We start from the raw sequence: 115,343 nt of genomic DNA on the forward strand, positions 1-115,343 counted from the left end.
GGCACACCGGCTGCAACACTGAAGCAGGCAGGCCTGATTTCCAGCCTCAATGCGTCGGCAGCACCAGATTATTATGAAAATTACGGCGTGCTCTCGATTGATTTTGAACTGACCGATGCCGGTATGCAGCAACGTGAAGAGATTATTCGCGTGATGATGAACTACATCGAGCAAGTTAAAGAAAACGGCGTTGACGAAAAATACTTCAAAGAAATTCGTACCAGCTTACAAAACCGCTTCCGCTTTCTCGAGAAAGGTGATGAGTTCAGCTACGTTTCATCCCTTGCCGAAGCCATGCAGAATTATCCGGCGGAATACGTGATCAGCGCACCGTTCGAATTCCAGCGCTTTAACCCGAACGCCATCAATGATGTGCTGGATCAACTCACCCCTGAACGGCTGCGTATCTGGTATATCAGCCAACAGGAGCCGCATGACAGCGAACTGAAGTTCTATGATGGTAAGTACAAGGTCGTCAACCTTGATAACGAACAGTTGAAACAATATCAACAGCCCGCGAAGATTGCGGTCACGCTGCCGAAAGTCAATGAGCTGCTGCCGGAAAGTTTCGCTCTGCGTGATAACGAAGCTTTTGATAAACCAGAGGTTGTCATCGACGAAGACGGTTTCACGGTCTGGCAGTATCCGAGTCAGGAGTTTGCTGACCAGCCGCGCGGCATTTTTACCGTTAACTTAAATAATCCGGCCACCATAACGGATATTGATAAGCATGTACTTGCTGCAATCTGGCGCGACCTCTACAGCTTAAACACCAGCGCACTTGATACCGAAGCTGGTATTGCTGGTATGAACCTGAGCCTGGCAAACGGCGTTGGCATGACGCTAACGGTATCGGGCTTTACCGATAAGCAACCCGAACTGCTTAGCCGCGCACTCGAACAATTGACCTTCGAGGTGGACGAAAGAGCCTTCAAACAGGCCGTTGATCGCTATGTCCGGGGCTTAAAAAACCGGGGGCAACAGTTCCCGCTGTACCAATCGTTTGATGCTTATGGCAGTGTTATTCGCGAAGGCAGTTTTGCGGAGGATGCGCTGATCGACACCGCCCAGTCATTGGCCGCCGACGATCTGGAACAATTTATGTCAGAATTACTGTCGTCCAACAACGTTCGAGCCTTTGCCTTCGGTAACTATAACCAGCAAGACGTTGATCGCGCCGTTGCACGTATCCGCGCTCAACTGCCGGCGGATCGCACCATCAGCGATTACCGCTATGCTCGTTTTTACGAGCCCCAGGCTAATACCTCCGTGGTATTACGTAAAGACTTGGAAGTGGCTGACGTCGGTATCGTCGATGTACACATGCACCCTGAGCCGGGTTTTGCCACTCAAGCCGCCGGTACCGTGCTGCAGAACCATTTCCGGACCGCTGCGTTCGATACGCTGCGAACCGAAGAACAATTGGCTTATGCCGTCGGTGCCTTCGCGCCGTCACTGGATACGTACAGTGGTTTTGGCCTCTATATTCAGACACCGGTGAAAAATGTGGCCGATATGCAGGCTCGTTTCGACGAGTTTAAGCAAGAATACTGGACTCAGCTCAGCGAGTTATCGACAGAAAAATTCGAGCAGCTCAAAGCCAGTACCTTGGTAACCCTGAATGAGCCTCCGAAAAACCTTAATGAAGAGGTAGCACCATTACTGTCGGACTGGAGTATGCAACGTTTCGATTTTAACAGTAAGCAACAGCTTATCGATGCGGTCGAAACACTTACACTGGACGATGCAAAGGCGTTCTACCAGGCCACGTTACTGGATCCAAATGCGGCGCGCATTTCTGTACAACTGCGCGGTGAAAAGTTTGCCGATCAGCCGTTTGCCGACATTCCAAATATGGAGGTCATTGAACAGTTATCGGATTTCCATGCGGAGATGCCGAAACAATAAACGTTTCGGAACAACAGAAAAAGGCAGCCCTTCAGTGGCTGCCTTTTTATTGATAAGCGCTCATTTCTGCGATGCACCATTAACTAACTTACCGCCGGCGCCCTGCGGTGTAGCGGCGACCCGGAACTGCTGTTCAGCTCGTGCGCCGACGGCCATGATCTCGGCAGCGGTTAATGCCCGATTACTTTGCCACAGTTGCAACGCAATTTCCTGTTGCGCGAGCTGCACAGATCCGCGCAAACCAGTAGCGCTTGCGTAACTTTGCGGACTGACCTTAAAGGTCTGTTCCACTTTGTGAGATGGCTCTCGTACTTCACCTGCCAACGCAGAACCACAAACCAAAGAGACAGCTAATACCAAACTTCCAATACCTGCTTTCATATGACACCTCGTGACGGCCTCTAACGGTATACATTAAGTCGTTGTCATGACCCAAAAGGTTGTATTGAACTGCAAATAATTACCAACCTGACGTTAGACTAGTCCATACGAAAAGAATTGCTGTTTAACAACGTAATAAACTGTAACCAGGTGCGTCTTGTTAAAATTGGTTTACATCACCTGCTAGCGCGCTAATATGGGGGTTTACGACACTGTCCAACTGCTGACCACGCCAAGGAGTCCGGGTGCTAAAGCAATTAACGGAGAACGTTGCCTCCTCACTCGTTACACTCATAGCGATTAGCTGTGTAATGCTTGGGATGGCCGGCTTTAGCAACCTTGTTGTCAGCGATAACGCGGACATTATGCCGATCATGACGCCGCTACTGTCACTCACCACGTTAATAACCGGTGTGGCAATTGTGAGTTATCAGTTGCAACAATGGCTCATCACGCGGTTGTTGGGACTGATTCTGATAGTCCTTGGCGTTTATGCAGCAGGCTGGCTGACCCTGCAAATCTCGTTATGGTTGCCCACCACATCTATGGTCGTTGGTTTGGTACTGCTGGCGTCGTCAAACCGTGCGCTATCCGCACAAATTTGCCGCTGGAGCGGACTGCTTTTGTTACTCTTCGCAACCGGATTGTTTGTATCGCTTTGGTTGCGCGGTTACACCACCTCCTGGGCCACTAACCCTATTGCTGTAACGGCTGCGATGGTGATCATACTGTTAGTCGGAGGCGCTTTTCTATTACTGCCCAAAGCATTGGAGCAACCAACAAAACGCAATTTTTCCGGTATTCTTGTTGCGGCCACTATCGTAATCGCTACGGTAGTCATTTGGGGCATACTCTCCAATGAACACATCGATAACATTAAAAGCCGCGGCGCACTGAACCTGCAAAAATCCAGTGAAGCCATAAGCTCACGGTTGGATATACAAAATAAGGCATTGGTGCGGCTGGTCAGTCGCTGGAATCATGTCGCCGAGGACAGTTGGGAACAGTTGATTGAAGTCGACACCACAACCTACCTCAATGATTTTGAGTTAATCCAGGCCATGATGCTCTACCAACAACAGGAGTTCGACAATCCGCTGTTGACCAAGGCAACCGCTCCGGCCGAATTGTTAATCGCGGATATCGATAGCATCAAAACCTGGCGCCAACAGCAGTTCAAGCAACAGGGTGCCGTTGTCGTTGAAGACTCTCTGGCCACCAACGAACCCCGCTTTATTCTGGTTTTTCCGATCAATAATCCGCATTATCCTGCACGCCAATTGCTGGTGGTATTGAATCTGAAAAAGTTGCTGTCCGTCAGCAAAATCAGCTACCTCGATTATTTTGACACCTATTTAAAGCTCTCCGACGATTACTTTTTACCGATAAACAGTCAAGCGTTTGCTCCGTTATCTAAACATGAGCTAGCGAAGAAACATTTTTTCCAATTATCGACATCACTGCCCGTATTTGGCGAGCAACCGATGACGTTTCATGCGGTCCTCAATGAACCTGGAATTTTCTGGCAAAATGCGGCGATTAACCAAGCCGTGCTATTGGTGGGATTACTGCTTGCAGCGTTATTCCTGGCAACCTTTGACATCAACCGTCGGTTAAACCGGGAACGCAAAAAACTGTTTACCGTCGCACAGTTTGACAGTGTTACTCAACTGATCCGAAGAGACGTGCTTGAGCAACGCATGACCGAATACTTGCAAAAAAGCCCGCATCTCAGTTGTTGCGTTTTGTTCATCGATCTTGATGGCTTTAAAGCGATCAACGACAACCTCGGGCTACGCATAGGCAATAAACTCCTGCACAGTGTCGCCAGACGCTTACAGCAAAACCAGCAGGATAATTTGCAAATCGCTCGCTTTAGCGGTGATGAGTTCATCGTCTTTGCCCCCGATACGGATCTGCAGAAAGGTCGGGAGCTGGCAAAAACGTTTTTGCGTCAGATCAGAGAGAAGTTCGACTTTTATGAACTCGATTTGTATTTAACCGCCAGTATTGGTCTGTCGGTTTCTAAATTCCACAGCACCGATGCAGAACTGTTAATTCAAAATGCCGACGTCGCCATGAGTCACGCGAAACGCAGTGGTGGTAATACGTTCGAGGTGTTCGCGGACAAAATGGCAATACAATACGAACACGAACTGCATTTACGTAATAAACTGCAAAAGGCCATCGAACAGCGAGAGTTTGAAGTTTACTACCAGCCCTACGTATCCGCCAGAGGGCAGCGTATTATTGGTGCAGAGGCATTGGTACGCTGGCCGCAACCGGATGGCAGCTTTATTTCTCCGGCGGAATTCATCCCCATTGCGGAGCAAACCGGACAAATCGTTCCACTGTCTAAATTGATCATGCGGGCTGCCATCGCCGACCTCGCTAAATGGCAAGTTGGTAAAAACTTTACGTTATCGATTAATCTATCGGTCAAGCAGTTTCAGCGCGAGAACATTATTGGAACCGTTTCCGAACTCGCCCAAGAATATCAGGTGCCACTGCAACAGTTGCAGTTTGAGTTAACCGAGAGCGTTATGGTCGAGGATGCGCAAAAGGTATTCCGGGAGCTGGCTGAACTCAGAACCATCGGTTGCCGGGTGGCGATTGATGACTTCGGTACCGGATTCTCCTCGCTCTCATACTTAAGCCGGCTACCCATTGATACACTAAAAATTGACCGTGAGTTCAGCCAATCGATATTTACCGATCCAGCCAGCCCTACAATTTGTAAAGCCATTACTGATATGGCTCATGGCCTTAACAAGATGGTTATCGTAGAAGGTATCGAGACACCGGAACAGGCCGATTTCTTTATGCGTCAGGGCTGCATGGGTCTACAGGGGTTTCTGTTCTATAAACCCATGCCTTTTGACGAATTCGATAAAACGCTGGCGGCGGAGACTACTCAACACGAGTAACGCGGAAGCGGCGATTAGCGCCTTCCCGTCCAAAAAAGAAAGAGTTCAAGGCACCACGTTCAATGTAGTAAGTGTCCTCTTCATCCCAACTGAAATACCCGACACTTTCAGTTTGTTTCCAAACTTGTCCGTTGGCCAGCGTAATAATCCAGTTGCCATAAGGATCTTGTCTGCGGCTGGCAATCTCGACGGTCAGTTTGTCGATGCTCTCCATGTCCTTGGCATTTTTATGCTCAATACCAAAGCGTGCGGCAGCATCGCGATGAGTTTGCTGACGCTCGGCTTTTACGGCCTTTTGCGGTTGTTCTTGGGGCGGGTTATCACTGTATTTTTCCGCCAACTTGTCAAAACAGACAAGACGCTGCAATGAATCTTCAATGGTGGCACAGCGTTGCAATTCATCCTGCTGCGCGCTCACCGGCATCGATGCCGTTACCGCCGCAAGTGCTAAAACCAAACTTACACGAGAAAACATGTTGCTACCTCTTATTCAATACGAAACTCTGCACTAGTACCGTATCGTTAACGTATCGCCCTTCTGTGTCAACTCAAACTGTTTCAGTGCGCTCATCCCCAACAAAATAATGTCGCCATCCATGCCGGGGGTGATTGAGGCCTGCACATCGTCTAACACGATGTCACCCAGTTGCAATTGATCAATCACGGTACGGTAGGTGATGACTCGGCCATTGGCGGTTTGTGACATCCCCTGACGGCCTTTTTTTAGCCCCAGCCGCTGAGCCAATGGCTCGGGAATAGCCACTAAGGTTGCACCGGTATCCAGCAAAAAGGTGACTGGCTGACCATTAACCCGACCTTTCGCAACATAATGACCCATGCGGTTTTGCTCGAGTTGAACGACCAATTGATTGCCCAACTGTTGTGTCGAAACCTGTTGATTAGGATTGAACTGTTGCTGTAGTTTGTCTTCGAAAAACCATACCAGTAATGCCAGAGCCAGGCCCCAGGCGATAAACATAAAGGGTTTACCGAAGCCGGAGCGACTAGACATCCTTCACCTTGGTGTTATTGCTGTCATAAACTTTTACATCAACGTCGATGCCATTGCGGACACTCTGCGTGACCACACAAAAATCTTCAAACTTCTCCAGCGCCTGAGATAAATGCGGTAAGGCATCCTGATCATTGCCTAAAAACAGCTCAACACCGATATTGGTTATGCGCCACCGGCCATCAACACGTTCCAGCTTGCCACTGACGTCAGCACTCACTTTGCCCGGATCATCTTTGTATTTACGCAGTGCAAAAATTAAACTCGCCGCCAGGCAGTTAGCCACTGAGGCTGCCAGCATCCGCGACGGATTCGGGCCTTCACCACTTCCTAAGGGTTCAGGTTCGTCACTGATAACTTCACCAAACTGCCCAAAATCAATGACAAACTTATAATCTTCAAGCAGTTCCAGGCTCAGTTTAAATTCGTTATCCATTTTCCACTGCCCTCCTGTTAATAAGGTAATTGTTGGTTGCTGACCTTATCTGCCTGCGCCTGTCTCACTGCCAGCGCCTCGCTTTGATCCGTAGCAACGGTCCACCCACTCAGGTGGTTCTGAATTAACTGCACCAGTGCGTCAATATGTTGTGGCTCCGCATTTAATGCACTGATGTACTCATAACGCTCACCACCATTTTCGATAAAATACTCTTTATTCTCTTCACCAATCTCTTCAATGGTTTCCAGGCAATCGGCAGAAAAACCCGGACAGAACACCTGCACCGATTTTACCCCCTTCGCCGGTAAACTTTTCATGGTTTCATCGGTGTAAGGTTGTAGCCACTCTTCGCGACCAAACCGTGACTGAAACGTGGTTAAGTATTCACTATCGCTCAATCCAAGCTTTTGCGCTAATAAACGAGACGTTTTGTAGCATTCGCAATGATAAGGGTCACCGTTTTTAAGATAACGAAGGGGAACACCATGATACGAAAAAATCAGTTTATCGGCGCGACCGTGGGTTGCCCAATGGCGCTCAATACGTTCGGCCGCCGCCGCAATAAAAGGTTCAAAGTCGTGATAATGAGTGATGAAACGGAACTCTGGCAACCAACGGCGCTTACTGAAATCCTTCGCGACGGCATCAAAGGTCGAGGCCACCGTCGAAGCTGAGTATTGGGGATACAACGGCAGTACCAGCAACTTACGCACCCCTGCCTGCAGCATTCTATCGATGCGGTCGCTGATGCTCGGCTGACCATAGCGCATCGCAAAGTCCACCACCACCTTATCGCCAAACTGTTGTTTCAGTTGCTTATCAATTGCCGCAGCCTGATCCTGAGTGTGGTAAAGCAACGGCGAACCGCGTTCTGTCCACACCGTTTCATAGGCCTCAGCAGAGCGCTTAGGCCGTATCCGCAGTATCACGCCGTTCAAAATCAATGACCACAGCAGACGCGGCACTTCGACCACCCGGGGGTCGGAAAGAAACTCTTTCAGGTAAGGTTTTAATGCTGCCTTGGTGGGCGCGTCGGGGGTGCCGAGGTTCGTTACAAGCACACCCAGTTTATCGGCCTGCTGATGAGTAAATGCTGGACTGCCGCGATAGTTCATTTCACTGTATTCCTTATAAAAACAACGTGCCGCTTATTTACGTCCTTTTTAAACGGTTCGATCCCCCTTTGCAAAGATTTCGCGTTAAACTGGCAACGATTGCTTTAATCGGAAACAGCGCTCGTGGATAACGAAACCCTTAAACCAGACAATAAATCCGCACAAAAATGGCTGCAACGCTTGCTCGACTCGCCACACGCATTGGTGATTTTATTTTTTATGTCGGCGTTGGAAGCCACCATTATACCGATACCATTGGAATTGATACTGATTCCTTTCATGGTGCTGGAACGCGATCGCATTTGGTCCATTGCCAGCGTGGCACTGGCGGGTTGCCTGACCGGAGCGCTGGCGGGATATTTTATCGGTTACGCCTTATTCGATAGCATCGGGCAGTGGTTTATCAACTACCTTAGCCTGCAAGACTATTATGAATCATTTAAAGCAACACTGGAAACCGACGGTTTTATCGCGGTGTTTCTGGTTGGGGTAACGCCGGTTCCCTTTCAGACGGCGATGCTCGCGGCGGGCGTTACGGGCTTCTCACTGCCCTTGTTTTTACTTGCCTCAGGTTTGTCACGCGGCATTCGTTATTATGGGCTGGCGTTACTGGCGATGTGGCTAGGTCCCTATGCGCAGCAATGGTGGCAAAAAAATGCGTCGCGTTTAGGCTGGTCGGTTGCTATTATTGCCGCCATTGCCCTCGTGGTTTTTCAGTTTAGCTAACGCGGAATACTATGTTTTTACTGATTGTTTTTGCTTTTCTAGCCATTGGCGTGTCTTTTATTTGTTCGGTGCTCGAAGCAGCGCTGTTGTCGATCACCCCCAGCTACATTGCTCAACTAAAAGAACAACAGCCTGTCCTGCACGATAAGCTGGCCGCCTTAAAACGCAATATAGACCAGCCGCTGGCAGCCATTCTGACCTTAAACACCATTGCCCATACCGCAGGTGCTGCGGGGGTTGGCGCGCAAGTCGGCGTCGTGTTTGGCGATGGCTATTTAGGCGTTGCCAGTGCGGTAATGACACTGCTTATTCTGGTGTTGTCGGAAATCATACCGAAAACCATCGGCGCGAAATTCTGGCGTGCCCTGGCACCGCTGTTGGCGCCCACCCTGCGTTTTATGATTTTCACCTTACGCCCCTTCATTTGGTTGTCCGATCAAATTACCCGTCGCATCGGTAACAACGAGCCGGACATTGATGTGCGCTCAGAAATTAAAGCCATGGCCACCATGGGTTTCGAACAACAGGCGCTCGACAAAGACGAACACCGCGTTATCTGGAATATTCTCGATTTACACGATATCCGTGTTAAGGACGTGATGACCCCCCGTACGGTGTGTGAGACCATTCCGCCCGATATGACCGTTGCTGAATTTGCCGAGAAAGCTCGCCCATTGCCGTTCTCGCGCTTTCCGATCATCGATGCCGACGAAGAGCCACAGGGTCTATTATTCCGCAGTGATGCACTGGATGCAGACCGCCAACAACGGGTTGTTGATTTAGCACGGCCGGTCGAAATCGTTACCGAAACCGTGAGTATCGAAAGCTTAATGGCGTATCTGCTGAAAGAACGTCAACATCTTTGCCTGGTATACGACGAGCATGGCAGTTGGCTGGGCTTAATTACCCTGGAAGATATTATCGAGACCATTCTCGGCACACCAATTATGGACGAAACCGATAACGTCGCCAGTTTACGACGTTATGCCCGACAACGCTGGGATAAACGCGTCAAACGCGTCAAACGCGACCCACAGCAGACGCAAAGCCAGTAGCGTAATCACCCAGCGGAAAATTTGGTTAAAGCGGTGATTCGAAATCCGCTTTAACCATTTTAAGCCCACCCAGGTACCGATAAAGCCCGCCGCCATCATCGCTGCGATCAACAACAGCCAGTCTTTAAATACAAACCCGGCTAAGCCAAACACCAGCGCTTTCGGTGCGTGCTGCATGCTCATGGTGGCGGCAAACGTCGCTACTGTGGTCATGCGTTCGGAAAAGCGTGACTTAATAAAGGCCGCCACCACGGGTCCGGATGCTCCGACAAACAACGAAATAAAACCGGTGATCAGACCGCCACAGGCAAGTCCCGCTTTGCCCAATACCAGTTGCGGTAGCTTCGGCCCCCAGGTCAGATACAATAAAAATAACGCAATACACAGTTGCAGCAAGGGAGCCGGAAACTGCACCAACAAGAGACTGCCTACTGTCGTGCCGAGCAATCCAAAGGGCACAAACCAGGCAACGGTGAACCAATCAATGTGGCGCCAGGCCAGTACCGTGCGACCGACGTTGGATCCCATCTGTACCACCCCATGCACCGGGATAATCGCCGGCGCCGGTAACACCAGTGCCAGCATGGCTATCAATACCGCGCCACCGCCGGCACCGGCAATCGCGGTCAACAACGAGGTGCTTGCAGAAAGCAACACCAAGCCCCAAAACATCCAATCACTTGCGGGCATTGAGCAAAATTCCTCTAACGGTTATAATCCGCGCGATTTTAACGCACCGGATTTACGTTCCGGGCAGCTGAAAAAGGTAGTCTTTTTATGTTTATTTGCGCGGCACTGTATAAATTTGTCGAACTCAACGACTTTGAACAACTTCGTGAGCCTCTGTATCAAACTCTAATTGATAACGATGTCAAAGGCACCCTCCTTTTGGCTCGGGAAGGTATCAATGGCACCATTTGCGGTACTCGTGAAGGTATCGACAATGTGCTGGCTTACTTGCGCAGCGATGAACGTTTGATTGATATTGATCACAAAGAATCCCCCAGTGATACACAAGCGTTTTATCGGACCAAAGTGAAGCTTAAGAAAGAAATCGTTACCATGGGTATCGACTGGGTTGATCCTAAAAATACCGTCGGCACCTACGTGGAACCTGAGCAATGGAATGATCTGATTTCCGATCCTGAAGTGCTGGTCATCGACACCCGTAACGAATACGAATACGCTGTTGGTACATTTGAAGGTGCGGTAAACCCAAAAACGGAAGCTTTCCGCGAGTTTCCTGAATACGTTAAGCAGCATCTGGACCCCACCAAGCACAAAAAGGTCGCGATGTTCTGCACAGGCGGTATTCGCTGTGAAAAATCAACCGCCTACCTGAAAGAACAAGGTTTTGATGAAGTCTACCACCTGAAAGGGGGGATTCTTAAATACTTGGAGATGGTGCCGGAAGAAAGCAGCAAATGGAACGGCGAATGCTTCGTGTTTGACCAACGCGTGACGGTGAAACACGGGCTTGAACAGGGTGAGTACGATCAGTGCTACGCCTGTCGGATGCCAATCACCGAAGAAGAGAAGCAATCTGAGCAGTATCAGAAAGGGGTAAGCTGTCCCCATTGTTTTGATAAAACCACACCCGAGCAAAAACAACGGTTTGCTGAGCGTGAGCGTCAAATTCAGTTGGCCAAACAGCGCGGCGAACAGCACATTCGTGATGGTAAACGCGAAACAATCCTTCAGAAATGATCAAATTTGCAGTAAATTCGTAGTAAGTGGGTACGGAGTCAGTCAATCTGGAGGACGTAATGAAACAGTTAAAAGTTATTGGTCTTGATGAGAAAAAAGCAGCCAGTTTAGGTGATAAATTGAATGAGCTGTTGGCCAATTATCAGATTTTTTACATGAATGTTCGTGGTTTCCACTGGAACATCAAAGGTGAACAGTTCTTCCAACTGCACGCGAAGTTCGAAGAAACCTATGATGACTTGTTGCTGAAAATTGATGAAATTGCTGAACGTATTCTGACTTTGGGTCAGCGCCCAATGCATGCGTATTCAACTTACATCAAGGCGAGTGACATTGAGGAAGTAAAAGATGTGCATGAAGGTCGTGCCTGCGTCGGTAATATCCTTGACAGTTACCAGACCATTATTCGTCTTCAACGCGACATCCAGGCGCTTGCCGATGATGCAGGAGATGAAGGTACATCAGCCTTGATGAGCGATTACATTCGTGAACAAGAAAAAACATCATGGATGTTAACGTCATACCTTGGTTAATAGGGTGACATGAACAACTTAAGCCCGCGGCCGAGGCCGCGGGCTTTTTGCTTTAGAACGAATAATTAAAGCGCATATAGTAGTAGCCGCCATTAATGCCAAATGGCAAGGTTTCCCAACCATACTTAAAACCGGCCTGAGAGAACGGTATACCCGCATCACCCCATTCATCAGGATAGGTATCAAATACGTTATTGGCACCGACCATCACGGACAGGTCACGGCTAATGTCATAGCCGACCGATAAATCCATTAACCATTTTGCCCCCCATTCGTGACGTACGCCGGTAAACGCCTGTCCTTCAACGGAGCCAAAGTAGTTCAGCGCCGCATTAACGGTCCAGTCATTACGCTGCCACTGGCCGCTAAACGTGGCTTTCTCGTTAGGCTGTCCCTCTTCGATACGTAACACCTGAGTCTCATTGAATATTTCCTCTGCAGGAATCAACGAGGACACCGAGTTAACACTTTCAACGCTGGTATTCATAAAACTGACGGCGGCGGTTAAGTTTAAATCGCCCTGCCAGAGTTTGGTGGGGTAAGAACCAATAATGTCCAGGCCGGTGGTCTTAGTATCCACCGAGTTGGTAAAGAACTGCGCTGCACCGAGGTTATTGGCCGCGAGGATGTCAGCAAAATCGCTGCCAATCGAGGCGGTTAATGGCTCCGAAATCACGATCCGGTCATCGATATTAATTTGATAAAAGTCCAGGGTAAGGTCAAAGCCGCTGTCCCAGCGCTTGATCAAACCCAGACTGACACTCTCGGAAGTTTCTTCTTCCAGCTCATTAATACCAAACTGCCGGGCAACGTCGTCATCATTGGATACGGTGCCGGTTTGTACCAAAGTACCGTTGACGATATTAGTCAGTACCTGGCTGTAGTAGATTTGCTGCACGCCAGGTGCGCGGAAGCCCGTCGCTAAGGTGCCACGAACCGAAAAATCCGCGTCAATGTCGTAGCGCATTGAGAGTTTTCCGGAAATATTATCGCCAGCGATATCATAATCTTCATAGCGTAACGCTCCGGCCATCAAGAACTCCGGCGTGACATAATATTCCGCGTCGACATAAACCCCATAACTGTCACGTTCGGCATCCACGGCCTGACCCGGACTGAAACCCGGGAAGCCCTGAATGCCGGCCTCGGCAGGAGCCCCTGACGGTGTCAGTATCTCAATACTTGGGTCATTAGTGCGGCCATAGGCCCACGACACCGGATCACCTGGATTAATGGTATAACCATCGGTTCGGTATTCCAGGCCGGTTGCCAAATAGAGCAGTTCGTTGCCGACATCAACGGTACCGTTAAAGTCGAGGTTAAAGGTCGTTTGCTCAAAGATCAGTTCGCCGTCAAACGCTTCGGTCGGCGTTTCACCGTAAATCCCGCCATTGCCATCCGGCTCGTAGTACCAGCTTACGTTAGCCGAATTTGCGGAATTAAAGCGAAATTCATTCATACCGTGCACAACACTGGCATCCCACATCCATGCGTTAGGTAGATCTCCGCGCACACCAATCGCGATGGATTGGTCATCCGCTTCGGTCTTTAACTGGGGTAAAAAACCGTCCGGATACAGCGCTTCTATGGTACGCGGATGACCGCGACCACGGAAAAACCCGGCAGAACCACCGTCACGTGTGGATAGCCCGCCAAACGCATAGAGTTCGGTTGTACTGTTTAACGAGTAGCCTGCATTAAGCCACGCGTAATAGTTTTCAGAATCGGCATCGCCAACGTGCAAACGCACCACGGGGTCACCATTTTCATCAAGCCAGTCACCGATCAATTGACCGCCCGTTGCTTCCAGAGTCGCCGGTGATGCCCGGTTGGTCATACCCCGGTCACGGTATTCAAGGGTCAGGTTGACGAAGCCGGAGCTACTCGACGTGCCGATGTTGAAACCAACCTGGTTATTTTCACCATCCCCCTCATAAGTCTGACCTACTTCGGCGCTCAAACTACCACCATCGCCGCTTTTCAGGGTGATGTTGATAACCCCGGCAATGGCGTCCGAACCGTATTGTGCCGCGGCACCGTCCCGTAAAATTTCCACGCGCGCAACGGCCGAAATCGGGATCGCATTGATGTCATAACCGGCAGAACCCTTACCAATGGTTTCTTGTACGTTAACCAACGCCTGTTGATGACGACGCTTTCCGTTAACAAGAACCAGTACTTGATCAGGGCCAAGGCCTCGTAACGTCGCCGGACGAATAATGTCCGAGCCATCCGAGATCGTGGTGGTTGAAAAGTTAAACGATGGCGCACTCATCTGCAGTGCTTTACCTAATTCACTGGCACCCGTGCTAACCAGCTGCTCTCCGGAGATGATATCGACCGGCGAGGCTGACTCGGTCGCGGTTCTGCCATTTACTCGTGAGCCTAGCGTAACAATTCGTTCCATATCTTCTGAGTCGGCAGCACTTTCTGCTTGTTGACTCATAGCGACCGGTCCGTATAAGGCGGTGCTGACAGCTAATGCAATGCTGGTATGTTTGATGATTTTTCTCATTGTTCTACGCCCACGTTTTGTTTAAACACATTTTATTATCTACGTGGAATGAACAAAGATTGACATATGTCAGTACGCGTATGACATATGTCAATGTCTTGATTGGTCACCACCCTGTGCTACATTGAAAGTCGACAGAACAATAACCCCTGTTTAGGAGCAACTTATGAATAAAGTGGTGGGACTGGTACTCATTATTGTCGGCGCAATACTGTTATATATGTCGTACGAGGCGTCGCAATCAATCGCTTCGGAAGCATCTGAGGTCTTTACCAATCAACCGACCGACAGCACACTTTGGTATCTGATCGGTGGTGTCGCGGCGGTCATTATTGGGCTGTACGCCTTACTTAAAGGCAAATAACTCATCAACAAAGGGGCTGCTCCGGGGGTTAGTCCCCGGAGACATTCGGCAGTGCCAGCGCTGAAAGGAACGCCAACACACCAACAGCGACCAGAAACCACAATACCGCCGCAGCACCATAAGCCGCATCCAGCCAACCTAGCAGGATACCGGCTAACAAAATAATACCCATAACGGTATTGGAAACGGCCGTTAATTGCGCTCGGTTATCCTGATCAGCCATATCCACCAAATAGGTTTTTCGGCCTACCCGCGCTCCGTGGTGAGCTACCGCCGACAAGAACAACAACAATCCGGCAACCCAGGGCCAGGCGAGTGCTGTAGGAGCCCAATAATAGACGCCTAATGCCATTAACATCACCAACGTCGACATCACCGAGGCGGCGGCCATAACACGATGGCTGGCAGCATCAGACCAACGCCCCCAGACACGCCCGGCGAGTAACCCGGCCAGCCCGCTGGCCAATAGCAAACTGCCAAGACTGGTCAGCTCAGCATCACCTTCACGTTGAATCAGCACCACGATGTAGGGAATCGCGAAAGCAGCTGAAACCAACAGCGCGCGGGTTAAAACAAAATGACCAAACTGGCCATTGCGCCATAACAACGAGAGCGACTTAAGGGCTTCGGTAATGGCGTTACCACCGCCTTCCGTAGAACCGGCTACCTCAGGAATCCCCGCATAAAGCAAAGCTGCAGCGGTCCAAAGCACCACGCCGCTACCCAGTAACGCAAGGAATAACCAGCGTTCACCCTCAACCTCAGGCGAAAACATGATCACCAGTGCCGTACCCAACGTCAGTAACCCCGCCGCTGAAGCGGCAACGCCGGAAAGACGCCCGCGACGGGTTTTCGATACCGTCTTACCGGTTACGTCTTTATTGGCGACCGAGCAAACGCCGCGAGATAGTGAGAAGGTGGTTAATAAAATCACCACAGCCCAACCCAGCGCCGAATTATTCAGCGTGGCTACCGCCACGACCATTAACGCCAACGATAATGCCTGGCCAATACTGCCTGCCACCCAGAACCATTTTCGTACGGGTTGTTCACGGAGTTTTTGCGCAACAAACAGTTGCGGCAACAGCGCCAGCGATTCACGCAAGGGCACCAGTGCACTGATGAAAATAGCCGGCGCTCCTAACGTACTGAGCATCCACGGCAACACCAATCGTGCACTGACAAGAGTGTCACCAAGTTTCGTTAGTGTTAGCGACAGCAACATCAGCACAAATGAGCGAGGCTGATGATGGCACGCCGACTCAGGGATATCCTTACAAACGCGGGCGTCTTCGTCCTCTGCCAAATAGCCATAGACGCGGTGGGTTAAATCTTTGTCACTCACTCAGTGCTCCTTGCTGCAGCAGTTTTGACCATTGTCGATAGAGCCAACGAACGAATTGTCGGTGCTCATGCAGACAGTGGTTATCTATCTCAATACCCGTCTGCTCGCTGTAATGGTGACACAATTCTGCACAACCATTAGCATCCAGGCCGTTTATTTCAATAGTACTGGCGATATCTGTCAAGCGATCACCCCAGCCCGCATACTCCCAGTCAATAACCTTAAGCGAGTGGCCGGTCAAAATATGGGCGAAAGCCAGGTCAAAATGGCACAACACCTGAGGCTCGTCCGTTGTCAGTGTCTTGTTAAACGCAGCCAGCTGTTGCTGTTCGGTTTCCCCTAGGCGATGTGCATAATGGTCCGCTTTCTGCCACAGCGTAGTCCCTTGCCAGGCCGGTTTCTGGCGATGGATTTGTGCCAATGCCTGCGCGGTGATGCGAAGTTTTTCGGTGGTTTTAATGGGCTTGGCACTGATGGGAGTGGCACTGATGTATTCTTGTAACACCCACCGGCTCGGATCAAGCGCAATAACCTCAGGCGCCAGACCAACATCGGCGAGCTGCTGTTGTAGGTGAAACTCGTCACTCCGCCTCAGGCCCAGACAGTCGCTGTGATTTAGCCATTTAAACACGTAGGATGCGTTGGCCCCCCGCAATAACCAAACCTCATTTGCGACGCCCGAACGAAGCGCCCGAACCTCAATCGGTTTCTCGATCTTCAATGATTAGTTACCAACTCCGCTTGCTGATCACTTTTCCAACGATACATTGCGTAAACCACCAACACAACGTAAAGCACGAAAAGCAGGGCGGTTGCGACGAATCCCTTGCTCCAGTACAAATACACATAAACACTGTCGATAACCAACCAATACCACCAGGTTTCGAAGGCTTTCTGCGCAATCAGCCAAGTCGCAAGCAAACTGAACACGGTTGTGAAGGTGTCTAACCACACCGCATCAGCATCCGTGAAATGTTGCAATGACAGCGCAATTGACACAGCCAGAGGTACCAGCCAAGCCCATTGAAGCAGGTGCCAACGCCAACTAAACCGCAACTCCGGCTGCTCTTCACTGATGTTGGCCTGATGCCACTGCCACCAGCCGTAGCCGGCCATTGCAATGTAAATCACTTGCAACACAGACTCCATATAAAGACGTGCCTGCCAAAAGATGACGGCATAAATGGAGCAACTGATGGCAGCGGCGAGCCAGCACCATTGGCGCTGATGAGCCGCCAACAGCAGATACGCCAGTGCTAACACCAGCGCGATGAGCTCCCATCCGGAGCTCATGAGTAATGCATCAAGAAGCTGCTCCACCATCATTGTTCCTAAAATTGATACTCGGCAGTCAAGCCAACGCGGCGCGGCTCACCGTACTGCAAGTAAGTCTCGGTGACGTATTGGTCACGCGGATCATTACCAAAGTAGAAACCTCGTACCTCGACGTCCTCATCGGTAAGGTTACGTCCCCACAGCTTCAGTTCCCAGTTGTCCCAGCGATAGCCAATCTGAGCATGCCATTGCGTGGCCGCTTCAGCTTTCTGGTTATGTGAATTGGAAAAATAGTAGCCGTCTTTCAAATCTGTCTGCACACTCCAGTACCAGTGCTCGCCGAGAACGCCGCGTAAACCAATGTTAGCGGTATAATTCGGAGCATGTGCCTGATCCCGGCCACTCATATCCTCGCCGTCTTCGGTCACAAAACCGTCGATTTCTGTGTTCAACCAACCAAGCGATGCAAACGCACTCAGCCCATCGGTCAACTGTCCTTCGAGCTCAGCTTCTACACCATAGTTGGTGCCACTGGCGGCGTTCTCTAGAAAGCCCACAAACGATTGGTCGCGGTTAACCCAGCTTTTCAACTGCACGTCATCACGCCAGTTATAAAATACCGCCACACGTCCTGTCCAACCTTGGTTCGGACTCGCCCACTTAAGGCCTGACTCCAGATTCCATAACAATTCCGGTGCGAACGTCGCACGCTCCAACAAGTACTGCTCGATGCTTTCCAGTTGCTGATCTTTGGCTCTTCCCAACGCCTCACCATTAACACCGCCTGCTTTGTAGCCGCGCGCCAGCGTGGTGTACCAGCGACTATTGTCAGTGTACTGGTAACGCAAACTGAGGTTACCACCGATCATCGTATCACTGGGTTCTTCAGCCACCTGATTGCTGTCGAGATAATCCGTCGTGTAACGTTCCAAACGCAACCCGGTTAGCAGGCTCCAGCGAGTGTTCAGTTGTTGAATCAGTTCGCCGTAAAGCGCCCAGTGATTGCGTTCTTGGTCACTGCTAAATAGCGCTGGAGCGCCAATATCCCAGTTAAAATAATCACGGGTAAGTTGCTGGTTTTTACGGTAGGCATAAACCCCCAGCGTCCACTCAGACATAAGACCCAGCAACGTAACCGGCTCTGTGGAGCGCAAACGTCCTTCAACGGTAGTGTCTTCGCGGTCTCGGAAATACGCATCAAAAGAGGAGTATTCCCACCCAGGAGCAATACCGACGTAGGTCCAGTCCTCATCAAAACTGTATTCACTGTCGGCGTTCAGCCCGCTGACGGACAGCTCCAGCTCACTAGCCCCCCAACCGGAGTACACGGCTGCCAGGCGCACGGCTGCAGAACGCAGCGCATCTGAACCGGGCTGGTCAGATAGCGTTACACGGTCATTTTCCAGACTAAAGGCATCATAGCCATTATCAATATTAAAGTAGTGCAGATTGGCATTAACCTGCCAGTCGTCACTCAATGCTGACGACAGACCCAGACGGGCAGACAGTTCATCACGCTGTTCGGTGTCATCACGGTCTAAAAAGGCGTTGCTGGTGAAGCCATCCTGATTAAACTGCAGCACCGATAAGCGCGCTTGGGTTGCCTCACCTAAGGCTCCGCCGACCGCAACACCAAAGCGCTGCTCATCGTAATTAGCCATACCTGCCAACAGCCGTCCTTGGGTGATCGCCGATGGCGCTTCACTTTCCAATACCACCATCCCGGCCAACGAATTAACACCAAAGCGCCCGCTCTGTGGCCCGCGGAATACCTCGAGTTGACCGATATCGAACAAGGTGGCCGCGGCACCCAAACCGGAATAGTCAATGCCGTCGATAAGTAAACCAACCGACGGATTAACATTGTCAACGAACTGTGAACGTTCACCGATGCCCCGTATCTGAATAAAACGGGCTGTTGACGTACCGCCAGAAAAATTAATATTGGCTACGCTGTTGAGCACATTCTGTAAATGTTCGGCACTGCGCTCTTGCATGGTTTGTGGATCAACGATGGCAATACTTTGCGGAATTTCATTCAGTGTCTGCGACTGAAAGTCCGCATTCACGGTAATAATTTCAATGTTTTCCTGGTCGGATTGGGCATTCGCCGCAAACCCTAACGAAAGCGCGGTCAGGGCAAAAAGACTGTGTTTTAACATGATGGATCATTTCCTCAGCTTAAGAAAGAAACGATCCGGTAAGGCTTCAATGGATAGCAAGTCGGAGTTGTCTACCATCCCTACGCCAGTATTAACCGGATCAGGTACAAAGGGTTCGCTGTCTTGCATCTCAGCCCGTTAAGGGCACCCCTTGGTAATGCCGCGCTAGTATAACGCGACGGTCATATTGTTCAACCGTTTAAATAAACGACAAGGCGTCTCCGTGTAACTGTGCCAGCGGCACACCACGGGCAACAAAATCGTCACGAATAACACGGACCATTTCAAACCGCCCCGCCATATAAATCTGACAGTCAGCCAGATCTGTGCGTTCAGCCATAACCGCATGATGCACCAAGCCGATCGCGTAAGACCAGCTTTCATCCGCCTGTTCCAGCACCGGACGGTAGCTGAACAGTGGGTGTTGCTGCGCCAATTGCTGTAACCGCTCGTGCAAATATAAATCCTGCTTTTGCTTTGCACCCCAGTAGAGGTAAACCGGCTGTTTCAACCCATCCGCAAGCAGTTTTTGCAAGATAGAATAGGTGTAGGAAAACCCGGTGCCGCCGGCAATGAGCACAACCGGCTGTTGTTGCGGCAGATGCACAAAAGCCTCACCCGCCGGTGCTTCGATATCGAGCTGCTGGTGCTGTCTGATCCGCTCCAGTACCTCTCCCGCGTAGGCGTTATCTGGAGGAGCACCGATGTGCAGTAACCACTGATGATGTTCAGCCGGATCCGACGCGATACTGAAGGGGCGCTTATCGGTTTCGCCCATTACCACCTGCAAATACTGTCCGGCTTTAAATTCAACGGCTTTAGGCAGCTTGATACTGACTTCCCAGACGTAATCAGCCAATTGCCGACTAATATTGGCCTGGCAAGTGAGTTGTTCTGACATTTACTTCTCCAGAATATTCAGTTGGTCCCAGAGCTCATCGACGCGTTGTTTAACGTCCTTGCTCATTGTGATGGGTTCGCCCCATTCGCGATCAGTTTCGCCGACCCACTTATTGGTCGCATCCATTCCCATCTTTGAACCAAGCCCAGATACCGGCGAAGCAAAGTCGAGATAATCAATGGGTGTATTTTCGACCAGTGTCGTGTCGCGAGCGGGGTCCATCCGCGTGGTCATTGCCCAGATAACGTCTTTCCAGTCACGAGCATTGACGTCGTCATCGCAGACGATAACAAACTTGGTATACATAAACTGACGTAAAAAAGACCACACACCCATCATCACGCGTTTCGCATGGCCAGGATATTGCTTCTTCATGGTCACTACCGCTAGCCGGTACGAACAGCCCTCGGGTGGAAGATAGAAGTCAACAATCTCGGGGAACTGCTTTTGCAATAACGGAATAAACACTTCATTCAGAGCAACACCAAGCACGGCCGGTTCGTCCGGCGGTCGGCCGGTATAGGTGCTGTGATAGATCGGATCGCGTCGGTGGGTCACGTGGGTGACGGTAAATACCGGAAATTCATCCACTTCGTTATAATAGCCGGTGTGATCACCATAGGGCCCCTCGGGCGCGGTTTCACCCGGTTCGATATAACCTTCAAGAATGATTTCTGCGTGCGCAGGCACCTGCAGGTCGTTACTGACGCTCTGCGTTACCTGTGTCTTGCTGTCTCGCAACAAACCGGCAAACGCATATTCCGACAAACTGTCAGGCACGGGCGTCACCGCTCCGAGAATCGTCGCCGGATCAGCGCCTAATGCGACCGAAACCGGGAAGCGTTCGCCCGGGTGTTGCTGGCACCACTCTTGATAATCTAACGCGCCACCGCGGTGGGACAACCAGCGCATGATGAGTTTATTACGACCCAGCAATTGCTGTCGGTATATCCCCAGGTTCTGGCGTTCTTTATGCGGTCCGCGGGTTATCGTCAAACCCCAGGTAATCAGTGGCGCAGCATCGCCAGGCCAGCAATGCTGAATTGGCAATTGCGTCAAGTCGACGTCATCACCGCTGACGATCACTTCCTGACAAGGCGCTTTTTTTACCATTTTCGGCGACATGCTGAGCACTTTTTTATAAGTCGGCAGCAAATTCAGCGCATCTTTAAAGCCTTTTGGCGGCTCAGGTTCTTTTAGAAATGCCAACAGTTTACCGACATCACGCAGCGCGGTCACCGACTCCTGTCCCATCCCCAGGGCAACCCGCTCCGGGGTACCAAACAAGTTGGCCAGTACCGGAATAGAATGGCCCTTGACGTTTTCGAACAGTAACGCGGGACCGCCCGCTTTTAGCGTGCGATCCGCAATTTCTGTCATTTCCAGATAGGGGTCAATTTGCTGCGTAATGCGCTTCAGTTCGCCACGCGCCTCTAACTGCTTAATAAAGTCACGAAGATCTTGATATTTCATGCGTTACTTAGCTGTTGCGCTGACGCTTCATTGACTCAAAGAACTCATCGTTAGTCTTGGTCATCTGTAACCGGTCGATCAAGAATTCCATGGCTTCTACCTCGCCCATAGGATTCATGATTTTACGCAGGATCCACATTTTTTGCAGTTCATCCTGAGTCGTCAGCAACTCTTCACGACGGGTACCCGAACGGTTAAAGTCGATGGCCGGGAACACACGGCGTTCTGCAATTTTACGGTTTAAGTGCAGTTCCATGTTACCGGTGCCCTTAAACTCTTCATAAATGACTTCATCCATTTTTGAGCCGGTGTCGATAAGCGCCGTCGCAATGATGGTCAAACTGCCACCCTCTTCAACATTACGGGCTGCACCGAAGAAGCGCTTAGGTTTGTGCAATGCATTAGCATCAACACCACCGGTCAGAACCTTACCTGAGCTTGGGATAACGGTGTTGTATGCACGCGCCAGACGAGTAATTGAATCCAACAGAATAACCACATCTTTCTTGTGCTCGACTAAGCGCTTGGCCTTTTCGATGACCATTTCCGCAACTTGTACGTGGCGGTTTGCCGGCTCATCAAACGTCGAGGCAACCACTTCACCTTTCACCAAACGGTGCATTTCGGTCACTTCTTCCGGACGCTCGTCAATCAACAGAACGATCAGCTCCGCTTCCGGATGGTTGGCAGCAATCGACGTTGCAACGTTTTGCAATAGCAAGGTTTTACCGGCTTTTGGTGGTGCCACAATCAAGCCCCGCTGACCTTTACCGATTGGCGCTGATAAATCCAACACCCGCGCGGTAATGTCCTCGGTGCTGCCATTGCCTCGCTCAAGACGGAAACGCTCGTCGGCGTGTAATGGGGTTAAGTTTTCAAACAGGATTTTATTGCGGGAGTTTTCAGGCTTGTCGAAGTTAACTTCACGGATTTTCAGTAACGCAAAGTAACGTTCACTGTCCTTCGGTGGGCGTATTTTGCCGCCGATGGTATCACCCGTACGTAAGTTAAAGCGACGGATTTGGCTGGGCGATACATAAATGTCATCCGGCCCTGCCAGGTATGACGAATCCGCTGAGCGCAAGAAGCCAAAGCCATCCTGCAAAATTTCCAGCACGCCGCCACCATAGATGTCTTCGCCGCTTTTCGCGTGCGCCTTCAAAATGGCAAAAATGATATCTTGCTTACGCAGCCGCGCCATATTTTCAAGGCCCATGCTATCGGCAAGTTCGACAAGTTCGTTTACAGGTTTATTTTTAAGTTCTGTCAGATTCATAGGAGGGTTTTCGAGTTATCGATTAATGGTTAAGTCAGTGTGACTCGCTTTAAGGGTTCTTATCGCTAAAGTTAAGTCGTTACGGTTACTGCTTGGGTCTGGATTTCGCGAGGTGCGAAGCCAACGACTGAAAGATTCGTTTACATTCTATCTGCGGCGATTCGGTGGCAAGCATCACCCAGATGTCTAGTTAATAAGCAAAAGCTATCATCAAATTTCGGATTCGTCCAGTTTTCGCGACCAACGGTAGCTCTCGTGCAATAAAAAACGGCGCATGTTGCGCCGTTTTTTGATTTTCTTAAATATGTTGATCCAAAAATTCGGTCAATTGTGCACGTGACAATGCGCCGACTTTGGTCGCCACCACTTCACCGTTTTTAAACAACAACAGTGTCGGGATGCCGCGAATACCATACTTAGGAGGTGTTTGGTCATTATGGTCTACGTTCAGCTTGCCAATCACTAATTTGTCTTTATAGTCATCCGCAATGTCATCCAGAATAGGGGCAACCATCTTGCACGGGCCACACCATTCCGCCCAAAAATCTACCAGAACGGGTTTATCGGATTTGATGACATCTTCTTCAAAACTGTCATCGCTTAGCTGAACAATTACGTCACTCATGGTACTCTCCGCTACTTTCTTCGCGTGGAAATATTTTAAAATACTATTATTTATGTTTTTGAATACAAGCGCAAACTGATATGCTTATAACTTATGAATAAAACACATCTTACAGAAACACGCTTCGCCGAACTTGGGTTACATCCTCAAGTCGAGCAAGCTATGACGCACGCTGGTTTTGAGTATTGTACTCCGATTCAGGCTTTAAGTCTTCCTGTTGCACTGGCAGGTCAAGATGTAGCCGGTCAAGCGCAAACAGGAACCGGTAAAACCTTGGCATTTCTGCTGGCGACTTTCAACCGCTTAATGAACAAGCCACAGTCTACAACCCGTAACGGCCCCCGTGCACTGATTATGGCGCCGACACGCGAATTAGCCATTCAGATTGCCCATGATGCCGAGCCACTGACCAAGAACTGTGACCTGAACATGTCCGTTATATACGGCGGTGAGGGCTATGAGGTTCAAAAAGAACAGCTGGCCAGTCAACCGGACATTTTAGTGGGTACCACCGGCCGCCTGATCGATTTCTATAAGCAGGGCTTATTTGCCCTCGATAATATTGAGGTGGTGGTGCTGGATGAAGCCGATCGTATGTTCGATTTGGGCTTTATTAATGACATCCGCTATTTGCTCAGCAAGATGCCACCGCCGGCGCAACGGCTGAATTTATTGTTCTCCGCGACACTATCTTACCGTGTGCAGGAGCTGGCATACGAGCACATGAACGCTCCGGCGAAGGTCGAAGTCGAGCCGCAACAAAAAACCGGCGTCCGCATCAGTGAAGAGCTTTTTTATCCATCCAAGCCGGATAAAATGCCGCTGTTATTGACACTGATTGAAGAGGACTGGCCCGATAAAGCGATCGTATTTGCTAACACCAAGCACGGTTGCGATAAGGTTTACCAATGGCTTGCGGTAAACGATCATCGTGTTGGCTTGCTCACCGGTGATGTGCCGCAGAAAAAACGCCTGAAGATCCTCGAGGACTTTGCCCAGGGGCAACTGGACATTCTGGTCGCCACCGACGTTGCCGCTCGCGGCCTGCACATCCCGGCCGTCAGTCATGTCTATAATTTTGATTTGCCGGACGATTGCGAAGACTACGTTCATCGCATTGGTCGTACCGGCCGTGCCGGCGCCAGTGGCGCAGCCATTAGCCTGGCCTGTGAAGAGTATGTTTACAACTTACCAGCCATCGAGGAGTACATTGGCCATCCGATTCCGGTAACCAATTACGACGAAACGGCATTGCTGAGCGATTTAAAACGTCCACGCCCTACCCATCGTCGACGTCGCAGTCATTCCGGCGGTCGTGGTAAGCCTCGCCAACGTAAACCTGGAGCGCAGCGCAAAAACTAGTATGAAACCCGGTTATAAACGCCTCGCTGCCATCGACATGGGCTCCAACAGTTTTCATTTGTTGCTGGCAGAGGTTTCGATGCGAGGCTTTTACCCTAAACCTCGCATCGTTGCCCGTTACAAGCACAAGGTGCGGCTGGCTGACGGTTTTAACCAACAGTTTGAGCTTGATCATGACTCCGTCCAGCGCGGCGTTGAGTGCCTGCACAGCTTTGCTGACCAATTGCTCCGATTTAATCCCGATGTTGTCTGTGCGGTAGCTACGGCTGCTCTTCGTAAAGCAAAAAACCAGACCCAGATCCTGCCACAACTCGAGCAAGCCCTCGGGCACCCGATTAGCGTGATATCGGGTGAGCGCGAAGCCGAGCTGATTTTCTCGGGGGTCTGTGCGGCTGCCGAGCAAAAAGGCAACATCCTGGTCATTGATATTGGTGGCGCCAGCACCGAAGTGATTGCCGGACGACCATTGTCGCCTAGCGTACTAAACAGCTTTGATATGGGCTGCGTTGTGTTCCAGAATCATCATTTTGCCGATGGCCAAATTACTCGGCAGCGTTTTGAACACGCCGTAAACCAGGCGCGCCAGCAGGTCAGTAGCTATACCAGCGCTTATCAAGCCGCAGGTTGGGATCATGTACTCGGTGCATCTGGTACCTTCCGTGCACTTGCAGAAATCGCGATGGCAGAAGGGCAGACCAACTTAACCCGCGACTGGCTGGCACAGCTGATCGAACGTTGCGTACAAACACAACAGGTTGAGCGGTTAAACTTTGTCGGCTTACGGGACGACCGCAAAGCGATTCTGTGCGGCGGTATAGCCATTCTGATGGGAGTTCTCAGCGAACTGGGAATCGATGTCTTTGGGGTTACCAACGGAGCCCTGCGAGAAGGGCTCCTGGCGGAAATGGTAGCAACAGAAACCGCTTAACGCTGCCACTTACGGGCGATATCTTTCGCAAAATAAGTAAGAATACCGTCGGCCCCGGCACGTTTAAACGCCAGTAAACTTTCTTCAATCACGTCACTGCCCAGCCAACCGTTTTCGATGGCTGCGTTTAACATCGCGTACTCTCCACTCACCTGATAAGCAAAGGTGGGTACGCCAAACTGTTGTTTGACTTCACGCACCACATCCAGATAAGGCATACCGGGCTTCACCATAACCATGTCAGCGCCTTCCTGAATATCTAACCCGACTTCACGAATGGCTTCCAGCCGATTTGCCGGATCCATTTGGTAGGTTTTTTTGTCCGCGCCTTTTAAATTGCCAGCCGAACCTACCGCGTCGCGGAACGGGCCGTAGAACGCACTGGCATACTTGGCCGAGTAAGCCATGATCGCCACATTAACAAAGCCGTTGTGTTCCAGCGCCTTGCGGATCGCGCCGATACGACCATCCATCATATCCGACGGTGCAACCACATCGGCACCGGCACGTGCGTGCGATAACGCCTGCTTAACCAGCACGTCGGTCGTGATGTCGTTAAGCACGTAACCCTGATCATCAATAATGCCGTCCTGTCCATGTGTGGTGAAGGGATCCAGTGCAACATCGGTCATTACGCCCAGCTCCGGACAGGCGGCTTTGATCGCTCTGACCGCTCTTTGCGCCAGGCCCTCATCATCATATGCGGCTTCTGCCATTAATGACTTTGCTGACTCTGGCGTCACCGGAAACAACGCCACCATTGGCACACCCAGCTCAACCAGTTCGCGGCATGACGCTACCAGTAAATCGATGCTAAGGCGTTCGACACCCGGCATTGATGCTACCTGTTGGCGTTGTTGTTCGCCTTCAACCACGAACATCGGATAAATAAGATCATTCACGCTGACCGAAGTTTCTGCCACTAAACGTCTGCGAAAGTCCGTCGCGCGATTGCGGCGCATACGAGTCATTGGGAATTTACCCAGTTCGGTCATATTCGATCACTCCTAATAGTTACAACGTAAGTTCGGTAGGCTAAACCGTAACGACTTGATCACGTCCCTCGCGCTTCGCTCGGTACAATGCCTCATCCGCGGCTTTAAATAAACGTTCTGTCGATTGCCCCGCCGCGCTGTCGAGTTCTGCAACACCGACGCTGATGGTAATGTTTCTGGCCCCGGAATCGGTCGCAAAGCGAGTCTTGCGAACACGCTTGACCAAGCTTTCAGCAAAGGCTTCCGCTTGCTCCTGCAGGCTATCTGCCAAAATGATAGCAAACTCTTCACCGCCGTAACGACAGACAATGTCTCCCGGGCGCTTAGCACTCTGCTTCAGCACGCTTGCCAGCCCCTGCAGGATCTGATCACCGATAAAGTGACCGTGAGTGTCATTCACTTTTTTGAAATGATCAATATCGACCATCAATAAGCTAAGCGGTCGTTGATTTCGGAACGCACGTCGATACTCTTTTTCCAGTTGCTGGGTAAAGTAGCGGCGGTTGTACAGCCCGGTCAATGAATCTTCGAAGTTGCGCTTCTCGAGTTCGGTGTTGACGTCCTGCAACTCGCGTAACGCAATTTGTAATTCGAAGGTGCGCTCTTCTACGCGGCCTTCCAACTCTTCATTATAGCGCTCTTGAGCTTCCAACTTCTCTCGTCGTTGCTCGTTATAACGCACGGCCAGTACCCACGACAACAACAGTATCTCGATACCAGACCCCAACATGATGGCATGGCGCTGAATGAACATACTGTCGATGACACCCAAATAGCCGAGCGAATTCGCCATCACCGACAACAATAAGGTTCCCCAGGCGATGGTAAACATGCGCGCATAAACCAAACCTTTGCGCCACAAATAAGCACCGACGATCAATAAGAACAAACAACCCGGTGCGGCCATCACCAGAAGCACGTGAATACTTACCCGGTAACTTGCGAATATGGCAACCAAAAACGTCAGTACCGACAATCCAGCCATAACAAACAGCCCGCGGGCCAGGGTGGTGCGATATTCCTTTAAACGCAGCAACTGATAAGCGAACAATGCCGCGGTTAAAAACGTCAGGCTACCAAAAATCGGTATTCCTTTGTCTTGCAGAAATAACGAATCGGGCCACAAATATCGAAAACCGAGACCGTCCAGCGACAGCATCAGCCCCCCGAAAAACAGCGTATACAACGAATACAGACCAAACTCAGGTTCGCGGGAGGCGACAAATCCAAACAGGTTGTATACCGCCATACACAACAACACGCCAAAATAAATGCCTTCGGCCAAACGCTTTTGCATTTGCGCGTCAAAAAAGCGCTGCTCACTGCGGATTGAAACCGGGAGCCGCATTGAACTTTCGGTACGCGCGCTCATGTAAAGAGTGCCGGATTCACCAGCCGGCAAAGGCACCGAAAACTCTGACGTCAAAATGGGTCGCTCGTAATAAGGCTGACGGTCGCCCAGTTCATAAGTTTTAATGGTTTCCGGTTGAACCCAATAAATATCGAGCTCATCAATTAATGGATAGCCCACATGTAAGACGCGGTCGTAGTCTTTTGCATCAATAAATAACCGCAACCAGTACTCATCCCGGGTGTAGCCAAATGATGCCCGGGCGCTGTCCAGCCGCTGCCATTGAACGTTGTCGTTTTCATAGACATCGGAGAGGCTTAATGGTGTTTCAGACTTTAAGTACCACAGTTCAATAGGTTCTTCGCTGTTCGATAAGTCGGTATTGGCATTCGCCGTGTACCAACCCACCAGTAGCGTGAGCAGAATCGCTGACGTCAACAGGTAGACCCAGCGTTTCATGAGCGTTCCTGCTCGAGTTCGAACAAACGCAGTGCGTTCGTGGTTGTCTGTTCGGCCAGCGCGGCGACCGAACATTGCCAGTGTACCGCCAGCTCATTACCGATATAGGGTAGTAACGCCGGTTCATTCATTTTAGGCCGCGGTCTTACCGTTCTGGGTAATAAGAAAGGTGCATCGGTCTCCAGCACAATACGATTCCGCGGCAGTATCGGTAACGCTTCCAGCAGTGCTTGATTGCGGCGCTCATCACACAACCAGCCGGTCAGTCCAAACCAATGCCCGCGCTCAAGGTAAGCTTTTGCGTCGTCTGGCCCGCCGGTAAAGCAATGGGACAAGCAGGGCGTGTGATCAGCACAATAGCGTGTCAGCAGCTCCAACTGTGTGGATAACGCCTCTCGTTCGTGTAAATACAAGGGTAAACCAAGCCGGTTAGCCAGTTGGATCTGCTCTGAAAAGACCCGCTTTTGATCGTCCTCGGAAGAAAAGTTGCGATTAAAGTCCAGTCCGCATTCACCAATGGCGACCACCGCCGGGTGCTTTGCCAGCGCCTCCAGCTTATCGATGTAGTCGCTGCTGACGCCGGCAGCGTCATGAGGATGAACGCCAACGGTTGCGTAAAGTTGTCGAGGGTAGCGTTCGCATAATGCTATTGCCCGCTCTGCCTCTTGTTCATTGGTCGCAATGATCAACTGCCGGCGCACACCCGCTTCCTGTGCTCGGGCGATAACGCCATCCACATCCTTTGACAGACGTGCGTTGGTTAAATTGACTCCGGCATCAAACCACATGAGCAGTGTTTAGTCTCGTTTCCTTTTGGGACGATACCATCGGCCAATGACCAGGCCCAGCTCAAACAACAACCACATTGGTATCGCTAATAATGTCTGCGAAATTACGTCCGGCGGCGTTAATAACATCCCGACCGTGAAGGCGCCAACAATAATGTATGGACGCTTTTTACTGAGTGACTCAGGCGTACTGGCGCCACTCCATATCAGTAATACAATAGCGACTGGTGTTTCAAAGGCAATACCAAAGGCAACAAATATTGCCAATACAAAATCTAAATAGCGTGAAATATCCGTTGCGATAGCGACGTCTGCCGGTGCTACGCTAGTGAAGAAGCCCATCGCCAATGGCAATACGACAAAGTAGGCAAAGGCGATTCCGGCATAAAACAGCAGTGTACTGCTGGCCAGCAAAGGAACCACCAGGCGTTTTTCGGATTTATAAAGGCCCGGCGCGATAAAAGCCCAAAGTTGCCACAGCAAAAATGGGATAGCCAATGCCACTGCCACGACAAACGTCAGCTTAAACGGGGTAAAAAATGGCGCAGCCACATCCGTGGCGATCATTTGTGTGCCTTCCGGCAGATGCTTGATCAGCGGTTCCGCCAACAACCGATACAGATCATTGGCAAAATACGCTAATGCGGCAAAAACCAGGATAATGGCGACAAGGGCGCGCAACAAACGGTTACGCAATTCCAATAGATGATCAAGCAACGGCGAGTCGCTCATTTCTGCTCCTCGTCATTGTCTTTCGATTCTGTCTGCTTCTGGTAGGGCCGTTGCACTTCAGCCGCGGCATTTTGCAGTTCAACAATTGAACGTTGTAATTCTGGACTCAAGTCACTGAAATCCTGAGCTTCTGCTTTCTTAAGGTGTTCATGCAACTCCTTAATACGCAGCTCATGGTCCAGTTCATTTTGCATGCGCTGACCGTAGCTGCGAATACTCCCCAGCGTCCGCTGCAGGCTTCGTAGCGCCGACGGTAAGCGTTCCGGGCCGAGCACCAGTAGCCCGACTATCGCAATAAGCAACAGCTCCCAAAAGCCGATATCAAACATCGTTACTTCCGCGACTGTTCGTTATCAGCGTCTGCCCGTTCCTTGGTCGTAGCGTTCTTATCGTTTTGAGTCAGTTTCTCATCTTCAGAAGCGGGTTTGCTGTCATCGTCTTCGCTAACCGACTTTTTAAACCCTTTTACCGCACTGCCGATATCGCTACCGATATTGCGCAAACGTTTGGTACCAAATAACAATACTACGATAGCTAGAAGAATTAGCAGTTGCCAAATACTGATGCCCATAAGTCACCTTTCCACGTTAACGATTTATGACGTGGGGTCGCGACCGCCACGCTTGTGCGCCGAGTATAACAGTAATCACAGCAGAAGTGATCGGCCAGCCTGGCGCAATATTCGCCGTCGCCAACCAGGTTGTGCTGATAACACCACTGGCTGTCAACAGTGACCAAAACGAACTGGTCGACGCCTGACGTTGTTGCAGTAGCTGACGTTGATGCTGTAACTCAAGTTGTCGCTGAACGTGTTGCTGAGCATGCAGGCTCTCATAGAGTAAGTTCGGTAATTCCGGTAATTTCTCAGCCCAATAAGGCGCATTTTCCTTAACGGAACGAACTACCGCTCGCCAGCCCAGTTGCTCGTTCATCCAACGCTCCAGGAACGGTTTTGCGGTTTTCCACAAATCAAGCTCCGGATAGAGCTGACGACCCAAGCCTTCGATATAAAGCAGGGTTTTTTGCAACAACACCAACTGCGGTTGAACTTCCATTTCGAATCGGCGTGCGGTGTTAAATAAGTTCACCAGCACATGACCGAACGAGATTTCTGCCAACGGCTTCTCAAAAATTGGTTCACAGACCGTACGGATCGCAGACTCAAACTCTTCAATGTTGGTGTGCCGCGGCACCCAACCGGAGTCCACGTGGAGTTCCGCAACTTTTCGATAGTCACGATTGAAGAACGCCAGAAAATTTTCCGCCAGATAACGCTTATCTTCCCGGTTCAACGTCCCCACAATGCCAAAATCAATACCGATATAACGTGGGTTCAAGGGGTCATCTTTGGCGACAAAAATGTTACCCGGATGCATATCCGCATGGAAAAAGCTGTCCCGAAAAACTTGTGTGAAAAACACTTCGACACCACGTTCGGCCAATTTTTTCATGTCCACGCCGCGAGCTTTTAATACCTCTACGTCGCTGACGGGAATGCCGTCAATACGTTCCATCACCATAACGTTATTACGGCTGTAATCACTATAAACCGTCGGGATATACAGCAGCTTTGAGTCTTCGAAGTTACGTTTTAACTGGATGGCGTTAGCGGCTTCACGCAATAAATCCAACTCATCCAGCAACGTCTTGCGATACTCGCGCACTACTTCCTTTGGTTTCAACCGTCGCCCGTCCGGTAAGTGGCGAGCCATCACCGACGCTAAGGTTTCCATTAACTCGAGGTCGGCATCAATGGTGCGACGGATATCCGGCCGAATGACTTTGACGACAATGTCTTTCACGTCGCCGTCGGCAACACGTAACTTACCGGTATGAACTTGTGCGATTGAGGCGGATGCCAATGGCTGTGTATTAAAATCTTCGAACAAGTCGCTGATGTGCTTTAGCCCCAGCGATTTTTCGATTATGGCTTGCGCCGCCTGACCATCAAAAGGCGCCACCCGATCCTGTAAATAAGCCAGCTCCAAGGCGATATCCGGCGGCAATAAGTCGCGCCGGGTAGACAGCATTTGACCAAATTTGACCCATACCGGCCCGAGCGATTCCAGCGCTAGCCGCAGGCGCACACCAGGACTCTTATCTTTATGCCGGTTTGGTAGCCAAAACAGGGCGTGACGGCCTAGCCGTAAAGACCATGGCAACCATTTCGCCGGGATCAAGTCATCCAGACCGTAACTTAACAGGGTTTTGGTGATGGCATACAGGCGCCGGCTTCGCATTAACTGTCCTCTCTTAACTGACGCTCTAGTCGTTCAATTTTGGCGCGCAATTGCTGCAATTGCTGTTTATGCTGCTCAAACTCAATTCGCGCCGGAAGTATCTTTTTCTCATCAATCAATACCCCGGTTGCCCACCGTTGACTCTGCTGCAGGGAATCTGCGACTTGCTGCCGACTTTTGCGCCAGATCTGGCTTAGCCAATGAGCTGGCACAGCACCAATTTTAGCTTCCAGCTCGGCTTCCCAGTCGATATCCAGCTCTTTTATCAGCGCCACCAACTGCTGAGCCAACATCGGGTCGCCTTCAATATCCAATTTACCCGCTTTAATCAACCGCGTAAGGTTGGAGCTGTCGCTGAGCTCGGGCAATACGCCCAGTTCGGTTTGCAGCCAACAGTCGGTTTCGCCTTCACTCACGGTGGTTAACCGCAGACCGTACTCGTCAATACTGACGGTGAGTTCAAACGGTAACTCTTTGATGTCAAAGCGCAGACTTTTACCAACCAGTTTTTGGCGCCGTTGTAGCGAACCAGGATCGCGCGCCAAGAGCTCGTTAATCAGCTTTTCCAGCAACATCCAGGGTATCAGCGACAGACTTTTCATCAAAACTTATAACCTCTGTGCAACGCTACGATGCCGCCGGTCAAGTTTTGATAATCAACATTGTCATAGCCCGCCTGCTGCATCATCCCTTTAAGGGTGTCCTGATCCGGGTGCATACGAATCGACTCCGCAAGATATTGATAACTGTCAGCGTCATTCGCGATCAACTGTCCCATCTTCGGCAACACATTGAATGAGTAAAAGTCATACATTTGGTTCAACCCCGGTGCAACCGGTTTAGAAAACTCCAGCACCAACAGTCGACCACCCGGCTTGAGTACCCGGAACATTGAGCGTAATGCGGCGTCTTTATCGGTCACGTTTCGCAACCCAAAAGCGATGGTAATAATATCGAAGGTGTTGTCGTCAAAGGGTAACTGTTCGGCATCCGCCTGGACATAACGAATATTGCCGACATAGCCTTTATCGCGCAGTTTATCGCGTCCAACTTTCAGCATCGCATCGTTAATGTCTGCCAAGACCACTTCACCGGTGGGACCAACACGGCGTGAGAACTGTGCCGTTAAATCACCGGTACCGCCGGCAATATCCAGCACTTTCATGCCGCTTCTCACACCACTGCAGTCAATGGTATAACGCTTCCACAGACGATGGATACCGAACGACATAACGTCGTTCATCACGTCGTATTTGGCTGCAACGGAGTTGAATACGTTGGCAACCAGTCCCTTTTTCTGTTCCCGGGCAACTTGTTGGTAACCAAAATCGATGGAATCTTGCTTTTTATCGTTCATACAGACACCTTGAACTGAATTTTCTCTAGTGTACTTGATGCTAAGCGTCAGTGCGACAGTGTGTTGTCGTTAAACTTGCGCATAATGATCTCGCCGTGGTAACCAGCGTTCGATCAACGCAGCTGCCGTTGCCGGATAGTCATTTAGCAGACGCTCTGCCAGTGTTTGTGCGGATGGAATTAAGTCAGCATCACGTTCGATATCCGCCACTTTCATCTGCGTCAAACCGGTTTGACGGTGCCCTAATAACTCGCCCGGCCCTCGGATTTCTAAATCACGCTGAGCAATGACAAAGCCATCGTTGCTGTCTCTTAATACGCCTAATCGTTCCGCAGCGGTTTTCGACAGTGGACTTTTATAAAGTAAAACACAATGGCTGGCGGTTGACCCACGGCCAACACGCCCTCGCAACTGGTGCAACTGCGCCAGCCCAAGCCGTTCTGGGTTTTCTATGATCATGAGCGAGGCATTCGGCACATCAACACCCACTTCGATGACCGTGGTTGCCACCAGTAAATCAAGCTCACCGGCTTTAAACGCCTGCATTACGGCTTCTTTCTGATCCGCTTTGAGCCGTCCATGCACAAGACCAACCTTCAAATCCGCCAGCGCCGCCTGCAATTCATTGGCGGTGTCTTCCGCTGCCTGACACTCCAGTACTTCCGACTCTTCAATCAGCGTACACACCCAGTACGCCTGCCGGCGCTCGGTTCGACACACTTGTCGCACCCGCTCAATCACCTGATCGCGGCGAGTATCCGGAATAGCGACGGTGGTAACCGGCGTTCGTCCCGGTGGCAATTCATCAATCACCGAGGTTTTAAGGTCAGCATAGGCCGTCATCGCCAGCGTTCGCGGGATCGGTGTCGCGGTCATGATCAACTGATGTGGCTGAAAGCCCGCCTTGACCCCTTTTTCGCGCAATTGTAAACGTTGATGCACCCCAAAACGATGCTGTTCGTCAATAATAACCAACGCCAGGTTGTGGTAATCCACATCGCTCTGAAACAACGCATGGGTGCCGACCAGCATCGCCACTTGACCCGAGGCAACCCGCTCGAGGAGCTCTCGTCTGGCTTTCCCTTTGGTGCGCCCGCTGAGCCAACCAACCTCGATGCCAAGCGGCTGCAGCCATTGTGAAAACGATAAAGCATGCTGTTCGGACAACAGTTCGGTCGGTGCCATCAGCGCCACCTGATAACCCGCCTCAATCGCCCGTAATGCCGCCAGCGCTGCGACTAACGTTTTACCCGAGCCCACATCTCCCTGTACCAACCTCATCATCGGCACAGGTTGCGCCATATCCGCGTGAATCTCGCTCACCACGCGTTGCTGCGCCGCCGTCGGCTCGAACGGTAAGGTCGCCAGGAACTCATCTTGCAATTTGCTGCCCTCAGCAATGGCAATACCGCCTTCACTTTGCCGTTGCTGACGCAGTTGCAACAAACTCAGCTGATGAGCCACCAGCTCTTCCATCGCCAACCGCTGCTGAGCAGGATGTTGTCCTAGTTCCAGCGCCTGCAGTGAACTCTCGACCGGCGGATGATGAAGCGTCTGCAGGGCCTCCACCAACGACAGTTGGTGCGGCCGTAATGATTCTGGCAACAGCTCCTCGACGCTCTGTTCGGATAAATAGCCGAGGGCCTGTTCAATAATTTTACGCAAGGTGGTTGGGTAAACCCCTTCGGTGGTCGGATAAACCGGTGTGTAGGTGGGTTCCAGCTCGACATGCTGACCCGGCTTGAGTTGTTCATATTCCGGGTGAATCAGTTCAGCACCCGCCATCCCGTGGCGGATCTCACCAAACACCAATAGCCGGGTACCGGCACTGAATTGCTTTAACTGAGCGGCACTGAACTGAAAAAAACGCAATGTCAGCGTGCCGCTGTCATCTTTGGTGCGCACCAGCAGCATCCGCTTGCGGCCATACTTTATATCCGCGTTCTGCACCTCGACGATCAAATTGGCTGACTGTCCGGGACGGACCATGGCGATGTTGGCAATCCGGGTACGATCTTCATAGCGTAACGGCAAATGGAAAATGGCATCCTGAACGGTAACCAGACCCAGCTTGGCCAGTTTCTTCGCCACTTTATCGCCAACTCCCTTTAAGGTTGTCAGCGGTATTTTGGCAAGAGCGGCACCCGAACCCGGCATTTACTTCGCCGCCCTCATGGCCTGCCACCATTGTTCATCGGCGACGATTTGTCCTTGTTCATCAAGCTCTGGATAGCTTAGCCCTTTGCGTTTGCAAGCCTTGGCATAAATCGGATGGCCGCCTTCAAACAATACCCGGTGGCGTTCGGCGGCATCTAATTGGTTACCCTGATAACGACCTGCCGCCTTGCGCTGGCGCTGCGCTTCATACAGCATCACAGCAGCGGCAACAGATACGTTCAACGATTGTGCCATACCCACCATCGGAATCATCACATGATGATCAGCACACGCCAATGCTTCGTCGCTGACACCGTATTTTTCCTGACCCAGTAAAATGGCTGTAGGTTGGGTATAGTCGATGTCACGAAAGTCCACCGCGCTGTCCGACAAATGCGTAACGACCACCTGCATCCGTTGCGACCGCACCGCACTGATCGCATCAGCGAGCTCATTGTAATGCGAGACCCCAACCCAGTTCTGACTGCCCAGCGCCGTTCCCGCCGACAGTTTTCGTTTTGGCGATTCCCATACCGCATGCATCTGATGCACGCCGACCGCATCAGCGGTGCGCACCACCGCTGATAAGTTATGGTTTTTGTGCACATTTTCCATCACCACCGTTAAATCCGGCTGACGCAGATCTAGCAGTTGATTAATGCGCGCAAACCGCTCTGGACTCATGCTGTTTTATTCCTTATTACTGGCCATTAACCACGAAACTTTTTTGACACTTCGTAGATATCTGTACGGCGGTCCTTCTTATTCGTCACCGACCCTTCGTGATGCAAGTAACGAAGTTCATCCAAGTTTAAGTCAGAAAACATCAACATCTCCGTATTCGGCGTTGTTTCTGACATCACCGCATCATGTGGAAAGGCGAAGTCGGACGGTGAGAACACCGCGGATTGAGCGTATTGTACGTCCAGACTTTCAACTTCCGGCAAGTTACCAACACTGCCGCAGATAACCACATAACACTCGTTTTCAATGGCTCGTGCCTGCGCACAGTGACGCACTCGCAGGTAAGCGTTACGGGTATCGGTCCAGAACGGTACAAATAAAATCTCAAGCCCTTCATCTGCCATGATCCGGCCAAGCTCCGGAAACTCAACATCATAGCAAATCAAAATGCCGACCCGACCGGCGTCGGTATCGAAGACATTCACCTCATGACCGCCTTCGATAACCCAGTCGCGTTTCTCATGCGGGGTGATGTGAACTTTGCGCTGTTCTTCGACGGAGCCATCACGACGGCACAAATACGACACGTTATAAATGCTGTCGCCGTCCTGCAATGGCATTGAACCGGTAATGATATTGACGTTATAACTGACCGCCATTTGTGACATTTCACGCTTAAATCGCTCGGTGTAACCGGCTAGAAAGCGAATCGCGTTCATCTGCTGGCTCTGATCGGTTAATCCCATCAACGGCGCGTTGAAGAACTCCGGCAATACCGCAAAGTCACTTTGATAGCTCGACAGCGCATCGACAAAGTATTCGACCTGCTGGAGTAGTTCATCAACCGACTCAACCGAACGCATCTGCCACTGTACCGCGCCCACCCGCACATTCTGAATACGCGTGGTCAGAATGCTGGTGGACGGATCGTAGAGGAAGTTGTTCCACTCCAGCAGCGTGGCAAAGCCACGCGACTTTTCATCTTCTGGCAAGTATTTGCCCAACAAGCGCTTCACACTGAAGTCATTGGCCAGCTGAAAGGTCAGGATCGGATCGTAAATTTCACGGCGCTGAACCTTATCCAGATACTGGCTTGGTGTCAGTTCCTGTGAGTATTTATGGTAATTAACAATGCGACCACCGGCCAAAATGGCGCGCAGGTTCGCCTGCCGGCACAATTCTTTACGCGCATCATACAACCGCCGCCCCAACCGATAACCGCGGTAATCGGGATGGATCAGCACGTCCAAACCGTAAAGCGCATCGCCTTTCTTATCGTTAAGGATGGCTTCACGATGGCCAATTAAATCATCGTACGTGTGCGGGTTGGAGAACTTGTTATAGGCAACTTTTACGGTCAAAGCGACACCGACGATCTGGCCGTTATCCTCCAGACAAAACTGCCCCTCAGCAAAATCCTTGATCAGTTTTTCAATCGTAAACTGGCTCCAGGCTCCGCCTATATCGGTGTAAACAGCATCCATTAATGCTTTAAGTTGTGCGTAATCTTCCAACCGCAAATTGCGCAGTTGAAGATTCAAATTCTCCGGACTCATGGCTTCCCCAAACGTAAAATCATGTTATAGGTAGTTTACACGGAAATTGATCAGGGTTGCACCAGAACGATTAGCTGTATAAACTTCTGGACGTCTAAAATAAATTATAAAAGGAAGTGGTATGAATTCATCGGCCGCCGTCCAGCCGCCAAGTGCTAAGGCACTACTGCCGCTGGCGTTGTTTTTGGCGCTCTTTTTAGGAACCGGCATTTACTTTCAGTCTGAGGGTGTCGAGTACGCGTTTTACCAATTACCCAGCCCTGTGGCGATTTTGCCGGCTATTGCGTTGGGCATTTTGCTAAGCAAGCAGGCATTTGAAGAACGCATTGCCACCTTCGTGGCCGGTGTCGGTGACAGCAACATCGTCACCATGTGTATGATTTATCTGTTAGCCGGTGCCTTCTCGACCGTGGCGGAAGCAACGGGCGGCGTCGATGCGATGGTAGCACTCGGGCTGAATGTAATTCCGGCTTCCTTTCTGATTCCCGGCTTGTTCTTGATCGCCGGCGTCATTTCTACCGCCATGGGCACCTCAATGGGCACGCTCGCGGCGTTAGCACCTGTGGTGCTGGGCATCGGTGAGGCCACCGATATCAGTCTGCCGTTATTGGCAGGCGTATTGGTCAGTGGTGCCATGTTTGGTGACAACCTGTCGATTATCTCGGACACCACCATTGCCGCCACTCGCACACAGGGCTGTAGTATGCGGGATAAGTTCCGCGCCAACCTTAAGATTGCGATTCCGGCAGCCATCATCACCGTGCTTTGGCTGGTCAGTTACGACACCAGTAACGTTCCGATCAAAATCCCGGAAGCCAACCTGTGGTTGTGTCTGCCGTACTTTGTCATCATCGTGCTGGCGGTGATGGGGCTGAACGTCTTTGCCGTATTAGGGCTGGGTATTGTGCTGGCAGCGGCCTTCGGCATGGTCACGGTAGACTACCAATGGGTTAAGTTCAGTCAGGATATCTACGACGGCTTTACCAGCATGCAAGAAATCTTTCTGCTGTCACTGCTGATCGGCGGCCTGTCCGGCTTAATCCGCCAGCAAGGTGGGCTTGCCTTCCTTGCCCGCGTGGTTGAAGCCGTATCGAGCCGCGTCAGTAAACACAAACAACGTTCATCAGCATTTGGGATTGCCGGACTGACCTCGCTGACGAACCTTTGCGTCGCCAATAACACGGTCAGTATTCTTCTGGCCGGCGAAGTCAGTAAGCGCCTGGCCAAACAGGGCAACTTGGCGCCGCGGCAAAGCGCTAGCTTGTTGGATATCTTCGCCTGTACCGTTCAGGGCGCATTGCCTTACGGCGCCCAGGCACTGTTAATGGGGGCAAGCTTTGGTATATCGCCACTGTCGGTCAGCTTACATACCGGCTACTGCTTTATTCTCGGCAGTGTCGCCTTACTGATGATTCTCTGGCGGCGACCTCTGGAAGATCGCGAACCGCAAAGCAAAGAGGCGGCTGTTTAAGCCGCCTCCGGGATGTTACTCAGTGCCGACGTTTAGTTGGTGCTGGGTAGCTCCAAAATACCGTCGATTTCTATTTGAGCGCCTTTAGGCAACTGCTTAACACCAATAGCGGCGCGAGCCGGGTAAGGCGTTTTAAAGTATTTTGCCATGACCTCGTTAACAATGGCGAACTCGGATAAATCCGTCAGATAAATCTGTACTTTGACCATATCCTGTAGCTCACCACCGGCCGCTTCACAAACGGCGGTCAGGTTTTTAAAAACTTGCTCGGCCTGTTGGGTAAAGTCTTCACTGACCAGCTCCATGGTTTCCGGAACCAACGGAATCTGCCCCGACAAATACACCGTGGTACCAATTTTTACTGCTTGTGAATAAGTGCCAATCGCCGCTGGCGCTTTATCGGTTGAGATAATAACTTTTGACATGATTACTTCCTTAAGCGCGTCACGCGCTGAACATCAGGCATCTTACGAATATGACGAATCACGTCCGCAAGGTGTTTGCGGTTACGAATCGTCAGTGCCACATCAATGAAATAAATATTCGCATCAATTTCTTCGGTTTTCAGACCATCAATGTTACATCCAGTGGTTGCAATGGCAGACGTCAACTTAGCCAATGCTCCCTGATGGTTGACGATTTCAATGCGAATTTCCGAAATAAACTCTGCTTCTGGCTTGTTATCCCATTCGACCGGGAAATAACGTCCGGGTTCATCTTCATAACCGCGCACGTTTTTACACTCGCGACGATGAATGACCAACCCTTTGCCAGGACTCACATGGGCAATAATATCGTCGCCCGGAATCGGACGACAGCACTTCGCAAAGCTAACCAGGAGCCCTTCCGCACCTTTTATCGACAGACTTCGCTGCGACGGCGCATCATCTTTAAGTGCCTGCAGCTCGCCCAATAAGCGTTTGGCAATGGCAACGGACATCATATTGCCGAGGCCGATCTGCTTTAACAGCTCTTCTTTGTTCTCAACCCGCGTTTCCTGTACCACGCGTTCAAACTCCGAGGCTGGAATGTCTTCATAACTGATTGGCCCCAACGCTGAGCGCAACAATCGTTCACCCAATTGCTGAGCCTCGGAGGCTTCCTGTCCCTTTAGATACTGGCGAATCTTGGCTCGCGCTTTTCCGGTCACGACGAAATTCAGCCAGGCAATATTAGGCCGCGACCCAACCGCCGTTTTAATTTCGACGGTCTGGCCTGTTTCTAAGGGTTTACTCAGCGAATAGGTGCGGTGGTTTACCCGCGCGCCAACACAGGTATTGCCGACATCCGTGTGCACGGCATAGGCAAAATCAACCGCCGTTGCGCCCTGCGGCAGCTCAATAATGCGGCCATCGGGAGTAAACACGTAAATCTCGTCCGGAAACAGATCCGACTTAACGTTTTCGATAAATTCAAAGGAACTGCCTGCACTTTGCTGCAGTTCGAGCAAGCTTTGCATCCACTTGCGCGCTCGCACCTGAGCCGTGGTACCGGCATCGTCCGTATTTTTATACAGCCAATGTGCGGCGACGCCGCGATCGGCCATCAAATCCATTTCTTCGGTGCGAATTTGAATCTCCACCGGCACCCCGTGCGGCCCCTTAAGCGACGTATGCAAGGATTGATAACCGTTCGATTTGGGAATCGCGATGTAGTCCTTAAACCGTGTTTCAATCGGTTTATACAGATTGTGCAACGCACCCAGAACACGGTAACAGGTGTCAACGCTATCAACGATCACTCGAAACGCATAGATATCCATGACCTGATTAAAGCGCAATTCTTTGCTCTGCATCTTACGATAAATACTGTGCAGATGTTTTTCCCGGCCCAGCACCCGCGCTTGTATCTGATTGCCTTCTAAACGCGACGCAATTTCACTGTGAACTCGCTCCATGAATTCCCGACGGTTGCCGCGGGCTTTCTTGACTTCCGATTCCAGCAGCCGGGCACGCCAAGGGTATAAAGCCCAGAAGCCAAGTTGCTCCAGTTCATTTTTAATGTCATGGATACCTAGCCGGTGCGCCAGCGGCGCATAAATTTCCAAGGTTTCACGGGCAATACGGCGGCGTTTGTCAGGGCGCAAATGTTGAATTGTGCGCATGTTGTGGGTACGGTCGGCGAGCTTGATCAGAATGACACGAATATCCTGTGTCATCGCCATGATCATTTTGCGGTAATTTTCCGCCTGCGCTTCTTCTTTGGAGTCAAACTGCAGCTTATCGAGCTTCGAAACACCTTCAACCAAGTTGGCAACAGTCGCACCGAACAGTTCTGCCAGGTCTTCACGCCGAGTTTCTGTGTCTTCGATCACATCATGCAGCAACGCTGCCATGATGGTTTCCTGATCCAGACGCATGTCAGCAAGCAAACTGGCAACGGCCACCGGGTGGGTAATGTAGGGTTCACCGCTACTGCGCTTTTGCGTGCTGTGCGCATCGTTCGCAACCACAAATGCTTGCTGCACTTGTTCTACCTGCTCGGCAGACAAGTAGTCACTGATTTGCGTTTTTAAGCCTTCAAATAGATACACCGACTCTCTCCGCAACAGGATAAACGTATCGCACTTTCAGAAAAGTCCGTTAATGATCAGAATACGAGCAATCCAACAAAAAAGCCAACGGCACAAGTACCGTTGGCTCTGTAGCTTCAGCAAAAGCTGTTGTTATTCGACGCCACGCAATGCGTTCACTGCCTGCATCTCTTCTGCGTCTGCTTGTTGAGCCGCCTGACGGTCTTCTGCGTCCAGGCGATCATTATCAATCAAACCCTGCTCAATCTCACGTAGAGCAATGACCGTTGGCTTTTCATTCTTTACTTCAACCAAAGGTTGTTTCCCTTGCACTGCCAACTGGCGCGCACGACGGGCCGCTAATAAAATCAAATCAAAACGATTGCCAACGCGGTCTACGGCATCTTCAACGGTTACGCGAGCCATGGTTTACTCCCCATAAAGCCTGAGTGATATTTTTCGAAAGGCTAAGAATTATACGGAAACTCGGCCCATTAGCCAAGCAATTCCTTCAGAGTTTCTGCGTGTCGCACTTGTTGCAGCGACATTCTGCTGCGCTGCGCCAGTACAATATGTTCAAGCTGGGCCAGTGTATCATTAAAGTCATCATTCACCAGCAGGTAGTCAAATTCATGGTAATGGGACATTTCGGCCTGCGCTTTTGCCATTCGCTTGGCAATCACCTCGTCACTGTCCTGGCCACGGTGACGCAGTCGGCTCTCCAAAACCTCCAGACTGGGCGGCACAATAAACACCGAACGGGTTTCCGGGTGATGTTCACGTACCTGCTGTGCGCCTTGCCAGTCGATATCGAGAAACACATCGATGCCTTGCTGTAACGCTTCTTCAACGACCTTTCTTGAGGTCCCGTAATAGTTATCGAAAACACGCGCCCACTCATAAAATTCGCCAGCATCAATACGCTGTTCAAACTCGGCGACATTCATGAAGTGATAATGGATACCATCCTCTTCACCCGGTCTGGGCGGACGGGTTGTTGAGGAAACTGATACCTGCATGGTTCCGTCTGCATGACGCTCCAGCAGCGCTTTGATCAAACTGGACTTACCGGCTCCGCTGGGAGCCGCGATAATAAAGAGATTTCCGGATTGCGTTGCCATGCTTGTCGTCATCTGCAAGAAGTTGAGTTGCCGCTAATGGCATCAAAGAATACCATGCTTACGCCTGAATGGTAAAAGTACAATCGTTCACTCTTGCTAAAAAAAGCAGTAAAGTGGCGGCACTTGACCGTTTAAAGGAATCGATAACGTTGTCTGTAAATTCAACTACGCAACCCCAGGTTGCCCGCAAAAGCCTGATGTTTGGACTGGCGCTACTGGTTTTACTCGGCCTCAACTTACGCCCACTGCTCACCTCCATCGGTCCTCTGACCGATGAATTGATTGTAGCCACAGGGGCATCATTCAGCAGCATCTCGCTGCTCACCACCTTGCCCATTTTAATGATTGGTGTACTGGCGCTATTTGCCGGGCGCCTGACCATGGCGCTTGGCTATAAACGAGGCATTACGCTCGGTTTGGTAATACTAACCGCAGGACTGCTGTTGCGCGTTATCCCGCCAACCATTGAGCTGTTGTTATTCAGTGCGTTGATCGGAGGCTTCGGTATTGCGCTGCTGCACATTATTATTCCGGAGTTAACCAAGCATCGCTATTTACATCGGCTGGGTATGGTCACCGGCTTGTGGTCCGCGGCGTTAATGGGAGGCGCAGCGCTTGGCGCCGTATTAACGCCTTGGTTTGCCGAACAGTTACCGGAACGATTTTATTCACTCGCCGCCTGGGCCGTGCTAGCGATTCTTACACTGATTATCTGGTGGGCCCCGCAAAATCGCGTGCCGCTTGCCAATATCCCACCCAGAGACCAGCTTCTGAAAGCGGTTCGTTATCCGAGAGCTTGGTTTTTGGGCGCCTACTTTGCTTTGGTTAATGCCGGTTACGCCGGTTTTATCGCCTGGATTGCGCCGTTTTACGGTGAATTTGGCTGGCCGGCGCAGCAATCAGGCAATTTGTTGGCGCTGTTCTCACTGGTGCAGGTGGCGGGGGCACTCATTCTGCCGGCACTCTCGCACAGCCAGGATCGACGCCCTTGGCTGATTGTGGCGGTACTGACCCAGATGGTAGGCTTTGCTGGCCTTAGCTTTTGGCCCGAGTATTCACCCTGGCTTTGGTCTGCACTGTGCGGTTTTGGCCTGGGTGGTGCGTTCCCGCTCTGTATTGTTATGGCACTGGATCATCTGGACAACCCGGTTCAGGCCGGACGTTTAGTGTCGTTCATGCAGGGAATTGGCTTTATGTTTGCCAGCTTGATGCCGTTACTGACCGGTTGGTTCCGCGATGTCAGCGGCGATTACAGCTTGGGCTGGCAACTGCACATCGCCGTCGGACTGGTTATTCTGGTGTTTACGCTTCGTTTTAACCCCAGTCACTATGCCTCACTGTTCAAACGTTAAGCACCGCCGACGCCGGCAGTATCTGTTGACAAATATCATCGGCCAGTTGCTTCAGCTGGTCGTTCGGTAAGTCCCGTTGAGACATCACACTCAAGCCCAAGATATTAGACTGGTAAAGCCGTGCCAGTCGTTTGGCATCCGCGCGAGGTGCCAGCTCTCCTGCGGCAATTGCCCGGCAAAACTTCACTTCGAACAGCTGCTGCAGCTCGTTCATGTAGTTTTTTACCGGTTCATTATTTAATGTTTGATGGTTACTCAGTTCAAGCAAGGTTTTGATCAACATGCAGGCTTTGCTGGGAGTATTACCCTGTATTTTCGGTTCAACAATATTCTGCAGCAGTTGAACAAAGCCTGCTAACTCAGTATCACCTTCACTCAGTGCGGCGCTAAAACTGGCCTTAGTGCTCTCACCGTAAACGGCCAGCGCTTCACCGAACAAGCGTTCTTTACTGCCAAAAGCAGCGTATATACTGCCCGGCCGCATATCCATTGCCTGCTCGATGTCTTTCATTGAGGTTGCATGATAACCCTTTCGCCAGAATAAACTCATGGCATTGTTCAGCGCTGTTTCGCGGTTAAATTGTGGCGTTCTGGCCATACTTGTTCCCTGTATAAAACAGTTTGTTCATCAAAATACACCCTCCAGTATAGACAAGCTAATTATGCCTTTAAAGTGGATTATTATAAAAAGTGAGCCTTTATGCCTTTTCGTTAGTAGGTTATAAGTGTTAGTTAGGAACTTACTCGATTAACAGGAGTGTTAAATGTCTAGCGAGAAAAAGCCATGGCATCACGCCATATTATTCCCGGTGTTCCTGCCTGCGATTATTGTTATCGCACTGCTGGTCGTCGGGACACTGAGTGCGCCGGAGCAAGCAGGTAAACTGTTTGAAAGCACGCTCGCCGGAATCACCGAACATTTCGGCTGGTTCTACATGCTTGCCGTTGCGCTGTTTCTTATTTTCATCGTCGGGGTCGGCATCTCCAAATGGGGGAGAATTAAACTCGGTCCCGACCATTGTGAACCGGAATACAGTTTTACGTCGTGGTTTGCGATGCTTTTTTCGGCCGGTTACGGCATTGCACTGCTGTTCTTTGGTGTCGCAGAACCCGTGTTACATTATGCCGATCCACCGGCAGGAGCCGCAGAAACCGTTAACTCAGCCAAACAGGCCATGCAAATCGCCTATTTTCACTGGGGCTTCCACATTTGGGCCATCTACGGGTTGGTCGGTCTGGTGCTGGCTTATTTCTCCTTCCGTCACGGCTTGCCGTTGTCAATGCGTTCCACCTTATATCCGCTGATCGGCGAAAAGATTAACGGCCCAGCCGGGCATGCAGTAGATACTTTTGCCATCCTCGGCACGATGTTTGGCATTGCCACTACGCTGGGCTTATCGGTCATCCAGATTAACACCGGCCTGAATTATCTATGGGAAGATATCCCGATTGGTTCCACGGTTCAGATCATCGCCATCGGGGTCATTACTCTGGCCGCTATCGCATCCGTGGTCGCCGGTATGGATAAGGGCATCAAACGACTATCGCTGATCAACATGACGCTGGTTTTATTTTTACTGTTGTTTGTGTTTTTTGCCGGCCCTACCGTGCATATTCTGGAGACCTTTTTACAAAATACCGGCGCCTATTTAAGCGGTATCGTTGAGCGTACCTTTAACTTACAAGCCTACACACGCAGTGACTGGATTGGTAACTGGACGCTGTTTATCTTTGGCTGGACCATTGCCTGGGCGCCGTTTGTCGGGCTGTTCATTGCTAAGATCAGCCGTGGTCGCACCATCCGTCAGTACGTCTTCGGTGTCATGCTGGTACCGTCGATTTTCACCTTCTTTTGGTTTGCCGTATTCGGCGACACCGCCCTGAATATGATCATGAATGAAGGTTATACCGCGCTCATCAGCGAAGTGCAGAATAATCAGGCCATCGCACTGTTTAAGCTTTATGAACAACTGCCACTGACCAGCATCATCAGCTTTGCGACGGTTATCTTGATCATCACATTCTTTGTTACCTCTTCTGACTCAGGCTCATTGGTGATTGATTCCTTGTCCTCCGGCGGAATGCTGGAGACACCGGTTTGGCAGCGTGTGTTCTGGGCGTCGACCGAAGGCATCGTTGCCGCTGTACTACTGCTGGCCGGAGGCCTTGGCGCTTTACAAACCGCAGCCATTACCAGTGCCTTACCCTTTGCGGTAGTCATCCTCATCGCTGCCGTTGGTATGTGGCGTGCTTTGATCATTGAAGGGCACCAATACACCAGTCTCAAGAGTCACCGTCAGTTTCACCGTCGTGGCGTGAATGAAGGCCCCGACTACTGGAAGAAACGGTTGTCAGGCTTGGTGGACTTTCCTAAAAAAGAGCCGGTACTCGATTTTATCTACAAAGCCGCGGCCGAGTCACTTAAGCAGGTTCGCGACGAGCTAAAAGAACAGGACTGGCCGGCCGAATTTCAGGAAGATAAAGAGCATAACCGTATTATGCTCACCGTAGAGCGCGACAAAGAGCTCGACTTTGCCTATGAAGTCCGGTTACGTGACTACCTGCTGCCGGAGTTTGCACTCACTAACGATAAAAACCGTGAGGTTTATTATCGAGCTGAAGTGTTCCTGCGTCAGGGTGGACAGTCTTATGATTTGTATGGCTGGGAAAAAGCCGACATCATCAACGACGTCATCAATCAGTTTGAAAATTATCTGCACTTCCGTCACCACAGCCCCGGCGTGTTGCCGTGGGAGATGGAAAAACATGACGCAGACTTACAGGATACGGAAACACAAAAATAATTCGTATCGACTAAAGGCCGCCTTCGGGCGGCTTTTTTTATGATGTATAGTAGTCACATCACTCTCTAGCAAAAACGATCGCATGAGAATTCTGCATACCTCAGACTGGCACTTAGGGCGGCTATTTCATCAAATATCGCTTGTTGACGAACAGCGCTGCGCCATAGAGCAAGTGCTCGACTATATCAAAAACTATCAACCGGACGTGGTAATTATTGCCGGAGATATCTATGACCGTTCGGTTCCGCCGGCATCCGCAATCTCGTTGTTCGATGACTTTGTCGATACCTGTTTGAGCCAATTGGGTGTGCCAATCATTGCCATATCCGGTAATCACGACGGTGCCGAGCGACTTGGCTTTGCGTCCCGCCAATTGGCAACGTCCGGTATGTATCTGGTCACAACACTGGAGCAAATGACACAACCGATCGTACTCGACGATGAGCATGGGCCTGTCGACTTTTGGGCGGTTCCGTTTCATGACCCGGCTCAAGTAACCGATTTCACCGGCGAGCCACAGCGCGATTACAACCACGCCCATGAAACCTTAGTGAATGCCTTAAAAAAGGCAAATGACCGTCGTTCCGTGCTGGTCAGTCATTGCTATTTGGACGGTGCCAACGAATCCGATTCGGAAAGGCCACTCTCAATGGGCGGTGCCGACCGGGTTGACTGGCAGTTGTTTAGCGACTTCGATTACACGGCCTTGGGGCATTTGCACCAACCACAGTACAAAGGCCGCGAGAACATTCGTTACAGCGGCTCACTGCTCAAGTACAGCTTTTCTGAACAACATCAGAGGAAGTCTCTCACCCTGGTGGATATGGATGCCGACGGCAACTGCTCGATTCAGTTATTACCGATTCAGCCACGCAATGATTTACGCGTATTGAAAGGCACGTTAGAGGAAATTCTGTCCAAGGCTAAAGAGGACGCGCGCAGTAACGATTATGTACAGGTCATCCTCACCGACGATGAGGCATTGCTTAACCCAATGGCGCGAGTCAGGGAGCACTATCCAAACGTTATGGAATTGAAGAAAGAGCGCTTTCAAGTCCGTCAGGGAGAGCAACTGGCAGCTGCCGGTGAACAGCTAAAACGCAGTGAACTCGACATATTTGAGGACTTTTTCAGTCAAGTTCATCATCAACAACTTAATGATGAACAACGCCAACAACTTGAAGCGGTGCTTGCCCAAATCGCCGACCAGGAGCGCCAATCATGAAGCCTATATTGCTCGCCATGCAGGCGTTTGGGCCGTTCGCCGAACGTGAAGTTATCGATTTCAGAGCACTCGGAGAACATCCTCTTTTTCTGATCAATGGCGCAACGGGAGCCGGTAAAACGACCATTTTGGATGCCATCAGTTATGCGTTATTCGGAAAGACCACTGGCGCAGAACGACAAGGCGAACAAATGCGCTGTCACCACGCGGGCCTTGATGTAGCAACCGAAGTGGATTTTATTTTTGCGATAGGCACAAACATCTACCGTGTCCAGCGTTTACCAACTCAATGGCGACCAAAACTTCGCGGTGAGGGCTTAAAGGAAGACCGAGCGACAGCCACACTCTGGCAAATCACTGCGGGTACGGAGCCGGCCTTCGATCTCAATACGGATCAACAAAAACTGCTGGCAAGCCGCAAAGTTAATGACGTTACTCAGCACGTTGAGCAACTTATTGGCTTAAAGGCTGACCAATTCCGACAGGTGGTGGTGTTACCCCAGGGCAAATTTCGTGAACTCTTAACGGCCGATGCCGGCCAACGAGAAGACATTTTTGCACAGCTGTTCCAAACACATCGCTACTTATTGATTGAAGAACAGTTAAAAGAGTCTGCTCGTGAACTGCGCCAGCAGATGCGTCAGCACGAACAAAACTTACAAGCCCTGCTGGATGATGCAAAAGTCACCAGCAAACAGGAGCTGACCGAGCGATTACAACAATTGCGCCCGCAGCTAAGCCAACTAGAGCAACAGAAGACGTCGCAGGCAAAAGCGGTGCAGCAACTGCGCTCGCAATTGTTGCAGGCTCAACACGTGCAAAAGCAGTTTGCACAACAACAACAGTTGCTGAGCGAGCGCGATCAATTGCGCAACAGAGAACCGCAAATAAACACCCAACAGCAGCGCCTTGAACGTGCCAAAAAAGCACAACAGTTGGCAGCCGACAGCCAACATTTGGCATTGTTACAGCAGCAATCGCAAGAGCTGCGCAGTCGTACCGAGCAGTTGCAAACACAGCAACAACAGCTCAGTGAGAGTAAACAACAGGTGGAACAGGCCTATCAGCGGGCACTTCAGCTCGACGATGATAACCAAACACTACGCCGCCAGCTTGAACAACAACGGCAATGGTTACCCAAACTCGAATCGTTGCAACAGATGGCCACAGAGCAACAGCAATTGGCGGCCAAGTTAACGCAAGATCAACGGCAATTGACTGAAATCGATGAAGAACTTCAGCAACAGCGCGAAAACAACATCCATGCTCAACAGCAATTGGATGAGCTTCGTACTGCACTGGATCAACAAACATCATTGGAAGCCGAACAGCATCAGCTAACACTGTGGCAGCAGCAACGCCAGCGGCATGAAGAACTCGAACGCCAGCAACAGCAACTGCGCCAACAGCAACAACAACTGCAGCAACAACTGCTGGCTCAACGCGCAACCACCCACGCCGCGGAGCAACAGAGCCAGCATCTGGAAAACCGATGGTACGATCAACAAGCGCTGACACTGGCTCGAACACTTGAGTCCGGTAAGCCGTGCCCGGTGTGTGGTGCCACCGAACACCCCAGCCCGGCGCACAATCAGAATGAGGAATTAGTAGAACACCAGCAAGTCATCGCTGCACGTAAAACGTTTCAACAGGAACAACAAAAGCAACAGCAACTGGAACAGCAGTTGAGTCACAGCCAAAACCGGTTGGATCTGGTGCAACAGCAGTTGCATGAAAATGGTGAGCCTAAAGCGCCACAACAACTGGATCAGCTGCGCCAGCAACTGGCCGCCAAAGCGAGTCATTATCAACAGCAGCGCCGGCAGTTGGTAAGACTGAATCAACAAATTTCGGAGGGCCAACAGCGATTAGAACAGCTGGGTACGAAACAGCGGACATTAGCCGAACGTATTCATCAGCAGCAGTTGCAAAAGCAGACGGCCGATGAACGTTTGCGCATGTTGCGCCAAGAGATTCCGGAAGATCTGCGTTCGGCAGAACAGTTACAACAATCAATGAGCGCTTTGGAGCATCAGTTACAACAAAACTTAAGCCGTCAGCGCCGCGCCACCGAACAGCGCGAACAACTGCTCGAGCAGCTCTCCGCCGTCGCTTCTCAGCTCGATAGCACCGGCCAACAAGCCAAAAATGTGCAGCAGCAACACCAACACGTTGAACAAAAGTTCCAGAAACAGTTGCAAGAGCTGGGTTTTGCCAGTAACAATGACTATGAAAGTGCCCGCCTGAGCAGCGGCGAGTACCAGCAACTCGAACAACAGATCGCTGAGTTTAAACAGCAAGTTACTCGCGTCGACAGTTTGTTATTTGAACTGCAACAAGCGCTGGATGGTAAGCAAGCGCCCGATATTGATGCGTTACAGCAGCAACAACAAGCCGCTGAATCCGAGCTACAACGATCCGAACAAGATTGGCTTGCTCTCCGCGATCAGTGCATCCAGCTGGAAAACGTTTTAAAACGTGTTAATAACAGTAAAAAGCAAGCAGAACAATTACATAAGCGCTATGCTGTGCAAGGAACTTTGGCTGATGTCGCCAGCGGACAAAACACACAACGGCTTAGCCTTCACCGCTTCGTGCTGAGCGTCTTGCTTGATGATGTATTAAACGTAGCTTCCGAGCGCCTGCAGCAGATGACTCATGGCCGCTATCAGCTATTACGCGAACAGACCGTTGCCGATGCCCGTTCAGCCGGCGGCTTAACCCTATTGGTCGAAGATGCCTATACCGGCCAGCAACGCAGTACAAAAACGCTGTCTGGTGGCGAGGGCTTTATGGCCGCATTAGCACTTGCTTTGGGTCTTTCAGATGTCGTACAGAGTTATGCCGGTGGCATCAGGTTAGATACTTTGTTTGTTGATGAAGGCTTTGGTAGCCTCGATGATGAGGCGCTCGATATGGCCATTAATACCCTGGCAGAATTACGTGCCAGTGGTCGGACTATTGGAATTATCTCGCATGTGCGAGAATTAAAAGATCGCCTGCAAGACCGTATTGATGTCATCCGTGAACGCAGTGGCAGCAGGATAGTAATGAGGACTCAGTAACGCATGGAAACGGTAAACCACCCGATTGATCACTTACCGGCAATGCCCGGCATGTTGGCAAAATCTCTGTTGACGTTAAATCGCGTTGATAACGTTGAGGCCGACAAGTCCGAACTGCATCAACAGTTTTTAATCGAGGCGGTCAGTGACCGACAGCGCCGCAATTATCACCGTATCTTTGATGGCTTTGTCAGTGAGTTACCATTAGCCCTGTTTTACTGCATGGCCCAGCGCACTCACCTGGCGCAAATGTTGGATCCGCAGTTCCCTTGGCCGGCACCTGGTCTCGTGCACGTCAACAACAGTCTCCAACAACACCATCCGATTGACCTATCACAGGGCTTTCGGCTTGATGCCAAGGTTACCATTCCAGCCCGCGGACCCGATGTATCTCCACGACGTTTGCGTCCTCAATTCACGGTACAGTTCTTCCAGGATGACACGCTGGTCGTCACCTGCAAAAGCACCTATCAGGTGATGAAGGGGCAGGCACCGGAACGTCCGTCCAAGAAGCCCGCCAAGGTCTTTGAACCCGCTCCCGGTTGGTTTCATCATTGTCATTGGCAATTGGGATCGGGTATGGGTCGTCGCTACGCCCGTGTTTCCGGCGATTTTAATCCGATTCACTTACACCCCATGACATCGCGTTGGTTTGGTTTCAAAAAACCGATTATTCACGGTATGTACATGATGGCGCGAGCGCAGGCAGAAATTGAGAAACGTCACGGTCGAGCCGCAACCCAGATTGACGTGACCTTTAAACGTCCGGTGGTGCTACCGGCACGGGTGCAACTGTGGCTTTGTGAGGAAGATGATCAACACCGCTATGAAGTACGCAGTGCTGATCATGCCCATGCTCAGCTTGACGGAAAAGTCGTGTTAAGCGCTGATTAGCGCTTAACGACCTCACCGTTTTTCATAACAAAATCAACATCCTGAAGTACCTTAACATCCGCTAACGGATCACCATCAACGGCAATGATATCGGCATACTTGCCAGCCGCAATTTCGCCCAGCTTGTCGTTCTTCAAGATCTCTGCGGCGACCGTCGTTGCGGTTTGAATGGCTTCTGCGGCAGGCATACCAGCTTCAACCATGTATTCAAACTCTAACGCGTTATCACCGTGCGCAGAAACACCGCTGTCCGTACCAAACGCAATATTTACGCCCGCCTTATAGGCTTTAGCAAAGGTTTGCTGAATTAACGGACCAATTTCCGCGGCTTTAGGGCGAACAACCTCGGGGAAGTACCCGTCAATTTTAGCTTTCTCAGCAACAAACTTGCCGGCAAGAATCGTTGGCACTAAGTAAGTACCGTTTTCTTTCATGGCGGCAATGACTTCATCATCCATGTAGGTGCCGTGCTCTACCGTTTTGACCCCGGCTTTTACCGCCCGCAGCATTCCTTCTTTACCGTGCGCATGAGCAGCAACGTGGAAGTTATAGTCGTTGGCAATATCGATCAGCGTTTCCAATTCGTCCTGCGTAAACTGTGGATTTTCACCACTGGATGCCATGCTCAATACACCGCCGGTGGCAGTGATTTTTATGAAGTCAGCACCTTCTTTATAGTGCTGACGTACCGCCTCTTTCGCATCAGCCGGACTGTTAATGACCCCTTCCGTTGGGCCAGGACGTCCCATAAGATCGTGCTTAACGCCATTGGTCGGATCGGCGTGGCCTCCGGTCGTGGCAAGTGATTTGCCCGCCGAATAGATGCGTGGCCCTTGCACAGTACCGGCATTAATTGCGTCTCGTAAGGCGATAGTAACGTTGTATGAGTCACCAGGGTTACGCACCGTAGTAAAGCCCGCCATTAACGTCTTCATGCCATAATTTTGCGCGGTCAGCGCCAGGTCGGCCGGGCCTTCCGTAAAACGGTTCATGTAGGATTGCGGTCCAGACTGACCATCCAGGTGTACATGCAGATCAATTAACCCGGGCAAACAGGTCTTGTCACTCAAATCAATGATCTCAGCGCCATCAGGTTGGTCACGGGTTACACGTTTGATCAGCCCGCCATCAACCTCTATATAATGTTCACCGCGTAATTCGCCCGCCTGACTGTCAAACAAGTTGCCGCAATGCAACCAGTCTGAAGCAGCAGCTTGTGAGGTGAGTAAACTGATACTTAATCCCAGAGCAGCTTTCTTAATCATTGTTATTCTCCACGGGTTTATGAGTTTTCAATTTCGGTCTGCCAAAGTACACGTATTTTTTCAGGTTGCTTGGTTAACGAGGCAATCGTGAACTGAGCCAGATGGCGATAAAAAATTTCTTTACCTTCATTAATGATGTGTTTTAATTCACAGACTGGAAAAATCGCACACTGCGGGTTATGACAATCAATCCAATGCTCGTCCCCTTCAAGTCTGCGAATCAGATGATCAAGGCGAATGTCTTCAGCCGCCATAGCCAACTTAAAACCGCCGTTTTTACCGCGCCGGGTTTCAATAAAACCTTCTTTTCCCAAGTGATGAATCACCTTGTTTAAGTGGTTTCTGGGTGCGTTAAACGTGCGACTGAGTTCATCGATGGTGACCAGTCGTGTCTGTTCTTTGGCGGCCAGGTAAATTAATACACGCAGGCCATAATCGGTATACTTCTTTAATTGCACGGTCGTCCTCTGGGTCAGCTCTTAATAGGCTGGCTTGAGTGAAAGTTGCTGACCATCATTGGCTACTAGCACGATGCTGTTATCTTTTATGTCAACTTTCACGGTATTATTCAATAGCTCGGTGAATTTTTGTGCAAGATCCATGGTTTCTTGCGTGCACAGCCGTTTTGTCGAACCCACTATATTCAGCCTCGGGATTTCACCCTGAACACTATAGTGACCAAAAAAACGGTTGCAGCCATCACTCCCGACCAGACGTCCTTGTGGTAAAAACTGAAGCTCTGGTTTAGCCAGTAATCGCTCCGCTATCCCCGATAATGACTCAATCTGCCAAGGCTGTCCCTGGATCAGTTGCTCGGTGTCACCACCACAGCCCTGTACCGACACCCCATTGAATTTACCGGAGGCATGATAAGGGAACGCCTTACCACTCATCGAATCATAACAAACCTTCTGGGTCATTGTGAGATGACCCAGGTCATCGATTTCGATTTGCCAACCCCCAGTTTGTTGCTTTTTATCCATCTGATCAACGGCAAATTCCTCTTCACCGGATGGTGTGGTGTAGCTGGCCTGGTGTTGATTGATGGTCAACAACCAAAAAGGCTCATTGCCACGCAACGCAATAGCACGCGGCAGATATCCTCGTTCAATACATTGTGGGAGTGCTTCGCCTTTCCACGTCACCTGTGCTTCGTGGCCTTTCGACCAATACTCCGTACGTTCATCTGTCGACACAAAACGCGCACCGGAAGCGGATTTTACCGGTGCCAACACTTGTTGTTCCGAGCGCATCGACAACGTTACGTTCTGATCGTCATACACGACCGTGATCGGCTGTATACCACAGTCGTAAGCTGTAGGTTCCGGTGACGTTTTCATTACCGAGCAACTCGACAACAAGAGTCCCAGACAAGTCATTCCGATAACGGGTTTGAAGCGCATTCGCATGGGTTAGTTACCTTCTTTTTTGTGCCGCAACGCATGCAGTTGGATCAGCTGTTCCGCCTGTCCTGCGAGGAGTTTCAACAGTTGTTGTTCATCATCACTGAACGAGCGCGGTCGCGTATGCATAACACACAGCGTTCCGAGAACTTCATCGCCAACCGGCCGTAGCGGCGCGCCAGCATAAAATCGAATGAAAGGCTCTTCAGTCACTAACGGATTATCGTAAAACCTGTCATCCAACATGGCATCTTCGACCACCATGACCTTAGGTTTTTCCACGATGTGCGCACAAAATGACACTTCTCGATGAGTCTCACACACGCCTAAGCCAATACTGGCCTTAAACCACTGGCGCTGTTCGTCCACCAACGACACCGCCACCATCGGTAAGTCAAAAAGCGTTTTAGCCAGTTCAACCAAGCCGTCAAAACCAGCGTCGGATTCGCTATCTAATATCGCCAAACTGCGAAGAACATCCAGCCGTTTAGGCTCATTTGTCGGTATCTGAGCAGGTTCCACTGCGCCTCCTTAGTCAAATTTGAGTCTTCATTCTACTTGTACCTTGACTTATTTAAAGAAAATTTACTGAAAAGCAAATTATGATATTGCGAATTATTCTCATTATGATTAGTATTACGCGCAGTTTCTTAACGCAAATTAAACAATCCTTTTAAATGTTGTAAACAGGACTTTTTATGAAAAAATCACTGCTTTCCTCGTCCATTATCGCGGCACTGCTAGTCTCAGCGCCATCGTTTGCTAATGATTCTATTGATCTCGATGCGGATATCGAGCAAATAAAAATCATCGGTAGCAAACAGGAGTCACGCGCAACTGCCGGCTCAAGTGCTGTTGTCGATGAAGAACAGATGCGCATAGAAGTTGCAACGGACATCAACCAACTGATGAAAACCGTACCGGGCGTTTATGTTCGTGAGGAAGATGGCCAGGGTTTGCGTCCCAATATCGGTATTCGCGCGGCAACAGCGGGTCGCGTCAGCAAAGTGACCATTCTTGAAGATGGCGTGATGATGGCGCCGGCGCCATACTCGAATCCAGCCGCTTACTACTTCCCCAGCACCTTCCGTATGTCATCCGTAGAAGTATTAAAAGGCGCACCTTTGTTACGCTATGGTCCACAAACGACCGGCGGTGTCTTGAACCTGGTCACCACACCGGTGCCGGAAACCTTTGGTGGCCAAGTGCTGACCGAATTCGGTGAAAACAGCAGCCGTGATATTCATGCTCATGTTGGCGGCACCGATGGCCAATTCGGCTTTTTGTTGGAAACCATTCAGCGCAGCAGCGATGGCTTCAAAACGATTGATCGCAGTGGCCGTGACGCTGGCTTCGATATCGAAGATTACGTGGCGAAATTGAAATGGACCGGTGATCGTCAGAGCATCCTGGCAAAATTCCAATACTCGGAAGAAACCTCCAACGAGACCTATGCCGGTTTGACTGATGCTGACTTTGCGGAAAACCCGAATCGCCGCTACGGTATCTCTGAAATCGATCAAATGAATAACCATCATGATTCAATTACCGTTAACTACAACCTGGAATTGAGTGATGCGGTTGAACTGAACGTTTTAGGCTACAAGAACCACTTTAAACGTAACTGGTTCAAAGCCGGTGTCGCTAAAGGCCTGATTAACGCGGCAAACAACGGCGACCTGGATGCCTTGGCGGTGCTGCACGGCGAACAAGATTACCAGGACATCACCTGGACCAACGGTAACCGTGGCTATGATTCCTACGGCGTAGAAATTAACAGCGGTATTGAGCTGGCTTCACACGTTATCGAAGTCGGTTTACGTGACCATACCGATGAGATGGATCGTTACCAATTAAAAGAAGTCTACGATCAAATTAACGGCAGTCTGGTTTTTGATTCATTTATTCAGCCAACTGGCGGTGACAACCGATTAGAAAAAGCCGAAGCCATGAGCTTCTGGGTGACCGATAACTGGCAAGTCAATGAGGACCTGCTGGTTCATTTCGCACTGCGTCACGAAGACGTTGACTCTTCACGTCGCCAGTTCGCAACGCCTGATCGCAGCGAATTAGACAGTGCACGCTCTAACAACAGCAGCGAGTGGTTACCGGGCGCGTCATTTACTTACAATGTTAGCGATAACTGGCAAGTTCTTGCCGGCGCACATAAAGGTTTCTCTCCTTTAGGCGGCGGTGCTAAAGAAAACCAACAACCGGAAACCAGCGTCAACTATGAAGCCGGTGTACGTTTTAACCAAGGTTCGCTGTTTGCTGAAGCGGTTGCTTTCTACAGCGACTTCAGCGATACCACGCAGGTATGTTCGATTGCCAACCCATGCCCGAATGGTGCCGAGTCCGGTAACTACGTGTTGGGTGAATCCGTCGTTCGTGGCCTTGAATTCCAAGCCAGCAATACCTTTGAAGCTGGTAGCTTCCTGGTGCCGGTCGATGTCACCTACACCCACACCAAAGGTGAAATCAGCAAAGACAACCTCAATTACATGGATGGTGATGAGCTTGCTGATATCCCGCAAAACACCTTTAGTGTTCGCGTAACGCTGGATAATAACGATGGCTGGATTAATTACGTTGTTGCGAAGTACGCCGACGAAATGTGCGTTAGTGTTGGCTGTAACCGCTCTGACAGCCGCTTCGACAGAACCGAATCGGTGTTCGTGACCGACTTTGTCAGCCGCTATGAAGTGGACAACAACATGACGGTCTACCTGAAAGTAGAAAACGTGTTTGATCAACAGAAAATTGTTGCCCGTTCACCTCACGGTGCACGCCCGAACAAACCGCAAACCGCCTCATTCGGGGTTGAATACACTTTCTAAATGCCAACCTCTCCCTGGCATGTCAGCTGGCCCCCTCCGGGGGCCGGTTTTTTATTGAGCCAAGCGTATTAAATAATCCGCTAAAGCACCCATGCCGGTATTCTTAACCTTCGCACGCTGTTCAGCGGGCTGATTGTAATTGGTGTTGGTGTTGACATCATAAACAAACAAATCGCCGCGCTCATCCTCGATAAATTCAATACCCGCGACATCGATATCATTACTGCGCAGGAAGTTCTCAAGGGCAACAATGATCTCATGATCGTTGAATCGTTTGGTTATCGTAAATTTATGTGACTGCTGATCGGTGGGACAAAAAGCCGCTTCAATCGAGCAGTTATCCGCCGGGCATAGCTCAAAGCCGTCCTCGGTATTGACTTGCACCGCATAAACGAATTTCTGTCCAACAAACTCTGCCCGGGTGATGAACGGTTGCTTTGGCTGAATGTATTCCTGTAACAACCAAGTGCCATCCAACGGCTCTTCCAGATCGTCTCGTTGTACATACTGCTGAAGTTGCTCGATACTATCGATGCGTTGCACACCAAGGCCTTTACCACCGCGATTTGGCTTTACAATGAGCGGCCATTGAGCGAACCGCTGCGCCGCCTCCACTAAGTGCTGCTTACCAACCACGGCATGAGTTTTCGGTACCTTCAAGCCCGCTCGTTCAAGAGCTGCGTACTGCGATAACTTACAGATTTCCAGTGCCAGCACCTGACTGCCGTTAACCACCGTGCGGTTTTTACTTTCCAGCCAAGTCAGTACGGATTTTGTCAGCTCGGGTGCAAACCGGTGCCCCCGGGTGTGTGACGAAGCACTCATGCGATTGTAGTAGACCGCATCTTCAGGGGTCTCGGTATAAGGCACGATACCGCTATCCAAAAACCATTCCTTGGCGACAACCCCTCGTGCTTTAAAGGCTTCACGCAAAGGTACCAGCCACTCTTCATTTTCATGCAGTACGACAATCTCTCTCATGTATTCCTCTAAAGGTTACTTTTCCAGTCTGTTACATTACACTCGACTCACGCTGAACGATCAATAAAAGAAACATGACGCATATTGTTCTTGGCCCTTTAGTTGCGCTGGCCACACTGCTTATTAGTTTGTCGTTTTCAATGCCTGCCAGTGCGGCGATGGCATTAGCTGTCGTTATCTGGGTAGCCTGGTGGTGGATTACGGAATGTATTCCATTACCGGTGACCTCACTGCTGCCGTTTGTGCTACTGCCATTGGCGGGAGTCCTGGAAACAGGTCAGGCAGCCGCTGCATTGGGCGACAATATTATTATCCTGTTTATGGGCGCCTTTATGCTGGCGAAAGCGGTCGAAGCCAGCGGTGTGCATAAACGGATTGCATTAGGACTGATTGGCGCTATCGGTACCAGTAACGGTCGTAAAATTATCATCGCGTTTATGATAGCCACGGCGTTTTTGTCCATGTGGATATCCAATACCGCCAGCGTACTGGCATTGCTGCCGGTCGCTCTGGCACTGATTGACGCAACCGACGATAAAGCATTTCAGCGTGCGCTGCTGCTGGGCCTTGCATACTCAGCGTCATTGGGTGGCATTGCGACTCTGGTGGGGACGCCACCCAACCTGATCTTTGCTTCTATTTATCAAAACATCACTGGCGAGGAGTTCGGTTTTACCCGCTGGCTCGGTATCGGCTTACCGATGGTACTGCTGGGTTTACCGATTGTCGCACTGTGGCTGACTCGCAAGGTCAAACTTGATAAACCTCTGACGTTGCCGCAAAACACCAGCATCAGCCACTACGAAAAACGAGTGCTGGCCGTATTCGCGGTTGTTGTGGCGCTGTGGATAACACGCACCAGTCCGTTCGGCGGCTGGACCGGGCTGCTGGGTATCGGTAGCCTCAATGACGCCACCGTGGCCTTAGCCGGTGTGATCGCCATGTTTATCATTCCGTCCGGACGCGGCAGCAACGATAAGCTGTTGAACTGGGAGTTAGCCAAGGATATCCCGTGGGGCATCCTGTTGTTGTTTGCCGGCGGCATCTGTCTGGCGCGAGGGGTTATGCAGAGCGGTCTCGGCGATATTATCGGAAACTCATTAACGGCACTGGAGTGGCTACCGGTGTGGTTGCTGGTGCTGGTACTCGCCGTCAGTGTTTCATTTCTCACTGAAGTGACCTCCAACACCGCTACTGCAACGTTGTTGATGCCCGTACTGGCAGCCACCGCAAGCGCCATTCATCTACCCATCGAAATACTGATGATTCCGGCGGTCATCGCCTGTAGCTGCGCGTTTTGTATGCCGGTGGCTACGCCACCTAATTCGATTGTGTTTGCGTCTAACCGGATTACCATTAAAGAAATGGCGCGTGAAGGTGTTGTGCTGAACCTTCTATTAGCTGTGGTTACCACCGTTGTGGTGGTGTTATTTGCGTAAAGCTCTGCAGTGGTCGCGGTTTTTGGATACACTAGCGCTTTCTGTTACATGATGTATTTTTATCTTAAGGAACCAAGATGAGTGATTTTCCCGCCTGTCCGGAGTGTCAATCAACCTTCACCTACCATGATGGCAACCTGCTCGTATGCCCAGAATGTGGTCATGAATGGTCGGAAAACGACACCGGCGAAGTCAGCCAGGAACCGAGTTACCGTGATGCCAATGGTACCCCTCTGGCCGATGGCGATACCGTAACGGTGATCAAGGATCTTAAAATCAAAGGCTCATCGTCGGTCGTAAAAGTCGGCACCAAAGTAAAAAACATCCGTCTGGTCGAGGGTGACCATGATATTGATTGTAAAATCGACGGTATTGGTGCCATGAAACTGAAATCTGAATTTGTTAAAAAGGTCTGAGTGATATTACGAATGGATAAACTCATGAAACGATTTTGCGTCGCCGCGCTCCTGTTAGTCTCAACCATTACCTTTGCCAAAGAACAGCAAGCGGTTGTACTGATCTCAATTGATGGCTTCCGTCACGACTACGTCGAAAAACACGACGCCAAAAACATTAACGCAATAGCAGAGTCGGGGGTTCGTGCCGAGGGTCTGATTCCGGTTTATCCTTCAAAAACATTTCCCAATCACCTGTCTATCGTGACGGGTCAGTACCCAAGCCAGCACGGTATTGTTGATAACAATTTTTTTGATAAAGAGCGCCAGCAACGCTATTCGATGGGTGATGGCGTTGAGGACAGCAGTTGGTTAACAACGCTTCCAATCTGGAACCTGGCCGAATTCCAGGGGGTAAAAGCAGCGACTTTTTTCTGGCCTGAATCAGAAGCACGCATCAATGGTCGTACGCCGAGCTACTATTATCATTACAATACGCCCACCCCGAACCGCCAGCGCGTCAATCAAATTATCGACTGGCTCAAATTACCGGAAGCGGTACGACCACGCATCGTAACCGGCTATTTTTCCGTGGTGGACTCGATGGGACACCGGTTTGGCCCCGATGCCCATCAAGTAAAAGGCGCCGTGCAACACGTTGACGAACTGATCGGAGAGCTCTGGCACCGTCTTAACACGGAAGTCGATATGCCGGTCAACCTTATCCTGGTATCTGACCACGGTATGGCCAGTATCAAGGCTGACCAAATGATCGAAACACAAAGCCTGCCGATCAATGAAAGCTTATTCGAAACGGTAAATTCACAAACGCGTTTTATGATTTATGCCAAGCCGGATACCACCGAGCAACACATTGAACAATTGCGGAGCAAGCTGGAACAGATGCCGCAAAAACGCTTTTATCTCGAGTCCGAGCAAAGCCTTGCAGCATTAGCCGTTACGGAAGGCCCGCGGCGACCGGATATCGTACTCGCCACTAAAGCACCGGCTACCTTTACCGATCGACCACCGGAAAAACGCTTTGACGGCGGCACCCATGGCTTTCATTCCAACCGCGACATGGACGGCATCTTTATTACCGCAGGCCCGGGCATCAATGCTTCGGCCACACTGGAACGTTTTAGCAATATTCACATTTATCCGTTTATGGCGGAGTTGCTGGGGCTTGAATTAATGACACCGATTGACGGCGACAGCGCCGTACTGGCTCCATTAATCAAAAGCGATTAAATTACCTTTAATTGTAAAGAAGCCTAAATTCATTGGTCTTTTTTGTAAAATTTCGCTAAAACCTAAACATACACTTTTGTATGTTTAGGGAGAGCAATTATGGAAATACCGGTTCTGCTGGCCATTGTTGCGGGGTTATGGCTCTTGCTCGTGCTCGCCGGTGGATTAGAAGCGCTCAAGCACCGCTTGTTGGTCAACCGTATTCCAGTAAGAGTTCACGTTAATGGCACCCGCGGCAAAACCAGCGTTACTCGGCTGATAGCCGCAGGCCTGCGAGCCGGTGGTAAAAGGGTTTGCGCCAAAACTACTGGCTCCGCCGCCGCAGTGACTGACCCCGATGGCCGCGAGTTTCCCATCTACCGCATCAGCGGTGCCAACATCATCGAGCAAATGCGAACCCTCAAACGCATGGCCAAACTCAAACCAGAAATTGTGGTCATGGAGTGCATGGCTTTGCAACCACAGTACCAGTCGTTGAGCGAGCTCAGAATGGTTCGCTCCAATGTTGGTGTTATCACCAATGCCCGCGCTGACCACCTCGATGTCATGGGGCCCGGTGAGGAAGATGTCGCTCTGGCATTGGCCGGAAGTACACCGGTAAACGGCAATTTATTTACCGCCGAGCGCGATTTACTGGCCATCTTTGAGCACGCCTGTCAGGATCGTAAGTCGCACTTACACGGCGTTACGCTGGACGAAGTCGATGCGATCTCAGACGACACCATGAGTCGCTTTCGTTATGCCGAACACAAGGAAAACGTCGCCCTCGCATTGAAAATATGTGAACACCTCGGGGTTGACCGTGACAAAGCGCTCGCAGGGATGACCGACTTGCAGCCGGAAGCCGGTGCCATGCAAGTGCTGCACATCAATTATTTCCGTCGCGAAATCATCTTTGTTAACGCCTTTGCCGCCAATGACCCAGAATCGACCGGCAAAATATGGGAGAACATGGTCACTAAGTTTGGCGATGAACGCCGCAAAATCATGTTGATCAACTGCCGCGCCGACCGTCCTCACCGATCACAGCAAATGGCCGAAGAAGCCGTTAACTGGAGCGAGGCAGATAAAGTCATACTGATGGGCTCGGGTTGTTTTGTCTTTGTTCGAAGCGCCGTTAAACACGGGCTGGATCCAGAAAAGGTATTGGTGCTTGAAGGCGGTGAAACCACCGATATCACCGAGACATTACTTGAGGAATCTGCTGGCAACGCACTGGTGGTTGGCATGTGTAACATTCACGGCGGCGGCGAAGAGGTCGCACGCTTCTTCCAGAACCGAGCCGTTAAAGAGGAAGATTTATGATCGCGCTTAATATTCTGGCCGTTGCCATCGGCATCGGTTTGTTTTTCACCTTGTTACTTACCCATACCTTAGGACTGGCCGCAGGAGGACTTGTCGTACCGGGTTATGTGGCATTACAACTCACCGACCCTCTGAGTCTTGCCATCACGTTATTAGCCGCACTGATGACCTACCTCATCGTTAAAGTGATCGCCAGTTTTGCCATCATTTATGGCCGTCGCCAGACCATCATTATGATTCTAACCGGCTACCTGATTGCCGGACTGTTTGACTTGTTTATCGGCAACTTGGTCAACTGGGCCGATTTACAAATGATCGCCGGCGGCGACGGAGAACAAGCGCGAGTCGGCATGCTTGAGTCGACCATGCTGATGTCGGTGATGGAAAGTAGCATCATCGGCTATATCATCCCCGGTTTGATTGCCATTTGGTTCGAGCGCCAAGGCGTACTGCAAACTCTGTGTGGACTGGCGGTAACGGCGGTATTGGTGCGCTTAGCGTTGATCGTCATCATGCCCGAATCCCTACAAATGTACGAAGCAAGCCAAGCTTTCCAAATGCCCGGCTGGTAACAGGAGACCCGAAATGAGCAGTTTTACTAAAATTTATTGGCGCTCTTCAGGTGTTCCAACCTGGGGCCTTATCTTTTTAATCGTTGTGGCCATTGTCACCATGGTCGCCGCCGAGAATATGAAACAACGCGACCCTGTGGTTGAAGAAAACTATGCCACCATGGTAAATGCAGCAAAAATTATGCGCGAAGGTATGAATGTGCTGCAACCATTGCGGGCGCAACTTGCGCCTATCAACCCAGAGTTTGATCCACAACGTTCAGGGCTGGTCGGGCTGGAAAACAGCATCGTGACCACCAACCACGGCGGCCGTGAGTCAAAGCAAACCACCATCAACCCCAACTGGGCTGCTGTTGCGGTTAAATTACTGGCCGAAGCTGGCGTACAAAAAGGGGACTTGGTTGCGGTAACGGTTTCCGGTTCGTTCCCGGCATTAAATCTAGCGGTGTATTCAGCACTTGAAGCAATGGAAGCGAACGCTGTGATTGTCGCTTCAGCATCGTCGTCACAGTGGGGCGCGAATGTCCCCAATTTCCTCTGGCTTGATATGGAGCGCAAACTTCGCGACGCCGGCGTCATTTCTTTACACGCTGAATACGCATCCATCGGCGGTATTGAAGACCGGGGCGTCGGCATTCCTGAGGAAGGCCTCCAGTCCATCAAGCAGTCGATTAATCGCGCCGATGTAAAATTCATTGACCCGGCCAATTACCAGGAAGCGGTAGCGGACCGTATCGCGATTTTCCGTGAGTATTCCGCCGAGAGAAGTTACAAGGCTTACATTAATGTCGGCGGCGGCGCCACAGTGGTTGGGCCCCCCGGTATCGACGACATGTTCAGTTCCGGTTTGCAAAAAGATGCGCCGGCGCGAGCCTTTGCCGTCGAGACCGTAATGGGTTACTTCCTTAAAGAGGACATTCCGGGCATCCACTTTATTGGCATCAAAACCATGGCAGAACGCCACGGCCTGCCGCTTATGCCGCAGCAAGCGGTACCCGTGGGGAATGGCGGTATATATTCAGCAACCACCTACAACCGTTGGTTAGCACTGGGGCTTGCGGTTGGCCTGTTCGCACTCACCTGGCTGATCGTTCGCTCCGCTCGTATTACCAGCCTGTGGCAACGTTCTGGCCACAGTGGCAAGGGCACCAAACCGATGGTGTAAACCCCACCCTGGTGTTAAATCAAACAAAGGCCCTATTTTTGATAGGGCCTTTGCATATTTGGCCGATTTCGACAAGACTAAGTACAACATGTACCAGCAAAGGAATGGGCTATGGACCAACGTCTAACCAACAAAGTTGCCATCATCACGGGCGGTGCCGCGGGGATTGGTAAGGCAACCGCAGAGCTGTTTTTAAAGCACGGCGCGCGCGTCATGTTAGTCGACATTAACGCCGAACAATTAGCCGCAACAGCCGATGAGCTAAACAGTCCTGATGTTCGTTGGGTCGCTGCAGACGTCGCTGACGAAGCGGCGGTTAAAGATTATGTCAACCAGACACTGGACCAGTTCGGTCGCATTGACGTGTTTTTCAACAATGCGGGCATTGAAGGAAAAATGGGCCCTATCACCGAACAAAGCATGGAGAATTTTGACCGCGTTATGGCGGTGAACGTTCGGGGTGCATTTCTGGGGCTTAAATACGTTCTCAAGCAAATGCTGAAACAAGGTTCCGGTAGCGTGATTAATATGTCGTCCGTGGCCGGACTGGATGGTACCGCAACGGCTGCCCCCTATGTCACCTCGAAGCATGCGGTAACCGGCCTGTCAAAGTGTGCGGCTCTGGAAGTGGCCAGCCACAATATTCGCGTTAACTCCGTACACCCGTCGCCGATTAATACCCGCATGATGCGCTCTATTGAAGAATTATTCAGCCCGGGGCACCCCGAAGAGGCCAAGCAGAAACTGGAGCGCGGCGTACCCTTAGGGCGTTATGGCGAGTCCGAAGAAGTCGCTAATTTGGTTCTGTTTTTAGCGTCTGACGAGAGCAGTTATATCACCGGCAGCGCTTATCGTGTTGACGGCGGCATGGGCGCATGAACAAACGATCATTAGCTATCGCGGTTGGCATTCTGTTGATTGCGACCTTTTTTTATCTTGGCTTACAAGATGACGATACCGCCTATCCCGATATCGTCAGTGGTAATGGCCGTATTGAAGCCGTTGAAATTAATATTGCCACCAAAGTCGCCGGGCGACTTGAGCAACTATGGGTCAGCGAGGGCGATTTTGTGTTGGCCGGCGATGAGCTTGCTAAAATGGATACCACAACCCTTGAAGCGGAACATCACCAGACTGCGGCTCAACTGCGACAAGCGCAGGCTGCAATCGAGGCGGCGGCCAGCCAGGTTAAGCAACGACAGGCTGAACAGCAAGCAGCGCAGGCATTGGTAAAGCAGCGGTTGGCGGAACAGACGCTCAGCCAAAAACGATTGCAACGTATCAAAACGCTGTCAGAACAAGGTTCGGTGTCATCGCAAGATTTAGATGATGCTCAGGCAGCTGTTATCAGTGCCGACGCAGCCATTGCCGCTGCTCAGTCACAGCTTGCAGCCAGTGACGCAGCAATACAAACCGCCTTATCACAACTCAGCAGCGCCGAAGCAGCGGCTGAAGCGACGGCTGCCACGCTCGATCGTGTTCAGGCCGAAATTGACGATAGTATGCTGTACGCGCCCCGCGACGGTCGTATTCAATACATTGTCGCTCATCCCGGCGAGGTTGTGCCTGCGGGAGGCCGCATCATTAATATGGTCGATGTCAGCGATGTCTACATGACCTTTTTCCTGCCAACTTCGGCGATTGGTCGAATTTCCTTAGGCAGTGAAGCGCGAATTGTTCTTGATGCCCTGCCGGAATACAAGGTTCCTGCTTACATCAGCTTTATCTCCGACGTCGCTCAGTTCACCCCGAAAACTGTCGAAACCCGTGAAGAACGGGAAAAGCTGATGTTCCGCGTACGCGCCAGTATTAAAAAGTCGTTATTGGAGAAACACCTCGAGCAGGTGAAAACGGGGCTACCCGGAATCGCCTACGTAAAATTTGACAGCAGAACAAGCTGGCCCCCAGAGTTACAAACGGAGCTCGACTAATGCATGCTGGATTGGTCGTTTCGGCGACTGACCTGTGTTATCACTATCGAAAAACCACCGCGCTCAATGGCATCTCGCTGGCGATTCCGCGAGGCCAACTTTGCGGCTTTATCGGCCCCGACGGGGTCGGCAAATCGACGTTATTATCCCTAATCGCCGGCGCCCGCGCAGTTCAGCGCGGCCAGTTGCAAGTCCTTGCACAGGACATTACTTCGCGACGATCGCGAAAGCTATTGATGCGGCAGATCGCCTATATGCCACAAGGGCTCGGGAAAAACCTTTATCCAACGCTGTCGGTACTGGAGAACTTAACGTTTTTTGCCAAACTCTTCGCCATTCCTGCCAAGCAGCGAGACGAACGGGTCAAACGGCTGCTAACCGCGACTGACTTGTGGTCGTTTCGTCACCGCCCCAGTGGCAAATTATCGGGCGGAATGAAACAAAAGCTTGGCCTTTGCTGTGCGCTGGTTCATAACCCCGATTTACTCCTGTTAGACGAGCCCACCACGGGTGTTGACCCCCTTTCACGCCGGCAGTTCTGGAAACTGATCAGTGAAATACGTCAACAGCAGCCTGATATCAGTATTATTGTTGCCACCGCTTATATGGAAGAGGCTGAACAGTTCGACTGGCTGGCCACCATTAACAACGGCCAATTACTCACCAGTGGCAAACCTGCGCAATTATTGGCAGACACCCAGACGACCTCGCTGGAGCAGGCCTTTATGCGGCTGCTTGGGGTAACGTCTCAAGCAACCCCGAATCCACCGCAACCCCGACCCGAACACGACCGGGCTATCGCCATAGAAGCACAGCACCTGACGCTTAAGTTTGGAGCGTTTACGGCGGTTGATGACGCCAGTTTTCGGATCAATAAAGGCGAAATTTTTGGTTTTCTCGGTTCCAACGGTTGCGGCAAAACCACCACCATGAAAATGCTTACCGGGCTACTACCACCAACCTCCGGCAGTGCTGCACTGTTTGGTCAGCCGATCACCCATTACGATATCGAAACGCGGAAACGGGTCGGCTACATGACGCAAACGTTTTCGTTGTACGAAGAGCTCACCGTTGCGCAAAACCTGAAACTGCACGGCAAGCTTTTCGGACTGAGTCATGAACAGCTAACCGAGCGCATAGAAATATTGGCGCAACAACTGGATCTCAGCGCACTGATGCCACAACTCGCGAAACAGCTTCCGGTTGGCGAACGTCAGCGCTTATCGCTGGCCGTTGCCCTTATCCACGAACCGGACATTCTCATTCTCGATGAACCCACATCCGGGGTTGATCCTGTTGCCCGAGACACGTTTTGGCGCCAGCTTCAGGTGCTGGCACGGCAACACGGCGTGACGTTATTCATTTCCACCCATTTTATGAATGAGGCTGAGCGTTGCGACCGTATTTCGCTAATGCATGCGGGTAAAGTGCTGGTCACCGATACTCCGGCGGCCATCACACAAGCCAGTGGTAAAGACAGCTTAGAGGACGCCTTTGTTTACTATCTTGCACAGGCTCAGCCTGATACGGCGACACCCCGCGTATCATCACCAACGCAGCGGGATGAGGTGGTGGTACAACGTCGCGGTTTTAGCCTGTCGCGCCTACTCAGTATCAGCCATCGTGAAACCATTGAATTGATGCGCGACCCGGTGCGACTTGCCATGGCATTGATTGGCAGCGTGATTCTGATGTTTGTCCTCGGATATGGCATCAACATGGATGTCGATGAAATCGATTTTGCCGTGCTGGATCGTGACCGAACCAGTGTCAGTCGCGATTACACGCTCAATTTATCGGGCTCGCCGTATTTTCATCAGCAGGACGAGCTCACCGACTACACCGAACTGGAGCAACGGTTACGCTCGGCCGACATTAGCCTGGCCATCGAAATTCCGACAAACTTTGCCAGCAACCTGCAGCGCGGCAATCAGGTCGAACTGGGGGCGTGGATAGATGGTTCGATGCCGATGCGGGGCGAGACCATTCAGGGCTATGTGCAGGGCATGCACGCTGAATGGTTAAACTATCAACTGAGTCTGCAGCCAAGCGCGCCGTCTAACCCCGGCCGAATTTCGGTTGAAAGCCGATATCGCTACAATCCTGACATAGAGAGCCTCGCTGCCATGGTACCTGCGGTCATTCCGCTGTTACTGATGCTGTTTCCTGCCATTCTCACGTCCCTGTCAGTAGTGCGCGAAAAAGAGCTCGGTTCTATCACTAATTTTTACGTAACCCCGACCCGTAAAAGCGAATTTTTCCTCGGTAAACAGTTGCCCTATCTGGCACTGGCAATGCTTAACTTTTTTATTTTACTGGTGCAGGCCATCTTTGTGTTTGACGTCGAGCTCAAGGGCAGCCTGATGGCACTGACGCTCGCCTCGCTGCTTTATGTCGTCGTTGCGACGGCGTTAGGGCTTATTATGTCCGCCTTTCTCAATAGCCAAATCGCGGCGTTATTTGGCACCGCCTTAGCAACCATTCTGCCGGCATCGCAGTTTTCCGGCATGATCACTCCGGTTACGTCGCTCGACGGACTGGCACGTTGGATAGGCGAAATTTACCCAACCAGCTACTACATGATCGCGAGTCGAGGCGCTTTCTCGAAAGCACTGGGATTTGGCGACCTGACAGTGATGTTGATCGGTCTAGCCGTTGCCGCCGTGTTGTTCACAATGATTGGCATTATGTTGGTGAAAAAGCAGGAGCGCTAAATGTGCGTAGCATAAACATCATTTTTAACCTTGGCATTAAAGAGCTGGTCAGCCTGTCACGGGACCCAATGTTGCTGCTGTTTATCGTCATGGCGTTTACTGTTTTTGTCTACACCGCCGCCTCAGCAACACCACAAACGCTGCACAAAACTCCTATTGCGATCATCGACAATGATCGTTCACAACTGTCTCAACAAATCGTCAACGCATTTACCGAGCCCTACTTTTTACCCCCCGAGTATGTATCCGCTCAAACGGCTGATCGCGATATGGACCGCGGCCGGTTCACTTTTATTGTCGACATTCCCGAAGGCCTGCAACGCGACTTACTCGCCAACAAACAACCGGAAATTCAGGTGATCGTCGATGCTACCCGCATGAGTCAGGCATTTACCGGCAACGGCTATGTGCAAGCCATTATCCAAACCGAAGTCGCGGAATTCACTCAGCAGAAAGCCATCATGCCCGTTACTGTCGCACTTAGAGCGCGGTTCAATGCTGAGCTGAACAGTGGTTGGTTCAGCGCCATCATGGAGTTGATCAATCAAATCACCATGTTGTCGATCATACTGACCGGCGCGGCGCTGTTACGTGAGCGTGAACACGGTACCATTGAACACCTGATGGTAATGCCCGTTACCCCCATGCAAATTATGCTCAGCAAGGTCTGGTCGATGGGGTTGGTGGTGCTGGTCGCTGCGGCATTTTCGTTATTTATTGTGATCAAACAAGTGCTGGATATTCCAACCCTGGGTAGCGCCGGATTGTTTTTGTTCGGCACCGCTCTGCACTTGTTTGCCACGACGTCAATGGGCATCTTTATCGGTACTTTTGCGCGCTCGATGCCGCAGTTTGGCTTATTGTTCTTACTGATTATACTGCCAATGCAAATCCTTTCCGGAGGCATGACACCGTTTGACAGCATGCCAATCGCGGTGCAGTGGATCATGTCACTGGCGCCCACCTCTCACTTTACCGAATTTGGTCAGGGACTTTTATTTCGTGGCGCAGGGCTGGATATCGTCTGGCCACAGTTGACCGCGCTGCTGGCCATTGGCCTGGTATTCTTTATCATTTCGTGGCGAAATTTTCACCAGCGCATCGCGCAAATGGCCTAACGATGGTTACCATTTTTCAGATCGTAACATCGGCAGATTTCTCGCCAGGCTTCCTCTGCCGTATCCACAATACTAAAAAGCTCCAGGTCTCGCTGTTCTACCGTACCTTCTTCGACCAACAGCTCAAAATTGATCAAACGCGACCAAAATGTCTTGCCGACCAGCACGATTGGCACCGGCTCCGACTTTTGCGTTTGTACTAACGTTAGTGTCTCGAATAACTCATCCAACGTGCCATATCCGCCAGGAAAGGCAACCAGAGCCCGCGCTCGTTGCAGAAAATGCATTTTTCGAATCGCAAAATAATGAAACTGAAAGCAATACTCAGGGGTGATATAGGGATTTGGACGCTGTTCTTTGGGTAACACAATGTTGAGCCCAATACTCTCACCGCCAGCATCCATCGCACCGCGATTAGCCGCTTCCATCACGCCAGGTCCTCCGCCGCTGACGATCATCAAGTTTTCGTCCGGCCGTTTAAGGCTATGTTCTGTCGCAAGTCGGGAAAACTCCTGCGCCTGCTGATAATAAAAGCTGTTTTTAACGGCAATCTGTGCTCGTTTTACCTGTCCCCGCAACCGATCATCATTCGGCTTTTTGGCTAACTCTGCCTCGGCAATACGTAAATCATGAGAAGCTTGTTCCGGCGGCAAAAAACGCGCACTACCAAATACCACAATGGTCGCATCAATATTGTGCTGCTCCATGATCAATTGCGGCTTTAAATACTCCAACTGCAATCTCACGGCACGTAAATCATCCCGCAACAAGAACTCATTATCGGCAAATGCCAGTTTATAAGAGCCTTGTCCCTCGATGCGAGCAACCGCTTCGTCAGACTCCTTCGCCGACGCGAGCCGACGGCGGTGCAGTTCGTCTTTGTCTGCCATGCATCTATCCCGTGTTTAGAAATCGAGCAAAAGGTGTCGATAGTGTAATCAGAAAACGGCATGAAAACGACGATAATTTTACTTGGAAAGTGACGCAATTGTGACACAATAACCATATTAAAAGTAAGGATAAAGGTCGTCAGTCATGTTCTTAACCAAAGGTAAAGTCACTGAATATTTAGAGGCCTTCGCAGAAGGTAGCCTCGACGCAAACGAGGCTCCCGACTGGATGGCTCCCCTATTTCGGAATGATTCGAGTAGCATGGATGCATTTGGGCTTGCTGATAGCAGCATCGACTCGATCCGCAACATCGTCCGTTTTGGCCGAGAAGGGCTGACATTCCAGGAGCAAATCAACGGTTTGGAGTCGGACTCTGAGCAGTTGGCTACGGCCGTCGAAGAGTTATCGTCGTCAGCAACACAGGTTGCCGCCTATGCAGAACAAGTACTGTCGGCCGCTGAGCAATCCGCACAGGATGCGGACAGTGGTTTACAGAAATTAAAAACCCTGGTGCAGCATATGGGGGAAGTCGAGTCATCGATTTCACGGGTTACTGAACACACCCGAGCATTCGTTAATCAGACCGAACGCATCACTCATTTGACGCAAACCGTGAACGAAATTGCCGACCAGACCAATTTATTGGCGCTCAACGCAGCTATCGAAGCCGCGCGGGCCGGTGAGGCCGGACGGGGCTTTTCTGTTGTCGCCGACGCGGTTCGTGAGCTGGCTACCCGTAGCTCTGAAGCGGCTACCGAAATTGATACTATCGTTACCGATGTTGTTAAAGGAGCGCGCGATATTGAAGCCGTTATCGAAACCAGTAACGAAGCATTAACCGAATCCCGTGACGATCGTTCGCAAGTTTGCGACATTCTCGAGCGTGCACGAAACTCGGCAGAAGAAAATCTCTCAGCCACAACCGAAGTGTCCTCGGCAACACGAGAACAATCGAATGTGGCGCGGGACATGGCTGCCCGGCTTCAACACATGTCCGATGCAGTAAAGGTCGCAAATGCATCCTTTAATGATATTGCCAAAGTCATGCGCCAGCTGCGCGAAAACCAACTGCACGAATTACAAATGCTACCCGATGACGACCCCGCGATGCTACTTCGGTTGGCCAAGGCTGACCATATCGTGTGGGTCGATAAAGTCATTCGCTACGCACTTTTCAATCAAACTTCGTTAACCGAGGGCGAACTCAAGGATCATACTCAGTGTCGACTGGGTAAATTCCTTGACTCTGATCGAGGTCAAACGATGCTTGCGGGTAAAAATAACTTCGCTGAACTGTACAACCATGTTCATCCTAAGGTGCATCAGTTAGGTCGGGATATTTTCAATAACGCCAAGAAAGGCAACCATCACGAAGCGCTAGAGCCGATGATTGAAGAACTGATTGCCACATCGGATCGGGTTGTCGGGCTGCTCGACGAGTTTATTTCCGACTAGTCGCCCTGTAAGGTGAGGACGAGCCGTCGGGCACCTGCATTATCACGGTGCTCACACAAATACAGCCCCTGCCAGGTACCCATATTCAGACGACCATCGGTAACCGGAATGGTGACACTTGTGCCCAGCAAACTCGCTTTCAGGTGAGCGGGCATGTCGTCTGACCCTTCAAAGGTATGTTTATAATAGGGCTGGTTTTCCGGAACCATGACATTGAAATGGCTTTCAAAATCCTGTCGCACCGTAGGATCGGCATTTTCATTAATGGTTAACGATGCCGACGTATGCTGTATAAATACATGCAGCAATCCGCACTTCACTCTGGGTAACTCCGCGAGCGCACGCTCAACATCGTCTGTGATTAAGTGGAAGCCCCGGCGTTTTGGAGATAGTGTCAGCTCTGTTTGTGTGAACATAATTGACCTTTATTATATTGCTTTTGCGGCATTTCAGTGCCAGCCTAATATCATGTTAGTTTATCAAAGAGAACCAAGCCATGCGTGCCCTATTCGTATCGATGTTACTGTTGTTAAGCTCATTTTCAGTATCCGCTCAAACGGATTTAAAACAAGAGTTAACGCAAACACTAGAAACTTTTCTTTACGGTGCCAGCATTAACGACCCCGAGGTTCATGCCAACTTTTGGGCCGATGACCTTACCTACACCAGTTCGCGTGGCACTCGCTATGGTAAAGCCACATTAATGAAGGGCCTTGAAGGCGTTGAAGCGAATGACCCGGAGCAGGTGGATACCTGGTACGGCGCAGAGAACATCGAAATTAAGCCCATCGGCGAGGTGGTAATCGTTAACTTCACGCTCACTTCAGCGACAGGCGGCAAAGTAACTGATCGCTTTTATAACAGTGGTGTTTTCATCAAAAAAGACGGCCGCTGGCAAGCGATTAACTGGAATGCAACCGTGGCCAAAGACTAATTGTCTTGGGCATGGTCGTAACGCATCGCGACCATGCCGCGGTTTTCGCCCACTTCGTTAAAACCAAGGCTCAGGTAAAGCTTTCTCGCTGGCGCATTATTCGGATAAACGTTGAGGGTGATGCGGTTCACACCCGAAATGGACAGCGCATGATTCATGAGGTCGGTAACAAACCGACGCCCAACACCCTGCCCGCGCGCTTGTGGTGCCACAATCAGGCAAGCAATATGACGGGCATTGGCCTCGCGCTCATAACATTGACCAAAACCGAGCTGACCCGTCTCATCGGTAAACACAAACGTGTCCCGCGAGTCCGCTTGGATTTGCTGCCAAATGGTATCGGCAGAACTGCCGTACACGATCTTATCACCAAACCAAAAAGCAAATTCAGCCTCATTCTCCGGCCATGTCAATGCGGTTACTAAATGCTCTTTTTGCGCTCTGCTAATCACCACTAAACTCCAGTTCCGGTATCGCCGGCTTCATAAATTCAAGTCGACGGACTTAAGTCACCATGTAAGAATTTACACACAAACACCACCTTACCATAGCGCTCGAACGACCACTTAATACAACGCTGCAGCGCTTCCATCACGTCATCATAATCACCAAACACCTGGGTGCTGAGGGTATTGGTGATTACCTTAACGTCAGCGGTTTTGTTCAGCTCATCAATAAAGCCTTTTATTGGGCCGATGTAATCATCCGCCAATGGGTATTTGCTGATTTCTACCGTCAGTTTCATGGAGATTCTCCTTTTCGTTGTTCAGTATTCAGTGAGCGACATTCACAGACGCCACATACTACCATGAAGTCATCTGAGTCCATCGTTTGGCATTAACGCTGATGGATGTTCGCCTTAGTGGACTGCACCTTCGATATCTTTATCGCTTCATTAAGCACCTTTACACCAGTACAATGGTAACTCGCTTGCGTGCCGTGTCTGCCGAAATTGCTAAGGAATAGGAAACATTACTATGGGATTACAAGTTATCAAGCACCCATTGGTTCAGCATAAGCTGGGTCTAATGAGAAAATCCGGCATATCAACGAAAAGCTTTCGTGAGTTATCCAACGAAATTGCCACCTTGCTTACTTACGAAGCAACCAGCGACTTTTTGCTGGAAAGTACAACCATCGACGGTTGGAGTGGCAATACCATTGAAGTACAGCAACTCAAAGGCAAAAAAGTTACCGTGGTACCGATTCTACGTGCTGGCATCGGTATGCTTGACGGGGTTTTGAATTTAATTCCGAGTGCTAAAGTCAGTGTGGTTGGCTTATACCGAAACGAAGAAACCCTAGAGCCAGTCAGCTACTTTGACAAATTTGTTAGTGCACTTGATGAGCGCATCGCACTGGTTATTGATCCTATGCTGGCTACCGGTGGCAGTATGATAGCCACGCTGGACATGCTGAAACAACGCGGCTGCAAAGACATCCGTGTGCTGGTATTGGTTGCAGCACCAGAGGGCGTAGAAGCGGTATTAGCCAAACACCCCGATGTACGCATTTTTACCGCCGCACTGGATAGCAACCTTAATGACAATGGTTACATCATGCCTGGACTGGGTGATGCCGGTGATAAAATATTTGGCACCCGCTAAGTTATTGCTACTGTCTACGTGCGCCCCGGCGCACGCTAGGGTTTCACATAAATGGCCAAGCCTTCGGCGGTTTTGTCGGTTAACCCGAATACCCGACCCAATTGCACACTGAGCCCAACGTTGCCGCTGTAACGACCAACACCGGTACCAACGTAGATCGAGTTATCGCGCTGGTCAGCCGTTGCCTGTAACAAGACCCCGTTGGCACCCACTTTGGCGGCTTCTTGTTTCAACAGCCTGATGACTGCATCCATCTTGGCTTGTTCACCAAAGCTCCAGGAACCATCACTGGTCACCGACAGCAAGGCTATCGGTTCGTAATTTTCTGGCTTTTCGGTATAAATCTGTACCTGTTCAGGTGCAATGGCAGCACGTTTCTCACCCACCAGTGTGGTTGACGTGGGCGACGCACACCCCACCAACAATAACGCCAATAACGTGATTAATACGTTATACATACCACCATCCTTTCTCGCTTTGCGAACATTCTGTGACGTGCATCTACCCTACACTGTAGGACAAAATTCGGGAAATGTGGCTGCGGGGTAAGCCTGTTTTTTCATGCCAGTGATTGATTGCGGTCTGCACCTGCCGGAGCCCTTTCTGGCTGGTGACTGACGCATCCAGTAAGCGATAGTTAGCGAGCGCCCTGACAACATCAGGTGAGGTTACAAAACCGTCCCAACCCAGCATTCGTAACGCGTACTGCGAGGTGTTACCACCTAGCCTTGCGCCGTTTTTCTTTAACAACAATAATAGCCCAACCTGATCGCTATTAGGCCACTGCGCCAAAAAGCGTCCAAAACTGCCATACTCTTCGCCGACCTCGACGATCATTCGGGCATTAATCGGCACCGTTATAATTTTTTGAAAATTACGGACAATACGTTCGTCGTTTGCCAACGCTTCAAGACGCTCCGGCGGCACTTGTTGCCAGTACAGCGGCACAAAACCACTGAAGGCCTGTTCAAATTGCGGCCATTTATTATCAATAACCTGCCACACAAAGCCAGCGCGGAAAATGCATCGAGTGAGCAGTGATAAAACGCGATCGTCTGTTAACTGCATCAATTGTTCATCAGACGCCAATGTTGGCATTTGAGCAAGCATATTCTGCTCGCCGCCTTTGCGTTCGCACGCGCGGTCATAAAATATCGAGAAATCTGGGATTTTAGCCATGGTTAGATCCGCTCTGTCATCCGACTGAATAAACGATGCTATCACCTTTTAGGTTCAAAATTGTTAAACTAGCGCATGCATTATAAGGAGGCATCATGGCACGCGCACACGCTCTACACATATTAGTACAAACCAAAGATGAAGCAGAAGATCTTAAGAAACAGCTAGCCGGCGGCGCTAAATTTGCCGATTTGGCACGTAAACACTCACTTTGCCCTTCCGGCAAAAAAGGCGGTGACCTGGGTGAATTCCGACGTGGCGAAATGGTACCGGCCTTCGACAAGGTTGTGTTCGGTAAACCGACACTGGAAGTTCACGGCCCGGTAAAAACGGCCTTTGGCTGGCATCTGATTAAAACGCTTTCCCGAGGCTAACCACGCCATTTGGCGCGCCGTTAAACGCGCGCCAAAATTTTATCCAGTTCATTAGCAAACTGCATACGGTCGCGTTGGTGCAACGGCGGTGGGCCACCGGTGTGTTCACCACTACTGCGCATGGTGTCCATAAAGTCGCGCATATTCAGTCGCGAGCCGATGTTACTCTTAGTGAATAATTCACCTCGCGGGCTTAACGCCAGCCCATCTTTTTTAATCACATCAGCGGCCAACGGAATGTCCGCCGTGATCACCAAGTCACCCGGCTGACAACGTTCAGCAATTTCGTTATCCGCAACATCAAAACCGGACGATACCTGCATGGTGCGAATCCATTTCGACGGCGGTACACGCAACGGCTGATTGGCCACCAAAATCAGTGGCAGTTGCTTGCGCTCAGCCGCTCGATACAAAATGTCTTTAATAACCGTAGGACACGCGTCGGCGTCGACCCAAATCTTCATCGTTGCTCCGTTGTCTCGAATAACCACAGTAAGTGTGAGCAAAAAAGCATTTTCTGTGCTAAAAAGCCCATAGAACATGCTTTTAATTCATTCCCTGCAGTGTATCGCTGTCGGAACAAATGGCAACTTTATCGTACTACTATGATCACAAGCTCGTTTGCTGATATTGCTGAATACATGGATCTTCTGCTCGATGCCATCTGCGTCGTCGATGAGCACAGCCGTTTCCATTATCTCAGTCCCGGTGCTGAACGGGTTTTCGGTTACCACCCCGACGAAATGGTTGGTCGCTCCATGCTTGACTTTATTCATCCCGACGACCGCTTGATGACTCAAAAAACCGCACACCGGGTTAATCACGGCGGGGAGGTGACACACTTCGAGAACCGTTATCTCCGTAAAGATGGCTCCGTTGTGCACATTTTATGGTCGGCGCGGTGGTCCGAACGCGATCAGATGCGTGTCGGTGTCGCCCGTGATATCTCCGGCCAAAAACAGTTAGAAGCCGAACGAGAACGTCTGATCAAGCGGCTTGAGCAAATGGCGCTAACGGATGCTTTGACCGGATTACCCAACCGCGTATTGTTGTATGATCGTATTAAAACGGCAACCACTCGGGCGCAGCGTGACGGCAATGATATCGGCCTGCTGTATCTGGATCTGGATCGCTTTAAGCACATAAACGACACCTATGGGCATGCAACCGGTGATGAATTATTAAAAGCTGCGGGCTTGCGCATTCAAAGCGCCATTCGAGCAACGGACAGCGTCGCACGTATTGGCGGTGATGAATTCGTGGTGTTGGTGGATGCCATTGATACGCCGGACGCGTTAACGGCAGTGGCAGACAAGATCCATGATGCCTTATGTCAACCGTTACAACTTCCGCACGGTGAAGACATTATTACCGCCAGTATCGGCATCGCCAGGTGGCCGGAGCATGGCCATACCATCGAGCAATTACTGCACCATGCCGACCAGGCTATGTATCGCGCCAAGCGTAATGGCGGCAACCGCGTTGCTGTCTAAGCAGCAACGCGGCTCACTCGGTTTACTTAAGCGCTTTTCTTCTCGCTAATGTAGTCATTAACGAACTGCTCAAGGATGTTTAACGGTACCGGACCACTGCCAAGCACAACATCGTGGAATTCACGGATATCGAACTTATCGCCAAGCTCCGTTTTCGCTTTCTCACGCAACTCCAAAATCTTATTCATACCAATTTTGTAAGCTGTTGCCTGACTTGGCATGACGATATGACGTTCGACCATTTTCACCGCATCCGATTTTGCATTTGGCGTATTGGTCACATAAAAGTCGATACCTTCTTCACGCGTCCATTTCTTCGCATGAATGCCGGTGTCCACAACCAAACGCACCGCACGCCATAACTCCATCGCTAAACGACCAAAGTCCGAATACGGGTCTTTATACAGCCCAATTTCTTTTGGCAGCTTCTCGGTATAAAGTCCCCAGCCTTCGCTGTAGGCTGTATAGCGTCCGAAGCGACGGAATTTAGGAATGCCTTCCAGCTCTTGTTGAATCGCGATTTGCATGTGGTGACCCGGAATACCTTCATGGTAAGCCAGTGCTTCCATCTGGTAAGTCGGCATGGCCGCCATATCATAAAGGTTGGCATAGTAAGTACCCGGACGCGTTCCATCCATCGACGGTTGTTGATAAAACGCTTTACCCGCCGATTTTTCACGGAAAGGTTCAACCGCTTTCACAATTAAACCCGCTTTCGGTTTGTTAATGAACAACTCGTCCAGACGACCACGCATGTTATCAATGTATGCGGTTGCTTCGTCCAGGTAGCGTTTACGCCCCTCTTCGGTATTCGGATAAATAAAGTCTTCATTGTTGCGCATGTGCACAAAGAATTCCTGCAACGTGCCTTCAAAGCCAACGTCTTTCATGATGCCGCGCATTTCCTCGTGGATGCGCTCAACTTCACTCAAGCCGATCTGATGAATCTCGTCGGCCGTCAGGTCGGTCGTTGTTGTGCGCTGCAAGGCATTATTGTAAAACGCTTCACCTTCCGGGAATTTCCAGGCACCGTCTTTGGTGTCCGCTTGCTCGGCAATCGCTTCTACCGACGCGATGAGGTTCTCGTAGGCCGGCTTCACGGATTCCAGCATGGCTTTTTCAGCCGCTGCCAGAAGCGCATCACGCTGGTCTTCTTCGATTTCCAGGTTTTCAACTTTTTTCGTAAAGTCAGCCCAAAGCGCGCTCGCTTCACCATCGTCAAATGGCGCGCCGGTAATGATGTTTTTGCTGTCGCTGATCACATACGGGTAGACGAATTTCGGCGCGATTATGCCTTTCTCGGCACGCAGCTCAAGGTTCTCCCCTAGCTGCTCAAATAACGCCGGAAGGCCGTTAAGACGCGCAATATAATCTTCGGCATCATCCACCGAGCTAATGCCATGCTGGTTAATCAGCAACGACGCTACGCTCGAATGCAGGCCAAACATTTGGTTTACCGGGTAGTTATAATGACGCCATTTGAAATCGGCAATCTCGTTTTCCAGCTTCTGCTTCATCAGCATCCAGCTGATCTTGGTCTGCTCATCAAGCTTCGACTCATCGATCGCAAGCACTTGTTGCAAATGCTTTTTCTGCAGCGCTAAGTCTTCTTGCGCCTGCTCTTCAGAAATATCATCCCACTTGTCCTGATCGTCTTTAATACCCAAATACGACTGATACATCGGGCTGCGCATGACATTTTCCATAAAAATGTCTTCGAATAACTGGTTCGCTTTTTCCGACTCACTTTGCTGCGTTTCTTGCTGAGCCGGCTCGGCCGCTGTTTGTTGCTCAGCCGTGGCCGACGTCGCTTCTTGTTTGCTTGCCTCTGAACAGGCGGTTGTCATCAGCACCAGCGACACCGCCAGCGCAATTCGTTTGTATTCGAACATGTGTCATCTCCTATCAGTTTGCCAACTTGATAACCGTTACGCCGCGGGATGTCAACGCAAGGGCGACCGCAGGGGCGATTGTTACGTTGGGCGGTTAACGCAAGCGCCTAATCCAGGCCGCAATGTCAGTACTTAGGTTCTCGTCAAATCCTTCCGGTAGCTCTGCGTATAACTCAATGTTGCCATCCGTTGTCGGTTGCAGCATATGATTATAGTTAGCCAACATCTTTACCTTAGTAGCGGGATGACGGCAAGAGGCTAGCGCCTGCTCGAGGCCGGCAACGTTTTCAACCGCCGGCACTTGCACATCCTTATCCCCGTTTAGTATCAAAGCAGGAACGCAGACTCGTTGCCAATGCTGGGTGGGGTCCGTCGCCAAAATTGAAAATAACGCCTTATCGTTCACATTATCGACGGCCAGCGTATAAGTGTCTGCTCCGTATTGCTGATAGACGTCTCGCTGCTGCTCGCTCAGCGACGCCAACCATGCTTTGGCCTGTTGCTCCCGAGCCTTATCATCCGGCGCATTAAGCACAATCGCATAATACTCCCGTGCGATCTGCTGCAGCACTTCAGCCTGTTCTGCGGAAGCGCCACGCGCCATCGACTCGGTTTTATCCTGCAAGACAATGGCATCGATACCATTAAGTCCGACGCCACCCAGTGAGATCACAAAATCGGCATTGACCTCAGCCAGCGCCATCGCGACCACTGTTGCCCCCTCACTGTGACCAACAAAACCAATTTTTTCCGGGTTGATCGCCTTCATGCTACGAATCAACTGGTACGCTGCCTGGATATCCTGCGCATACTGCTCAACCGTTGCCTGTGTATAATCGCCGCCAGAACGTCTGACGCCTCGCTTATCGAAGGTAAACAGCGCAATACCCTGTTTCGCCAGTTCAATACCAAAGTTACGGTAGGGCTTTTTGCCGGCAAAAGAGCCATCACGATCGCTCGCACCGCTGCCGCCGGAGAGAATAACCACCGGCGCTTGCGGTTGATTCACCGGCTGATACAAGGTGCCGCTCAACCACGAACCATCAGCGGACTGGAAACGCAGCTCATCAAGCTCTGTGACGCCTTCGGGCAGAGAAGCCAAATAATCATCATGGGTCAGGCTTTGAGTCGGGCATAACTCAACCGGCAACGCCATACCCTGATTGAGCGCTCCGGCCAGGCAACCTTCATTATTTGGCTGTAACTGCAATGCCGCGCCCAGCGTCGGTAACTGCATTGATAACGTGTTCACCGTTTGACGGAATGCAGTGACCGGAATGTTCTGTACACCTTGCGCCGGACTTCTCACGTTAGCCGTTGTAGTATGAGGGGTTTTAAACACCTCGAGTTCTAATGGCATCTGCTGGCCATTCGGCAACGCAACATGTCCAGCCCATTTTAAGTGTTCATCCTGCGCTACCGTTGCAAACGTCATGGGTATCAGTAACGCGGCAATACAAAATCTAATCATCACAGTCTCCGGTCTACCAGCCCCGTTTGAAACAACAAGGCGATCTGTTGCGGAGTATAGCGACGGTACGGTTGTTCGCCAGTGAAATTTTTTATGCTGACCTCGTTCATCAGAGCGAGTCGATGCCGTTGGACTCGCCAATTTTGATTACTATACTGAAGCAATCAGCCGTCGTATGGGAAATGGCTATTTGTTAAACCCTGAGAATTGGACACTACTTCAAGGCGTGGCCGTATTTGGGCTCTGTGCCCTCGTCATTGCCATTGCCGGTACTCGTATTACACGCATTGTTGATCAGCTTGCCGACCGCACAGGGATCGGAGAAGCGGCAGCAGGTGCCGTGTTGCTGGGTGCAACAACCTCACTGGGGGGATCGGTATTGTCGGTGACCGCTGCCTGGAACGGTAATGCCGATTTGGCGCTCAGTAATGCCCTTGGCGGCATTGCGGTGCAAACCTTTTTCCTGGCAGTGGCCGATATGGTCTATCGCCGCGCGAACCTCGAGCATGCCGCAGCGTCAGCGCCGAACATGATGCAAAACGCACTGCTCATCATGCTGCTGTCGCTGATTCTGATGACCCCGCTGTTACCTAACGTCACGATCTGGAACATACACCCGGTCACGCCGCTACTTTTTCTGGTTTATGTCTACGGTATTACCCTTGTGCATCGCGCGCACCATGCGCCTATGTGGGCGCCAACACAAACTCGGGAAACCCGTGAGGACAAGCCGGACGATATTAGCCAAATGCCGCCGATGGTGCGGCTGGTCAGCGAGTTTTTTGTGCTGTTTGTGGTATTGGGTTTTGCCGGCTATTTACTGGAACCTTCCGCCTCTGTGATCGCCGCCGAAACCGGGCTGACCCATACTGTGGTGGGTGTAATGCTAACCGCCATTAGTACCTCCACACCGGAGTTGGTCACATCAGTCGCTGCCGTTCGCCGTGGCGCCTTAACGCTCGCAGTCGGCGGCATCATTGGTGGCAACGCATTTGATACGTTATTTACCGCCGCGTCGGATATCGCCTACCGTAACGGCTCAATTTATCACTCGATGACCGACGACATCTTATTCTGGCTTTGTCTTACCCTGTTAATGTCCGCCGTTTTGCTCATGGGGCTGATTCGGCGAGAGCGCCAGGGTCCGGGTCGTATTGGCCTCGAAAGCCTGCTGATAACGCTACTTTATATGGGTGGTGTGTGGCTGATGTTCAGCCAGGTTTAACGTTTAAAGTCCCGTTATCCCCCGCTTAACCTTTTATACAATATGTGTAAATTTTGTGACAGGTCTGCACGGGTCATAGCGTTTACCACTCGCATTATCGAAAGCCAATATTCCCACCCAGTAGAACTGTGTAATTTGTTAACAATACGTGATGTATCCGTAGGCAGTATCCAGCACTTAAAACACCTAAGTAGGTATCGCAAGTACCCGACAATCAAAGGAAAGTGGGAAAGAATAATGGAACGACTTAATGGTATCACCCTCGGCATATTGCTCGCCTGTTCAATGCCAATGCTCGCACAGGCACAACAAGCAGAAGCTCAAAACTCTGACGCTCAAGAACAAAGTGACAATAACGAAAAAGTAGCAACAGAGAGCGGTTTAGAAGTTATTTCGGTGACCGCAACGAAACGAAAAACCAAGTTAATGGAAACCCCGGTTGCAATCTCAGCGCTAAGCGAAGAGGTACTTAAGCAAAATGGCGTAAATAATATTAGAGACATCGCAGACTTAGTTCCTGGTCTGGATATTTCAACCGCAACCGATCAATCAGCCCCTGTTATTTCCATGCGTGGTGTTCGCTCAACAAACATTACTGAGCTGGGTGACCCGGCAGTAGGCGTCCATCTCGACGGTATATACTCACCCCGGATGCAAGGTGCGCTGGCACTGATGTACGACGTTGACCGAATCGAAGCGCTTCGCGGGCCACAAGGAACCTTGTTCGGCCGTAACTCAACCGTCGGCAGCATTAATGTTATCTCTGCAAAACCTGAATTTGGTGAACTATTTGGCAGCGTGAGCGGCGAACTGGGACGATTCAATGCACGTAGCATTGAAGGTTTTATCAACATTCCAGTAAACAGCGAGTTTGCAATCCGCGTTTCTGGTAAAGGACTCAAACGTGATTCGTATCTTGAAGGCTACTGGGATCCGAATCAGTATGACCTACGCCGTTTATCCGATGAGGTTATCAATGCAGAAGTTATCGCCGAAGACTCGTATTCCGGTGTCGGCTCAACACTCACTCAGCGAGAGAACTGGTGGATTGATGGTGCCGGTACCGATCCCGAAAGACAACGCATTAGAGCCCTGACTCGTGCCGGAGCAGATGATTTCTACAACAATGCGAACGAGTATTCTTACCGGGTCAGTGCGCTTTGGGAACCGCTCGATAGCAACTTCTCCAATCACACCGTTTTCCAACAATACATAAATGATAGCGGCAACAACGTTGATCTCGTTAATTGTGAAAAATTATCAGGACGTTCCACCGAGTACGGCGGTGACTGCTCAACGTTTTTACCCAGCGACAATACCTACCAAGCGGTCGTCAACGTACCGGGTGAGCTCAACCTAGACATAACTTACCTTCGAAACACCTTTAACTATACGTTTGACAACGACATGAGTGTCGTGTGGTTGCTCGGCTATGAGGACATGGAACGCGCCTCAGCCCAAGACAGTGAAGTGGCGTTGGATCCATGGGATGGAGCAACCTACTTCCTTGATGGCACTGGCGCAGAATCTTATTCTACCGAGGTGCAGTTGCAGTCGAATGATTACGGTGACTTAGTTTGGATAGCGGGACTGAATTACTTCCATGAACAAACAACCACCTACGGTTATTACGACAACCCCATGGACGACAAGTCATTTTGGGATCAGCCTGATCGCTCTACCGATGCCTACGCGTTGTTTGGCCAAGCCACTTACAATCTAACGCAGAAACTGCACTTAACCTTAGGTTATCGGTTCAGCGACGAAACTAAGGAAGACAAAGGTGGGCGAACCTACCGTTGTTCCAATGCCGACGGTTGCGCACCGGGCTGGCTTAACCGCACGGCACTGAATGATTTACCCGTGGACTACTTCGAAGACCCATCGATTTACGCGTCTTACTTTGCCAATGACAATAAGGGAAGCTGGACACGTAATGACTTTCGCGTTGGGCTTGATTACGACCTAACTGATGCGACCATGATTTACAGTTATGTCGCCTCAGGGTTTAAAGCCGGCGGTATTGGCGATGTGTATGAGGTGGTCAATGACCGAACCGGCGAAACCACCCGCTTTGAGACCCAGTTCGATCCCGAAGAGGTTCTCACCTGGGAGGTGGGAGCTAAGTCAAGCTTGCTGGATAACTCATTAAACCTTCAGGCGGTGTTCTTCTATACGGATTACACCGATATGCAATACGCATCGGTTGGCTCTATTGGCAACGTCGAGCGTTTGTCACCGGTTGAAGGTGAAGATGGTACGCCGATCCTCGATGACGACGGCAACCCGATTCTCGACTACCAAAACCAACCGGTTATTGCCTACTACACACAAAATGTGCCGGGCTCAACCATCAAAGGTATTGAGCTTGAATTTGACTGGAAACCCTACGAAAACGGCCGCGTGAATGGTTATGTTACCTGGACAGATGCCACCATCACGGAAGACTGGATTACCAAATGGGATTACGATCCAGAGTACTTGTTTAACTTATCCTACGAGGAGTCCATCGACCCGACTAATACGTTGCTTACCACCAATTTAAAAGGCAACAACCTGGCGATGACACCAGAGTACACCGCCAATTTAAGTTACACCCACACCGTTAATTTGGGCGATTATGGATACATCCATGGTTGGTTTAACGTGAGTTGGAAGGATGATTCTTATTCAACCATCTGGAACGTCGACAAACATTTGGATGATATGGCGTTTGCAGTGCCGGATGATGCGGTAGCCTACATGGATGACTCACGTGACGCTTTTGCCGTAGTGAATGCCTCACTGAAGTATGAGCCACAAAATCAAAACTGGTTTGCTGAGATCTTTGTCAATAACGCAACCGATGAAGTCATTCAATACTGGAACAATACAACCAAAGGCTTTGCTAAAGGTAGTTTCGGTATGCCGAGATACTACGGCATCCGCGCAGGTATTAAGTTCTAAAAACTCACCCCACCTACCTGCAGTCACTTGAGAAAAGTGATTGCAGGTCACTCGTTAACACCAAATTTAGTCGTTATATCAGCCGAATACCCACGAGGAGAACCTAAATGCTAAAGCGCAAGTTCACTAGAAGATCGATACCCCTATTGGTTTCGATGGGTTTAATGAGTTTTAGCAACCTAGCGTCAGCCCAAACAATAGACTGGTCCTTAGAAAAGCAACCCCAAACCCATAGCACCCGCGTTGAGCAGAAAGTTCAGGAACTCCTGGCAAACATGACGGTTGAACAAAAAGTTGCGCAGATGATTCAACCGGAGATTGGTTACTTGACCGTGGAACAAATGCGCACCTACGGCTTTGGCTCCTATTTGAATGGCGGTAATACCGCCCCCTACGGCAATAAGCAGGCGGATCGAAATACCTGGTTACGATACGCCGATGAAATGCACCAAGCGTCCATCGATGATTCTATCGATGGCAGTTCAATACCCACCATGTGGGGAACCGATGCCATGCATGGTCACAGTAACGTATTTGGTGCAACGCTGTTTCCGCACAATATTGGTTTAGGGGCTACTCGTAATCCCGAGCTGATCAAAATGATAGGTGAGGCAACAGCCAAGGAAGTTGCAGCAACCGGTATTGAATGGAGTTTCTCGCCCACCGTCGCCGTTGCCAGGGATGACCGTTGGGGGAGAGCCTATGAGAGTTACTCGGAAGACCCGGAAGTCGTAAAACAATACGCTAAAGCCGTGGTTGAAGGTATTCAAGGCACCGTCGGCAAAGACTTTTTGAAAGGCTATCATCGGATTGCCACGGCCAAACACTTTATCGGTGATGGCGGAACCACCGCTGGTATCGATCGCGGCGATACTCGCGTTGATGAGGCCGAGCTTCGTGATATTCATGGAGCCGGATACTTTTCGGCGCTTGAGGCGGGTGTGCAGTCGGTAATGGCGTCTTTTAATAGTTGGAATGGCACCCGAGTTCATGGTCACAAGTATTTATTAACCGATGTGCTGAAAAATCAAGTGGGGTTTGACGGGTTTGTCATCAGTGACTGGAACGCACATAAGTTTGTTGACGGATGCGACCTGGAACAATGTGCCGCCGCTATCAATGCCGGTATCGACGTATTAATGGCACCGGAACATTTTGAGGCACTCTATAAAAATACCGTTGCACAAGTAAAATCAGGCGTCATCCCACAAGCACGTATCGACGATGCTGTAACTCGTATTCTCCGGGTTAAAGTACGCTGGGGACTGTTCGAGCGCAACAAGCCATCCTTACGCCCCGAAACCCAGCACGCAGAGTGGTTTAATGCAAAACAGCACCGGGAGCTTGGCGCTCAAGCAGTGCGTGAATCGCTGGTGTTGTTAAAAAATAACAAGCAAGTCCTGCCGATATCTCCTAAAGCCAATATTCTCGTTGCTGGCAAAGGCGCACATAACATCGCTATGCAGGCCGGTGGATGGAGCGTTTCCTGGCAGGGTACTGACAACACCAACGCAGATTTTCCAAATGCGACCTCAATCTACGAGGGTATCGAGCAGCAAGTTGTTGCTGCGGGTGGCTCGGTCACGCTCAGTGAGGACGGCAGCTTTGATGAAAAGCCCGATGTCGCTATCGTCGTCTTTGGCGAGCAGCCTTATGCTGAGTGGTTTGGTGATATTCAATCATTAGATTTTGGCCAGGTGGATAGCGAGAGCTATGCGCTACTTAAACAACTCAACGATCAGGGCATTCCAACGGTTTCCGTGTTTCTGAGTGGACGTCCTTTATGGGTCAATAAAGAACTGAATGTATCCGATGCTTTTGTCGCCGCATGGCTACCTGGTTCGGAAGGGCAAGGCGTAGCCGATGTCATTTTGCGAGATGCCAATGGCGCAATCCAACATGACTTTAAAGGTAAGCTGAGTTTTTCCTGGCCCAAGTATGACGACCAATTCACCTTAAATCGTTATGATGACAATTACGATCCACTGTTTCCGTACGGTTATGGGCTCACCTATGAAAGTGAGCAGCACATTGGCTTACTGAACGAAGAAAAGCGGCTCGCTGACAACCCTTCGGAATCGAACAGCGTTCCGTTGTTTGTACGGAACTTAGCAAAAGGCTGGTACTGGGGTTTTGCAGAGGTTAATAACGCGTTGACACCCATCTCAGGTCCTTCAGGAACCAGTGCTGACAAACAGTCAGTGACAATGCAGTCGGTCAACCTGGCTTATCAGGAAGACGGGCGACGCTTTGTCTGGCATAAAGCCAACACGTCTGTTGCCGCGATCTTAGCCCGAGAAGAGCCGCTTGAATCGCTTACGAATGGCGAAGCTCGTTTTCTGCAGGCAAAAGTCCGTTTCAGCGATAACCTCAGTGAGCCGGTTCGACTGGGTGTGCTATGTCACCAACAACAGTGTACTAACGCAGTGCAGTTAAGGGAGTCGACGCCACAATTGAAACTGGGAGACTGGAATACGCTGGCGATTGAAACAGGATGCGATAATTCGAACCTTAATCAGAAGGCATCGATAATGCTACGCCTGGATAGCTCCGCGCAAGCGAGCTTATCGATTGCTGACGTCGCTTTGGTGAGCAAACCGAGCGAACAAGCCTTGACGGTGCCGTGTAACTAACGCAATCATGATGTGGGCAGCCGAGTTACTGCCCACAGTCGTATGTGATAAGTGAGCCGGTGATGTCAAAATTAGTTGAGCGATTGCGGTTGTTTTGGTTCTGTCAGTTCTGCGGATGGTCTATTTATGCGCTATTGACCGAACTCTTGATCAAACTGCCAAGTGATGAACCGTGGCAGATCCACGTTCCCCATCTGTTGCTTGATGTCAGCTCCGGCTTTCTTATTACAATGGGCCTGCATACGTTTTACAAGCGGGCAAAGCGCTTTGATAAATATACCGTTGCTGCACACGTTATATTGATCATCGTCGCAGCGCTGGTCTGGACACAATTTCAATGGTATGCGTTGCAAGCGCTGTATGGTGGAACATGGGATCCAATGTCATGGTTTGACTTTGGTACCTGGACCAGCGCTTCACTAACCATGCTGTCCGCCTGGACCGCAGTGTATTACAGCATCAAAAACTATCTCGACAACGTAGAGCAACGCGAAAGAGCCGAGCGCGCGACACACCTGGCCAAAGAAGCTCAGCTAAAAATGCTCCGCTATCAATTAAACCCTCACTTCATGTTTAACAGCATCAACGCGATCTGCACGCTTATTCTCAAACATGAAAATGACCGTGCGGTTGATATGTTAGAGCAATTGTGTGATTTCTTACGCTACAGCTTATATACCGATCCGCTAAAAAAGATTCCGGTATCAGAGGAGGCAGCACTGCTTAAGACCTATCTGGAAATTGAGAAAAATCGATTTCAGACGGCGCTGGATGTCTCGATAACAACCGATCCCGATTGCGAAGCAGCCTTGATTCCGCCTTTATTAATACAACCATTGGTCGAAAATGTACTGAAACATGGCATGCTCGCCAATCAAACCATGTCAATTGCCGTTGACTTTAGCGCCAGCCAAGAAGGTATTCACATCCAGGTCACGGATAATGGTAAAGGCTTTGAGGAGCAGTACCATTGCCAACGCGGCATCGGCTTAGACAACTGCCAACAGCGCCTACGACTGACTTATGAGGACGACGCTCAGTTATCTATGGGAAACCGACCCGAAGGGGGTGCTTGGGTGAACATTTTAATACCTCGCGAACTACAAAGTAGCGCCTTATGAAAACATTAAACACGTTATTAGTTGACGATGAACTGAGTGCTATTGAAGGCCTGAAGCTAAGACTCGAACGAGTGGATGGTATTCATATTATTGATATGGTGACCAGTGTCGATGAAGCCATTGAGTGCGTTAAAAATGATCTACCGGATTTAATTTTTCTCGACATTCAAATGCCGGGAAAAAGCGGCTTTGACCTACTCAAGCAATTTCAACCCGAGCAACATCCAGCCATTGTTTTTGTGACCGCATTTCATCAATACGCGGTTCGGGCATTCGAGGTTGAAGCGGTTGATTACTTGCTAAAGCCCGTACGCCAAGCCCGTCTGAATGAGGCCATTGAACGGGTTAGAGCAAGGCGCCCAGATCCGCTGTATAAGCAACAACTACTGACCGCTTCCGATGCCCTGGATGGCAGCCCTGGAGCTGGCTCATCGTCCTCATCCAGCTATCGGGTAGAAAGTGAAAAACTGATCATTACGGATGGACGTAACTCAGGCCAATTCGTGCCCTTTAATGAGATTGTTTGGGTTGATGCCGCCGGTGATTATATGTGTATTCACACGCATAACGAAACCTATGTTATGAGAGCCCGACTTAAGCATTTAGTCGAAAATATATTACCCCCCGAGTTTGTTCGCATTCATAAATCGACAGCCGTCAATATTCGCTACATCAAGCACATCGAGGCGCTCAGAAACTCCGAGTACAGCATTGAACTGACCAATGAAAAAACGCTTAAAGTCAGCCGAACCTATAGCGCCTCCCTGAAAAGTCATTTGTTCTCAGCGGTCGAAAAATAGCTGTTTTCAGCACTCCTTGTTCCATTAGCCTGGATTCGCAATACAGCATCAAACTTAAAGATATTTACGTTTTACGTAAATATTTTATTGCAAAAGATTAATTTTTAGACTAGATTTTGACCATCGTCCAATATCCGAAGCTCGTTATGACAACCACTCATTCATACCGATTAATCAATTTCGCTCTCGTTATTACGGTGATCGCTACCCTAAGTTTAGCCGTTGTCGCCATCATCCTGCCGGCGTTTGGCGAGCATATGCTAACGACTTGGCACATTGAGTTTGCCAGCTCAGCAGGGTCTTATCATGACGTTCTTCCCGCAGGAAAGTGGGGAATAGAGAGCAATCAAGGCACCCTATATATTCAGACATCTGGGTTTGGATTCGCGATCAGCCGTGCACTGACCATTTTATTGATTGGTGGACTGATTAGTTACGCTTTATGCGGTCTACGACAATTCATGAATGACTTGCAAACGGACAGGCCCTTTAAAATCTCCACTCCCACGTTGTTGAAGAAAGTGGCTACCTCGTTTATCGCGCTCGCCGTATTGCTCTACGTCGAAGTCATTATTCGCTTTTATCTGTTTATGCCCGACGCCTTTGAGATTGCTTCCTTCTATGTCACGCATATCAAAGTATCGCCTGCGCATGGCGAGAGCTTTTATATTTTTGGCTCGTTTTATTGGGGCTTGCTTGCTGCCGGGCTATTTCTTTTGGCCATCTCACGAGCATTTACTTTGGGACTGTCACTACAAACCGAAAACGACGAGATTATCTAATGCCAATTATTGTAAACCTAGATGTGATGATGGCTCGTCGGAAAATAAAGATGAAAGATCTTGCCGACGCCATTGGCATCTCACAAACCAACTTGTCGCTGTTAAAAAACAGTCACGTGCGTGGTATCCGTTTTAATACCTTAGAGAAGTTGTGCGAGGTGCTGGATTGCCAACCGGGTGATTTACTTGAATACATTGAGGATAAATCATGAAACGGCTCTCTTTCCTATGGCTGTGCCTGTTCATTTCAGGCTGCCAAAACTACGATGTCGCGACGCTCACCGATATCCCGCCAGACGTTAAGCAAAGCATTCATTCAGCCGTCGACAATCAGCACCGACCCGGTGTTGTTATCGGCTTGGTTAATCCCAAAGGCACCCATTTTTACAGTTATGGCGTGTCGCAAGCGGGAGGATCGCAAAAGCTAACCGATCAGTCACAGTTTGCGGTTGGTTCATTAGCGAAACTCTTTACCGCAGAGCTTTTCGAGACACTCGAAAGGAAAGGCATCGTAACCCGCCAAACGTTGCTTACTGATATTTGGCCAGATGTTAAAGACAACGCCAATACCCGCCTCGCGTACTTACTTAATCACACCGCAGCATTGCCTCGGGATCTATCACACGAAACATTATCCAAAAACAGTACCGAGCATTTGCTCGCAACCCTATCACGTGAAGCAAACCTACCTGCCGATGACTCATACTCCAGTGTTGGCATGGCCATACTTGGGCTGTCGTTGGGTCAAATAACCGACTCAGATTTTAACACGCAACTGAACACAGAAATCCTGACGCCACTTAAACTAAACGAGACGAGCTTTAAACCTCATCCGGACCTTCTCGCCACTCGCCATCAAACCACAATTCCTATCAGCGCCCCTGCCGAGATACCGGATGTTGCCTACGGAGCCGGCGGCCTTTACTCCACCGCCCAGGATTTGATGAGCTTTTTAAAACACGAAATGCAACAACCCGAGCATTTAGGCTGGAAGCACTATCAAAACGACACTTTTGAGGCGTTTTATCATGGTGGAGACGGCAATGGTCACCAGGCATTTATTGCGTTCCGTCCAGACAATCATGTCGGTGTCGTGTTACTGAGTAATTCAACCTCTGACGATGCACTACAGGATATTGCCCTTCATTTCATCGACCCCAGAATGGACTTACCAAACTTTGATCACCGCCCACGTCAACAGTTGCCGGAAGAAACACTGACACTGTATGAGGGAAGCTATCAACTGCAAGATGATGACAGTGGAAACCAAATACAACTGAGTATTTCGGCTAACCGCCTCGTTTATCATGAGCTGGCCCCTGACGGTAGTACCGTTCGACAAACACCACTACACGCAATTGACGCGCAAACCTTTGAATTAGCCGATCTGCCGGTAGTCATTTCATTTAAAGGCGCTACCAATAAGGCTGATGCGACATTACGGTTTGGAGACCAGGCATTTACGATGGTGCGCTTAAATTAGGAGCCGTGACAATGAAAAAGCAGATGCTAATTGCGCTGTTACTGTTAACGATTATCGGAAGTTCCGTTTCAGCCGAACCGATAAAGCACATTCAATCGATTGAACAACAGTTGCTGCCAAATCAATTTTTAGAAGGCCATTTGAAAACCACGTCAATCGCCGAGGTCATGCTGAGTGACAGCATTGCGGGTGTCAGTATGGCCTTTATCGATAACGGGAAAATTGCCTGGCGGCGAACCTACGGCTATGCAGAACTCAGTAAGCTTTCGCCAGTGACACCTCAGACTGTATTCGCCGGCGCCTCACTCAGTAAACCGCTAACAGCAGTCACTGCAATGCAGTTGGTTGACGCCGGCAAGGTCTCTCTGGATGAAGATATAAACAACTATCTAACCTCGTGGCAGTTGCCCGACAATAAGTTCATCAATACCCAGCCAGTAACGCTTCGGCAGCTTATTGGTCACCGCGCAGGGATTAGTAACTACGTACCAGCTCCATACGCAGTCGGTGAAAAAGTGCCCACCGTGACTCAAATGCTGAAAGGCGAATCACCCTATAACGGCCCCGGGATCACACTTTTTTCCAAGCCCGGTGAGCAGTATCACTATTCGAACCCTGGCTATACGATAATTCAACAGCTTATCGAAGATGTCACAAAAACAAGCTTTGAAGCTGCGGTGCAAAACCGGGTATTTGAGCCACTTGATATGGAAAGCAGTTCATTCAGGCAGCCCATACCGGCAAGCCTCAAGGTTCGCCGCGCGACGGGGTATACCGAAGACGTGGCTCCATACCCCTACCAACTTTTCCCTTTTAAAGGCGCTGGCGGCGTTTGGGCAACGCCGACCGACTTGGCCACGTTTACGATGGCTCTCATCGACGATTATCATTCCGATCAAGGTCAATTGGTTTCGCAACAAATTGCCAGGGAGATGTTTACTCGAGACCCGATCCGGCTGGGTTTCAAAAAGCACTACGTTGACGGCTCTAACGATATTATTTTTGACCACTGGGGCAGTATTCCGGGCTTTACCAGCTATATGGTTGGCTCCGTTCAAAACAAACAGGCGTTAGTCATCATGACCAATAGTGATAGTGGTTTTAACTTAATGGCCGCTATTGCCAGAACGGTTGCACAGCAGTATGGCTGGGAGCCCATTCAACCCAAAGTTTACCAACGATATGATATTGATTCTAAGTTGTTTCCCAAGTTAGCCGGGACATTTGGTAAACCAGCGGGTAATGAGGCGCAGCACACTTTTGCAGTGAATAACGACCAGTTGCATTTAACCTTGAATCTTGAAAGTGGCACCACCCCACTCGTTGCTGTCGGTGACTATAAGTTTATCGACCCGGCCTCAAATACCACATTTGAGTTTCTGCCCAGCAAAACGGGTGAAGTGAACTGGGTACGTGTAACCTTAGAAAGCGGTTACAACTACGACCAACCGAGACAGCAGACACTGACAAGTTTTATTCATAAACGTCGGGTTGAGGCTGACGTAGAGGGACTCGCGGTCGCTGTGATTCAGGACGGCGAGGTCGTATTTAATCAAGGTTTTGGTTTAGCTAATAAAGATACTGGCGATAACATCTCATCGCAAACCCTATTTGAAGCGGCGTCTTTATCCAAACCCGTTTTTGCGTATTTTACGTTACTGCAGGCTGAAAAAGGCCTTATCGAACTCGACCAACCGCTTTATAGCTACTTACCCCACCCTGATCTTGCGGAAAATGAATGGCATCAATTAATCACCGCGCGGATGCTTTTAACGCACACCTCAGGTTTGCCCAACTGGCGCTCTAGCGCGAATGGTAAGCTCTCACTGTTGTTCAAGCCCGGTACACAGTTTCAATACTCAAGTGAAGGTTATGAGTATTTAAGACGCGTTCTGCAGAAACGACTAAACGTTGATGACAGTGGGCTGCAGGCTCTAATCGACGAGCAAATAACACATGAAATTGGCGCAGACTTCATTAAATATATCTGGGATAACGAGATAACCGAACGTAAAGCCTTTGGTCACCGCGAGGGCAAGCCAACCGATAATCACAAGCATGATCACAACTTTGGTGCCTCATACAGTCTAATAACCACTGCTGGCGACTACGCTAAATTTATCGCCGATATTTTAGTACCTGACACAGCGGAAAAGCAGAAGGTCGTTGAAGAATTACTTGAGCTCCAAACGAATGTTCCGCATGAAAATGGAAAGCTTCATCGAGCCATAGGCTTCGCTGCCAAGCAAGTCGATGGACGACTGAAATATTATCACTCAGGCAATAACGGGGATTTCCTTTCATACGTAGAGTTCGACCCCACTACTCGAAACGGTGTCGTTATCTTTAACAATTCTGACAAGCTCTTTTCGTCAAATTTGGCGAAAGACATTGTCGATTACGTGAACCGCAACAGAGCATCGCTATGAGTGATTTAAGAGCTCGGATGGTGCGTTTTTATCCGCTAATGCATTGTGTGTTCGTAGCGCGCCTCAATCTGACGTGCAGGCAACTCACCACCCACGATGGGCTTCAACGCGCGCTGTACCTCTGGTACTAACGCGGCCAAAGCCGACAACATCGCTGGCTCACTGACATACTCATCAAACACCAAGGTCACCACCAAGCTCTGTGGAAAGCGCTGATAATTCACCTCGTGCGTGAGCCACACGAAGCCCTCATGCTCAACCTTCGCATCTTCGCAGACCTCGGTCAGCGCACGAATAATGTCACGTTCGGTGTGTTTGTGTTTTGGGGGCATGGTTAAAAAGCCTTGAGGTGATTTATGATACTTTCTGCCTTATCGACACCCCCTTTCGCTAGATAGAGATGCCGATTCTCGGAATGCCTTAGGTTCAAGCGGTGGAATAAACAGCTAAACCCGAAAAGCAAAGACAAGTTACTTTTTACTATACGGACTTGATTGGATTCATCAATGCCTGGCTACGACAACCAAAAACCATTATTCATCGGACACTACTGGATGAAAGGAGAGCCTTGCCTTTAATCCAGCCGTATCGCCTGCGTCGACTGGTCTGTCGCGGCTGGAGGTAAAATGGTCGCCTACCGACTCAATTCGTCTTCGCTAAATAATGACGCCTTTGTTGCAGTTTGAGAAGCGGCGGTAGCTGAGTCGCGCCAAAGGCGCGACCTACTCAATGTTTTGGATCTTCTCATTGATTGAAATTTTAAATACGTGAATTTAAATGCATTTAAGTCAATTTAAGGCACCTGACTATCTTTTTACCCACCAATCTGCCCACCATTTAGATTCTAACTGAATCAGACTAATCAGTTCAGTAAAGATTAGCTTCTTTTATCCTTAAACTCTTTAGTTATCGAGTCAGTTATGGGAGTTTCTTCCATTACCGGGTCTGACTTTTGGCTCGGTTGCGTCTCATTCACTACGCTCTGCTCAAGACCTCTGGCCCGCGCATAATCTGCAGCAACTAACCCCTCTAAATAATTACTGTAGTTGCCTTTTCCACCAGACAGCTTATCAATTAATAGCAACGTATGCCGTGACAGTGAGAAATTCTTTCTCACTCTCGCAGAGGGATCCTGGCGTTCTTTTGCCTTTTGTTTTAGTGCTTTATTAGCTTGTTTTTGAACGCCCTCACGGAATTCCGGGCTACGATCCCAAAGAAAAAACTCCGCATAAATTCGCTCGAATTTAAACTTATCCATACCATCACTTAAGATGCCAGGCATTCGATGGCGCTGCCCAATTTTTGAGTCATTACCTCTTAAGTAAGCCCAAAGCCACTCGAGCAGTTTTTCGTCTGAACCTTTAGCAAAAAGACACCATTTGGAAGCTTTACTGTCATCAATCATTCTTTTCAGATAGCGAATGTAATCTCGTTTAGGTCGTTGATCATGATGCCAAGAAGACACGAAATCTAAAATACTCCACTTCAATGACTGGCGGGAATCGAGAGCTTTAGGTAACTTCATCATGAGGTATGCCTGATTGAATATCGTCAACGGTAAGGAACCCTTTCCAGGCTCAAAAAAAACTGACTCATGCTCTTCATCCGCATCTCTATATTTCTTTAAATCAAATCCGGCTGACTGCTGTGTCGCTTGTTGATCCATTGAGGTCGTCCTTACGATGATGAGCCAAGCTAAATAAAGCAACTCTGCTTCAACGTCTTTCGCTAACAACCAACCTAAATCACTCTCGGAAAGGCCAACCACAAAGTATTTATTATGGTACATCTCAGCGAGACGGGATGTCTCTGTTTGCCTTTGCTCGCTTACACCGAACTCAAGGTCAAAGAAGTTTGTGAGCTTCTCTTTACGCTCCTTTAAATCAGGAGGCGATATTGTCCTATCGATTTTCCCGATCCTAACAAACTCGTTATACAACCATATCCACTGAGCATCACTATGCGGAAGTAACTTTTGTGGAAATTTTACTCGCCCATTATCACCAGACACTTTTACCTCTACATTCAAATCACTAGCTAAATCACATCGAAAAAGCAGACAAGCAACTGCTTTTTTGGAGTGAAAATCACACGCGTTACACAACGAACACATACAGTAAACACACTAAAAACACAAACTATTCACACGAAATACACAAGGGATACACACAAATATTCTTTACTTTTTCGTTCTTTAGACACTGTTTTTATAGGGTCTATCTAGTTAATTGCCCAATCAAGCCTCTTGTACGCTACAGTTTTTTAGATCAATCGACAACACTTCTATATTATCCCAGAACCAACTTATAAGAATCTTAGGCCCCTGCTAACTACTTGAAACGAAAGCACCGTAAATGCCATTCGTTACTAAGTTGGTATTAGTAATATATACAACCCTCACTACTACTGGTTGCATCATTCATTGGTACGTCTAGTAACCAGTACTTAGCCACTGATATCGGTAAGCCTCAAAGCTTACCGTCTGACTGATGGTTAAAAATTACAGGATCAGATCTCATATGAACCCATAACGAGATAGAGGTCTGAAATGACAAAACGTAACACCAACAACCACAACCACACGCTACATTACGATGCTGAATATGCGGGCTTTGATTTACATACCGCTAATGCACCATACATCCTGCCGTTTCTAGACCGCTTCCATACGGTCATGCAGCGAGTGCTTCAGAGCCATAAGCGAGTACTGGCAGTAAAGTTCGACCTGCACCTACCTACTCATACGAACCCTTACCTGCAACGTAACGCGATTACGGAGTTTATTGAGCGAGTTAAAGCAGGTATCGTTAGCTACCAAAACGCTGTAGCACGTCGTAATCAAAGGGTTTACCCAACGGAGGTCGAATACGTTGCTAAAGTTGAGCAGACAACAGACAGCGAATTAGAGCATTACCATGTCGTACTATTCACTAACAAGGACACGCTATACCCAGTTGGTAACTTAAGCCATGAGGACCCCACCAAGCTGGGTCAAATTATCCGACAGGCGTGGTTAAAGACGCATGGGTTATCGGCTGATTCGCGGGTAGCGCTCCTTCACACATCAACGCCAGTGTTTAGGGTTCTGCAAGGACCACTCAGCACATATGACCCAGTGCACAGAGACGCATTTCTGCACTTTAGTTACCTGTGTAAAGAGAAGACGACTAAATACCAGGGCAAGCGTCAATCGTTTTACAGCAGCAATGCAAAAAATAAAGCGCCAGCATAAGTCACCAAGCAACGTAAAAGAGGCCCAGGGAAAACCTCTTCTACGCGCTTAGCGGCATTACAACTACAACAATCCCCTTTCAGCAAACGAAACCGTGTCTTGGCCTACTACAATGTGGTCAAGCACGGGGACGTCTATGTGATTGAGTGCATCCTTGATACGCTTGGTCACACGCTTGTCAGCTTCCGATGGCTCAGTCACACCCGATGGGTGGTTGTGCGCCAGGATGACAGCAGCTGCGTTTTGCTGCAGCACTTCCTTCATCACCTCACGGGGATAAACCGGGGCGGCGTTAATGGTCCCAAAGAACAACTCCTTGTACTCAATCAGGCGATGCTGCGAGTCCATCAGCAGGATGGCGAACACTTCACGCTTTTGATGCGCCAGCTTGTACCTAAGAAAGTCTTTGGCCGCAGACGGACTGGTAAAGCCCTCCCCCTTTAAAAACTTTGTCTCGAGTATCTCAGACGCTTTATTCAGCACATCAACCTCAGTCATTGGCCCATTCGTTACATACTCAGCGTTTTGCTCGTGCATTTTGTGTCTCCATGTTTTCGATTCTTGTATGCACGTGCGTGATATAGGCCTGAAATACGGTGGATTCGTTGTTCATGGTTATTCGTTACAGGATCTCCCCATCCTCTGAGACAAACCAAAGTAGAGGAATTCATGATGAGATTTTTGCGACTGAATGAAGTGAAAGAGCGAGTTGGCCTCGGGCGCACCTCGATTTACAAGCTAGTCAATGAAAACAATTTCCCAAAACCCGTTCATGTCTTAGGGCGGAACGTTGCCTGGATAGATTCAGAGATAGACGAGTGGATGATGCAGCGCATTGCCGACGAGCGAGGTGACGCCGTTCCCAACATCAATTACTAACCCTTCATTACTCAATGGCACCACTTAGCCGCCACTTATCACTCGGAGAAAATTATGATTATACGCCTATTCACGCCTATGGATATCATCAAAGTACACAACGCAATGCACCCCGAAACGATTCATCAACCGAACTTTGCTCAACTGGTCGATATTTGCGAAGCCATTGACCGCAAGTATGGTGATTACAGCGTTAACCTAGACTCGACATATTCAATAGCCGCCGAATATGGGGTGCGTTTGGCACACCTCCACTGGACGGAGGATATCAACCGCGCCTCTGAAACGGCTTTCGCCGTCTGTCTGCTATTTTTAAACCAGTACGGTATACCAATGAAAGGTAACGACCAGATATTGTTCAACGTCATGCGTGATGGCTGGACAACCGTTGACAAGTTTGCACCTCGACTCATGTTAGAGTATGCGAACACTATCATTAATGACTCAGTTGAGCCTCTAACCGCTGGAGAAGCGCTCGAAATGACAAAGCGGTCAATACAGTCGACAATTCGGCTTCGACCGCTGACAAGAGGTTTACCAAGCTTACGGAAACACTTTACGGTATCGGGCAGCAAAGGAGTTCAGTGGGATAACTTCGTTAACGACTAACTCATTGAATCTGTGAAAGTAAGCAAGTAATGTCACCCTCTCGCACTGGGGTAATTAACCAACACTAATCATCAAATCGATTACTCCAGTTAAACCAAAACAAGGAGTAACGTTTTGAAATTTGATCCCCAAGAAGGTTATATAGCCGGACTTCGTCACGAATCAATGCCATATATCGACGTATTCGATACAGCGTCTAACAGCATGACGTCCATGAGGTTAAACGAGGCTTATGATGCCGGAGTACAGGTGGCTGAACTCAATGTTACGCCAGTGACTAAAGAGTTTTTAATGGCTATCAAAGACTCAGTGAATTCGGCAAAGTGGGATGCTGATTGCGAACGAGTAGTAATGACACAATTAGGATCGGTATCCTACAGCCATTTAATTGCCGCCGTGCAAGCACCCGATCCATTTGTTTTCATTGCATCGTATGCCTACCAAGCAAATAAATATGCACCCAAAGCATCTGAGTCAGCTAAGTACTTCAGGGAATACCTTGCACGCGTCGTGACAGTATATTTACAGTCTAATGGCTACTACATGCCAAACACAATCTATCCCCTTCTGATTCAAGCTATTGCTAGCGCTTCGGCGACACGGATCGACAAGATCATCAAAGGCATGCACATTCAGATAGGTATCAAGACATTGGAAAAATACCTGAACGAAAAAGAGCAGCTAAGCGACGGTGTCCCAGCAGTAACAGTAAGAAAAAGAATTCGCGCAACTGATGCAAAACGATATGCCGAGGCATTAGATTGATATCAATAGTTAGCAATGCCTGCGGACCAACACAACAATAACACTGATAAACACAACAGTTACTGAAACTCGTCATTGAAAATTAAGTCTGGCTGGGCTAGCGTTGACTGTTCCATTAGTTAACTTAAGGAAGGCACATGGAACAGTTTACGTGTGACAAATGCCAGAAGCTATTCACTCGACAGCAACTAATAGATAGTGTCGGCACATATCAAACTATCGACTCGGACACTAGAGGCTCTGGTGAGGCGGTATATCTGAAAGGCGAAAACACAGTAGAGTGTGACTGCGGTCATCAAATATCAGTTCAACATGAGCATTGGGACTTCCCCGTTGGAGTTGAACCAAACATTAAAGACGATGAACAGCTTAAAGTGAGTGGCGCTTCTAGTATATACAAATAGTGTAAATGGCTCACATAGTTTTTGTGAGCCTTCCCCGTTTTAAAATTGCCTATCGGCAACCTGCCAAAAATATTTTCGGGGACAGAACCCCCCATTTAAAGGATAAAAGCAACACTATTGCTTTCAGATGTAACGGTTGCTAAAAACCAGTAAATTCATGCACTTGACGGCCTATCTGCTTTGCTGACAGTCTATCTTCCTACCTACATCAAAAGGAGATTTACGATGTCACAAGTCAAGTGCCCTGAATGTCGAGGTCGAGGTGAAATTCCATGTCCACTCGAATACGGAGGAGGCCCCCACCCAGAAACATGCCCGACGTGTGGCGGAGACTCTCGTGTTCGTATCGAGTGTCTATATTGTGATGGCAGCGGAAAAATTGACGACGAATAAGGATTGTCGCGGAGTTCACTGCTCCGCATTACATTGAGGGATTACAATGGGGTTTTGGGATACTGTATTTAAAGTCGGCAAGGAAGTTCTCTCAACGACGTCAGAGCATGCTTCTGACGTATCTGACGAAGTGAAGCGCCTTCGAGGAAAAAGCGACCGAGAGCTATTAGATATCGCTAAAAAGCCTCTTTGGAAAACAGAGGGCAAGGAGCAAAGCGTAGCTAAGAGTATCTTGAGAAAAAGAGGGTACTCCGATGCTCAAATGAAAAGTAAAGATGACCAATAACTTTGATGGTAATTTTTTCTTAAAAGGGCTTGAAACTTGAGGGCATTACAGCCTTTGGCCCTCATATCAAAACACTAATTTTTACAGCCATCCTTTTTACAAGTGACCTTGTCGTTAGTGTTCTTCCAGTGAGAGGCGTTTTCCCGAGTGTTGAAGCCACAGCCCGTTTTACCACCCTCTTTTCCTTTATGAACTACGCTCTCGCCGCTTGGTGGTGAGTGTCTTACATTCATATCATTATCCTTAACGCTATTTGCCTGTATTGGCGCTTTGAGCTTAGTACATCACTCTCATTTGTAAACGTGGGCTTTTTTTGATCCAGAACGTTGTCGCTAAAATAAACAGTAGAAAATTCGGGTGAATAGGATATGTTAATTATGGATACCCACTGAAATGGATTTCATATGCTCATACTAAGCCGAAGAGCTTCCGAGAGTCTAACGATTGGAAGCGACATAAAAATCACCGTCCGTAGAATAAAAGACGGGCAAGTTAAGCTCGGGATAGATGCCCCAGCAGACATACCAATTTTACGGGATGACGTTGTTAAAAACGTACCCAAAACAAAAAATAAGCCCAGGGTTCAGTCTCCCTGAGCTCACTACTTACAAACCAAGATCAAGCATAAGCTGGCGCTTGTAATGCCCTCCCAATGGAAGCACCGTCTCGTCAGCCAGCTCGACTTCCTGGTAGCGACCAAGTTCAGATAGCAGCTTTCTCAGTTGGTCACGTCGCACAATATGGCTGCGATGAATTCGGATGAACCTGTCATCAAGCATGGCTTCCATCTCGGATAAAGTCGCACGATGAAGAACACGCTCATTACCGAAGTAGATTTTCACGTAGTTACCAAACGCTTCAATACGCTCAATAGACGCAATAGCGACAAACCGAACTTCACCGGGTCGGGTTTTCACTGCAATAATGTTTCTGCTCATCTTAGCCATGATCAGTCCTCTCCATGACTAGATCAGCGTCAATGCTATTACCTCCAGCTAACTTGATTGAGGAGCTACCTTTAATCGAGTAGTCGTTGTATACCGCAAAAATTAGAGTCGTACTGAGCCCGATAGCGACAATCGCAGTGATCAACGTACCGGTTGATAGTGTACCGATAATACCTGAGCCCCATCCCAGCGGGTTCCAAAAGTTAGTTGCAAATACACCTACTGACCCAATAGCTAAAGCAAAGGCACCCGACGATGCTGACTTAATTGTTTGCACATCACTCGCAAGTGCACGGCTTTTTATGACGATCCTTTTATCACGCCGATCTATTGCTTTTTCCAGTTCGGTTTTGGTGTGGACTATTGTTACATCCGACATAATTAATCTCCTAGTGACAGTTAAGTGACTGCAGCTGTAACTGCCAATGGGTGATATATTCCTGAAAAGAGGTTATTTACTCACAATTTCAGAATACTATTTTCAAGTAGATATTAATGTTCTAGATGCTAATATGAGCGATAAATTTCATCTCAAAGCCTTGCTGTCAGCCATTAAAATGCATGTTAGGCCAATTTGGAGTGTATGATGATAAAAGTGGTTTGGGGATCAAACCAGTCAGCCCCCGTCGTATCTGAGCAACTCGCTAATGAAGTTCAAAAGCTAACGCAAGATGATGGCTATTTGTATATAGGTTACCCTATAGTCGGGACTCCTAGAGGTCCTATGAAATGTGATGCTCTCCTTTTAAGCAAAACTCACGGGTTAATTGCTTTTGATCTTGTTGAAGGGAAAGAGCTTGACGACTTTGAGGGACGACAAGACGAAATAGCGACAATGCTTGAAGTAAAATTAAAACCCTTCCCAGAGTTGAAAGATCGTCGTAACCTTAAGTTCGCTATAAATACAATAACATTTGCCCCAACCGCAAAACTGCCTCAAGTTTCAGAGGATTCAGTTTCTCGAGTAGCGAATTTAGAGAGCCTACTTGAAGAAATATCGGTTTTATCGTGGCAAACCAAAGAAGATAAAACTTTCGAGCACCTTACTGCAGCGATACAATCGGTTACTAGCTTGAGAGCAGGTTCCTCTAAACGCCAAGGAGTCTCGCCTAACTCTTATGGTGCAAGGCTAAAAAAGCTTGAAGAGTCTATTGCAAATTTAGATCAGCAGCAGTCTGAAGCTGTGATTGAGAGTGTAGAAGGCGTTCAGCGTATTAGAGGCTTAGCTGGCTCAGGAAAAACCATTGTACTCGCCTTGAAAGCTTCATACCTACATGCTCAAAACCCCGACTGGAACATTGCTGTAACATTTAATACTAGATCGTTGAAAGATCAATTTCTCAGGCTCATCAATAATTTCACCATTGAACAAACCGGTAGCGAACCAGACTGGGATAAGTTACATATAATCAATGCATGGGGGGCGCCTGGCAGAGCCACCAATGATGGTTTGTATCACAAATTTTGTGCTCAACATAACCTAACTTATTACGACTATACCTCTGCTAAAAATAACTTCGGAGCTTCATCCGCGTTTAACGAAGTCTGCAAAATTGCTTTGTCTGAGTTTCAAAAAACTGATTCGCAAGAACTTTATGACTCAATATTAGTTGATGAAGCTCAGGATTTTCCCGCTAGCTTTTTGAGAGTTTGCTACCAGTTTCTAAAGAAACCTAAACGGCTTGTGTACGCCTATGACGAATTGCAATCACTAACAGGTGCTACAATGGCGCCACCAGAGGAGATCTTCGGGAAAAATAGCGACGGAGCACCGCTCGTTACTCTTGAGAGTGAAGGAAGTACTATGGGCAAAAGAGATATAATGCTCAAAAAATGCTATCGAAATTCACGCCCTCTTCTCACATCAGCCCATGCCCTTGGATTTGGGATCTATAGAAAAAGCGGATTGATTCAGTTCTTCGATCAAGATGAGTTGTGGACCGATGTCGGTTACACGGTTAAATCGGGAAGCCTAAGCGGTAACTCTAACATCGTACTCACTCGTACTGAAGAAACGAGCCCGAAGTTTCTAGAGCAGCACTCATCTGTAGACGAATTAATAGATATTCGAGTCTTCGACAATCAAGATGAAATGGATGAGGCTTTAATCGAATCAATAAGAAAGGATATTAGCGAAAAAGAACTAAAACCAGAGGATATTTTGGTAATCAATCCAGATCCATTCACAACAAAAAAGAATGTTGGGAGGATTAGAGCTGATTTAATGGATTATGATATCAATTCAGAGCTTGCCGGAGTCTCTACATCTAGGGACACATTTAAAGTTGAAGGGGCAGTCACTTTTACAGGAATATTTAGAGCCAAAGGCAATGAGGCCGGTATGGTCTATGTTATCAACGCTCATGACTGCAACAATAGTCAAATTCCCAGTAACTTAGCATTGGGCCGGAATCGGTTGTTTACTGCAATAACTCGAAGTAAGTCGTGGGTCAGAGTTTGGGGAATAGGCCCAAAAATGGAAGAATTAAAAGATGAGTGGCAACGGCTTAAAAGTAATAACTTTGAGCTCAAGTTTAAATATCCAACTGATCAGCAAAAGTCGCAGCTCAAACTAATAAATAAAGACTTAAGCACTAGCGAAAAAACAAAAAAAATGCGCTATATGAGGTACTTGAATGAACTTTCTGAGGCGATAACAAATGGAGAGATCGAACCAGATGAAATTCCTTCAACAATTCGAGAGCAACTAAAAGCGCTTAAATGAAGTACTTAGAAATTCGTAGACAAGCAGAGATTATGATTGATAGGCTGATAGAATCCAGCTTATCTGTACGGCAGTTTCGTCCCTCAACCGGCACAGGGGCTAACTCTAAAACCTACGGAAGTATAAAAGCAGTAAGAGAAACTCTAGCTATGAAGTCGGTTCCTTACCAAGATATATATGACAGCTTACTTGAAAAAAACTCTTACCACGTAATGATGGTAGACGGCTCATTATTAAGTTTTCAGTACACATTTAATGCCGGTGGGGAACAGCTAGAGAAGCATCGACTAACCTATTTCCCCAGCCCTAAGCTTCCCGAGTATGATCAACTTTACGAGGAATATCTTTGTGACGATATTTATATAGATGCACACGATGAAAGCTTAGTAAAATTTCCGATGCGATTTGACTATGATCCGGTAAATGCAAGAGGAATAATGCATCCGGCATCTCACATGACTCTCGGACAATATACAAATTGCAGAGTGCCAGTAACCATGCCAGTTACCCCAAGAAAGTTCATACTTTTTATCGTTAGGAATTTTTATTTTACTGCTTACAAGGCAAACAAGAACCTGTTTGACAAGTCGGCTCCTTTCGTTACGCCTGTAACCGCAATTACTGAAACAGAGCGGCAGATTAGTCACTTCATAATTTAATGCTAATCTCCAAAAATTATATTTCCAACTCTACAAAATCCCGATCAACATCTTCCTGAGTAATTCCGATATAACGAAGCGTCACAGCTTCAGAGCTATGACGCAGCATCTTCATTACCCTTGCGATGTCGTTTGTGTTTTTATAAAGGTGGTAGCCTCGGGTTTTTCGCATTGAATGAGTTCCAAGTTTAATGCCAACCTCCTCCCCTATCGCCGCGAACGCACGCGAAACGTAGCGGCGGCTAATCGGGGCCTCGTCCAAGCCTTTGGACCATTGATTTCGATAGGACTGGAACAAGTAAATATGGTCTGGATGCTCGTCTTTAATACGAGCAACAATCGATCGTGCCTTTTCGTTCAATTTAATGGTTGCTTGTTTCGATGTCTTCCCTTCAACCAGAGTCAGACGCTCATCGTGTATGTTTTCAAACTTGATGGATAGTAAATCTGAAATCCGTAACGCCAGATTCAAGCCCACATCCCAAACGTCGGCAATTTGCTGACCATAGGTTCGTTTGAGAAGGTAGCTAATCAGCTTCACGGTATCCAGATCTTTAACCGCTTGTACTTCGGCCATGATCGGGTTCCTTTTTTGCTGTAAAACGTGATTTTGAGTACTTAAGAGGGTATAAAGGGGGAAATAGCCCGTTTTTAGTGGGTTTGCTTGTTCCCGTTATTGTATTTTGGGAACATAAAGGTAGAGCCTTTACCTACTGAATAATATATATCTGGGATTCTGTTGTTTGATAGGCGCTGGCTTAACGGCACTTTTTTCTTTCTTCAATACAGGACAGGGACTTAAATGGCGAAAATCTATTTTTTCAATACTCAGGTAAAGCCGTTGAAAACATCGGATGGTTTCATAGGAGAGGCAGGTTATAACGCAGTATTCGAATTTTTATCTGATTCTGTTTCAGAAGCAGTGAAAACTAAAAAATTACATAACCTGGGAAGTAAGCTTTACAAGTCAAAATTTCACCTTGTTTTCAGGAAGGTCGAGGTGCTCGATGGGTATGCTCAAGGCTTGATTCGCAAATATGACAAGATCAACTCGTTAAAGGATTTTTATACAGACAACCCTATATACGAGGCAGCACCAGGAGAAGCAGCTTCGAGCAGCGCAACAGATTTCAAATTTGTTTTCGACTACTCAAGCCATATCCTCGCGATAGAAGACGTAGACAACAAGTTCCCTAACCCCTCGTCTGTTGAGCAATCAGTTATCGATCTTTTAGAGCCTTTTGTACACAGGCATAGATCAGATGCGTCGACATCCTGCAATGTTCTAAAGGAGACATCTTCCCTCAGTAGACTCATGAATTCTGATGGTTTTAAGTCGATAAAAATTGAACTTACTTTTTCTAACCCGAACGGCTTAGAAGATGAGTTCGAGGCTGAAATAGAAAAAGATTTAAGAGATCGAAATGTAGACAAGTTAGTCGTCCAGGAGAAAGCGGCAAGCGGGGGGCACATTACTGAGCTTAACCACCGTGAAAAAGCACTGTTCAAACTTGCTGGTAGATTTGGGGATGCTTCCGCTCGTTTTCTTAATGAAGAAAATAAGCTTGAAACGTATCAAATGAAGGAGCACCCCGTAAAAATCCAATTACGTCATGGTCGTAAAGATACTACAGAGAGCATTTTTGGAAAAATTAAAAGTGCCATTAATTCAGCTCTAAACCGAGCAAGTTAGCGATGACTGATACCCGGAAAAGCATAGTAAAATCGGTTTTCCGTCTCCCTATAATTGGACCGTGGATTAAACACGCGAATTCATATGTCTGGCAAGGTAAAGGCGATTACACTTGGCGCTTAGCTCCATTGTCAAAATGGGCCCGTTCAATTGGCTCCGATATCGTTTCTGCAGCTATATTTTCGTTAAGCTTGGAATTAACTATCTGCTATTTTCAGCTCAATTCAATAGATTACAGTAGCCTAATTCAAGAGTTTTTCCCAAGCTTCATCGGCTTTGCAATCGGGGTATATGCACTAACTTTCATTCTACCCTCTACTGTAACAAAGCAATCGTTAAATGAGGGAAGGAAAAAGTATGAAGCACTACCTTCTAACCTTGGCTATCCGATAATTAGTATTATTTTTATGCTTTTTGCTTCAGTTATACTCACCATTTTTCCTCAAACACGGTTAGTAACTTCAATTCAAGGGTTCTTGCTCGTATATGGTTTTATGCTAATGATTGAAATTACTTCGTTAGTTACAACCATAGGAAGAGCTCAAGTGAGTCAGCGACTAAGTTCAAATACAGATGACGCAACCCGTGATCAAACACCAAAGAAAGACCCAAGATAACAAGCATGTGACTTATAGTCCGTAGACTTAAAGTCCCTATAGACTCAGCATAAAAGAACTAAAAAAGGAATAAACTCGTTGCCATCCAAGCTAATACCCGCTGTAGCAGAAACCGTTAAGAGTTTGAGGAAGTCCTCAGGCCTTACTCAAGAGGAGCTAGCCGCTGCAGCAGAGCTTGATAGGACATACATCTCTGGCATAGAGCGGGGCGTTAGGAACGTATCTTTATCGTCGATAGAAAAATTATCTAACGCTTTATCAATGACGTTGCCAGATTTCTTCGACGAGCTTCGAAACGTGCTAATACAAAGGGACGCTGATTAAAACATGGCAAAGTTACCTCAACTTCTTCAGAGAAAAATATATAAAACTGGACAAACTCGGGGGGCGGATGATGATGTCATATACCAAAACCGCGTAAATCGTAATAGCACCGTGCTAATTCCTTTATCGCTTTTCACTAAATACGGTAACCCTCCGCAGGGTGAAGAAGACTTCGATAATGGCTCAATCGTTTTACTAACCCCAGAAGAATATTTCACTGACGAAGATATTACTGACAAACTTGAATCTATGGGTTTAGAGATTGGGGTAAATGCGCTAGTTTTCTACCAAAAAAGAGTAGATTGGATGCAGTTCCCTCCGCTGGAGTCATGGCAAATCCCCACCTCCAGGACGGCTCCTCTCGGCGGGGAGTATGTAGCAAGAATTGCCGGCACAACAGCTCAGGAAAATGGTGACCCAATTCGTTTAGGTTATACAGAAACAGGGTTAAAAGGCGCAGGAATCAGGCTATATGAGTACTCGAGTCGAGAAACTATTGCACTTTGTCGGTCTCAGCTCGAACTTTTGTATTGGCTATGTTTTGATTCCCTTGAAGCTGCAGAAGAGTTTGCAATGTTGAAGGAAGAAGCCGAGTCAAGGCGTGAAGAATGTAAAAAGAAAGCAGAGTCTAAAGAGCTTTCAAATTACGAGCTTATGAAAAAACAGAGAATGGTTAACGAAGAGGGCTTCACTATTTGTCCTTTGTGCATGGAGCCATTGTCTGCGAGAGGTTTTTACGCACGAATGGCTCAAGCTGAAGGCCGTGAAGTTCACGACCTTACTGTTACAGAAGTAAACTTATTTCACATAAACGAAGTTAAATATGGCGATTATAACCATAAGCCATACAACTTGGGTTGGGGCCACCATCATTGTAATGTCGTAGTTAAAGACTCAGGCATTGAAGAAACTTTAGACTGGATGGCCGAAGTTTTAAAGCGCAACAAGAAGCTAGAAGAATAGCTTCTTAGGTTCCCTCTAATGCATATTGTTGTGTGACAACAGAATCTGTTTCTGTGTTAGTTGAGTCCACATTTTCTACGTTCGGCTGTGTATGATCACTACTCCTGCCAATTTGGTTGTGAGTAGTAACCTTTCTAATACTTGACTCGACCCAGTCTTCATCAATTTCAATGCCAATCGCATAACGGCCCTCATCCAAAGCTGCCACTAGCGTGTTACCAGAACCCGAAAAGCAATCCAAAACTATATCGTCTTCAAATGTAGACGATCTTATAATGTGAGATAGCAAGTCAAGCGGCTTTTCTGCGGGGTGTTTACCTTTGTACTGTCTTACGGAAGGAAAGTGCCAGACATCTGTATACTCCACATCGTTATTAACGAAAAATGGACGGACTACATCCTCATAAGGTGGCATGTAGTCAACTTTGTCTGTTCCTAGAATAGCCTGTCTTATTTTTTCATATTGCTCTCTGCTTGGCGTATTTCTTCCTGCCTCCCAATTCGATACCGCGCCACCGTGATTGACTTTGCCGTAAGCTCCAACCAATTCAGTTAACTGATGGCCACTCAAACCGGATTTTTTTCTTGCTTCCCTCAAAAAGTGAGCAAAACATGAGCGGTGTAGATTACCATCTAATGCAGGTTCAGCGAATATTATTCGTTCAGAATGACCATACCACTGGCGCAAAGAAGACTTTTTCATTTTTCCTTTCCATCCGTCATAACCCGGTTGGTTTGGTTTGGTCCATACTACGTGCGACAGAATATTATATTGCTCACTAAATAGCACTTCGATACGAGCAGCCATCTCGGAGTCACAAAAACAGTAAAGAGAGCCGTTCGGCTTCAAAATTCTGCGCCACTCTTGAGCATACTCTCTTAGCCAATTTAAGTACTCACCATCCTCCTTAAACCGTGTATCTCCTTTTATATTCTTCTTTTTTGTTACATGATACGGGGGATCCGTCAGTATTAAAGATACCGATTCACTAGGCAGCTTACGCAAAATCTCAATCGAGTCGCCATGGTAGACGGAGGCATTACCTTCAATAAAGGTAGGGGTCACTGATTCGGCTATTTTTTTGAATGTAAGTGCTCGGGTCATTTTTCATCCGTCATTAAGATAACTTTGCAATTCTAGTAGCATTTTACACTAGTTCTCACTTTAATCGTCTTCTCTTTGCATTATTCGGTAGAGAAGGGTTTTGTATAGTTTCATAATAAATCTCTCAGTTGTAACGAAAGCTTAGTAAGGGCACTTTTTCGTTCCTCAAAGTAATCATGCCGATCATAAATCCCCTCAATTCCCTTCAGTTTGTGATTGAGGCAGCGCTCAGCAACATGACCAGGAACACCAATACTAGCTAATAGTGTTCGGCATGTCCTTCGTAAATCATGCACTCTGAAGTACTCCATGTCTCCCATTAGGTTAGGAGGGTTAGTATTCTTACCTGGCTCGTAACCAAACATTTTCCCAATTGCGCGGTTCAGCGTATCTTCCCCCATATGAGGTCTCTTCGCTTGTCTTCGACTAGGTAATACATACTCTGAATCTGAAGAGCGCACTTTAAGCTCTGTAATCATTTCTAAGGCCAGTTCCGGTAAAGGTATGGTAAGGCCTACCCCAGACTTACTTCGTTCTTTAGGTAATTCCCATATGGCCTTATCAAGGTCAAACTCGCTCCACTTAGCCTCACATATCTCTGACTTTCTTACTCCCAGCAAAACTAGCAAAGCACACGCAAGGTAGTTATCTCGAGTGAATACGTGTTGATGCTCGCGAAAAGTTTTAAATGCTGTCGTTACTTCATCCAGTGTTAAAGCTCTATCACGACTTTTCTCTACCCCACCAGCATCACTGACCTTAAATGAACTTGCTGGGTTAGCCCCCACAACATCTATCTTAATCCCATGGTTAAACAACTGCTTGCAGTATAGGAGCGCGTCATTCGATATGGTTGGACGCCCGGACTCATTGATTGATGTGATGATCCTACGAATATCTCTCGCAGTCACTTGGTCAAGGTTCAACTCTCCAATTAAAGGGGCTATGTCCTTTCGATAAACTCTTTCAGGGATATTCCAATGTTTCAGCCGTTTACGGTTGTCTTCCTGCCAGTCCTCAAACAGATCGTTAACTGTTTTAATCTCCTGCATTTCAGACTGCTTTTTGAGCGCCAGCGGATTTTGTCCCCCTCGCACCTGCTTCATTTTCAAGGCGGCTTCTGCCCTTGCCTCCGCAAGGGACAAGTCAGAATACTTTCCGAGAGTCATTTCACGACGCTTTTTATTGAAGCTATAGCGAAGCATCCAGTAGGGGATTCCAGGTCCACCTGAAGTTGTGGCCGGAACAACAAAATATAACCCACCACCATCAGGGTGACGCCCTACCTTATTCTTAGCTAGGGACTTAATCCCATTAACCGTTAATTTTGCCAACGTCTTGATTCCTATGGTTTTACTTAACCAGGCAAATTACCCACCACCTGAATATTTACAAACCATAGCACACCCACCACCTTACCCACCATATTTTTCTGGCTACCCACGAAAAAAAGCGAATAACCGCGAACAACCTGAAGCTAAAAACCCTTAATAATAAGGGTTCTGCGGTATGACACGAACACAAGCGAACATCACTCAATATTCTGGATCTGCTCACGCATCTGCTCAATCAACACTTTCAAATCCACGGCGGCGGCGGTGATGTCGGCGTTAATGGATTTAGAGGCGAGGGTGTTGGCTTCGCGGTTGAACTCTTGCATCATGAAATCGAGGCGACGTCCGCACGGCCCACCTTTTTTGAGGATTTTGCGGGCTTCTTCTACGTGAGCGTCCAAACGATCGAGCTCTTCAGCAACGTCGACTTTTTGCGCCAGCATGATCATTTCCTGTTCAAGGCGCTGAGGGTCAAGTTCGATTTTCGCTTCTTCGAAACGGGTTAGTAAGCGCTCACGTTGCCATTTCATCACTTCTGGCATACGTTCACGGACAAAAGTTACCTGTTTACTGACACCATCAAGGCGTTCCTGCAACATCCGGTCAATGGCCGCGCCTTCGCTTTTGCGGTTATCAATAAAGTCAGCGGTGGCTTTATCCAGCGCCTGCAAGATTTCATGTTGCAAAGCGTCCATATCCTGCTCTTCGGCGCTCACCACGCCGGGCCACTTTAATACGTCAATCGGGTTGAGTTGTCCGGCCGCCGCGTGCTGACTGACCCATTTAGCACCGGCAATAACACTTTTCGCCAGCTCTTTATTGATCGATAGTTCGGTCTGACGTGTTTCGTCCATGTGGACATACAGCTTGCATTCGACTTTGCCGCGCTGCAGTTTTTTACGGAATTGATCGCGCAGGGTGTTTTCCAACGCACGGAAGTTTTCCGGCAAGCGGAAAAAGGTTTCCAGATACCGCTGGTTTACCGAGCGTATCTCCCACGTTGCGGTACCCCAATCTGCTTTATGTTCGTAGCGAGCATAGCCCGTCATACTTTGAATCATGGTCTTTCCTTATTTTTTCGCGTGTTTTTCGCGATTTTTTTGTTTCTGTTCGGCGTTTTTCTTCAGCATCACATACACTGCACCGCGGCCACCGTGCGGTCGTTGCGCGCTGTGAAAGGCTAATACCGGCGGCATCTCGCGCAACCATTTGTTGGTGTAACTCTTTATTAATGCCGGATGCGGCTTGCTGTGTTTGCCCTGGCCGTGAATCACCAACGCGGTACGGATACCAGCCTGGTGACAGTCCTGAATGAAGTTAAACACCGCTGTACGGGCTTCCCGTAGTGTGTGGTGGTGCAAATTCAGGCTCGCCTCCATCGCATAACGGCCTTGTTTAAGGCGTTTAAAAACACCGGTTTGCACGCCATCACGTTGATATTCAATCACTTCGTCCGGCTCAACCAGCTCAACGTATTCGGTCGAAAGAAAATTCACATTTTCCTGTTCTTCCGCTTCCGCCGCCCGACGCCGCTCCTTCTGCGCTAATGTCGGCTCAAACGCTGTGCGGATATCCGCCACCTCATCGCCGACTAAGGGCGTTACATCGTTCATTTCCTGGCGGAACAATTCAAACTCTTCGTCATCTGAACGCGACATACTGCCTCCCGCTCATCGTTGCTTGTCGTATAGTGTAATACGTTGATGGAGGTTAAGCGATCCATTAACTGCACGAATTTGCTACAATACGTGCTCATAAACCTTCAAGCCAATCACAGGAGATGCCATGCGTCCAAGCGGCCGTACTGCCCAACAAATTCGTCCGGTTACCATTACTCGCAATTTCACCAAACACGCGGAAGGCTCAGTACTTATCGAGTTTGGCGATACCAAAGTACTTTGCAATGCTACCGTTGAAACGGGCGTACCACGTTTCTTAAAAGGTCAGGGACAAGGCTGGGTAACGGCTGAATACAGTATGCTGCCACGCTCGACGCACACTCGTTCGCAGCGCGAGGCCGCACGTGGTAAACAAGGCGGCCGCACCATGGAAATTCAACGGCTGATCGCCCGTTCTCTTCGTGCCTGCCTCGATTTAAAAGCGCTGGGTGAGAACACCATTACGTTGGACTGTGATGTGTTACAGGCTGACGGTGGTACCCGTACGGCGTCGATCACCGGTGCCTGTGTGGCGTTGGTCGATGCAATTAATTACATGCGCAGCAAAGGCTTAATTAAAGTGAACCCATTAAAGGAAATGGTTGCGGCCATTTCTGTCGGCATCGTCAATGGCGAACCGGTCAGCGACCTCGAGTACATTGAGGACTCAAAAGCAGAGACCGACATGAATGTGGTCATGACCGAAGCCGGCAAGTTTATTGAAATTCAGGGCACCGCCGAAGGCGAAGCCTTCAGCTACGATGAAATGCAAAGCCTGGTGGAAATTGCCCGCCACAGCATCAAAGAGCTGATTGATATCCAGAAATCGGCATTGGCGTAAGCGGTCAGGAGTCACACAGTGAAAGA

The 115,343-nt window shown here is 49.3% G+C and carries 110 protein-coding genes and 1 riboswitch (2 of these 111 cut by a window edge); of the genes, 54 read left to right on the forward strand and 56 right to left on the reverse strand.

Features of this window, described 5'->3' with window-relative positions; genetic code table 11:
- Positions 1 to 1,908 carry the 3' portion of an insulinase family protein gene (locus CWE23_RS11345; RefSeq protein WP_126820316.1) on the forward strand. Its footprint begins 978 nt before the window's first position, so only the last 1,908 of its 2,886 coding nucleotides appear in the window; its start codon lies off the left edge, out of view; the stop codon is at positions 1,906 to 1,908.
- 60 nt (positions 1,909 to 1,968) lie between these two features.
- Here CWE23_RS11345 and CWE23_RS11350 read toward each other — a convergent pair whose 3' ends face one another.
- Complete coding sequence (locus CWE23_RS11350; RefSeq protein WP_126820317.1) at positions 1,969 to 2,289, reverse strand: hypothetical protein; 321 nt, start codon at positions 2,287 to 2,289, stop codon at positions 1,969 to 1,971.
- A gap of 245 nt (positions 2,290 to 2,534) precedes the next feature.
- Here CWE23_RS11350 and CWE23_RS11355 point away from each other — a divergent pair, with 245 nt between their 5' ends.
- Positions 2,535 to 5,216 carry a putative bifunctional diguanylate cyclase/phosphodiesterase gene (locus CWE23_RS11355; protein WP_126820318.1) on the forward strand — a complete coding sequence of 894 codons (2,682 nt, stop codon included), beginning with the start codon at positions 2,535 to 2,537 and terminating at the stop codon, positions 5,214 to 5,216.
- On the opposite strand, the gene CWE23_RS11360 is transcribed toward CWE23_RS11355, so the two are convergent.
- The 4 genes from CWE23_RS11360 to hemH are packed head-to-tail and all read right to left on the reverse strand — an operon-like array spanning position 5,200 to position 7,782.
- A complete protein-coding gene (locus CWE23_RS11360; protein ID WP_241970627.1) occupies positions 5,200 to 5,691 on the reverse strand; it encodes a hypothetical protein in 492 nt (163 codons plus the stop codon). The two genes, CWE23_RS11355 and CWE23_RS11360, sit on opposite strands and share 17 nt — an antisense overlap.
- Positions 5,692 to 5,724: 33 nt before the next feature.
- Entirely contained in the window at positions 5,725 to 6,228 is a 504-nt protein-coding gene (locus CWE23_RS11365; RefSeq protein ID WP_105307390.1) for a retropepsin-like aspartic protease family protein, read from the reverse strand.
- The gene (locus CWE23_RS11370; RefSeq protein ID WP_105307391.1) at positions 6,221 to 6,664 is read right to left on the reverse strand and encodes an OsmC family protein; all 444 of its coding nucleotides are present in this window, start codon (positions 6,662 to 6,664) and stop codon (positions 6,221 to 6,223) included. Before CWE23_RS11370 ends, CWE23_RS11365 begins: the two co-directional genes overlap by 8 nt.
- Before the next feature lie 17 nt (positions 6,665 to 6,681).
- Positions 6,682 to 7,782, reverse strand: coding sequence for a ferrochelatase (hemH, locus tag CWE23_RS11375; RefSeq protein WP_126820319.1), 1,101 nt, complete (start codon positions 7,780 to 7,782; stop codon positions 6,682 to 6,684).
- Between the two features lie 123 nt (positions 7,783 to 7,905).
- Here hemH and CWE23_RS11380 point away from each other — a divergent pair, with 123 nt between their 5' ends.
- Both CWE23_RS11380 and CWE23_RS11385 read left to right on the forward strand, forming a co-directional pair.
- Positions 7,906 to 8,508, forward strand: coding sequence for a YqaA family protein (locus tag CWE23_RS11380; protein ID WP_241970628.1), 603 nt, complete (start codon positions 7,906 to 7,908; stop codon positions 8,506 to 8,508).
- Positions 8,509 to 8,519: 11 nt separating this feature from the next.
- A complete protein-coding gene (locus tag CWE23_RS11385) occupies positions 8,520 to 9,563 on the forward strand; it encodes a CNNM domain-containing protein (RefSeq protein ID WP_126820320.1) in 1,044 nt (347 codons plus the stop codon).
- Here CWE23_RS11385 and CWE23_RS11390 read toward each other — a convergent pair.
- Complete coding sequence (locus tag CWE23_RS11390) at positions 9,483 to 10,253, reverse strand: sulfite exporter TauE/SafE family protein (RefSeq protein ID WP_241970629.1); 771 nt, start codon at positions 10,251 to 10,253, stop codon at positions 9,483 to 9,485. The genes CWE23_RS11385 and CWE23_RS11390 overlap by 81 nt on opposite strands.
- Before the next feature lie 87 nt (positions 10,254 to 10,340).
- Here CWE23_RS11390 and trhO point away from each other — a divergent pair, with 87 nt between their 5' ends.
- A complete protein-coding gene (trhO, locus tag CWE23_RS11395) occupies positions 10,341 to 11,270 on the forward strand; it encodes an oxygen-dependent tRNA uridine(34) hydroxylase TrhO (protein ID WP_105307394.1) in 930 nt (309 codons plus the stop codon).
- Positions 11,271 to 11,329: 59 nt separating this feature from the next.
- Complete coding sequence (locus tag CWE23_RS11400; RefSeq protein ID WP_105307395.1) at positions 11,330 to 11,803, forward strand: Dps family protein; 474 nt, start codon at positions 11,330 to 11,332, stop codon at positions 11,801 to 11,803.
- A 52-nt stretch (positions 11,804 to 11,855) separates the two neighbouring features.
- Here CWE23_RS11400 and CWE23_RS11405 read toward each other — a convergent pair whose 3' ends face one another.
- Positions 11,856 to 14,318, reverse strand: a complete 2,463-nt coding sequence (locus CWE23_RS11405; RefSeq protein ID WP_105307396.1) for a TonB-dependent receptor plug domain-containing protein — start codon at positions 14,316 to 14,318, stop codon at positions 11,856 to 11,858.
- A 166-nt stretch (positions 14,319 to 14,484) separates the two neighbouring features.
- Here CWE23_RS11405 and CWE23_RS11410 point away from each other — a divergent pair, with 166 nt between their 5' ends.
- The gene (locus CWE23_RS11410; protein ID WP_105307397.1) at positions 14,485 to 14,682 is read left to right on the forward strand and encodes a DUF3185 family protein; all 198 of its coding nucleotides are present in this window, start codon (positions 14,485 to 14,487) and stop codon (positions 14,680 to 14,682) included.
- A gap of 28 nt (positions 14,683 to 14,710) precedes the next feature.
- Here CWE23_RS11410 and CWE23_RS11415 read toward each other — a convergent pair whose 3' ends face one another.
- The 8 genes from CWE23_RS11415 to trxA all read right to left on the reverse strand — a co-directional run bounded on the left by CWE23_RS11415 (position 14,711) and on the right by trxA (position 23,739).
- Complete coding sequence (locus CWE23_RS11415; protein ID WP_105307398.1) at positions 14,711 to 16,027, reverse strand: MFS transporter; 1,317 nt, start codon at positions 16,025 to 16,027, stop codon at positions 14,711 to 14,713.
- Entirely contained in the window at positions 16,020 to 16,748 is a 729-nt protein-coding gene (locus CWE23_RS11420) for a phosphotransferase (RefSeq protein WP_126820321.1), read from the reverse strand. The genes CWE23_RS11415 and CWE23_RS11420 overlap by 8 nt, the downstream gene beginning before the upstream one ends.
- Positions 16,745 to 17,350, reverse strand: coding sequence for a nicotinamide riboside transporter PnuC (gene pnuC / locus CWE23_RS11425; RefSeq protein WP_105307400.1), 606 nt, complete (start codon positions 17,348 to 17,350; stop codon positions 16,745 to 16,747). Before pnuC ends, CWE23_RS11420 begins: the two co-directional genes overlap by 4 nt.
- An 8-nt stretch (positions 17,351 to 17,358) precedes the next feature.
- The gene (locus CWE23_RS11430) at positions 17,359 to 19,464 is read right to left on the reverse strand and encodes a TonB-dependent receptor (protein WP_126820322.1); all 2,106 of its coding nucleotides are present in this window, start codon (positions 19,462 to 19,464) and stop codon (positions 17,359 to 17,361) included.
- A 60-nt stretch (positions 19,465 to 19,524) separates the two neighbouring features.
- Positions 19,525 to 19,626: riboswitch (TPP riboswitch) on the reverse strand.
- A 37-nt stretch (positions 19,627 to 19,663) separates the two neighbouring features.
- Positions 19,664 to 20,365: an NAD(P)H-flavin reductase gene (fre, locus tag CWE23_RS11435; RefSeq protein WP_105307402.1), complete on the reverse strand. Its 702-nt coding sequence runs from the start codon at positions 20,363 to 20,365 to the stop codon at positions 19,664 to 19,666.
- Positions 20,366 to 21,838 carry a 4-hydroxy-3-polyprenylbenzoate decarboxylase gene (gene ubiD, locus CWE23_RS11440; protein ID WP_126820323.1) on the reverse strand — a complete coding sequence of 491 codons (1,473 nt, stop codon included), beginning with the start codon at positions 21,836 to 21,838 and terminating at the stop codon, positions 20,366 to 20,368. It abuts the gene before it with no gap.
- 7 nt (positions 21,839 to 21,845) lie between these two features.
- Positions 21,846 to 23,114 (reverse strand): transcription termination factor Rho, encoded by a 1,269-nt coding sequence (gene rho / locus CWE23_RS11445; RefSeq protein WP_105307404.1) that lies wholly within the window; start codon positions 23,112 to 23,114, stop codon positions 21,846 to 21,848.
- Positions 23,115 to 23,412: 298 nt separating this feature from the next.
- A complete protein-coding gene (gene trxA, locus CWE23_RS11450) occupies positions 23,413 to 23,739 on the reverse strand; it encodes a thioredoxin TrxA (RefSeq protein WP_105307405.1) in 327 nt (108 codons plus the stop codon).
- Positions 23,740 to 23,832: 93 nt separating this feature from the next.
- Here trxA and rhlB point away from each other — a divergent pair, with 93 nt between their 5' ends.
- Together rhlB and CWE23_RS11460 are read left to right on the forward strand one after the other, a co-directional pair.
- Positions 23,833 to 25,101 (forward strand): ATP-dependent RNA helicase RhlB, encoded by a 1,269-nt coding sequence (rhlB, locus tag CWE23_RS11455; protein ID WP_105307406.1) that lies wholly within the window; start codon positions 23,833 to 23,835, stop codon positions 25,099 to 25,101.
- Between the two features lies 1 nt (position 25,102).
- Entirely contained in the window at positions 25,103 to 26,029 is a 927-nt protein-coding gene (locus CWE23_RS11460) for a Ppx/GppA phosphatase family protein (RefSeq protein WP_126820324.1), read from the forward strand.
- Here the strand turns inward: CWE23_RS11460 and hemB are convergent.
- From hemB to CWE23_RS11520, 12 genes are all read right to left on the reverse strand, one after another.
- Positions 26,026 to 27,024 carry a porphobilinogen synthase gene (gene hemB / locus CWE23_RS11465; protein WP_105307408.1) on the reverse strand — a complete coding sequence of 333 codons (999 nt, stop codon included), beginning with the start codon at positions 27,022 to 27,024 and terminating at the stop codon, positions 26,026 to 26,028. The genes CWE23_RS11460 and hemB overlap by 4 nt on opposite strands.
- 40 nt (positions 27,025 to 27,064) lie before the next feature.
- Positions 27,065 to 28,834 (reverse strand): sensor domain-containing diguanylate cyclase, encoded by a 1,770-nt coding sequence (locus CWE23_RS11470; protein WP_126820325.1) that lies wholly within the window; start codon positions 28,832 to 28,834, stop codon positions 27,065 to 27,067.
- Positions 28,831 to 29,622 carry a TatD family hydrolase gene (locus CWE23_RS11475; RefSeq protein WP_105307410.1) on the reverse strand — a complete coding sequence of 264 codons (792 nt, stop codon included), beginning with the start codon at positions 29,620 to 29,622 and terminating at the stop codon, positions 28,831 to 28,833. The genes CWE23_RS11470 and CWE23_RS11475 overlap by 4 nt, the downstream gene beginning before the upstream one ends.
- A gap of 9 nt (positions 29,623 to 29,631) precedes the next feature.
- Positions 29,632 to 30,354, reverse strand: coding sequence for a twin-arginine translocase subunit TatC (gene tatC / locus CWE23_RS11480; protein WP_105307411.1), 723 nt, complete (start codon positions 30,352 to 30,354; stop codon positions 29,632 to 29,634).
- Positions 30,351 to 30,683, reverse strand: a complete 333-nt coding sequence (gene tatB / locus CWE23_RS11485) for a Sec-independent protein translocase protein TatB (RefSeq protein ID WP_126820326.1) — start codon at positions 30,681 to 30,683, stop codon at positions 30,351 to 30,353. Before tatB ends, tatC begins: the two co-directional genes overlap by 4 nt.
- A 2-nt stretch (positions 30,684 to 30,685) precedes the next feature.
- On the reverse strand, positions 30,686 to 30,925 hold the full coding sequence (gene tatA, locus CWE23_RS11490) for a Sec-independent protein translocase subunit TatA (RefSeq protein ID WP_105307413.1): 240 nt from the start codon (positions 30,923 to 30,925) through the stop codon (positions 30,686 to 30,688).
- Between the two features lie 16 nt (positions 30,926 to 30,941).
- Positions 30,942 to 32,594, reverse strand: a complete 1,653-nt coding sequence (ubiB, locus tag CWE23_RS11495) for a ubiquinone biosynthesis regulatory protein kinase UbiB (RefSeq protein WP_105307414.1) — start codon at positions 32,592 to 32,594, stop codon at positions 30,942 to 30,944.
- Positions 32,594 to 33,196, reverse strand: a complete 603-nt coding sequence (locus tag CWE23_RS11500; protein WP_105307415.1) for a ubiquinone biosynthesis accessory factor UbiJ — start codon at positions 33,194 to 33,196, stop codon at positions 32,594 to 32,596. Before CWE23_RS11500 ends, ubiB begins: the two co-directional genes overlap by 1 nt.
- A complete protein-coding gene (ubiE, locus tag CWE23_RS11505; RefSeq protein WP_105307416.1) occupies positions 33,196 to 33,951 on the reverse strand; it encodes a bifunctional demethylmenaquinone methyltransferase/2-methoxy-6-polyprenyl-1,4-benzoquinol methylase UbiE in 756 nt (251 codons plus the stop codon). Before ubiE ends, CWE23_RS11500 begins: the two co-directional genes overlap by 1 nt.
- Before the next feature lie 69 nt (positions 33,952 to 34,020).
- Positions 34,021 to 36,108 carry an ATP-dependent DNA helicase RecG gene (gene recG / locus CWE23_RS11510; RefSeq protein WP_105307417.1) on the reverse strand — a complete coding sequence of 696 codons (2,088 nt, stop codon included), beginning with the start codon at positions 36,106 to 36,108 and terminating at the stop codon, positions 34,021 to 34,023.
- Positions 36,109 to 36,792 (reverse strand): tRNA (guanosine(18)-2'-O)-methyltransferase TrmH, encoded by a 684-nt coding sequence (gene trmH, locus CWE23_RS11515; RefSeq protein ID WP_105307418.1) that lies wholly within the window; start codon positions 36,790 to 36,792, stop codon positions 36,109 to 36,111.
- 26 nt (positions 36,793 to 36,818) lie between these two features.
- Positions 36,819 to 38,348, reverse strand: a complete 1,530-nt coding sequence (locus CWE23_RS11520; protein ID WP_105307419.1) for a bifunctional GNAT family N-acetyltransferase/carbon-nitrogen hydrolase family protein — start codon at positions 38,346 to 38,348, stop codon at positions 36,819 to 36,821.
- A gap of 121 nt (positions 38,349 to 38,469) precedes the next feature.
- On the opposite strand from CWE23_RS11520, the gene CWE23_RS11525 reads away from it, so the two are divergent.
- The gene (locus CWE23_RS11525; protein WP_105307420.1) at positions 38,470 to 39,819 is read left to right on the forward strand and encodes a Na+/H+ antiporter NhaC family protein; all 1,350 of its coding nucleotides are present in this window, start codon (positions 38,470 to 38,472) and stop codon (positions 39,817 to 39,819) included.
- A gap of 32 nt (positions 39,820 to 39,851) precedes the next feature.
- Here CWE23_RS11525 and CWE23_RS11530 read toward each other — a convergent pair whose 3' ends face one another.
- The 4 genes from CWE23_RS11530 to gmk form a co-directional block, all read right to left on the reverse strand.
- Positions 39,852 to 40,244: a RidA family protein gene (locus CWE23_RS11530; protein WP_105307421.1), complete on the reverse strand. Its 393-nt coding sequence runs from the start codon at positions 40,242 to 40,244 to the stop codon at positions 39,852 to 39,854.
- Positions 40,245 to 40,246: 2 nt separating this feature from the next.
- A complete protein-coding gene (spoT, locus tag CWE23_RS11535) occupies positions 40,247 to 42,352 on the reverse strand; it encodes a bifunctional GTP diphosphokinase/guanosine-3',5'-bis pyrophosphate 3'-pyrophosphohydrolase (protein WP_105307422.1) in 2,106 nt (701 codons plus the stop codon).
- A gap of 132 nt (positions 42,353 to 42,484) precedes the next feature.
- Positions 42,485 to 42,757: a DNA-directed RNA polymerase subunit omega gene (rpoZ, locus tag CWE23_RS11540; protein ID WP_105307423.1), complete on the reverse strand. Its 273-nt coding sequence runs from the start codon at positions 42,755 to 42,757 to the stop codon at positions 42,485 to 42,487.
- Between the two features lie 68 nt (positions 42,758 to 42,825).
- Positions 42,826 to 43,452 (reverse strand): guanylate kinase, encoded by a 627-nt coding sequence (gene gmk / locus CWE23_RS11545; RefSeq protein ID WP_105307424.1) that lies wholly within the window; start codon positions 43,450 to 43,452, stop codon positions 42,826 to 42,828.
- A 149-nt stretch (positions 43,453 to 43,601) separates the two neighbouring features.
- Between gmk and CWE23_RS11550 the strand changes: the two genes are divergently transcribed.
- Positions 43,602 to 44,804, forward strand: a complete 1,203-nt coding sequence (locus CWE23_RS11550; RefSeq protein ID WP_241970630.1) for a cyanate transporter — start codon at positions 43,602 to 43,604, stop codon at positions 44,802 to 44,804.
- Here CWE23_RS11550 and CWE23_RS11555 read toward each other — a convergent pair.
- Positions 44,794 to 45,402 carry a TetR/AcrR family transcriptional regulator gene (locus tag CWE23_RS11555; protein ID WP_105307425.1) on the reverse strand — a complete coding sequence of 203 codons (609 nt, stop codon included), beginning with the start codon at positions 45,400 to 45,402 and terminating at the stop codon, positions 44,794 to 44,796. The two genes, CWE23_RS11550 and CWE23_RS11555, sit on opposite strands and share 11 nt — an antisense overlap.
- A 166-nt stretch (positions 45,403 to 45,568) precedes the next feature.
- Here CWE23_RS11555 and CWE23_RS11560 point away from each other — a divergent pair, with 166 nt between their 5' ends.
- The 4 genes from CWE23_RS11560 to CWE23_RS11575 all read left to right on the forward strand — a co-directional run bounded on the left by CWE23_RS11560 (position 45,569) and on the right by CWE23_RS11575 (position 52,792).
- Positions 45,569 to 47,608 (forward strand): BCCT family transporter, encoded by a 2,040-nt coding sequence (locus CWE23_RS11560; RefSeq protein WP_126820327.1) that lies wholly within the window; start codon positions 45,569 to 45,571, stop codon positions 47,606 to 47,608.
- An 82-nt stretch (positions 47,609 to 47,690) separates the two neighbouring features.
- The gene (locus CWE23_RS11565; RefSeq protein ID WP_126820328.1) at positions 47,691 to 48,833 is read left to right on the forward strand and encodes an exonuclease SbcCD subunit D; all 1,143 of its coding nucleotides are present in this window, start codon (positions 47,691 to 47,693) and stop codon (positions 48,831 to 48,833) included.
- Positions 48,830 to 51,898, forward strand: a complete 3,069-nt coding sequence (locus CWE23_RS11570; RefSeq protein ID WP_126820329.1) for an AAA family ATPase — start codon at positions 48,830 to 48,832, stop codon at positions 51,896 to 51,898. Before CWE23_RS11565 ends, CWE23_RS11570 begins: the two co-directional genes overlap by 4 nt.
- Positions 51,899 to 51,901: 3 nt before the next feature.
- Complete coding sequence (locus tag CWE23_RS11575) at positions 51,902 to 52,792, forward strand: MaoC family dehydratase (RefSeq protein ID WP_105307429.1); 891 nt, start codon at positions 51,902 to 51,904, stop codon at positions 52,790 to 52,792.
- Here CWE23_RS11575 and CWE23_RS11580 read toward each other — a convergent pair.
- The 4 genes from CWE23_RS11580 to CWE23_RS11595 all read right to left on the reverse strand — a co-directional run bounded on the left by CWE23_RS11580 (position 52,789) and on the right by CWE23_RS11595 (position 55,982).
- Positions 52,789 to 54,057 (reverse strand): metal-dependent hydrolase family protein, encoded by a 1,269-nt coding sequence (locus CWE23_RS11580; RefSeq protein ID WP_105307430.1) that lies wholly within the window; start codon positions 54,055 to 54,057, stop codon positions 52,789 to 52,791. The genes CWE23_RS11575 and CWE23_RS11580 overlap by 4 nt on opposite strands.
- Before the next feature lie 17 nt (positions 54,058 to 54,074).
- Positions 54,075 to 54,515, reverse strand: coding sequence for an RrF2 family transcriptional regulator (locus CWE23_RS11585; protein ID WP_105307431.1), 441 nt, complete (start codon positions 54,513 to 54,515; stop codon positions 54,075 to 54,077).
- 21 nt (positions 54,516 to 54,536) lie between these two features.
- Complete coding sequence (locus CWE23_RS11590; RefSeq protein ID WP_198678840.1) at positions 54,537 to 55,397, reverse strand: META domain-containing protein; 861 nt, start codon at positions 55,395 to 55,397, stop codon at positions 54,537 to 54,539.
- A 72-nt stretch (positions 55,398 to 55,469) separates the two neighbouring features.
- Positions 55,470 to 55,982, reverse strand: coding sequence for a GAF domain-containing protein (locus CWE23_RS11595; RefSeq protein ID WP_105307433.1), 513 nt, complete (start codon positions 55,980 to 55,982; stop codon positions 55,470 to 55,472).
- A 176-nt stretch (positions 55,983 to 56,158) separates the two neighbouring features.
- Here CWE23_RS11595 and CWE23_RS11600 point away from each other — a divergent pair, with 176 nt between their 5' ends.
- The gene (locus CWE23_RS11600; protein ID WP_126820331.1) at positions 56,159 to 58,297 is read left to right on the forward strand and encodes a TonB-dependent receptor family protein; all 2,139 of its coding nucleotides are present in this window, start codon (positions 56,159 to 56,161) and stop codon (positions 58,295 to 58,297) included.
- A gap of 51 nt (positions 58,298 to 58,348) precedes the next feature.
- On the opposite strand, the gene CWE23_RS11605 is transcribed toward CWE23_RS11600, so the two are convergent.
- On the reverse strand, positions 58,349 to 59,278 hold the full coding sequence (locus CWE23_RS11605; RefSeq protein WP_105307435.1) for an ATP-grasp domain-containing protein: 930 nt from the start codon (positions 59,276 to 59,278) through the stop codon (positions 58,349 to 58,351).
- Between the two features lie 74 nt (positions 59,279 to 59,352).
- Between CWE23_RS11605 and CWE23_RS11610 the strand changes: the two genes are divergently transcribed.
- The 10 genes from CWE23_RS11610 (at position 59,353) to CWE23_RS11655 (ending at position 71,168) form a co-directional block, all read left to right on the forward strand.
- Positions 59,353 to 60,717: an SLC13 family permease gene (locus tag CWE23_RS11610; protein WP_126820332.1), complete on the forward strand. Its 1,365-nt coding sequence runs from the start codon at positions 59,353 to 59,355 to the stop codon at positions 60,715 to 60,717.
- 77 nt (positions 60,718 to 60,794) lie between these two features.
- Positions 60,795 to 61,133 (forward strand): zinc ribbon domain-containing protein YjdM, encoded by a 339-nt coding sequence (locus CWE23_RS11615; protein WP_105307437.1) that lies wholly within the window; start codon positions 60,795 to 60,797, stop codon positions 61,131 to 61,133.
- A 24-nt stretch (positions 61,134 to 61,157) separates the two neighbouring features.
- Positions 61,158 to 62,363, forward strand: coding sequence for an alkaline phosphatase family protein (locus CWE23_RS11620; RefSeq protein WP_126820333.1), 1,206 nt, complete (start codon positions 61,158 to 61,160; stop codon positions 62,361 to 62,363).
- A 99-nt stretch (positions 62,364 to 62,462) separates the two neighbouring features.
- On the forward strand, positions 62,463 to 63,668 hold the full coding sequence (gene pgsB / locus CWE23_RS11625) for a poly-gamma-glutamate synthase PgsB (RefSeq protein WP_126820334.1): 1,206 nt from the start codon (positions 62,463 to 62,465) through the stop codon (positions 63,666 to 63,668).
- Positions 63,665 to 64,240, forward strand: a complete 576-nt coding sequence (gene pgsC / locus CWE23_RS11630; RefSeq protein WP_105307439.1) for a poly-gamma-glutamate biosynthesis protein PgsC — start codon at positions 63,665 to 63,667, stop codon at positions 64,238 to 64,240. The genes pgsB and pgsC overlap by 4 nt, the downstream gene beginning before the upstream one ends.
- Positions 64,241 to 64,253: 13 nt before the next feature.
- Positions 64,254 to 65,405 carry a poly-gamma-glutamate system protein gene (gene pgsW / locus CWE23_RS11635; RefSeq protein WP_105307440.1) on the forward strand — a complete coding sequence of 384 codons (1,152 nt, stop codon included), beginning with the start codon at positions 64,254 to 64,256 and terminating at the stop codon, positions 65,403 to 65,405.
- Positions 65,406 to 65,516: 111 nt separating this feature from the next.
- Positions 65,517 to 66,284: an SDR family NAD(P)-dependent oxidoreductase gene (locus CWE23_RS11640; RefSeq protein WP_126820335.1), complete on the forward strand. Its 768-nt coding sequence runs from the start codon at positions 65,517 to 65,519 to the stop codon at positions 66,282 to 66,284.
- Entirely contained in the window at positions 66,281 to 67,336 is a 1,056-nt protein-coding gene (locus CWE23_RS11645; protein ID WP_105307442.1) for an HlyD family secretion protein, read from the forward strand. Before CWE23_RS11640 ends, CWE23_RS11645 begins: the two co-directional genes overlap by 4 nt.
- Positions 67,336 to 70,050: a ribosome-associated ATPase/putative transporter RbbA gene (gene rbbA, locus CWE23_RS11650; RefSeq protein ID WP_126820336.1), complete on the forward strand. Its 2,715-nt coding sequence runs from the start codon at positions 67,336 to 67,338 to the stop codon at positions 70,048 to 70,050. The genes CWE23_RS11645 and rbbA overlap by 1 nt, the downstream gene beginning before the upstream one ends.
- A 2-nt stretch (positions 70,051 to 70,052) precedes the next feature.
- On the forward strand, positions 70,053 to 71,168 hold the full coding sequence (locus CWE23_RS11655) for an ABC transporter permease (RefSeq protein ID WP_126820337.1): 1,116 nt from the start codon (positions 70,053 to 70,055) through the stop codon (positions 71,166 to 71,168).
- On the opposite strand, the gene CWE23_RS11660 is transcribed toward CWE23_RS11655, so the two are convergent.
- Positions 71,165 to 72,058 carry an LOG family protein gene (locus CWE23_RS11660; RefSeq protein ID WP_105307445.1) on the reverse strand — a complete coding sequence of 298 codons (894 nt, stop codon included), beginning with the start codon at positions 72,056 to 72,058 and terminating at the stop codon, positions 71,165 to 71,167. The genes CWE23_RS11655 and CWE23_RS11660 overlap by 4 nt on opposite strands.
- Positions 72,059 to 72,203: 145 nt before the next feature.
- Between CWE23_RS11660 and CWE23_RS11665 the strand changes: the two genes are divergently transcribed.
- Entirely contained in the window at positions 72,204 to 73,514 is a 1,311-nt protein-coding gene (locus tag CWE23_RS11665; RefSeq protein ID WP_126820338.1) for a methyl-accepting chemotaxis protein, read from the forward strand.
- Here the strand turns inward: CWE23_RS11665 and CWE23_RS11670 are convergent.
- On the reverse strand, positions 73,511 to 73,930 hold the full coding sequence (locus CWE23_RS11670) for a secondary thiamine-phosphate synthase enzyme YjbQ (RefSeq protein WP_105307447.1): 420 nt from the start codon (positions 73,928 to 73,930) through the stop codon (positions 73,511 to 73,513). The genes CWE23_RS11665 and CWE23_RS11670 overlap by 4 nt on opposite strands.
- Before the next feature lie 80 nt (positions 73,931 to 74,010).
- On the opposite strand from CWE23_RS11670, the gene CWE23_RS11675 reads away from it, so the two are divergent.
- The gene (locus tag CWE23_RS11675) at positions 74,011 to 74,448 is read left to right on the forward strand and encodes a nuclear transport factor 2 family protein (protein ID WP_105307448.1); all 438 of its coding nucleotides are present in this window, start codon (positions 74,011 to 74,013) and stop codon (positions 74,446 to 74,448) included.
- Here the strand turns inward: CWE23_RS11675 and CWE23_RS11680 are convergent.
- Positions 74,445 to 74,903, reverse strand: a complete 459-nt coding sequence (locus tag CWE23_RS11680) for a GNAT family N-acetyltransferase (RefSeq protein WP_241970631.1) — start codon at positions 74,901 to 74,903, stop codon at positions 74,445 to 74,447. The genes CWE23_RS11675 and CWE23_RS11680 overlap by 4 nt on opposite strands.
- A gap of 35 nt (positions 74,904 to 74,938) precedes the next feature.
- Positions 74,939 to 75,193: a YkoF family thiamine/hydroxymethylpyrimidine-binding protein gene (locus CWE23_RS11685; RefSeq protein WP_126820339.1), complete on the reverse strand. Its 255-nt coding sequence runs from the start codon at positions 75,191 to 75,193 to the stop codon at positions 74,939 to 74,941.
- Between the two features lie 232 nt (positions 75,194 to 75,425).
- Between CWE23_RS11685 and upp the strand changes: the two genes are divergently transcribed.
- Positions 75,426 to 76,055, forward strand: a complete 630-nt coding sequence (gene upp / locus CWE23_RS11690) for a uracil phosphoribosyltransferase (protein WP_126820340.1) — start codon at positions 75,426 to 75,428, stop codon at positions 76,053 to 76,055.
- Between the two features lie 35 nt (positions 76,056 to 76,090).
- Here the strand turns inward: upp and CWE23_RS11695 are convergent, their stop codons facing one another.
- Positions 76,091 to 76,513, reverse strand: a complete 423-nt coding sequence (locus tag CWE23_RS11695; RefSeq protein ID WP_126820341.1) for a hypothetical protein — start codon at positions 76,511 to 76,513, stop codon at positions 76,091 to 76,093.
- Between the two features lie 43 nt (positions 76,514 to 76,556).
- The gene (locus tag CWE23_RS11700; RefSeq protein ID WP_126820342.1) at positions 76,557 to 77,234 is read right to left on the reverse strand and encodes a DNA-3-methyladenine glycosylase I; all 678 of its coding nucleotides are present in this window, start codon (positions 77,232 to 77,234) and stop codon (positions 76,557 to 76,559) included.
- A 95-nt stretch (positions 77,235 to 77,329) separates the two neighbouring features.
- Between CWE23_RS11700 and CWE23_RS11705 the strand changes: the two genes are divergently transcribed.
- Complete coding sequence (locus CWE23_RS11705) at positions 77,330 to 77,608, forward strand: peptidylprolyl isomerase (RefSeq protein ID WP_105307453.1); 279 nt, start codon at positions 77,330 to 77,332, stop codon at positions 77,606 to 77,608.
- Between the two features lie 20 nt (positions 77,609 to 77,628).
- On the opposite strand, the gene CWE23_RS11710 is transcribed toward CWE23_RS11705, so the two are convergent.
- Complete coding sequence (locus CWE23_RS11710) at positions 77,629 to 78,072, reverse strand: YaiI/YqxD family protein (RefSeq protein WP_105307454.1); 444 nt, start codon at positions 78,070 to 78,072, stop codon at positions 77,629 to 77,631.
- A gap of 141 nt (positions 78,073 to 78,213) precedes the next feature.
- Here CWE23_RS11710 and CWE23_RS11715 point away from each other — a divergent pair, with 141 nt between their 5' ends.
- Positions 78,214 to 79,101 (forward strand): sensor domain-containing diguanylate cyclase, encoded by an 888-nt coding sequence (locus tag CWE23_RS11715; protein ID WP_105307455.1) that lies wholly within the window; start codon positions 78,214 to 78,216, stop codon positions 79,099 to 79,101.
- Between the two features lie 26 nt (positions 79,102 to 79,127).
- Here the strand turns inward: CWE23_RS11715 and CWE23_RS11720 are convergent, their stop codons facing one another.
- Both CWE23_RS11720 and CWE23_RS11725 read right to left on the reverse strand, forming a co-directional pair.
- Entirely contained in the window at positions 79,128 to 80,993 is a 1,866-nt protein-coding gene (locus CWE23_RS11720; RefSeq protein ID WP_105307456.1) for a DUF885 domain-containing protein, read from the reverse strand.
- Between the two features lie 94 nt (positions 80,994 to 81,087).
- A complete protein-coding gene (locus CWE23_RS11725; RefSeq protein WP_126820343.1) occupies positions 81,088 to 82,464 on the reverse strand; it encodes an alpha/beta hydrolase family protein in 1,377 nt (458 codons plus the stop codon).
- Positions 82,465 to 82,639: 175 nt separating this feature from the next.
- Between CWE23_RS11725 and CWE23_RS11730 the strand changes: the two genes are divergently transcribed.
- The 9 genes from CWE23_RS11730 to CWE23_RS11770 all read left to right on the forward strand — a co-directional run bounded on the left by CWE23_RS11730 (position 82,640) and on the right by CWE23_RS11770 (position 95,883).
- Positions 82,640 to 83,689: a sodium:calcium antiporter gene (locus CWE23_RS11730; RefSeq protein WP_105307458.1), complete on the forward strand. Its 1,050-nt coding sequence runs from the start codon at positions 82,640 to 82,642 to the stop codon at positions 83,687 to 83,689.
- 237 nt (positions 83,690 to 83,926) lie between these two features.
- Positions 83,927 to 86,635, forward strand: coding sequence for a TonB-dependent receptor (locus CWE23_RS11735; RefSeq protein WP_105307459.1), 2,709 nt, complete (start codon positions 83,927 to 83,929; stop codon positions 86,633 to 86,635).
- A gap of 275 nt (positions 86,636 to 86,910) precedes the next feature.
- Positions 86,911 to 89,268 (forward strand): glycoside hydrolase family 3 protein, encoded by a 2,358-nt coding sequence (locus CWE23_RS11740; RefSeq protein ID WP_241970632.1) that lies wholly within the window; start codon positions 86,911 to 86,913, stop codon positions 89,266 to 89,268.
- A gap of 62 nt (positions 89,269 to 89,330) precedes the next feature.
- Positions 89,331 to 90,389, forward strand: a complete 1,059-nt coding sequence (locus tag CWE23_RS11745) for a sensor histidine kinase (protein ID WP_126820345.1) — start codon at positions 89,331 to 89,333, stop codon at positions 90,387 to 90,389.
- Positions 90,386 to 91,189, forward strand: coding sequence for a LytR/AlgR family response regulator transcription factor (locus CWE23_RS11750; protein ID WP_105307462.1), 804 nt, complete (start codon positions 90,386 to 90,388; stop codon positions 91,187 to 91,189). The genes CWE23_RS11745 and CWE23_RS11750 overlap by 4 nt, the downstream gene beginning before the upstream one ends.
- Before the next feature lie 146 nt (positions 91,190 to 91,335).
- On the forward strand, positions 91,336 to 91,971 hold the full coding sequence (locus tag CWE23_RS11755) for a DUF2975 domain-containing protein (RefSeq protein ID WP_126820346.1): 636 nt from the start codon (positions 91,336 to 91,338) through the stop codon (positions 91,969 to 91,971).
- The gene (locus CWE23_RS11760) at positions 91,971 to 92,183 is read left to right on the forward strand and encodes a helix-turn-helix domain-containing protein (RefSeq protein ID WP_105307464.1); all 213 of its coding nucleotides are present in this window, start codon (positions 91,971 to 91,973) and stop codon (positions 92,181 to 92,183) included. Before CWE23_RS11755 ends, CWE23_RS11760 begins: the two co-directional genes overlap by 1 nt.
- Positions 92,180 to 93,454: a serine hydrolase domain-containing protein gene (locus tag CWE23_RS11765; protein WP_126820347.1), complete on the forward strand. Its 1,275-nt coding sequence runs from the start codon at positions 92,180 to 92,182 to the stop codon at positions 93,452 to 93,454. The genes CWE23_RS11760 and CWE23_RS11765 overlap by 4 nt, the downstream gene beginning before the upstream one ends.
- Before the next feature lie 167 nt (positions 93,455 to 93,621).
- Positions 93,622 to 95,883 (forward strand): serine hydrolase domain-containing protein, encoded by a 2,262-nt coding sequence (locus CWE23_RS11770; protein ID WP_275046269.1) that lies wholly within the window; start codon positions 93,622 to 93,624, stop codon positions 95,881 to 95,883.
- Between the two features lie 35 nt (positions 95,884 to 95,918).
- Here the strand turns inward: CWE23_RS11770 and CWE23_RS11775 are convergent, their stop codons facing one another.
- Together CWE23_RS11775 and CWE23_RS11780 are read right to left on the reverse strand one after the other, a co-directional pair.
- Complete coding sequence (locus CWE23_RS11775; RefSeq protein ID WP_071462112.1) at positions 95,919 to 96,215, reverse strand: hypothetical protein; 297 nt, start codon at positions 96,213 to 96,215, stop codon at positions 95,919 to 95,921.
- A gap of 545 nt (positions 96,216 to 96,760) precedes the next feature.
- Complete coding sequence (locus CWE23_RS11780) at positions 96,761 to 97,894, reverse strand: hypothetical protein (RefSeq protein ID WP_126820349.1); 1,134 nt, start codon at positions 97,892 to 97,894, stop codon at positions 96,761 to 96,763.
- A 537-nt stretch (positions 97,895 to 98,431) separates the two neighbouring features.
- On the opposite strand from CWE23_RS11780, the gene CWE23_RS11785 reads away from it, so the two are divergent.
- Positions 98,432 to 99,115 carry a YagK/YfjJ domain-containing protein gene (locus CWE23_RS11785; protein ID WP_126820350.1) on the forward strand — a complete coding sequence of 228 codons (684 nt, stop codon included), beginning with the start codon at positions 98,432 to 98,434 and terminating at the stop codon, positions 99,113 to 99,115.
- Positions 99,116 to 99,178: 63 nt separating this feature from the next.
- On the opposite strand, the gene radC is transcribed toward CWE23_RS11785, so the two are convergent.
- Positions 99,179 to 99,652, reverse strand: a complete 474-nt coding sequence (gene radC, locus CWE23_RS11790) for a RadC family protein (RefSeq protein WP_126820351.1) — start codon at positions 99,650 to 99,652, stop codon at positions 99,179 to 99,181.
- A 132-nt stretch (positions 99,653 to 99,784) separates the two neighbouring features.
- Here radC and CWE23_RS11795 point away from each other — a divergent pair, with 132 nt between their 5' ends.
- The 5 genes from CWE23_RS11795 to csrA all read left to right on the forward strand — a co-directional run bounded on the left by CWE23_RS11795 (position 99,785) and on the right by csrA (position 103,047).
- Entirely contained in the window at positions 99,785 to 99,994 is a 210-nt protein-coding gene (locus CWE23_RS11795) for an AlpA family transcriptional regulator (protein ID WP_241970633.1), read from the forward strand.
- Between the two features lie 54 nt (positions 99,995 to 100,048).
- Positions 100,049 to 100,603 carry a hypothetical protein gene (locus CWE23_RS11800; protein WP_126820352.1) on the forward strand — a complete coding sequence of 185 codons (555 nt, stop codon included), beginning with the start codon at positions 100,049 to 100,051 and terminating at the stop codon, positions 100,601 to 100,603.
- 114 nt (positions 100,604 to 100,717) lie between these two features.
- Positions 100,718 to 101,368 carry a hypothetical protein gene (locus CWE23_RS11805; protein ID WP_126820353.1) on the forward strand — a complete coding sequence of 217 codons (651 nt, stop codon included), beginning with the start codon at positions 100,718 to 100,720 and terminating at the stop codon, positions 101,366 to 101,368.
- 843 nt (positions 101,369 to 102,211) lie between these two features.
- On the forward strand, positions 102,212 to 102,451 hold the full coding sequence (locus tag CWE23_RS11810) for a hypothetical protein (RefSeq protein ID WP_126820354.1): 240 nt from the start codon (positions 102,212 to 102,214) through the stop codon (positions 102,449 to 102,451).
- Positions 102,452 to 102,855: 404 nt separating this feature from the next.
- Entirely contained in the window at positions 102,856 to 103,047 is a 192-nt protein-coding gene (gene csrA / locus CWE23_RS14000) for a carbon storage regulator CsrA (protein ID WP_126820355.1), read from the forward strand.
- Between the two features lie 9 nt (positions 103,048 to 103,056).
- Here the strand turns inward: csrA and CWE23_RS11820 are convergent, their stop codons facing one another.
- Together CWE23_RS11820 and CWE23_RS11825 are read right to left on the reverse strand one after the other, a co-directional pair.
- Entirely contained in the window at positions 103,057 to 103,398 is a 342-nt protein-coding gene (locus tag CWE23_RS11820) for a LytR/AlgR family response regulator transcription factor (RefSeq protein WP_126820356.1), read from the reverse strand.
- Entirely contained in the window at positions 103,391 to 103,777 is a 387-nt protein-coding gene (locus CWE23_RS11825) for a hypothetical protein (RefSeq protein WP_126820357.1), read from the reverse strand. The genes CWE23_RS11820 and CWE23_RS11825 overlap by 8 nt, the downstream gene beginning before the upstream one ends.
- A 204-nt stretch (positions 103,778 to 103,981) precedes the next feature.
- Between CWE23_RS11825 and CWE23_RS11830 the strand changes: the two genes are divergently transcribed.
- Both CWE23_RS11830 and CWE23_RS11835 read left to right on the forward strand, forming a co-directional pair.
- A complete protein-coding gene (locus CWE23_RS11830; RefSeq protein ID WP_198678842.1) occupies positions 103,982 to 106,123 on the forward strand; it encodes a DEAD/DEAH box helicase in 2,142 nt (713 codons plus the stop codon).
- Positions 106,120 to 106,782 (forward strand): DUF2290 domain-containing protein, encoded by a 663-nt coding sequence (locus CWE23_RS11835; RefSeq protein ID WP_126820358.1) that lies wholly within the window; start codon positions 106,120 to 106,122, stop codon positions 106,780 to 106,782. Before CWE23_RS11830 ends, CWE23_RS11835 begins: the two co-directional genes overlap by 4 nt.
- 16 nt (positions 106,783 to 106,798) lie before the next feature.
- Here the strand turns inward: CWE23_RS11835 and CWE23_RS11840 are convergent, their stop codons facing one another.
- Entirely contained in the window at positions 106,799 to 107,359 is a 561-nt protein-coding gene (locus CWE23_RS11840; protein ID WP_126820359.1) for a tyrosine-type recombinase/integrase, read from the reverse strand.
- Between the two features lie 225 nt (positions 107,360 to 107,584).
- On the opposite strand from CWE23_RS11840, the gene CWE23_RS11845 reads away from it, so the two are divergent.
- The 4 genes from CWE23_RS11845 to CWE23_RS11860 all read left to right on the forward strand — a co-directional run bounded on the left by CWE23_RS11845 (position 107,585) and on the right by CWE23_RS11860 (position 110,379).
- A complete protein-coding gene (locus tag CWE23_RS11845) occupies positions 107,585 to 108,475 on the forward strand; it encodes a DUF4747 family protein (protein WP_126820360.1) in 891 nt (296 codons plus the stop codon).
- Between the two features lie 2 nt (positions 108,476 to 108,477).
- Positions 108,478 to 109,092, forward strand: coding sequence for a hypothetical protein (locus tag CWE23_RS11850; RefSeq protein WP_126820361.1), 615 nt, complete (start codon positions 108,478 to 108,480; stop codon positions 109,090 to 109,092).
- A 78-nt stretch (positions 109,093 to 109,170) separates the two neighbouring features.
- Positions 109,171 to 109,416, forward strand: a complete 246-nt coding sequence (locus tag CWE23_RS11855) for a helix-turn-helix domain-containing protein (protein WP_126820362.1) — start codon at positions 109,171 to 109,173, stop codon at positions 109,414 to 109,416.
- A 3-nt stretch (positions 109,417 to 109,419) separates the two neighbouring features.
- On the forward strand, positions 109,420 to 110,379 hold the full coding sequence (locus tag CWE23_RS11860; RefSeq protein ID WP_126820363.1) for a BstXI family restriction endonuclease: 960 nt from the start codon (positions 109,420 to 109,422) through the stop codon (positions 110,377 to 110,379).
- Positions 110,380 to 110,383: 4 nt separating this feature from the next.
- Here CWE23_RS11860 and CWE23_RS11865 read toward each other — a convergent pair whose 3' ends face one another.
- The 4 genes from CWE23_RS11865 to smrA form a co-directional block, all read right to left on the reverse strand.
- A complete protein-coding gene (locus CWE23_RS11865) occupies positions 110,384 to 111,484 on the reverse strand; it encodes a DNA-methyltransferase (protein WP_126820364.1) in 1,101 nt (366 codons plus the stop codon).
- Between the two features lie 110 nt (positions 111,485 to 111,594).
- Positions 111,595 to 112,818, reverse strand: coding sequence for a tyrosine-type recombinase/integrase (locus CWE23_RS11870; RefSeq protein ID WP_126820365.1), 1,224 nt, complete (start codon positions 112,816 to 112,818; stop codon positions 111,595 to 111,597).
- A gap of 197 nt (positions 112,819 to 113,015) precedes the next feature.
- Positions 113,016 to 113,879 carry a YicC/YloC family endoribonuclease gene (locus CWE23_RS11875; protein ID WP_105307484.1) on the reverse strand — a complete coding sequence of 288 codons (864 nt, stop codon included), beginning with the start codon at positions 113,877 to 113,879 and terminating at the stop codon, positions 113,016 to 113,018.
- Positions 113,880 to 113,888: 9 nt separating this feature from the next.
- A complete protein-coding gene (gene smrA, locus CWE23_RS11880; protein WP_105307485.1) occupies positions 113,889 to 114,476 on the reverse strand; it encodes a DNA endonuclease SmrA in 588 nt (195 codons plus the stop codon).
- A gap of 127 nt (positions 114,477 to 114,603) precedes the next feature.
- On the opposite strand from smrA, the gene rph reads away from it, so the two are divergent.
- Positions 114,604 to 115,317: a ribonuclease PH gene (gene rph, locus CWE23_RS11885; protein ID WP_105307486.1), complete on the forward strand. Its 714-nt coding sequence runs from the start codon at positions 114,604 to 114,606 to the stop codon at positions 115,315 to 115,317.
- Positions 115,318 to 115,335: 18 nt separating this feature from the next.
- A protein-coding gene (gene pyrE / locus CWE23_RS11890; RefSeq protein ID WP_105307487.1) for an orotate phosphoribosyltransferase crosses the window boundary here: on the forward strand, positions 115,336 to 115,343 show its 5' end (the start). Its footprint extends 634 nt past the window's final position; only the first 8 of its 642 coding nucleotides appear in the window; the start codon lies at positions 115,336 to 115,338; its stop codon lies beyond the right edge, outside the window.

The organism is Idiomarina aquatica (assembly GCF_003987185.1).
GTDB lineage: Bacteria > Pseudomonadota > Gammaproteobacteria > Enterobacterales > Alteromonadaceae > Idiomarina > Idiomarina aquatica.

Coding starts and splice junctions, on each gene's coding strand:
- CWE23_RS11350 (WP_126820317.1), bottom strand. CDS start 2,289: ATGAAAGCAGGTATTGGAAGTTTGGTATTAGCTGTCTCTTTGGTTTGT.
- CWE23_RS11360 (WP_241970627.1), bottom strand. CDS start 5,691: ATGTTTTCTCGTGTAAGTTTGGTTTTAGCACTTGCGGCGGTAACGGCA.
- CWE23_RS11365 (WP_105307390.1), bottom strand. CDS start 6,228: ATGTCTAGTCGCTCCGGCTTCGGTAAACCCTTTATGTTTATCGCCTGG.
- CWE23_RS11370 (WP_105307391.1), bottom strand. CDS start 6,664: ATGGATAACGAATTTAAACTGAGCCTGGAACTGCTTGAAGATTATAAG.
- hemH (WP_126820319.1), bottom strand. CDS start 7,782: ATGAACTATCGCGGCAGTCCAGCATTTACTCATCAGCAGGCCGATAAA.
- CWE23_RS11385 (WP_126820320.1), top strand. CDS start 8,520: ATGTTTTTACTGATTGTTTTTGCTTTTCTAGCCATTGGCGTGTCTTTT.
- CWE23_RS11390 (WP_241970629.1), bottom strand. CDS start 10,253: ATGCCCGCAAGTGATTGGATGTTTTGGGGCTTGGTGTTGCTTTCTGCA.
- trhO (WP_105307394.1), top strand. CDS start 10,341: ATGTTTATTTGCGCGGCACTGTATAAATTTGTCGAACTCAACGACTTT.
- CWE23_RS11400 (WP_105307395.1), top strand. CDS start 11,330: ATGAAACAGTTAAAAGTTATTGGTCTTGATGAGAAAAAAGCAGCCAGT.
- CWE23_RS11405 (WP_105307396.1), bottom strand. CDS start 14,318: ATGAGAAAAATCATCAAACATACCAGCATTGCATTAGCTGTCAGCACC.
- CWE23_RS11410 (WP_105307397.1), top strand. CDS start 14,485: ATGAATAAAGTGGTGGGACTGGTACTCATTATTGTCGGCGCAATACTG.
- pnuC (WP_105307400.1), bottom strand. CDS start 17,350: ATGGTGGAGCAGCTTCTTGATGCATTACTCATGAGCTCCGGATGGGAG.
- CWE23_RS11430 (WP_126820322.1), bottom strand. CDS start 19,464: ATGTTAAAACACAGTCTTTTTGCCCTGACCGCGCTTTCGTTAGGGTTT.
- fre (WP_105307402.1), bottom strand. CDS start 20,365: ATGTCAGAACAACTCACTTGCCAGGCCAATATTAGTCGGCAATTGGCT.
- ubiD (WP_126820323.1), bottom strand. CDS start 21,838: ATGAAATATCAAGATCTTCGTGACTTTATTAAGCAGTTAGAGGCGCGT.
- rho (WP_105307404.1), bottom strand. CDS start 23,114: ATGAATCTGACAGAACTTAAAAATAAACCTGTAAACGAACTTGTCGAA.
- trxA (WP_105307405.1), bottom strand. CDS start 23,739: ATGAGTGACGTAATTGTTCAGCTAAGCGATGACAGTTTTGAAGAAGAT.
- rhlB (WP_105307406.1), top strand. CDS start 23,833: ATGAATAAAACACATCTTACAGAAACACGCTTCGCCGAACTTGGGTTA.
- CWE23_RS11460 (WP_126820324.1), top strand. CDS start 25,103: ATGAAACCCGGTTATAAACGCCTCGCTGCCATCGACATGGGCTCCAAC.
- hemB (WP_105307408.1), bottom strand. CDS start 27,024: ATGACCGAACTGGGTAAATTCCCAATGACTCGTATGCGCCGCAATCGC.
- CWE23_RS11470 (WP_126820325.1), bottom strand. CDS start 28,834: ATGAAACGCTGGGTCTACCTGTTGACGTCAGCGATTCTGCTCACGCTA.
- CWE23_RS11475 (WP_105307410.1), bottom strand. CDS start 29,622: ATGTGGTTTGATGCCGGAGTCAATTTAACCAACGCACGTCTGTCAAAG.
- tatC (WP_105307411.1), bottom strand. CDS start 30,354: ATGAGCGACTCGCCGTTGCTTGATCATCTATTGGAATTGCGTAACCGT.
- tatB (WP_126820326.1), bottom strand. CDS start 30,683: ATGTTTGATATCGGCTTTTGGGAGCTGTTGCTTATTGCGATAGTCGGG.
- tatA (WP_105307413.1), bottom strand. CDS start 30,925: ATGGGCATCAGTATTTGGCAACTGCTAATTCTTCTAGCTATCGTAGTA.
- ubiB (WP_105307414.1), bottom strand. CDS start 32,594: ATGCGAAGCCGGCGCCTGTATGCCATCACCAAAACCCTGTTAAGTTAC.
- CWE23_RS11500 (WP_105307415.1), bottom strand. CDS start 33,196: ATGAAAAGTCTGTCGCTGATACCCTGGATGTTGCTGGAAAAGCTGATT.
- ubiE (WP_105307416.1), bottom strand. CDS start 33,951: ATGAACGATAAAAAGCAAGATTCCATCGATTTTGGTTACCAACAAGTT.
- recG (WP_105307417.1), bottom strand. CDS start 36,108: ATGCCGGGTTCGGGTGCCGCTCTTGCCAAAATACCGCTGACAACCTTA.
- trmH (WP_105307418.1), bottom strand. CDS start 36,792: ATGAGTCCAGAGCGGTTTGCGCGCATTAATCAACTGCTAGATCTGCGT.
- CWE23_RS11520 (WP_105307419.1), bottom strand. CDS start 38,348: ATGAGTCCGGAGAATTTGAATCTTCAACTGCGCAATTTGCGGTTGGAA.
- CWE23_RS11525 (WP_105307420.1), top strand. CDS start 38,470: ATGAATTCATCGGCCGCCGTCCAGCCGCCAAGTGCTAAGGCACTACTG.
- CWE23_RS11530 (WP_105307421.1), bottom strand. CDS start 40,244: ATGTCAAAAGTTATTATCTCAACCGATAAAGCGCCAGCGGCGATTGGC.
- rpoZ (WP_105307423.1), bottom strand. CDS start 42,757: ATGGCTCGCGTAACCGTTGAAGATGCCGTAGACCGCGTTGGCAATCGT.
- gmk (WP_105307424.1), bottom strand. CDS start 43,452: ATGGCAACGCAATCCGGAAATCTCTTTATTATCGCGGCTCCCAGCGGA.
- CWE23_RS11555 (WP_105307425.1), bottom strand. CDS start 45,402: ATGGCCAGAACGCCACAATTTAACCGCGAAACAGCGCTGAACAATGCC.
- CWE23_RS11560 (WP_126820327.1), top strand. CDS start 45,569: ATGTCTAGCGAGAAAAAGCCATGGCATCACGCCATATTATTCCCGGTG.
- CWE23_RS11565 (WP_126820328.1), top strand. CDS start 47,691: ATGAGAATTCTGCATACCTCAGACTGGCACTTAGGGCGGCTATTTCAT.
- CWE23_RS11570 (WP_126820329.1), top strand. CDS start 48,830: ATGAAGCCTATATTGCTCGCCATGCAGGCGTTTGGGCCGTTCGCCGAA.
- CWE23_RS11575 (WP_105307429.1), top strand. CDS start 51,902: ATGGAAACGGTAAACCACCCGATTGATCACTTACCGGCAATGCCCGGC.
- CWE23_RS11580 (WP_105307430.1), bottom strand. CDS start 54,057: ATGATTAAGAAAGCTGCTCTGGGATTAAGTATCAGTTTACTCACCTCA.
- CWE23_RS11590 (WP_198678840.1), bottom strand. CDS start 55,397: ATGAAAACGTCACCGGAACCTACAGCTTACGACTGTGGTATACAGCCG.
- CWE23_RS11600 (WP_126820331.1), top strand. CDS start 56,159: ATGAAAAAATCACTGCTTTCCTCGTCCATTATCGCGGCACTGCTAGTC.
- CWE23_RS11605 (WP_105307435.1), bottom strand. CDS start 59,278: ATGAGAGAGATTGTCGTACTGCATGAAAATGAAGAGTGGCTGGTACCT.
- CWE23_RS11610 (WP_126820332.1), top strand. CDS start 59,353: ATGACGCATATTGTTCTTGGCCCTTTAGTTGCGCTGGCCACACTGCTT.
- CWE23_RS11615 (WP_105307437.1), top strand. CDS start 60,795: ATGAGTGATTTTCCCGCCTGTCCGGAGTGTCAATCAACCTTCACCTAC.
- CWE23_RS11620 (WP_126820333.1), top strand. CDS start 61,158: ATGAAACGATTTTGCGTCGCCGCGCTCCTGTTAGTCTCAACCATTACC.
- pgsB (WP_126820334.1), top strand. CDS start 62,463: ATGGAAATACCGGTTCTGCTGGCCATTGTTGCGGGGTTATGGCTCTTG.
- pgsC (WP_105307439.1), top strand. CDS start 63,665: ATGATCGCGCTTAATATTCTGGCCGTTGCCATCGGCATCGGTTTGTTT.
- pgsW (WP_105307440.1), top strand. CDS start 64,254: ATGAGCAGTTTTACTAAAATTTATTGGCGCTCTTCAGGTGTTCCAACC.
- CWE23_RS11640 (WP_126820335.1), top strand. CDS start 65,517: ATGGACCAACGTCTAACCAACAAAGTTGCCATCATCACGGGCGGTGCC.
- CWE23_RS11645 (WP_105307442.1), top strand. CDS start 66,281: ATGAACAAACGATCATTAGCTATCGCGGTTGGCATTCTGTTGATTGCG.
- rbbA (WP_126820336.1), top strand. CDS start 67,336: ATGCATGCTGGATTGGTCGTTTCGGCGACTGACCTGTGTTATCACTAT.
- CWE23_RS11660 (WP_105307445.1), bottom strand. CDS start 72,058: ATGGCAGACAAAGACGAACTGCACCGCCGTCGGCTCGCGTCGGCGAAG.
- CWE23_RS11665 (WP_126820338.1), top strand. CDS start 72,204: ATGTTCTTAACCAAAGGTAAAGTCACTGAATATTTAGAGGCCTTCGCA.
- CWE23_RS11670 (WP_105307447.1), bottom strand. CDS start 73,930: ATGTTCACACAAACAGAGCTGACACTATCTCCAAAACGCCGGGGCTTC.
- CWE23_RS11675 (WP_105307448.1), top strand. CDS start 74,011: ATGCGTGCCCTATTCGTATCGATGTTACTGTTGTTAAGCTCATTTTCA.
- CWE23_RS11685 (WP_126820339.1), bottom strand. CDS start 75,193: ATGAAACTGACGGTAGAAATCAGCAAATACCCATTGGCGGATGATTAC.
- upp (WP_126820340.1), top strand. CDS start 75,426: ATGGGATTACAAGTTATCAAGCACCCATTGGTTCAGCATAAGCTGGGT.
- CWE23_RS11695 (WP_126820341.1), bottom strand. CDS start 76,513: ATGTATAACGTATTAATCACGTTATTGGCGTTATTGTTGGTGGGGTGT.
- CWE23_RS11700 (WP_126820342.1), bottom strand. CDS start 77,234: ATGGCTAAAATCCCAGATTTCTCGATATTTTATGACCGCGCGTGCGAA.
- CWE23_RS11705 (WP_105307453.1), top strand. CDS start 77,330: ATGGCACGCGCACACGCTCTACACATATTAGTACAAACCAAAGATGAA.
- CWE23_RS11710 (WP_105307454.1), bottom strand. CDS start 78,072: ATGAAGATTTGGGTCGACGCCGACGCGTGTCCTACGGTTATTAAAGAC.
- CWE23_RS11715 (WP_105307455.1), top strand. CDS start 78,214: ATGATCACAAGCTCGTTTGCTGATATTGCTGAATACATGGATCTTCTG.
- CWE23_RS11720 (WP_105307456.1), bottom strand. CDS start 80,993: ATGTTCGAATACAAACGAATTGCGCTGGCGGTGTCGCTGGTGCTGATG.
- CWE23_RS11725 (WP_126820343.1), bottom strand. CDS start 82,464: ATGATTAGATTTTGTATTGCCGCGTTACTGATACCCATGACGTTTGCA.
- CWE23_RS11730 (WP_105307458.1), top strand. CDS start 82,640: ATGGGAAATGGCTATTTGTTAAACCCTGAGAATTGGACACTACTTCAA.
- CWE23_RS11735 (WP_105307459.1), top strand. CDS start 83,927: ATGGAACGACTTAATGGTATCACCCTCGGCATATTGCTCGCCTGTTCA.
- CWE23_RS11740 (WP_241970632.1), top strand. CDS start 86,911: ATGACGGTTGAACAAAAAGTTGCGCAGATGATTCAACCGGAGATTGGT.
- CWE23_RS11745 (WP_126820345.1), top strand. CDS start 89,331: ATGTCAAAATTAGTTGAGCGATTGCGGTTGTTTTGGTTCTGTCAGTTC.
- CWE23_RS11750 (WP_105307462.1), top strand. CDS start 90,386: ATGAAAACATTAAACACGTTATTAGTTGACGATGAACTGAGTGCTATT.
- CWE23_RS11755 (WP_126820346.1), top strand. CDS start 91,336: ATGACAACCACTCATTCATACCGATTAATCAATTTCGCTCTCGTTATT.
- CWE23_RS11760 (WP_105307464.1), top strand. CDS start 91,971: ATGCCAATTATTGTAAACCTAGATGTGATGATGGCTCGTCGGAAAATA.
- CWE23_RS11765 (WP_126820347.1), top strand. CDS start 92,180: ATGAAACGGCTCTCTTTCCTATGGCTGTGCCTGTTCATTTCAGGCTGC.
- CWE23_RS11770 (WP_275046269.1), top strand. CDS start 93,622: ATGCTGAGTGACAGCATTGCGGGTGTCAGTATGGCCTTTATCGATAAC.
- CWE23_RS11775 (WP_071462112.1), bottom strand. CDS start 96,215: ATGCCCCCAAAACACAAACACACCGAACGTGACATTATTCGTGCGCTG.
- CWE23_RS11785 (WP_126820350.1), top strand. CDS start 98,432: ATGACAAAACGTAACACCAACAACCACAACCACACGCTACATTACGAT.
- radC (WP_126820351.1), bottom strand. CDS start 99,652: ATGCACGAGCAAAACGCTGAGTATGTAACGAATGGGCCAATGACTGAG.
- CWE23_RS11795 (WP_241970633.1), top strand. CDS start 99,785: ATGATGAGATTTTTGCGACTGAATGAAGTGAAAGAGCGAGTTGGCCTC.
- CWE23_RS11800 (WP_126820352.1), top strand. CDS start 100,049: ATGATTATACGCCTATTCACGCCTATGGATATCATCAAAGTACACAAC.
- CWE23_RS11810 (WP_126820354.1), top strand. CDS start 102,212: ATGGGGTTTTGGGATACTGTATTTAAAGTCGGCAAGGAAGTTCTCTCA.
- csrA (WP_126820355.1), top strand. CDS start 102,856: ATGCTCATACTAAGCCGAAGAGCTTCCGAGAGTCTAACGATTGGAAGC.
- CWE23_RS11820 (WP_126820356.1), bottom strand. CDS start 103,398: ATGGCTAAGATGAGCAGAAACATTATTGCAGTGAAAACCCGACCCGGT.
- CWE23_RS11825 (WP_126820357.1), bottom strand. CDS start 103,777: ATGTCGGATGTAACAATAGTCCACACCAAAACCGAACTGGAAAAAGCA.
- CWE23_RS11830 (WP_198678842.1), top strand. CDS start 103,982: ATGATGATAAAAGTGGTTTGGGGATCAAACCAGTCAGCCCCCGTCGTA.
- CWE23_RS11835 (WP_126820358.1), top strand. CDS start 106,120: ATGAAGTACTTAGAAATTCGTAGACAAGCAGAGATTATGATTGATAGG.
- CWE23_RS11840 (WP_126820359.1), bottom strand. CDS start 107,359: ATGGCCGAAGTACAAGCGGTTAAAGATCTGGATACCGTGAAGCTGATT.
- CWE23_RS11845 (WP_126820360.1), top strand. CDS start 107,585: ATGGCGAAAATCTATTTTTTCAATACTCAGGTAAAGCCGTTGAAAACA.
- CWE23_RS11850 (WP_126820361.1), top strand. CDS start 108,478: ATGACTGATACCCGGAAAAGCATAGTAAAATCGGTTTTCCGTCTCCCT.
- CWE23_RS11860 (WP_126820363.1), top strand. CDS start 109,420: ATGGCAAAGTTACCTCAACTTCTTCAGAGAAAAATATATAAAACTGGA.
- CWE23_RS11865 (WP_126820364.1), bottom strand. CDS start 111,484: ATGACCCGAGCACTTACATTCAAAAAAATAGCCGAATCAGTGACCCCT.
- CWE23_RS11875 (WP_105307484.1), bottom strand. CDS start 113,879: ATGATTCAAAGTATGACGGGCTATGCTCGCTACGAACATAAAGCAGAT.
- smrA (WP_105307485.1), bottom strand. CDS start 114,476: ATGTCGCGTTCAGATGACGAAGAGTTTGAATTGTTCCGCCAGGAAATG.
- rph (WP_105307486.1), top strand. CDS start 114,604: ATGCGTCCAAGCGGCCGTACTGCCCAACAAATTCGTCCGGTTACCATT.